Below are 111,313 nucleotides of genomic sequence, written 5' to 3' on the forward strand. Positions count from 1 at the left end.
GGGTCGAGCTGGGCGAGATCGAGGCGACCCTGACCGGCCACCCCGATGTGCGCGCCTGCGCCGTGATCATGCGGGAGGGCAGGCTCGTCGGCTACGTCATCCCCACCGACGACGCCGACCTGGACACCGACCGGCTGCGCGCGTACCTCGCCCGTGAACTGCCCGACCACATGGTGCCGACGGCCCTCGTGCCCATCGACCGGCTGCCGCTGAGCACCGGCGGCAAGCTCGACGCCGCCGCGCTGCCCGCCCCCGAGGTCACCGCCGCCGCACGGCGCGAACCGGCCACCGAGGCCGAAGCCGTGCTGCTCGGTGTCTTCCAGGACGTCCTGGGCACCGACGACATCGGCCTGGACGACGACTTCTTCGCCATCGGCGGCGACAGCATCGTCTCCCTGCAAGTGGTCTCCCGGGCCCGACGCCACGGGCTCGGCCTCACCGCGCGGGACGTCTTCGAAGGGGAGACGGTCGCCGGGATCGCGGCGCGGGCCCGCGCCCTCGACGGCGACGAGGCACCCGCGGTCGGAGACGCGCCGCTGACCCCGGTCATGCGCGACCTGCTGCGCCGCGCGGGCGCCGCCGCGGACGGCTTCTGCCAGTGGGTGGAGATCTGCGTCCCGCCCGGCGGCGACGAGGAGACCTGGCGGACCGTGCTGGACGCGGTCCTCGCCCGCCACGACGTCCTACGGGCCCGCCTGACCGGTGACGTACTGCGCGTCCCGCCGGCCGGCGCGGTCACCGCGGCGGACGTGCTCACCCGCGTACCGGCGACCGGCGACCTCCGGGCGGCCACCGACGCCGCGACCGCGGCGGCCCAGGACTCGATGGACCCGCGCACCGGCCCTCTGCTGCGCGCCGTGTGGGTGGACGCGGGCCCGGACCGGCCCGGCCGGCTCGTCCTGGTCGCCCACCACCTGGCCGTCGACGGCGTGTCCTGGCGGATCCTGCTGGACGACGTGGAGCACGCCCACTCCGGCGGCACCCTGGCCCGGCACGGCCAGTCCTTCCTCGGCTGGGCGCGTGCCCTGCGCGACGCCGACCGGAGCCCCGAACTGCCGCACTGGCGGCGGATGACGGCCACCGAACCCCTCACCCGCCCCCTCGATCCCGCCCGCGACACCGTGGCCACCGCGAGGCACCACGAGATCCGGCTCGACACCGACGCGACCCGCGCCCTGACCACCACCCTGCCCGCCGCCTACCGCACCACGCCCGACGCCGTGCTGCTGACCGCGCTCGCCCAGGCCGTACGGGAGTGGCGCGGGACGAACCGGCTGCTGGTCGCACTGGAGAGCCACGGCCGCCCTCGCCAGGTCGATCTCTCCCAGACCGTCGGCTGGTTCACCGCCGTCCACCCCGTGCTCCTCGATGCGGACGACGACGTGAAGGCGGTCGGGGAACGGCTGCGCGCCCAGGGCGACGGTCTCGGCCACGGCATCCTCACCACCGCCGGCCTGCTCGACCCGGCCCGACCGGAGATCGCCTGGAACTACCTCGGCCGCTACCCCGGCGCCCCCGCAGAGGAGACGCCGTGGCAGGCGCCCCCGGACGCCGACCCGCTCGGCTCCGGCGGCTCCGACGCGATGCCCCTGCCCCACACCCTGATGGTCAACGCCCTCGTCCGCGACGACGCCCTCGGCGTCCGGATCACCTGGCCGTCCGCGCTGTTCACCCCCGCCGAGATCGAGGACCTGGCCGGACATCTGCGGACCGCGCTCCTGCGCACCGCCGCCGCCCCGGAGATCCGGGCACTCGGCCCCGACCGCCCGGTCGCCGGAATCCAGCCACTCACCCCCTTGCAGGAGGTGATGCTGCGTCACTCCCGCACCGAGCGCCCCGACCCGTACACCGTGCAGTCGGCGTTCACCCTCACCGGCCCGCTCGACTTCGACGCCCTGCGCGCCGCCGGAACCGGTCTCCTGGAGCGCCACCCCAACCTGGGCGCCGTGTTCCCCGCCTCCCTGGCGGTGATCCCCACGACACTCCGCCCGGACTTCCGGGTGGTGGACGGACCGGCCGAGGAGGCCCTCGCCGCCGATCTGGCCGAACCCTTCGACCTCGACCGGGGCCCCCTGGTCCGGCTGACCGTGATCCGGCGCGGACCCGACCACGCCGACCTGGTCCTGACCACCCATCACGTGCTCTCCGACGGCTGGTCGGCCCCGCGCATCCTCACCGAACTCTTCGCCCTCTACACCGCCCGGCTCAAGGGCCAGGACCCGGACCTGCCCGACCCCGTCCCCTTCGACGCCTACCTGCGCTGGTGCGCCGACCACGAGCCCGGCCTCGACGCCTGGGCGGCCGAACTCGACGGCCTGCCCGAAGGCGACCACCTCGGCACCGGAGAACCCGGCCCGGCCTGGCAGGAACCCGAGGTCATCGACTTCGACCCGGACCTGGTGGCCGACCTCACCCGCCTCGCCGCCCGGCGCGGCCTGACCCGGAACACGCTGGTCCAGGGTGCCTGGGCGGTCCTGCTGGCCAGGCGCTCCGGCCGCACGGACGTCTGCTTCGGCGCCATGGTCGCCTCCCGCCCCCCGGAGCTGGAGGGCGTCGAGGAGATCATCGGGCTGCTCGCCAACACCGTGCCGGTACGGGCACGGCTCGGCGGGACACTCGCCGAGACGCTCACCGATCTCCAGTCCCGCCAGCGCGCCCTGGTGGAGCACCAGCACGTCGCCCTGTCCGACCTGGAGCGGCTGACCGGCCGCCGCCGGCTGTTCGACAGCCTGGTGGTGTTCGAGAACTACCCGGTCGACCCGGAGCGTCTGCGCGAACCCGCCCCCGGGCTCAGGGTCGTCGCGACCCGCTTCCGCGAGGCCACCCACCACCCGGTGACCCTGACGGTCATGCCCGAGGGCGACGGCTGGACCGGTGTCCTCGCCCACCGGGCCGGGGTGGACGCGCAGGGCCTCGCCGAGGACCTGCTCGACCTGCTCCGCACCCTCGGCAAGCGCCTCGACGACGACGTGCTCACCCTGGTGGAGGACCGATGAGCGGGGACACCGTGCCGCCCGTGGAACGCGTGGACCGGCACCTGCTGCGGGTCGCGTTCATCCTGGTGCTCGGCACCTTCATGGCCACGCTGGACGCCACCATCGTCAGCGTCGGCATCGACACCCTGACCGACGAGTTCGACGCGTCCGTCGCGGAGATCCAGTGGGTCACCACCGCCTACCTGCTGGCCGTGGTCGGCGCGGTGCCCGCCTCCGGCTGGCTGGCCGACCGGTTCGGCGGCAAGCGGACCTGGCTCGCCGCCGTGGGTGTGTTCCTGCTCGGCTCCGTCCTGTGCGCCCTGGCCTGGTCGGTGACCAGCCTGATCGTGTTCCGGGTCGTCCAGGGCCTCGGCGGAGGGCTGCTGCCCGCGACCGGGCAGGCGCTTCTGGCCCGCGTCGCCGGACCGAACCGCACCGGGCGGGTGATCAGCGTCGTCGCCGTCGTGCCGCTGCTGTCACCGGTGTTCGGCCCGCTGGTCGGCGGCTCCGTCCTCGCCGTCGGGACCTGGCCGTGGCTGTTCCTGATCAACCTGCCGATCGGTCTGGTCGCCGCGTTGCTCGCCCGCCGCCACGTCCCCGCGGTGCCGCCCTCGACCCGGCGGACGGCGTTCGACCTGCGGGGGGCCGCGCTGCTCTCGCCTGGCCTGGCCGTGCTGGTGTACGGGCTGACCGAGGTGGCCCACGGCCGTACGCTGCCCGCCGCGGTCGGCGTGACGGCGGGGCTGGCGATGCTGGCCGGCTTCACCGTGCACGGGCTGCGCACCCGCGCCACCCCTCTGGTGGACCCCCGGCTGTTCGCCCGGCCGCCGTTCGGCGCCGCCGCCCTCGCGCTGCTCGTCCTGGGCGCGTCGGTGTTCGGCACGATGTTCCTGCTGCCGCTGTACTTCCAGACCGGCCGGGGACTGTCGGCGTGGGAGGCCGGACTGCTGCTCGCCCCCCAGGGGCTGGGCGCGGCCGCCGGGTCGGTGCTGGTCAACCGCACCATCGACAAGGTCGCGCCGCGCACCTTGGTGGTGACCGGCATCGTGCTCATCCTCGCGGGCACGGTCCCCTTCACCCAGCTCGGCCACGAGGTCCCGGACACCGTGATCGCCGTGGCGCTCGCGGTCCGGGGCCTCGGGATGGCGATGGTCGGCGCCCCCGTGATGAACATCGTCTACAGCCGCATCGAGCCCGAGCAGCTGCCCCGTGCGTCCGGAGCGCTCAACCTGCTGAACACCGTGGGCGGTTCCCTGGGTACCGCCGCCCTCGCGGTGGTGCTGCAGAACCGGCTGTCCGCCCGTGGCCCGGACATCTCCTCGGCGTTCGCCGACACCTTCTGGTGGGTGCTCGGTTTCTGCCTGATCGCCGCCGCCGGAGCCACCAGGCTGCCCCGCACCCGGGCGAGGAAGGCATGACGCGCCCGTCCGCCACCGACGGCGCCCCGGAGACGACGTCCGTCCGTTCGAACGTTCCGAGCGGTCCGAGCGGGCCGCGCCGCGGCCGGGCCCCGCACGTCCTCAACCCGTGGATCCGACGGTGGAGCGGCGGCGGCGCCGCTCGTCTCCGGCTGATCTGCCTCCCGCACGCGGGCGGCGGCGCGAGCTTCTACCGTCCGTGGGCGGCACTGCTGCCCGGCGAGGTGGAACTGCTCGCCGTGCAGTACCCGGGCCGTGAGGACCGCTTCGGCGACCCCCTGATCGACACCATGGACGAGCTGGTCACCGTCCTCGCGGACGTCCTGCCGCCCCTGCTGGGCCGACCGTACGCGCTGTTCGGGCACAGCATGGGATCGGCGGTCGCCTGGGAACTGGCCCACGAGCTGGCCGCCCGCGGCGCACCGCCCCCGCGCCGGCTGTTCGTCTCGGGCCGCGCCGCCCCCGGCACCGCGGTGTCCGGAACCACGCACCGCCGGGGGGACGAGGAACTCTGCGCCGCACTGCGGCGGATGGGCGGCACCAGCGCCGACGTGCTCGACGATCCGGAGCTGCGGTCCCTGGTCCTGGGCGTCGTACGCAACGACTTCCGGCTCGTCGAGACACACCGCCCGGCCGTCCGGCCGCCACTGGACTGTCCCGTCCACGTCCTGACGGGCAGCGAGGACCCCGGTACGAGCCAGAGGCCCGGCCGCGACCGGACCGCCGGCTGGGCGGACCTCACCACCGCACCCGTGGAGGTGCGCACCTTTCCCGGCGGCCACTTCTACCTCACCCCCAGGCGCCGTGAGGTCGTCGCCACCGTTCTGCGGCGGATGGACCCCTCGCTGAGCACGGTCGGCCACGCCCGGCCCGGCGCCCGCTGATCCGGCCCGCACCGGCCCGCGCGCCCCCCGCACTCCTCACGGGTGTCCGGACCACGGGGTGCTCGCCCGGCCGGTGCGGCCGCCGTCAGCACCACCCGCCGGCCCGCCGTGCTGACACCGCACGCACACGTCTCTGACCGCTTCCTGACATCGCGTGCCTACTGTCCGGCGCATGCGCATACCGTCTCATCGCCCCCACAGTCAGCAGACCCGCAGGACCCTCCGCCACACGATCGGGGCCACCGTCGCCGTGTCGGCGGCCGTCGTCGCGCTGGTCACCCCGGCCGCGGCCGCCGACACCGCACCGCACGTCCCGTCGTCCGGCAGCGGCGGCACGGCGGGACCGGACACCACCACCACCCACGTCGGCGCCAGGACCGCACAGGAACGCAACCGGATCAACGCCTACTGGAGCCCTGAGCGAATGAAGCTCGCGGGTGCCATGATCCCCGAGATCACCCCCGTACCCGAGGACGACGACACACCGGACGACCCGCGGCCGCTTCCCCCGGGCACTCCGGAATCCGGGGCCGTGTGGACCCACGGCGGGGCGGCGGAGAGGACCGTCGGCCGGCTGTTCTTCACCTTCTCCGACGGCTACGACGGCAGTTGCACCGCGACGGTCGTCACGAGCGCCAACCGGAGTACGGTCATCACGGCGGCACACTGCCTGAGAGGCGTCGGCGCGCCTTCCGACGACGACACCTGGAACCACAACATCTACTTCGTGCCCGGCTACCGCAACGGAACGAAACCGCTCGGTGGCTTCAGCATCAGGACCATGGCCACCTCTTCCCGCTGGGACGCCGATCCGGACACCACCACGTCGTCGGACATCGCCGCCGCCGGCTACGACACGGGGCTCCTCGTGGTGAATCCCGCTGCCGGGGGCCACCCGGTCGAGGACGCCACCGGAAGCCAGCGCATCGGCTTCGACCGGCCCGTCCAGGACGCGTTCGTCCACACCTTCGGATACCCGAAGGGCGGACTCAACAGCCCCGGGGACAGGTACGTCGGATCCCGCATGATCCACTGCGCGGGCACGAGCCACCCCGGGCCCAAGGCCCCCCTGCTGTGGGGTGAGACCTGCGACATGTCGAGCGGGTCGAGCGGTGGACCTCACCTGGCCCACTTCGACACCCGCACCGGCACCGGCACCGTCGTGGGTGTCACCACCACCGACGACGAACTCGCGGGCGGGCAGAGCCCCACGCTCTACGCCACGCGCCTCGGTGACAGCGCCCACCGTCTCTACGACTGGGCGCAGTCGCGTTAGGCATCTCCGCCGAAGCACGGCTTCTGCCGCCGCGACCCGCGCCATGGGCGGGCCGCGGCGGCGCGAGGGGGTTTCGGCCGACCGGTCCCTGTAGTACGTTAGCGCTAACGGTAGCGCTAACGTAACCGTGGAGACCGCCTCCGCCCCACTCGCCGAAGGGTGCTTCCATGACCGACTACCGAGGGCTCACCTGGGACCATCCGCGAGGTACGGCCGCCCTGCGCGCCGCGGCCGCGCGGTTCTCCGGGGAGGGGCACGGGCACAGCCTGACCTGGGACAGCCAGCCGCTGGAGGGGTTCGAGTCCCACCCCATCGGCGATCTGTGCGCCCGGTACGACCTCGTGGTCCTGGACCACCCGCACCTCGGTGACGCGCTGGAGGCCGACGCGCTCCGGCCGCTGGACGACCTGCTGCCCGACGCGGTCCTCCAGGAGTGGCGGGCCGGGGCTGTGGGGTCCGCGACCCGGTCGTACACCCTGGACGGCCGCCTGTGGGCCGCCCCGCTCGACGTGGCGACGCAGGTCGCGGCCCTGCACCGGGCGGCGGTGCCCGAGCCCCCGCGGACCTGGACCGCCGCGCTGGAGCTGGCGGAGACGGTGCCGGGCGCGCTCTCCCTGGCCGGGCCGCACGCCCTGCTGACGTACTTCTCCCTCTGTGTGGCCCTCGGTGACGCCCCCGCCGTCCGGGCCGACGCCGTGCCCCTGGTCGGCCGGGAGGCCGGAGTGGCGGCGCTGGAGGCGATGCGCGCCTTCCTCGACCGCTGCGACCCCGCGACCGCCGGACTGAACCCGATAGCCCTGCTGGAACACGTCGCGGACGGCCGCGTCGCCTACTGCCCCTTCGTCTACGGCTACGTCAACTACGCCTCGGCCGAAGGCAGTCCCGTACGCTTCGCCGACGTCCCCCGGCTGAGCCCCGGCGGCCCGCTCGGTTCCGTCCTGGGCGGTACCGGACTGGCCCTCTCGCGCCGCGCCCCGGTGACCGAGGAGCTGGTCCGGCACATCGTCTGGCTGCTGTCCGCCGAGACCCAGCGGGGCTATCTGCCCCGCCACCAGGCCCAGCCCGCCCGGCGCGAGGCGTGGACCGACCCCGCCGTGAACGCCCACAGCGGCGACTTCTACGCCGACACCCTCGCCACCACCGAGAGCGCCTGGGTGCGCCCCCGCTATCCCGGCTACACGGAGTTCCAGCAGGTGGCCTCCGAGCTGATCCGGGACGGACTGCTGAACGGCCGCCCGGCCACCGCACTCCACGACGACCTGGAGGCGCTCCACCGCACCGCCGCCGAGGGCCGCGCCGCCCTCGGCGAGGAGCCCCCGGCCGTCCTCCACCGAAAGTAGGTCTCCCATGACACCCGGCATCCCCACGACCACGACGTCCCACGACCCCGGCACGGCACCGGACCTGGCCGCCGGCGGCCTCCTCCCCGAGGACGGCACGGCCGGAAGCCTGCTCGCCCGCGTCTGGAACCCCGACGCGGACGGGCCCTCCCCGGCCGCCGTCCGTGCGGACGGCGTCTACGACATCTCCGGGGACTTCTCCACCGTCTCCCTGCTGTGCGAGGAGAAGGATCCGGCCGCCGCGCTCGCCCAGGCCGCCGGTCCCAGGATCGCGGGCGTGGACGAGCTGCTGGCGCAGACCGTCCGCAGCCCCGACGACCCGCGCGTGGCGCGCTTCCTGGCCCCCACCGACCTCCAGCCGGTGAAGGCCGCCGGGGTCACCTTCGCGGCCTCCATGGTGGAACGGCTCATAGAGGAGCGGGCCAAGGGCGATCCGGGCGCCGCCGCGGGCATTCGCGCGGAGCTGGCCGAGGTGCTCGGGGGCGACCTGCGCAGTCTGCGCCCCGGGACGCCCGAAGCGGCCGAGGTCAAGCGGCGCCTGGTCGCCCGGGGTGACTGGAGCCAGTACCTGGAGGTCGGCATCGGGCCCGACGCGGAGATCTTCACCAAGGCGCTGCCGCTGTCGGCCGTGGGGCCCGCCGGCCGCGCGGGGGTGCTGCGCGAGTCGCGGTGGAACAACCCGGAGCCGGAGGTCGGCCTGGTGGTCTCCTCCCGGGGTGAGATCGTCGGCGCGACCCTCGGCAACGACGTCAACCTCCGTGACTACGAAGGACGTTCGGCGCTCCTGCTGCCCAAGGCCAAGGACAACAACGCCTCGTGCGTGCTGGGCCCCTTCGTCAGGCTCTTCGACGCCACCTTCGGCCTCGACCAGGTGCGGTCCACGACCGTGAGCATGGAGGTGGCGGGGGCGGACGGGTATCTGCTCCGGGGCACGTCGTCCCAGGCGGAGAGCAGCCGTACGCCGGAGGACCTGGTCCGGCAGCTGATGGGGGAGCACCACCAGTACCCGGACGGGGTGGTTCTGCTGCTCGGCACGATGTTCGCCCCCGTCAGCGACCGCGACGAGCCCGGCCGGGGATTCACCCACCGTCCCGGGGACGTCGTGCGCATCTCCACGCCGGAGCTCGGCACGCTGGCCCACGAGGTCCGGCACAGCCAGGACTGCGCACCGTGGGCCTACGGGGTACGGGCGCTGATGTCCGGCCTCGCCCGCCGCGGTCTGCTCTGACACCGGGGGCCGGGCGGCGACCGCCTCGGGCCACCCCGGCGGTTCCGTACGCGTGGCCAGGTCGGGGCCGCACGGTCCATCGCGCGGCCCGGTGCCGGGGGCCGGCTCCGTACGGGGCGGCCCCGCCGGTCCCGTACGGCCCACCGCCTTGTCGTCCCACGCCCGGCCTCTGCCACCGCCCCCGGCGCCCGGCAGGCGCCGGGCGTCAGGCGCTCTCGCGGCGGCGGATCTCGAACCCCATGTCCACCTTCGTCCGCTCCGGCCGCTCTCCCCGCATCCGGGTCAGCAGCATGCGGGCCGCCTCCTGGCCGATGGTGGTGTTGGGGAGGGCCACCGTGGTCAGCGCGGGCCGCAGCATCCGCGACAGCTCGAAGTCGCCGAACCCCGCCACGGCGATCTCCTCCGGTACCGCGATCCCGCGTGAAGTCGCCGCGAGCAGCGCTCCGTTGGCGTAGATGTCGGTCGAGAAGACGAGGACGTCGCTCTCCGGGTGCGCCTGCCGGGCGACCTCCAGCAGCCGTGCCCCCGACTCCAGGGCCAGCGGATAGGCGGAGGCGTCGACCACCCGCGGCTCCCGGCCCGGCCAGTACGTCTCCACCGCGCGCAGATAGCCGTCCAGCCGCCTGCGCGAGCGGTGGTCGCCCTCCAGCAGTGAACCGACGAAGCAGGGCGCGCGGTACCCGGCCTCGTGCAGGTAGGAGACCATCGCGTACATGGCGTCCTCGTTCGAGAACCCCACGAGGGTGTCCAGCGGGGTGTCGATCCAGTCCCAGGTCTCCACCACGGGCACGCGCGAGGCCTTGAGCATCTTGATCACCGCGGGACTGTGCAGGGCGCCCGTCATGAAGAACCCGTCGGGCCGCCGGCCGAGCAGCGAGCGGATGAGCTCCTCCTCCCGCTTGTCGTCGTAGTCCGTGTAGCCGAGCAGGAGTTGGTAGCCCTCGGGAGCCAGCACCGAGGACAGGCCGGTCAGCGTCTCGGAGAAGATGGAGGCGGACAGCGAGGGGATCACGGTGGCGACGATCTTGCTGCGGTTCGACGCCAGGTTGCGCGCGGACAGGTTGGGTACGTACCCGGCCTCGCGCAGCGCGGTCCGCACTCTGTCCCGGGTCTCCGGACTGACCTCGTCCGGTATCCGCAGGACCCGGGAGACGGTCTGCGCCGACACCCCGGCGATCGCGGCCACGTCCTGGAGTGTCACGGACCGGGTGCCGGAGCGGCGCCGGCGAACCGGATCCCCCGCGGCCTCGCGGCTGCTCATGCTGGTGTCGCCCCTCTGCGCTCACTGATGATCAGGATTGCGTTCCGCACAACTCTACGCAGTCGGGGGACCGGCTCCGCGCACCTGCCCGAACCCCTCACACATGAACGGCGACGCTCCGTGTCGTTGACGGCCGATGTCCGTCATGTTTCCTCGAAGGTCTTCTGTTAGCGCTACCGATAGCGCTAACATCAATCGAACGCGCAAGGCTCGTCCCTTTCGCACCCTTTCCGGCTCTATGTGAAGAGGCTGCTCATGAAGGTACTCGAAGGGATCCGTGTCCTCGATCTCTCGATCGCGATGTCCGGGCCGTTCGCCGCCATGAAGATGGCGGACCTGGGAGCGGACGTCATCAAGGTCGAGCCCACGAGCGGGGAGTGGCAGCGCCACGCGGCCGCGGGCGGCGCCCAGGGCAACGAGGTCAACGCCTCGTTCCTCTCGCTCAACCGCAACAAGCGCAGCCTCTCCGTCGACCTCAAGTCCGAGGAGGGTGGCCGGCTGCTGCGCGAACTGGTGGCCACCGCGGACGTGTTCCTGCAGAACTACCGCCCCGGAGTCGCCAAGCGCCTCGGGGTCGACTACGAGACGCTCAAGGCCCTCAAGCCCGACCTGGTCTACGTCTCCGTCTCCGGATACGGCGAGAGCGGCCCGTACGCCGCGCGGCCGGGGCAGGACCTCCTCCTCCAGGCCATGAGCGGAGCCCTGTTCAGTGCCGGCCGGCCCGGCGCCGCGCCGACGGCCGCCCCGTACTTCCTGGTCGACGCCTTCGCGGCCTACTCCGCGTTCGAAGGCGCCCTCGCCGCGCTCTTCCACCGCCAGCGGACCGGTGAGGGGCAGCTCGTCGAGGTCAACATGCTGGACGCGATCATCGCCGCCCAGATGCAGGAGATCTCCGTACGCACCGTGGGCGGGGTACGCCAGAGCCGCAGCGAACACATCCACGCCCACAGCTACATCCGCGCCCCGTACGGGATCTACCCCACCCAGGACGGATACCTCGCGCTGTCTTTCGCCGAGCCCGCGGTCCTCGCCGATCTGATGCGCGACCCCCGGCTGGCCGGCTACGAGGCGGAACGCGACGGCTTCACCGCGCGCGACGAGATCTCGGCGCTGGTCGAGGAGAACCTGCGCGGGCGGACCACCGCCGACTGGCTGGAGACGCTGGGGGCGGCGGGGGTGTGGTGCGGGCCCGTCTACGACTACGACCAGCTGATGGACGACCCGCAGGTGGTCCACAACGGCTCGTTCCTCACCTACGAGCACCCCACCGAGGGAACGGTCACCACCCCCGGATTCCCCTTCAAGCTGGCCGCCTCCCCGCAGACCGTGGAGCGCCCCGCTCCTGTCAACGGCCAGCACAGCCGGGAGGTGCTGAGCGAACTCGGACTCTCCGAGGACGCCATCGGCCGACTGGCGAAGGACGGCGTCGTTTTCTGCGGCACCGTCGCGTAGCCGGCCCGGCTCCGCACCCCCCCCACATACCCATCGAGCGCCGCAAGAGGGCTGAGCGCGCCCGTCAGTGAGATGATCCATCACAGCAATGGAGCGGATATGGATACGTCGACCCACGTCACACGCAGTGCCACCACACGGGCCCGCCGGGCCTCGATGGCCTCCGCGGTGGGCAGCCTGGTCGAGTGGTACGACTTCGGCCTCTACGGCGCCGCGGCGACCCTGATCTTCAAGGACTACTTCTTCGGGACCGACGACCCCTTCGTCGGACTCATGGCGGCGTTCGCCACCTTCGCGGTCGGCTACCTCGCCCGCCCCTTCGGGGGCATGGTGTTCGGGCACCTCGGAGACCGGATCGGCCGCAAGCCGGTCATGGTGGTGACCCTCGCGCTGATGGGCGTCAGCACCACGCTGATCGGTGTGCTCCCCGGCCACGACAGTGTGGGCGTCCTCGCCCCACTGCTCCTCGTCGTCCTGCGGCTGGCCCAGGGACTCGGCGCGGGAGCCGAGTACGCCGGGGCCGTGGTGCTGTCCTCCGAGTCGGCGCCCCCGGCACGGCGCGGTTTCTACGCCTCCTGGTCCGGCGCCGGCGTCTGGATCGGTTCGGCCCTCGGGCTCTCCGTCTTCCAAGGGGTGCTGGCGCTCACCGGCGACAGCTTCTACACCTGGGGATGGCGTCTGCCCTTCCTGCTGAGCCTGCTGCTGCTGGCCGTCTCCTTCTACATCCGCCGCAAGGTGGCGGAGACCGACTCCTTCGAATCCGTCAAGGAGTCCGAGGACGCCCCGAAGGTGCCGCTCGCCCACCTGCTGCGCACGCAGAAGCGGCGCCTGCTGGTGGCGCTCGGCTCCAACGTCATTCTGAGCGGGTACTCCTACATCCCGCAGGTGTGGATCCTCAGCTACCTCACGGACAACGTCGGCCTGGCAGCCGGTCTCGCACTGGCGGTGAACGCCGTGGTCCTGGTGTCGGGAGCCGTCTTCATGCCGTTCTTCGGCGCCCTCGGCGACCGCGTCGGACGGCGCAGGCTCTTCCTCTACGGAACCGCCTTCGGCATCCTGTGGCCCTTCCCGATGTTCGCGCTGATCGACACCCACAGCACCCCGGTGATCATCGCGGCGCTGGTGGTCTGCTTCGTCGGCTCCGTGACCGTCTGCTACGCCGCCCAGGCGGCCTTCCTCCCCGAGATGTTCCCGCCCGCGCTGCGCTACTCGGGAGTGGCGTTCGCCCGTGAGACGAGCGGAGCCCTCCTCGCGGGGACGACCCCGCTGGTGGCCACGGCCCTGTACAAGGTGGCGGACAGCTGGTGGCCCATCGCCGTCTGCATGGTCGTCTACGCGACGATCGCGCTCGTGTCCGTCCACTACTCCAAGTACTTCCGTTCGGACGCCCGCCAGAGCAGCGACTCCGACTTCGCCTCCGAGGACGCCTGGGTCTCCACCCTGGCCGACGGCGGACGCACGGCGAAGGCGGTGGTCTGACCATGCGGCTCGTGGAGCGGTTCTTCGAGGACTACACCGTGGGAGAGGCCCAGGAGGGCGGCTCACGGACGCTGGACCAGAGCGACATCAGCACCTTCGCCGGATTGACCATGGACTTCCACCCCGCCCACATGAACCGCGCCTTCGCCGAGGAGCGGTTCGGGGGCCGGCTCGTCCACGGTGTGCTCACCTTCGGTCTGGTCGTCGGGCTCACCGTCGAGTACAACCCCCGCGCGGTCGCGTACGGCTACGAGCGGATCCGGTTCCCCCGGCCCGTCCTCGCCGGCGACACCGTCTCGGCCCGCGGCGTCGTCACCGAACTGCGCGAGCACCGCAGGCCCGGCATCGGGCTGGTGACCAAGCAGTACACCGGGACCAACCAGGACGGCGAGACCGTCCTGTCCTGCCTGCACATCCTGGCCGTCGACCGCCGCGGCTGACCCGCCCCCGGGGGCGCGGCCTCCCGCCGCGCCCCCGCCACCCCCTGTTCTGACGAGGTACACAGCCATGCCCCACACTCTCGACGGAGCCATGTTCATCGGCGCCGAACGGCGTCACGGAACCGGTCCGGCGGCCCGCTCGGCCGACCCCCGGACCGACCGGCCGCTGGAACCGGCCTACCCCGCGGGCGGTGCGCGGGACGTCGCCGACGCGTGCGAACGCGCCGCTCGCGCCGCCGTACGCTACCGCTCGACGACCCCCGGCGAACGGGCCGCGTTCCTGGAGCGGATCGCCGACCGCATCGAGGCCCTCGGTGACGCGCTCGTCGACCGGGCCGTCACCGAGAGCGGCCTGCCGCGCGGACGCGTCACCGGAGAACGCGACCGCACCACCGGTCAGCTGCGCCTCTTCGCCGACGAGGTACGCGCCGGGGAGTGGGCCGAGGTGCGCGTCGATCCCGCTCCGCCCCTCGGCCGCCGTACGACGGGACCCGACCTGCGCCAGCGGCACCTGGCCGTCGGACCGGTGGCCGTCTTCGGCGCGAGCAACTTCCCGCTCGCCTTCTCGGTGGCCGGCGGGGACACCGCCGCGGCGCTGGCGGCGGGCTGCCCGGTGGTGGTGAAGGGCCACCAGGCCCATCTGGGGACCTCCGAGCTGGTCGGCTCCGCCGTGGCCGGCGCCGTCCAGGACTGCGGACTGCCCGAGGGGGTGTTCTCCCTCCTCTTCGGCGCGGGCAGCGACCTCGGACAGGCCCTGGTGGCCGATCCCCGGATCCGCGCGGTCGGCTTCACCGGCTCGCAGGCCGGCGGTCTCGCCCTGATGCGCACCGCGGCCGCCCGCCCCGTACCCATCCCGGTGTACGCCGAGATGAGCAGCGTCAACCCGGTCTTCCTGCTGCCGGGCGCCCTGCGCGAGCGGGCCGAGGACCTGGCGGAGGGCTTCACCGGTTCGCTGACGCTCGGCGCGGGCCAGTTCTGCACCAATCCCGGCCTGGTGATCGCCTCCGCCGGAGAGGGACTGGACCGGTTCGTCGCGTCCGCCTCGGCGGCCGTCGCCCGCAGCACCGCGCAGACCATGCTGACCTCCGGCATCCACCGGGCCTACGAGCGGGCCGTGGACGGCCTGCGGGCCGAGGCGGGCGTCCGGGAGATCGCCACCGGGCTGCCGGGAGAGGGCGAGAACACCGGGACGGCCCGGCTGCTCACCGTCGCCGCCGACGACTTCCTGACGAACCCCGGGCTCCAGGACGAGGCCTTCGGCGCCGCCTCGACCGTCGTCGTCTGCCGGGACCAGGAGCAGGTGGTCCAGGTGGCCCGTGCCCTGCGGGGACAGCTCACCGCGACGGTCCACCACGGGGAGGGCGACGGCCCGGCGGCGGCGGAGCTGCTGCCGGTGCTGGAGGACACCGCGGGCCGCGTGCTGTTCGACGGCTGGCCCACCGGGGTGGAGGTCAGCCACGCGATGGTGCACGGCGGGCCCTTCCCCGCCACCTCGGACGGGCGCGGCACCTCGGTGGGCACCCTCGCGATGCGCAGGTTCCTGCGCCCCGTCTGCTACCAGAACCTGCCCGCCGGACTCCTGCCGCCGGAGCTCTCGGACCACAACCCCTACGGCCTGCCCCGCAGGACCGACGGTGTCAGGCAGGAGGGCGCCACGACCTGACCACACGGGAGGGGCGGGCCGCTCAGGGGGTCGCGCGCACCACGACCAGCGACCCCTCGTACGCGGGCAGCGTCCGCAGATGGCCGAACCGCCGGTCCCAGGCCCCGGAGGCCAGGTCACCGCGGAGTGTCCGGTCGAAGCGTTCCCGGACCCCGTCGTCCACGAAGCTCCACGCGGAGTACGCCTGACGGGCGGCGGGTTCCAGGAGCATCTCCGGGCGCCCGTAGTACGCCTCGTCGAACCCGTCGGTGCAGTCCAGCGGAACCGGAACGGTCCGTACGGTGACTGTGCCGCCGAGCGCCGCGGTCAGGGCCCGGACCGGCGGATGGCGGCGCGCCTCGATGTCCAGGACCTCGGGAGCGTACCCGTACAGCCAGAAGTCGCGTACGCGCTCCGGAGCGCGGGTCAGGACGACGACCGGACCCCGCGTGACGCGGCGCACCTCGCGCAGGCCGGCCGCGGGGTCGTTCCAGTGGTGCACGCTGAAGAGGGACATCGCCCCGTCGAACTCCCCGTCAAAGAACGGCAGGTCCTCGGCGGCGGCGTCGACGGCCCGGGGGAGGAGGGCCGGGCGCCGGGCGTGCGCGGACCCGGAGGGCGCGGCCGGTCCGGCCGCACGGGCCGGACGCCGGTGGGACCCGGCTCCCGCGCCGACGTTGAGGACGTCACGGGCGCCGCCCAGGGCCTCGGCGACGAGCCGGGCGATACGGGGGTCGGGCCGCCGGCCGCTGCGGAGGGCGGGCCCGTCGGCGCCGCGGCCGACGTCCGTGGCGCCGAGGTCGTGGGTCCGTGCGTTCATGGGTCCTCGGTCTCGCCTGATGAGCAGGAACAGGGGTGACGCCGCCCGGTTCCGGTGCGGCACGTCCCGGAGCCGGTCCGTTCGGCGGCCGTCCTCGGCTCCTTCCGCCTCACGACGTGCCGCCGGGTACACCTGCATCTTGCATCTGCGAGGGCTTATCCGTAAACCAGGTGGCACATCCTTGTCCCATCACCCAAAAGCCTTACAGATGCGGCTCTGGAGGTGTGTACCGGGGGTGGGGCCCGGAGGCCGGTTCCGGACCCCCCCCGGTGCCCCGGGCCCCACCCCTGGCCCGCTCAGCCGGCGGAGGGACCGGCCTCCGCGTGGGGCCGGGCGGGAGCGCCGGGCAGGAAGGTCACCTGCGGCGCTCCCGTGCGCGGATGGACGGCGATCTCGGCGTCCACGGCGTACACCTCGGCCAGCAGTTCGCGGGTCAGCACCTCGGCCGGCGGTCCCGACGAGACGACCCGGCCGCCGCGCAGGACATACAGCCGGTCGCAGTAGTACGCGGCCAGATTGAGGTCGTGCAGGGCCACCAGGACCGTGGCGGACAGGCTCCGCAGGATGCCGAGGACGTCCAGCTGGTGGCGGATGTCCAGATGGTTGGTCGGCTCGTCCAGGACCAGCAGAGCGGGTTGCTGGGCCAGCGCGCGGGCGATCAGGACCCGTTGGCGCTCTCCGCCGGACAGCCGGTCGAAGGGCCGGTCCGCCAGGTCGAGCGCGTGCACGGAGTCCAGGGCCGACTCGACGATGTGCCGGTCCTCGGCGGTGTCTCCGTCCAGGAGCCGCTTGTGCGGGCTCCGGCCCATGGCGACGACCTCCCGCACGGCCAGGTCGAGGTCCGCCGCGGAGTCCTGCACCACGGCCGCCAGGGTGCGGGCCAGCTGCCGGACCGGCAGGCCCCACGCGTCGGCCCCGTCCACGCGTACGGCCCCGGACTCGGGGCGCAGCACGCGGTAGACCGCGCGCAGCAGGCTGGACTTCCCGCTGCCGTTGGGACCCACGAGGCCCACGACCTCACCGGCGCCCGCGGTCAGGAAGACGTCCTCGACGAGCCGTTGGGCCCCGGCGGTGAGGGTGACGCCCTCGACGGAGAGTTCGGACCCGGTCATACCACTCCTCGGCCGGTTCCCCGGCGGGCGTCACGGCGCATCAGCCACAGGAAGAACGGCCCCCCGCACAGGGCCGTCAGGACACCGACCGGGATCTCCATCGGCGCGGCGACCGTCCGGGCGGCGATGTCCGCCCAGATGAGGAAGACCGCCCCGCCGAGCGCCGCCGTGGGCAGCACCCGGCGGTGGTCACCGCCGACGAACAGCCGCACGATGTGCGGCATCATCAGCCCGACGAAGCCGATCGGCCCGGCCGCCGCCACCAGCACGCCCGTGATCAGCGAGAGCAGCACGAAGGTCCTGGCCCGGAACCGCCCCACGTTCAGGCCCATGGTCGTGGCCGCCTCCTCGCCGGCCAGCAGGAGGTTCAGCGAGCGGGCCTGCGCGAGCAGCACGCAGATGCCGAGGAGCAGGGCCGCTCCCGGCAGCCACAGCGTGCCCCACCGCACACCGCCCAGACCTCCCAGGGTCCAGGCCAGCACCGCCCGTGCCTCGTTGCCCCGGTCACTCGTGAGCAGCAGCAGGTTCATCACCGCCGTGAGCACCGAGGCGTAGGCCACGCCGGACAGCACCAGGCGCGAGGAGGTGATGCGCCCTCCGGACCGGGCGGTGGTGTACACGAGGAACAGGGTCACCAGCGCCCCCGCGAAGGCCGCCACCGACAGCGACACCTGGCCGAACAGGGTCACACCGAAGACGATGACCGCCACGGCGCCGAGCGAGGCGCCCGACGACACACCCAGCAGATAGGGCTCGGCGAGCGGATTGCGCACCAGCGCCTGCAAGGCGGTGCCCACCAGGGCGAGCCCGGCGCCCGTCATCGCGCCGAGGAGCACCCGCGGCGCCCGTACGTCGAGCACGATCGTCTCGCGCGCCCCGGACCAGTCGGCGTCCGGCCGGTCCACCCCCAGCGCGTGCGTCACGATGCCCCACACCTGGGCGGGCGGCACCCGGACCGAGCCGATGGCCAGGCCCGCCGTCATGGAGACGACGAGCAGCAGACCGAGGACCACCAGGGCCGTGACGAAGGAGCGGCGGCGCGGCTCCCGTTCCGTGACGGGAGCCCGGGACGCGGAGACCCCCGGGGCGTCCTGGGTCCCGGCCGTCACCGGAACCGCTCGGGGTGCAGCCCGTGGGCCAGGTCCTCGACGGCGTACGGTGCCCGGATCCCGACCAGGGTGGCGGTCAGCGGCAGGACGACGAAGCGCTTGTTCTTCACGGCGGGCACGTCCGCGAGGGCGGGCTGGGACAGCAGGAACTTCTTCTTCTGCTCGACGTTGTCGGCCCCCGCGTAGTCGTAGATCGCGATGACCTCCGGCTTCCGGGCCACCACCTGCTCCCAGGAAGCGTCCCCGAAGACGTCGTCGAGGTCGGCGAAGACGTTGCGGCCGCCCGCCAGCTTGATGACCTCGGTGCCCAGGCTCTTGCCGCCCGCGGTGAAGGCCGCCTTGTCGCCGCTGTCGTAGACGAAGACCGGTGTCTCGGGTGCCCCCTTCACGGCCTTCACCGCAGCCCCGACCCGGCCCCGGAGGTCGGCCACCAGCGCGTCCGCCCGGTCCGGCACCCCGAAGACCGAACCGATGGTCCGGATCTCGTCGTAGGTGTCCTCCATGGACACCTGCTTCTTGCCGCAGTACTCGCGGTTCAGGTAGGTGTCGATGCCCGCGTCGGCGAACGCCTCGCGGGACCGGCCCTGGTTCTCGGCGAAGGCGCTGGCGTAACCGCCGTAGACGAAGTCCGGTTCGGCGTCCAGGACCGTCTCGAAGGACGGTTCCTTCGCCGCCAGTTCGGGGACCGCCTCGAAGTCCTTCCGTAGTTCGGGAAGGACGGCGGAGTCCGGGTAGGCGGTTCCGACCATGCGGTCCTTGAGCCCGAGCGCGAGCATCAGCTCGGCGGGGTGCTGATGGATGGTGACCACCCGGGACGGTGGCGCGTCGTACGTGGTGCGGGTGCCGCAGTTGTCGACGGTGACCGGGAAGCCCTTCGCCGGGGCCGTCGCGGCGGACTTCTCCTCCCCGGCGCCCGGGGACGTCCCGCAGCCGGCGAGCAGGGTCGCGGAGAGGGCGACGGCCACACCCATGGCGCGCAGCGGGCGGCGCCGCGTCTGGGAGAAAAGGGGAGAAACGGGGCGAGGTATGTCGCCGTACATGTAAAGCCTCCTGCGGAGTCCGCGCTCCTCGGATCGGGCCCGCGACCGGCCAGTGTCCTGACTCCCGAATCGAGGCCCCCGGCCTTCCCGCGTCGTACGCGGTGGCTCCCCCGGGGACACCCCTCTCCGGTCACAGTGGCGGGACCGTGCCGGATTCGCACCGGCTTCCTGTCTCCCGTCGCGGTGATGACCCGGTGATCCTACGGTCCTCGCAGGCCAGGGGCGAAACGGTGCGAACCCGCGCCGGTCACCCGCTCCGCTCGACGCTCCACAGCGGCAGATGCTCGAAGAAGGCGACCGCGTCCTCACGCCACCGCGTCCGCCAGCCCGCGGCGACCTGGGAGGCCTGCTCCGCGTGGCGCCGCATCTCGGCCCGTGCCCCGGCCGCGACACCCTGGCGTTCGCCGATCTCCCGCAGGGCGGCGAGGGTCCCGGGCGGGCAGGAGGGATCACCGAGCGCCGATTCCACCAGGGCGCGTTCGGTGCCGCTCACGGCGGACAGCAGGGCGCCGACCGTGTAACTGCGTCTGCCGTCGCGGATGTCGGTGCCGACGGGTTTGCCCATGATGTCCGGGTCACCGAACAGGTCCAGGTAGTCGTCGCGCATCTGCCCGCAGATCCCGACCAGGCGCGCGTACCGCCGCAGTTCCTCGTCGAACACCGCGGGCTGCCCGCCGGCCGCCAGGAGCCCGAGCCGCAGCGGCGCGAGCACGGAGTAGCGGGCCGACTTGAAGTCGGCCACCGAGTGCAGGACGTCCTCGGACGGGACGGTGGCGGTGAAATCGCGCTCCAGATCGGCGATCTGGCCGACGAAGGTGTCGGCCGCCGCCCGTGTCACCACCTCGGTCATCGCCTGCCGCAGGGCGACGGGCAGGGGGGCTTCCGTCAGCACCCGCAGGGACAGACCCAGCGCCAGGTCGCCCGCGAGCACGGTGAGACCGAGCGCCGCCCGCGGGTGGTGGGGAAAACGGTCGCGGTAGGCGTAGTACGTCGAGGGGCCGCCCCGGCGGGTGGGGCTGTCGTCGATGAGGTCGTCGTGCACCAGGCCGTGGGTGTGCAGCAGCTCGATGCTCAGCGCCGCGGCGTCCAGGCCCTCGGCGGGCTCCGCGCTGACCAGTCCGGCGGCCTCGTGGAGCAGCACGACCCGCATCCGCTTGCCGCCGCGCAGGGACAGCTCCCGCAGCAGGTGGACGCACTCGGGCGCGTACCGGCTGAAGGCAGGCGCCTCCAGCGTCGCGCCCAGCGTGTCGAAGTACTCCTGCAACAGCGCGCCGAACCGCCGCTCATGGGCGGCGGCACGTGCCAGCATCCGTTCGACGGGGCCGGGGGTGTCGGTCATCGGGGTCTTCCTGATCGAGGGGCGGAGCCGTATCCGTGGACGGCCTCGGGCCAGGACCCGCGCACGCGCGACGGGCCGGCCGGAACCGTCCAGGAGATCATCCCCGACGCGGATTCCCCACCCGGCGGGGGCCCTTGCCCCGTCGGACGACGACCGGCGACGACCGGCGACGAGCGGTGCGGCCGGGCGGGCGGGCCCCGGGCGGTCGGCGGCCCCCGTGCCCGCCGGTGACTCCGTTCCCGCCGGTCCGGCGAGCCGCCCCGGCCGTGCCGTCGTCACCGGGCGGCCAGCGCCTCGATCTCCACGAGCATCCGCGGATCCGACAGGGCCGCCACCTCGGCCATGACACTGGCCGGGCCGCAGCCGGACGCCTCCAGGATGTCCGTGACCACGTCGTAGTGCGCGGTCGCCGCGGCGATGTCCGTGGTGAACAGGCGCAGCTGGACGACGTCCCGCAGGGCGAAGCCGGCCTCCCGCAACGTCTCGTCCATCCGCTGGAAGGCCAGACGGAACTGTCCGCGGATGTCTCCGACGTGGGCGATCGCACCCTCCGCGTCGCGGGCCTCGTGACCGGCGACCACCAGCCAGCGCCGGGGGTCGGTGAGCAGGACGGCGTGGTGGTAGCCGAGCTTGCCGCCGAAGTGGCGGGGGCCGATGTCCGTACGCTCCATGGCGCCTCCTGTGCGGGCTCCGGCCGGAACCGGCGGCCCGGTGGGGAACCGGTGACCTGTGACCAGTATGCGGCGGTCCCACCGGATCCCGCAGACCGGCGGCCCGCGCCGGACGGGGGCGGCGGAAGCGGCCGGCCACGCCGGGGTGCCGCTCCGGTCCGGGGGGACAGACACCACGGGCCGGAGCACCGCCCCCCCGGACCCGGCTCAGCGGCCCCGCGCGCAGAGGGCGGCGTCCACCGCCCCCTGGAGATGGCGGAGGCCGTCGCCCTCCGCCGCCCACGTGGTGGTGTAGACGGTCACCGTGCCGCGGCCCGCCGTGGCGCGCCCGCCGCCCACCGAGTCACCGGGCAGGTCGCCGCCGTGCCCCCAGTAGACGCCACCGCAGCTGAGCGGGACCGACGCGACGCCGTAGCCGTAGCGGCTGCCCGCCGGATAGACGTCGCGGCCGCCCACATCGGTCGTGTCCCCCGTCATCTGGCGAACCGCCCGGTCGGGAAGCAGCCGCCCCCCGAACAGCCCGTCCCAGAAGGCGTTGAGATCCCTGGGCGTGGAGACGAGCCCGCCGGACGCCCCGAACTCGTACCCCGGCAGCTCGGTGACATCGACCCGGCCCGCCTCCGGATCCGCCGGGTGCACGCCGTAGTTACGGGCGTGCGGCCCGCGCAGGGCGAACTCGTCGGGGGCCGGCCAGTAGGTGTCGTCCAGCCCCAGCGGGCGCAGGATCGTCCGCTCGACATAGGTACGGAAACCGACCCCCGACACCCGGTCGATCACCATGCCGAGCACCAGGTAGTTGGTGTTGGAATAACCCCAGCCGGTGCCCGGCGGGAACTCGGGGGCCGCGCCGAGCGCCAGAGCCAGGTACTCCTCCGACGTCCCGGCGTGGGTCCAGTCGACCAGGGCGGAGTACTCCGGGAGCCCGCTCGTCTGCTTGAGCAACTGCCGTACGGTGATGGCGCGTCCGGCGAGCTGGGGGACGTAGTCACCGGCCCGGTCGTCGAGCCGGATCCGCCCGTCCGTCACCAGCCGCATCACCGCCGTGGCCGTGAACGCCTTGGTGTCGCTGGCCAGCCGGATGCTGCCCCGCGCGCCGACCATCGCACGGCCCGATTCCAGGTCCGCGACACCGGCCGTACGGGTCACCCCTCCGCCGTACGCCAGGGCGCCCGGGACCCCGTCCCGGTCCACGAGCAGGTCCAGTTGCCGCTGGACCGGGTCGGGCCGGTGCGCCACGGCCGCCGGAGCGGCCGCTCCGACGAGACCCGCCGCGACCAGGACTACGGATACGAGACGTGCGCGTTTCATGGTTCTCCCCCTCGGTCGTGGACCGGTCCGTACGGGCCGGCCGTTCGCTCGACGACGAGCCTCGCAGGGCACCGGCCCGAGGACAGTGCGGCTCGGCCCCCGGCCCGGGGTGGTCCCAGCCCCCCTCCGTGCCGGGGGTGTTCCCGCCCCCGTGCCCCGGCCTCCTCGACGCGGCGCGGGTCGGGCAGGGGAGGGGGTCCGGGAGTCACCGGGGGAGTGTGGGCTGGAGACCCGCGTACACGCCGCCCGTGTCCAGCAACTCCTCATGGGTTCCCACCTCGGCGATCCGTCCGTCCTCCATCGCCACGATGCGGTCGGCGCCCTGGATCGTGGAGAGGCGGTGGGCGACCACGAAGACGGTCCGGCCGTGCACGAGGCGGCCGAGGGCCTCCTGCACGAGCGCCTCGGAACGGTTGTCGAGCGCGGACGTCGCCTCGTCGAGCACCAGCACCCGGGGATCGCGGATCAGCGCCCGCGCGATGGCCAGACGCTGCCTCTGACCGCCCGACAACTGCGCGCCCCGCTCCCCGACGACCGTGTCCAGACCGTGCGCCAGGCCGTTCACGAACTCCAGCGCGTTGGCGTCCCGGAGCGCGCGCGTCAGCGTCTCCTCGTCCGTGTCGCCCATGCCGTACGTGACGTTGTCGCGGATGCTGCCCTCGAACAGGATCGACTCCTGCGGAACCACGGAAAGGAAGCGCCGGTAGGTCCGCAGGTCGAGTCCGGCCATGTCCGTACCGTCGAGCAGGATGCGGCCCGAGGTGGGCCTGATGAAACCGATGAGCAACTTGCCCGCACCCGAGGCCCCGACCAGGGCGATGGTTTCACCGGGCCGCGCCGAGAGGGTGAACCCCTGGACCGCGGGCTCCCCGTCCTCGTACACGAACCCGGCGTCCTCGAAGTCGATGCGGCCGACGACGCTCTCGACCCGCGCCTTTCCGGCGTTGTTCTCCAGGTCGGGTGCCTGGAGCACCTCACCGGCCGAGCGCACCGACTCCAGCCCCTTGGTCAGGATCGGAGCCAGGCCGAGCAGGGTCGTCACCGAACCCGTCAGCACCGTGAAGAACGCGCTCAGCATCACCACGTCCCCGGGGGTGACGGGCATCCAGCCGTGGTACGCCACCAGAGCGGAGCCGGAGAGGCACAGCACCCCGAGCGTGTTGAGGATGATCCAGGCCAGCGACCCGAAGCGGCCGTTGAGCATGTCCAGCCGCAGGCCCGCCACGAACACCTGGCGCAAGGAGCCGTCGACCCGGCCGAGCGCCGTCCGCTCCAGGCCGTGGGCGCGGGTGATGGGGATGAGGGTGGTCATCTCACCCACCCGGGAGGAGAGTTGCTCGACCTCACGGCGGAAGGACTCGTTGTGGCTCCGCAGCCGTCCGCGCAGCTTCATCACGAGAAGGCCCGCCGCGGGGACCACGACGAGGAAGACGGGCAGGAACTCCGGCACCCGCACGCCGATGACCACCAGCCCGCCGACCAGCGTGACGACCGCGCCCAGGCCCATGTCGGAGCTCTGCTGCACCATCTGCTCCACGGCCTCGACGTCGCGGATCACCTTGGCCTGCAGGACGCTGGAACTGACCCGCGCGTGGTAGCCGACGGACAACTGCTGCATCCGCCGGCAGAGCGCCGAGCGCAGCGTCGTGCCCATGTGCCGGATGCTGCCGCCGAGGAGCCGTACGTACCACTGGTGGAGCGGGTAGTTGATCACGAGGACGAACAGCAGGACGCCGGTGGCCTTCCAGATCCCCGACTCCGGACCGTGCTGGACGACGACGTCCAGGACGGTGGCGGTGATGAGGGGCAGCAGCCAGATGGGGCTGTGCTTCACGACGAAGACGCACACTGCCGTGGCCAGGCGGCCGCGGTCGGGTCGGAAGAGGTGGCCGAGGGTGCGGAGCGGGTTCTCGCCGCGGTAGCGGTGATCCAGGTGGTCGAAGGGGGCGAGGGCGTCGGCAGAGCGGTGGGAAAGGCCTTTCTCCATGCGGTCATCCCATCTGCTCGCGTGGCCGGCGACAACCCCCTTTCCACGGGGAGAGACGGGCCTTGGGTGTGTGTCCGGCGGGCGGGAAGGTGATCCGCCCCCGGGCAGCCGGCAGGCCGTTGGTCGGCCGGGGCCACAGCGGGGCCGCTCCGGGATCGCGGTGGCCGGCGCGGCGGAACGATTCCTCGCGAAGCGCTCCGAGTGATCGCTTACGGACCGGGTAACGGACGGGAATGTTCAGGCATAGGCGTGTACGAGTGGTGACCGTCCTGCTCAGCGGTTGGCTGGTGCTGACCGCAGTGGAGCGCTGGGCGGAACAGGCGCCGTGGCCGGACGCGGTGGCGGCGGGACTGCTGTGGGCGTGCGTGGTGGCCGGTGTCTGGTGGTTCGCGGAGTGGACGCAGTCACCTCTGCGCGCCGCCCGCCGCCGGAGGACCCCCACCCGGCAGGACGACCGCACGGCAGGGGACGACGGTACGCCGGGGGACGGCGTGCGAGGCCGGCACGCGGCGGTGGAGCCCGCGGACCCGCACCCGCAGCCGCGTCCGCGCAACCCCTCGGCACCGTCGCACCGCTGACCGTGCACCGGACGGTTGACCGCGCGTCGCACCGCTGACCGCTACTTGCCCGGCGGCCCGGCGGCCCGGCGGCGGGGCGTCCCGTGGCCGCGTGCGCCCGGTGGACGGTCGTGCGGGGCGGTCCGGCTGATCCCGGCTGTGGGAGCCCAGCCGCGTGAGCGCCCGGCCGCGTGAGCCCGGTCGTGTGAGCCCGGCCGCGTGAGCCCGGCCGCGTGAGCCCGTCTCCTTCCGGCGCCGGTGCGGTCCCTCTACGCCCCGACGACCCGCAGCGACACCCAGAGCGCCACGGTGGCCAGCGCCAGGGCGGCGGGGGTGGTGAGCAGACCGAGACGGGTGAACTCCTTCAACCCGATGCCGTGGCCGTGCTGACGCGCGATGTGCCGCCACAGCAGGGTGGCCAGCGACCCGGCGTAGGTCAGATTGGGTCCGATGTTCACGCCGACGAGCACCGCGAGGACCGCGCCGGGACCGGAGGAGGCGGCCAGCGGGACCAGCGCGAGCACGGCGGGGAGATTGTTGATCAGATTGGCCAGCAACGCGGCGACACCGGCCGTGGCCAGCAGCGCGGGCAGCGAGGTGCCGTCCGGCAGGACGTGCCCGAGTGCCTGGCCCAGTCCGTTGTCGACGACCGCCCGGACGACGATACCCAGGGCGAGGACGAACGCCAGAAACGGCACCGAGGCGGCGCGCACGATGCCGGGCACCGTGCTGTGGCGCCGGGTCAGCGCCCGTACGGCCATGACGAGGGCCCCGGCCGTGGCGACCCAGGCAGGGGCGATACCGAACACGGAGGCCACGGGGAAGCCGATGAGTGTGGCCGCCACCGTCACCAGGGCGAACAGCGGTGTCGCGGGCGGCGGTCCGGGTGTGCTCCCGGTGGACGGCGCGTTCAGGTCGGCGCCGAAGAAGCGCCGGAACACCGCGTACTCGACGGCGATCGCCACCAGCCAGGGCAGCAGCATCAGCACGGCGAACCGGGTGAAGGACAGACCGGTCGCGGCGAACGCCAGCAGATTCGTCAGGTTCGAGACGGGCAGCAGCAGGGACGCCGTGTTGGAGAGATGGGCACTGGCGTAGACGTGCGGCTTCGGCCGGACGCCCATCCGCGCGGCGGTCGCGAAGACGACCGGGGTCAGCAGGACCACGGTGGCGTCCAGGCTGAGGACGGCCGTGATCGCCGAGGCGAGCACGAAGACCGAACCCAGCAGACGCCGGGGACTTCCGGCGGCCCAGCGCGCCATCCAGCCGCCGCACGCGTGGAACAGCCCCTCGTCGGCGCAGAGCCGGGCCAGGACGAGGACGGCCGCCAGGAACCCGATGACGGGGCCCAGCCGCTCGGCCTCCTCCCGTACGTGGTCCCACGGGATGACGCCGGCCAGGATCACCACCCCGGCGGCCGGTACGGCGAACGCCGCTTCGGGCCAGCGGAACGGGCGCACCACGGCACAGAGCAGCACCAGCACCAGCATGGCGACGGACAGGAACTCGCTGATCATGCCCTGATGATCCCTGACCGTCCCTGGCACCGGAGCCCATGGGCCGTCCTGGCGGGTGGCGCGGCGGGCGGACCACCGGAACGCGCCCCGTCCCGCAACGCCCCGCGTCGACCGCCGGACCGCGGCGCCCGGTCTCGCCTCCCGGCCATGCTCCGCCCTCAAGCGGACCGGCATGAAACAGTGCATATCCACGGAGGGCGACACGACCTGACGAGGCGTGAGGTGCCGGGACGGACCGCGCGCCCGCCCCCACCCGGACAGGACCGTGCCTCTCCCACCCGAGCAGAAGCGTCCCGCTCCCGGGACGCCTGGAGGTTGGACCATGCGTCATGCCCGTGCCCGACGCGCCGTGGTCGGTGCGTTCGCCGCACTCGCCCTCGTCCCGCTGACGGCCTGCGGAGAGGGCGGCCCACCGGCGTCCTCCCCGGACACCGCGCCCTCGGACACCGCATCGCTGAACCCCGCGTCCCCGGATACCGCGCCCCCGGCACCGGGCGCGTCGGCCACCGCCTCGCCCGGCACGAGGGCGATCACCCCGGAGACCGCCGAGGCGTTCGAGAAGCTCGAAGGCGAGTTCGACGCGCGGCTGGGTGTGTACGCGGTCGACACCGGAACCGGACGCGAGGTGACGCACCGCGCCGACGAGCGGTTCGCCTACGCGTCCACCTTCAAGGCGCTGGCGGCCGGTGCCGTGCTGCGGACGTACAAGGTGAGCGGGATGGACCGGGTGATCACCTATTCCGAGAACGATCTCGTCCCCAACTCCCCGGTGACCGAGAAGCACGTAGGCACCGGGATGACCCTCGACGCCCTGTGCGACGCGGCCGTCCGCCACAGCGACAACACGGCGGCCAACCTGCTCCTCGACCGGCTCGGCGGGCCGAAGGGCCTGGGTGCCCTCCTCGCGGAACTGGGCGACGACGTCACCCGGATGGAGCGGCGGGAGCCCGAACTGAGCAGTTGGGTACCGGGTTCGACCAGGGACACGACCACGCCGCGGGCCTTCGCCGGGAACCTGCGGGCATTCGTCCTCGGAGACGTCCTCGGTGACGCCGAGCGGGCCAGACTCACACGGTGGCTGCGAACCAACACCACCGGCGACGAGGTCATCCGGGCGGGAGTCCCGGACGACTGGACGGTCGGGGACAAGACCGGTACCGGGACCGGCTACGGCATCCGCAACGACATCGCCGTCCTGTGGCCCCCCGGCCGGGCGCCCGTCGTCGTAGCGGTCCTGTCGAACCGCGACGGGGAGGACGACGCGTACGACAACCGGCTGCTCGCGAAGGCCGCTGCGGTCGTCGTACGCGCGCTCGGCTGAGGGCCCTCGCGTCGTTCCGGTGACGCGGCGAGGTGCCGTAGCGGTCGTCGAGCGCCCACCAGGGATCACGGGACAGCCCCTCGGATGCCCGGATGCCCGGATGCCGAGGGGGCCCGCCTCAGACGGCCGATTCATCGGTGCTCCGGAGCCCCGCCGTGAGGGACGGGCCTCTCAGGAGAGGGCCCGCCAGGAGCGGGTCGGGCAGGGGCTCGTGGTGCACGATGTGCAGGCGGGAGACGGCCCGGGTGAGCACGACGTAGAGGCGGTGCAGTCCCCGCTCCTCGGCCCGGACGACGGCGGCGGGCTCGACGACGACCACATGGTCGTACTCCAGGCCCTTCGCCGCCGAGGCGGGCACCACGGTGACGCGGGCACCCGGCGTGTCCGGTCCGGACGCCGGGACACCGGCCGCGGCGAGTGCCTCGCCCAGGGCCGCGATGCGCGAGTCCGCGGCGATCACTGCGACGGACCCCTCCTGCCCGAGCGCCTCGCGGACCGCCGCGACGGTCGCGGCCCCCAGGTCACCGGCCCGGGTGACGGCCGCCTCCCCGTCGCGGCGCAGGGACCGGGAGAGCGGCACCTCGACGTCGAGACGGAGCAGCAGACGGTTCGCCAACTCGGCCACCGCGGCCGGGAGACGGAAGCCGGTGGTCAGCGCCGTGACCCCGGCGTCCCGCTTCCCCAGGTGGCGCAGGAGTTCCGGCCAGGAACGGGTGGCCCAGGGCGTGGTGCCCTGGGCGAGGTCACCGAGGACGGTGAGGGAGCCGAAGGGCGAACGCCGGGCGATGGCACGGCATTCCATGGGGGAGAGGTCCTGTGCCTCGTCGACGACGATGTGCTCGTAGCCGGCCGGGCGTTCGATCAGGCCCGCGAGTTCGTCGAGGAGCACCAGATCGGCCGCCGACCAGCGTGCCGTCCTGGCGGAGCGCGCCGGCCCGGTCCGCAGCAGACGCCGCCGCTCGTCCGCGTCGAGCAGCCCGTCCGCCGCGAGCGCCAGTGACCCGGCGCCGGTCCGGGAGCCGGCACACGCCCCGGAGCTCGCGCCGGTCCGGGAGCCCGGGACGGCCGCCGGGGTCCGGTCGGCCAGCAGGTCCGCGAGCACCTCTTCCGGACGCACCACCGGCCACACGGCGTCCAGCAGGGCGGTGACCGGCCGGGCCCGGGAGACCTTCCGGGCCCAGGCCGCACCGCGCGGACCCGTGCGGCGCTCGGCCCGCTGCCGCAGGGCGTGGAGGATCCGGGTGCGGACGCGCTCGCGCCCCGCCGCGTACGACGGCTCCTCGGCCCGGACTCCCCGCACGATCTCCTCCAGTTCGTCGGCGGACACCCGCCAGCGGTAGGAGCCGTCCGGCACCGTCAACGGGTGCGCCGCCTCCGGGCGCACCCGCGCGTACAGCGCCCGGCGCAGCACCTCGGCCATGCGGATGTCGTGCTTGACGCGCGCCGTGCCGTCGTCGTCCCACGCCGTGACCGGATGCCGGGCGAGCTCGTCGTCCAGTGTGGACTGCCGCACCCCGGACTCACCCAGGGTGGGCAGCACCTCGGAGATGTAGGCGAGGAAGGCGCGGTTGGGGCCGAGGACCAGCATCCCGCCACGCCGGACGCGCTGCGGGTAGGTGTACAGCAGATACGCGGCGCGGTGCAGCCCGACCGCCGTCTTCCCGGTGCCCGGGGCGCCCTGGACGCACAGCGAGGCGGTGAGGTCCGCGCGCACCAGGTCGTCCTGTTCGGGCTGGATGGTGGCGGCGATGTCGCGCATGGGCCCGATACGGGGGCGCTCGATCTCGGCGGCGACGACGGCGCTCGGCCGTGTCCCGTCCGCCTCCTCCAGGTGCTCGTCCTCCAGCCCCGTCAGGTCGGCGGAGTCACCACGGCTGCCCGGCGCCCAGCCGAACCGGCGCCGGACGGAGACGGACCGCGGGTCGTGCGGACCGGCCTGGTAGAAGGCGCGGGCGACCGGGGCGCGCCAGTCGACGACCAGGGGCGGCGCGGACGGGTCGGGCGCGAGGCGCACACGGCCGATGTGGTAGCTCTGGCCGGCGTGGTCACCGGCCTCCTCGGAGTCGGCGAAGTCGAGGCGCCCGAAGAACAGCGGACCCGCGGGCAGCTCCCGCAGATCCCGGGCCCGTGTGCGCAGCCGGCGGCCGAGCACCTCGGCGTCGGCGCCGGACGCCGAGACGTCCTGGCCGGCCGTCACCTCCTCCCGCGCCCCGTCGACCAGCGCGGCGAGCGCGGTGCGGCAGGCGTCGTGGTAGGTGCGTTCCTGGCTGAGGGCATCGCTGAGTGCCGGTGGGGAGGACGTCATTCCCCCACGATAATGCAACCAAGTAAGATTTGTTACCCGGTTTCATTCTTTCGGGGCTCGGTGAGATGGGGCAGGCCCGCCTCCAGCTGCGCGAACGCCGCTCCGGCGGCCTGAACTGCTTCCGGCCGCAGCGCGGTGGCCGCCGCGCCGTCCGCGACGCGGCGCCAGTTCTCCCGTGCGAGGACGCGCCGGACGGCCTCGATCTGTCCGGCGGCCAACCGGTCCCGCAGACCGGGCTCCGGGCCCCCCAGGGCCCGCGCGAGCTCGGCCTCGTCCCGCTCCCCATGGGAGTACAGGCGGGCGACCAGCGACGGCGTCCCGTACAGCAGCCGGTGGAAGGCGAGTACCTCGGGTTCGTCGTTCAGCCCGGTCACCGGGTCGTGGCGCTCCAGCCCGTCCAGGAAGTGGAGGCGCAGCGCGCCGAGCGGGGAGCGTCCCGCCGGCCGCTCCCCGACCACCCGGCCGGCCTCTCCCTCGTGGTCGGCCAGCCGGTGCAGCACCAGGTCCTCCTTGGCCGGGAAGTACCGGAAGAGGGTCGGTTTGGAGACGTCCACCGCCGCCGCCACGTCGGCGACGGTCACCTGCTCGAATCCCCGCTCCAGGAACAGCTCGACGGCCGTGTCCGAGAGCCGCTTGTACATCTGCCGCTTCTTGCGCTCGCGCAGTCCGCCCGTGTCGTCGCCCATGGCCGACCAGCGTACGCAGCACATCCCGTCCCGCCCCACCGCGACCCCCGGTGAGGGAGTCACGGGCGGACACCCCGGCCCCGCCCGTGACCGCCCGCCCGTGGACCGGGCGGGCCGGACCCCTCAGCGCAACGACGGGGGCAACGGCTCCCGGTGGACGACGCCCAGCCGCTGCGTGGCACGGGTCAGCGCCACGTACAGGTCACTCGTCCCGTACCGGCCGGGCTCCACGACCAGCACATGGTCGAATTCGAGCCCCTTGGCCTGACGGGGATCGAGCAGCACCACCGGATGGGCGAGATCCGGCTCCCCGCCGGCCACCACCCCGTCGAGCGCGGCGGCGATCTCCTCGTGCAGCGCACGCGGCGCGATCACCGCCAGGCGCCCCTCCTCGGGGGTGAGTTCGGCGACCGCGGAGGCCACCGCGCCCGCCAGGTCGGCCCCGGACTGCCGCGTCCACGGCACCTCACCGGTGGACCGCACCGAGCCGGGCGGCTCGAAGGACGGGTCCTCGGCCCGTACGACCTTGGCGGCCAGCTCCATGATCTCGGCGGGCGTACGGTAGTTGACCCCCAACCGCACATGCGCGAAGCGGTCACCGACGTACGGTTCGAGGATCCGCTCCCACGACCCGACGCCGGCCTCCTCGGAGGTCTGCGCCGGGTCGCCGACCAGGGTCAGCGAGCGGGTCGGTGAGCGCCGCATCAGCAGCCGCCACGCCATGGGCGACAACTCCTGCGCCTCGTCGACGACGATGTGGCCGAACGCCCACGTCCGGTCCGCCGCGGCCCGCTCCGCCGCACTGCGGTGATCGGCCTCCTCGTGCCGCTCCGCCATCCGCTCGGCGTCCACGATGTCGTGGGCCGACAGGACCTCGGACTCCTCGTCCTCGAACTCGTACGTCTCCGAGCCCCGCGAGAGCTCCAGCACGCCCTGCGCGTACGCGATCCGCTCCTGGCGCTCCGCCTCGGCGGCGGCCCGCTCGGCGCTGTCGTCCGCCCCGAGCAGTTCGGCCGCCTCGTCCAGCAGCGGGACGTCGGCGGGGGTCCACTCCCCGCCCGGCGCCCGCCGGATCGCCTCGGCGTCCTCGTCCGGTACGTACACCGGCTCCGCCAGATAGTCCGCGAGGAACTCCTCCGGGGTGAGCGGCGGCCACAGCTCACCGACCGCGGCGCGCACCTCGGCGCTGGCGGCCACGCTCTTGCCGAGCTGGGCGATGTCGTCGGGACCGAGGAAGTTGGGGCCCCCGTACGGATCCGCGCCGATCCGCTCGGTCAGCTGCGAGGTGAGCGCGTCGATGACCCGGAACGCGAAGTGGGGGCGGGCCAGATTGTGCGGCAGCCCGGTCGCGCGGGCCGCCTCCCGCGCCTCGTAGGCGATCTCCCAGTCCAGGACCAGGTCGCCGTCGTCGTGCGGGACGACCACGGGGGCCCCGGGCTCGGGCAGCCGCTGCCGGGCGCGTACGGCGAGGGCCAGCGCCTCGGCCATCGGCGCACCGCCCTTGACGGCGGCGGCACGGGGTGTGTCGGTGCCGCGCGCGTGGACCCCGGGGAACAGCTCCGCCTGGGTGGCCAGCATGACCCCGGTCTCCCCGAGCGCGGGCAGCACCTCACCGATGTACCGCAGGAACGCCGGGTTGGGTCCCACGATCAGCACCGCCCGCTTGGCCAGCAGCTCACGGTGCTCGTACAGCAGGAACGCCGCCCGGTGCAGCGCCACCGCCGTCTTGCCCGTGCCGGGGCCGCCCTCCACGACGAGGACACCCCGGTGCGGGGCGCGGATGACGCGGTCCTGCTCCGCCTGGATGGTCCGCACGATGTCGCCCATGCGGCCGGTGCGGGCGGAGTTCAGCGCGGCGAGCAGGACGGCGTCGCCGCTCGGGTCCTCGAAGCCGCTCCGTTCGCCGTCCGAGAGATCGAGGATCTCGTCGTGCAGCTCCGTGACGGTGCGGCCCTCGGTGGTGATGTGCCTGCGGCGGCGCAGCCCCATGGGCGTGTATCCGGTGGCGAGGTAGAAGGGACGCGCGACCGGCGCCCGCCAGTCGATGAGAAGGGGCGTGCGGTCGGAGTCGTCCGCACGGATTCCGATACGGCCGATATGGTGCGCGCCGCCGTCGAGGAGGTCGATGCGCCCGAAACACAGCGAGCCGTCCACGGCGTTCAGCGCGGCCAGCAGACCGGAACGTTCGGCGACGAGCACATCGCGTTCGAGACGGGCCTGCAGCCCGTTCCCCACGGGCTCCAACGCGTCCTCGACGCCATGAAGGGCGACCCCGCGCAGCACGTCGACCCGGTCGTAGAGCCGATCGGTGAATTCCTGTTCCCGCTGCAATTCTGCGCTTTCCCGGGTTGACAAAACGGCTCCCTGCCGGATATGGTGATTCTTGTAAGCCCCCGATGCGGGGCTTTTTCTGTGGGCACACAGAAACATTCAATATACGCGCGAAAAGCCCCGGTCCGCAATGGCGGCCGGGGCTTTTCCTGTGACGACGGAACAGACGTGGATCACCTACGGCGGCCAGGCTCCGGAAGGCGCAGGACGAGCACGGCCATGTCGTCGCGGCCGTCGCTGGGATGGTGATCGGCCAGTGCGGCGCACAACCGGTCCGACGGCTCACCGGCGAGCCGCCGGGCGGTCGCCGCGAGGGAGTCCAGACCGCGCTGGAGCGCCTGGTCATGGCGCTCCACGAGTCCGTCGGTGAAGAAGACCACGGTGCTGCCCGGCGGCAGCGTACGGGTGTGGTCGGACCGGGACATGCCCGTGTTCACCCCGAGGGGGAGGTCGGCCTCGGCCTCCAGATAGCGGGCCTCACCGTCCGGCAGCAGCACGAGGGGCGGGGGATGGCCGGCATTGCTCCAGCAGATCTCCCATCCGCTCTCCTGGGGCCGGATGCGCGCCACACACGCGGTGGTCAGGGTGTGCTCACCCGTCGCCAGCATGATGTCGTCCAGCCGGCCGAGCGCCGTGCTGGGAGCCGTCTGCCCGTCGAAGGACAGCGCCCGCAGCATGCTGCGCGTCCGGGACATCACCGCGGCCGCCTTCAGATCGTGCCCGACGACGTCCCCGATGACCGCGACACAGGACCCGTCGGGCAGCTTGAAGGCGTCGTACCAGTCACCGCCCAGGTGCCCCGGCGGGCTGGCCGGACGGTAGAACGTAGACGCCTCAAGAGGAGCGACCTCCAGCAGCCGGGGGAGCAGCAGCCGTTGGAACTGCTCGCTGCTCCCGCGCACCTGCTGGAACAGGCGCGCGTTCTCGATCGCCACGCCCGCGGTCCCGGCCAGCGCCCGGATCATGCCCTCGTCGTGCAGGTCGAACGGCTTCCCGTCGTGCCGCTCCGACAGATACAGATTGCCGTAGATCCGCCCCCGGACGGAGATCGCGACCCCGAGCAGGGTGCGCATCGGCGGATGGCCCGGCGGGAAGCCGGCCGACTCCGGGTGGCGGCCGATGTCGGCCACCCGCAGAGGTTCCGGATGACGGATCAGATGCCCCAGCAGTCCGCGCCCCCGGGGCAGCTCCACCCCGGACAGGTTCTCCAGCTCCTGTGAGGTCAGGCCGAGCGGGATGAACTCCGCGAGGAACTCGCCGCTGTCGTCCAGCACCCCCAGCGCCCCGTAGCGCGCGCCCACGAGGTCCATGGCGGTCCGCACGACCCGCCGCAGCACCGTGGGGAGTTCGAGATCACTGCTGATGCCGAGGACCGCTTCGAGGAGTCCCTGGAGGCTGCGCTGGGCGCGGGCCAGGGCGTGCATCTGCTCGCCGATGCGGTCCAGGTCCGAGCTCAGCGGGAGGTGCAGCAGGGACATGTAGGGCACCTGGGACGACGATCCGCTCTCCGCGTCCTCGTCCACCGGCTGCTTCCTTTCCACCCCGTACCGGCTGTCCGGCGTACGTCTTCGCGCCATGGGACCACGGGGCCGGCCCCGCGCCACCGGACGGACGCTCCCCGGTGGGCCACTTGGCGCACACCTGCGACTCGATGGTGGGCAGGCGGCCCGGCCCGCCGGACACGGGGTGGCGTCCGGAGCCGGGAATCCCGGCGGGCCCAGGGCGTTGGAACGTGTGTGAGTCCTCTCGTCGCACCACCCCGGTTCTCCTTCCTCGACCGCTCCCGGACCAGGAAGGGGGACGACGGCGCGCGGGCTCTCCGGGACACCGTCCGGCTGGCCCGCACGGCCGAAGAGCTCGGCTACCACCGCTTCTGGGTGTCCGAGCACCACAGCGTGCCCGGTGTGGCCGGTTCCGCGCCCACCGTGCTCGCCGCCGCCGTCGCGGCCGCGACCTCCACCATCCGGGTCGGTACCGGCGGGGTGATGCTCCCCAACCACCAGCCGTTCGTCGTGGCCGAGCAGTTCGGGGTGCTCGCCGCCCTGTTCCCGGGCCGCGTCGACATGGGGCTGGGGCGCTCCGTCGGATTCACCGAAGGGGTCCGCAGGGCGCTGGGCCGCGACAAGCGGGACGCGGAGGGCTTCGCCGGGCAGCTCGGTGAACTCCTCGGCTGGATCGACGGCACCCAGCGGGCCCACCCCCAGGTGCACGCCCGACCCGCGGAGGGCCTGGACATCCCCCCGTACGTCCTGGCGACCGGTGAAGGCGCCGCCATCGCCGCCGCGGCCGGGCTCCCGGTGGTCGTCGGGGACCTCCGCGACCGCGACCGGCTGAAACGCGCCGTCACCGTGTACCGGGACGGGTTCGTCCCCTCCCGGTGGGCCCCGGAGCCCTATGTGATCGTGGCGGGCACCGTGGCCGTCGCGGCCACGCCCGAGGCCGCCCGGCGGATCCTGGTCCCCGAGGCCTGGTCCATGGCGTACGCACGCACCCATGGCTCATTCCCGCCGCTCGCCCCCGCCGAGGAGATCGAGGCACGGGTGATGACCGACAGGGAGCGCGGCCTCTTCGAGGACGGACTGCGCGGTCAGCTCGCCGGCACCGAGGACACCGTGGCCGACGCGCTCGGCCGGCTCGTCGAGGAGACCGGGGCGGACGAGGTGCTGGTCACCACCAGCACGTACGACCGCGCGGCCCTCGTCGACTCCATGACCCGGCTCGCGCGGATCGCCCACCTGGGCTGAGAGGCCACCGGGAACGGCCCGGGGCCCACGGCAGGCGGCTACTCCATCGGGTAGATGTCCCCGCTCGCCATCCCGCTGACCTGCTCGCTCTCCGAGCTGAGCCGGCGTGCCTTGTCCTGGAGGCGCTTGCGTTCCCCCGGATCGGTGGTGTGTTCGGCGGCGTCCCGGAGGTCCTTGGCCTTCTCACGCATCTGCCGGGCACGCCCGTGCAGGTCGTCTGACTCGCTCATGATCACTCCCTGGCGCTGTGCGGAGCGGACACCTCCACGGAACCAGGCCCACGGGGGTGCCCGCATCTCGGCAGGGTGCCCCGGAGCGCCGGTCTCCCGGCGCCGCCGTCACTCGAAGCGGGAGACGTCCCCGGCGCCGCGCCGCACGATCTCCACCTCGTCGCCGGAGAAGTCGATGACCGTCGTCGGCTCGGTACCGCAGTCACCGGAGTCGAGCACGATGTCCACGACGTGGTCGAGACGCTCCTTGATCTCCCAGCCCTGCGTCAGCGGCTCCTCCTCGTCGGGCAGGAGCAGCGTGCTGGAGAGCAGCGGCTCGCCCAGCTCCGCCAGCAGCGCCTGGGTGACGGTGTGGTCCGGGATCCGGACTCCCACCGTCTTCTTCTTGGGGTGCAGCAGCTGCCGCGGCACCTCCTTGGTGGCGGGGAGGATGAAGGTGTAACTGCCCGGGGTCGCCGCCTTCACCGCGCGGAACACGTCGTTGTCGATCTGCGTGAACTGGCCGAGCTGCGCGAAGTTCTGGCACATCAGGGTGAAGTGGTGGCGGTCGTCCAGCTCACGGATGGACCGGATCCGGTCGAGCCCGTCCCGGCTGCCCAGCCGGCACCCCAGGGCGTAGCAGGAGTCCGTCGGATACGCGATCAGCGCGTCGGAGCGGATGCTCTCGGCCACGCCGGTGATGGTGCGTCGCTGGGGGTTCTCGGGGTGTACGTCGAAATACTTCGCCATCCGCCGAGTCTACGGGTCGTCCGGCGGCAGGGGGGGCGACCCGGGCGGCCCGCGTCCCACCGGGCGGCTCCACGGAGGTCCGGACGCGCCCGGGCCCCCGGCCGTCCCCTGTGCGGGGACGGCCGGGGGCCCGGGGAACCGGGGCTCAGGCGCCGGACGCGTCCAGCATGCCGTCGCGCTCGACGACCTTGATCCGCTCACGGCCCTGCTCCGCGCCGAGCGCCTGCTCGTGCGCGTCCAGGCGGTGCCAGCCGTCCTTCGTGGTGTACCGGACGCCCCGCTGCTCCAGGAAGTCGACGACCGCGTCCGGGCCGGGCTCCGCGGGGGCGGGCAGCCGTCCGGCGGCCTGGTCCGCCAGCAGGCAGGCCACCGTCTCGTTGGCGTCGCCCTTGGTGTGGCCGATGAGGCCGATCGGGCCGCGCTTGATCCATCCGGTGACGTACACCGAGGTCATGGGGGCGCCGCCGTCGAGCACCCGGCCCTCGGCGTGCGGGACGGTGCCGGAGGCCACGTCGAAGGGGAGCTTGGGCAGCTCGTCCGAGTAGTAGCCGACCGCGCGGTAGACGCTCCGCACGTCCCAGTCGGTGAACCTGCCGGTGCCCTTGACGTTGCCCGTGCCGTCCAGCTCCGTACGCTCGGTGCGCAGGGCCGTGACGTGGCCGTCCTCGCCGACGACCTCGACGGGGGACTCGAAGAAGTGCAGGAACAGCTTGTGCGGGCGGTCGCCGACGTCGCGGATCGCCCAGTTCTCCAGCGTGGAGGCGACCATGTTCGCCTGCTTGTTCTCGCGCCGGGTGGCGATCGAGCCCTCGTCGTAGTCGATGTCCTCGGGGTTGACGATGACCTCGATGTTCGGGGAGTGGTCCAGCTCGCGCAGCTCCATCGGGCTGAACTTCGCCTGGGCCGGTCCGCGCCGCCCGAAGACGTGCACCTCGAGCGCCTTGTTGGCCTTCAGACCCTCGTACACGTTCGCCGGGATCTCCGTCGGAAGCAGCTCGTCCGCCGTCTTGGCGAGGATGCGGGCCACGTCCAGGGCGACGTTGCCCACGCCGAGCACGGCGACCTTCTCGGCCTCCAGAGGCCAGGTGCGCGGGACCTCGGGGTGCCCGTCGTACCAGGACACGAAGTCGGCCGCGCCGTAGGAGCCTTCGAGACCGATGCCCGGTATGTCGAGGGCGCGGTCGGCCTCGGCGCCGGTGGAGAAGATCACCGCGTCGTAGAAGGACCGCAGGTCGTCCAGGTTGATGTCACGCGGGTAGTCGACGTTGCCGAACAGCCGCAGCTGCGGCTTGTCCAGCACCTGGTGCAGCGCCTTGACGATGCCCTTGATCCGCGGGTGGTCCGGGGCGACTCCGTAGCGGATGAGGCCGAAGGGGGCGGGCATGCGCTCGAACAGGTCGATCGAGACCCCCGGGCCCTGTGCGACCTCGGATTTGAGCAGCGCGTCCGCTGCGTAGATTCCGGCGGGACCGGCTCCGACGATGGCGACGCGGACGGGGCGTGTCATGGCGTGTTGTTCCTTCGGGCGAACGAGCACGGACAGAGTGCAGCGGGTAAGGCTTGGCTTACTCCGCTGCCCCCACGGTATGCCCTGCGGGGGAAGGTCTCCGGAGCGGGGCAGGTGTATATACCGGAAATACAGGGACGTAACGCCTTAAGAGGTAACGGAAAAGTGACGGAATCCGTCACCGGAAAGACACGAACAGCGCTCCTGCGGCCCCGGTCCGGGTGTCCTTCCACGGTCCACGGGGCACGCGCGCCATGATGGAGCCACCGTGCCCGACCGAGGAGAGGACAGCGCCCATGCCGATCGAAGGCGAGTACGAGCCGAGCCCGACGCAGTGGGTCCGTGAGCAGGTCGAACTCATCGAGAGCTCCGGCGGCACCCAGGGGACCACGATGCGGGGGATGCCCGTGATCCTGCTGACGACCCGCGGCGCCAGGAGCGGCAAGATCCGCAAGACCCCGCTGATGCGCGTCGAGCATGACGGTGAGTACGCCGTGGTCGCGTCCCTCGGCGGCGCCCCGAAGCACCCCGTCTGGTACTACAACGTACAGGCCGACCCGCACGTGGAACTGCGCGACGGCACCCTGCGCCAGGACATGGTCGCGCGCGAGGTCACCGGCGAGGAGAAGGCCGTGTGGTGGGGCCGCGCGGTCGAGGCGTTCCCGGACTACGCCGACTACCAGAACAAGACGGACCGGGAGATCCCGGTCTTCGTCCTCAGCCCGGACACGGGCCGCTGAGACCGTGACCCGGAGCGGCCCGACCGGCGACGGACGCGACGCGGCACCGGTGCCGCTCCGGGCCGGGCACACGCATCTGTTCCGCGGCGCCCGGCTCCTGCTGCCCGCCACGGTGTCCGCACCGAAGCCGTGCCCGCTGGAGCTGGAGTTCTCCGACGGGGTGCGCACCCCCGCCGAGCTCCTCGCCCCCGTCCGCCCCGACGAACCGTGGCTGCTCGCCGTCGGCGCCCACCGCACGGCGGCCGGCACCGCGCTCCCGGCCCGGTCCTGGCTCGTCACCCGGGTCACCCCCGGTGAGGACGGGACCGAACTGCGGCTGGGCGAGCCCCTCCCACCACCCGCCCCCTGACCTCCCGCGTGCGGGAGCCCGGACCCGGCGGGGGACCAGGACGGCCCGCCGGGCACCCGCCCCGAACAGGCGAACACCACGCGCGACGCCCCGGCCCCCCGGCTCCAATGGACGAGTGACCGCACCTCCCGACGACTGCCTCGCGCGCAACGAGTGGATCTGCGGCGACTACCTCAGCAGCCGGCGCGGCATCCTCATGGACGCCACGGTCCAGCACCTCCAGCTCACCGCCGCGTCCGTCCTGCTCGGCCTCGCGATCGCCCTGCCCCTCGCCCTGCTGGCCCGCCGCCGGCGCTGGGCGGCGGCCCCCGTGCTCGGCGTGACGACCGTCCTGTACACGATCCCCTCGCTCGCGATGTTCTCGCTGCTGCTCCCGGTGTACGGGCTCTCCGCCACCCTCGTCGTCGCCGGCCTCGTCCTCTACTCGCTCACCCTGCTCGTCCGCAACATCCTGGCCGGGCTGCGCGCCGTGCCCGAGGAGACCCGGCAGGCCGCGCGCGGCCTGGGCTACGGGCCGCTGCGCCTCCTGCTCACCGTCGAACTGCCCCTCGCCCTGCCCGCCGCCATGGCCGGGCTGCGCATCGCCACCGTCTCCGCCGTCTCCCTGGTCACCGTCGGCGCGATCGTCGGCTTCGGCGGACTGGGCAACCTCATCTACTCCGGCATGAACACCTACTTCAAGGCCCAGGTGCTCACCGCCTCCGTGCTCTGCGTGGTCATCGCCGTCGCCGCCGACCTGCTGCTGCTCGGCGTACAACGGCTGCTCACCCCCTGGACGAGGAGGACCGCGTGAGCGTCCTCACCGGCACCTGGTCCTGGCTCACCACCTCCGCCCACTGGTACGGCCCCGACGGCATCTGGACCCGGCTCGGACAGCATCTCTTCCTCACCGTCGTCTGCCTGCTGATCAGCTGCGCCCTCGCCCTTCCGGTGGCCCTCGTCCTCGGCCATCTCGGCAAGGGCGGCGCACTCGCCGTCAACCTCTCCAACATCGGCCGGGCCGTCCCCACCTTCGCCGTCCTCGTCCTGCTGCTGCTCACCCCGATCGGCTCGTCCGGACAGTGGCCGACCGTCATCGCCCTGGTCCTCTTCTCGATCCCGCCCCTGCTGACCAACGCCTACGTCGGGATGCGCGGGGTGGACCCCGATGTGGTACGCGCCGCGCGAGGCATGGGCATGACGGGCGCCCAGATGATGCGCCGCGTCGAACTGCCGCTCGCCCTGCCGCTCGTCCTGACCGGCGTACGGGTCGCCGCCGTGCAGCTCGTCGCCACCGCCACCCTCGCGGCCCTGGTCGGCGGAGGCGGGCTCGGCAGGATCATCACGGCGGGCTTCAACCTGGCGTCCACCCCGCAGGTCGTCGCCGGTGCCGTCCTGGTCGCCGTGTTCGCCCTGCTGGTCGAGGGCCTGTTCGAAGCGGGCCGCCGGCTCGTCCCGGACCGGACCGGGACGAGCCGGGAGACGGTGTGAGAGCGGGGCGTACGGGCGTTCTCCGGGTCCTGCCCGCCCTCCTGCTGATCGCCACCGCCTGCGCCACCGGGCCCAGCCTGGAGAACCAGGGCGCCGTCACCGCGCCGCCCGGCGACAGCAAACACCTCACCGTCGGATCCGCCGGGTTCACCGAGAGCGATCTGCTCGCCCAGATGTACGCCCTGCTGCTGGAACGGGCCGGCTACTCCACCCGGATCCTGTCCGTCACCAACCGGGAGATCTACGAACCCGCCCTGGAGAACGGCCAGATCGACGTCGTACCCGAGTACGCGGCGACGTTCGCGGACTGGCTCAAGGCCAAGGCGGAAGGAGCCGACGCGGACCCGGCCGGCTCCCCGGACCTGGACACCACCATGAAGGCCCTGCGCGCCCTCGCCGCGCCCAGGGGCCTCACCGTGCTCCCGCCCGGCCGGGCCGTCGACCAGAACGCCTTCGCCGTCGCGGCCGACTACGCGCACGCACACCACTTGAAGACCCTCAGCGACCTCGGAGCCTCCGGCCTGCCTGTACGCCTGGCGGCCGGGGACGAATGCGTGAAGCGGCCCTACTGCGCCCCCGGGCTGAAGAAGGTGTACGGCATCGACATCACCGCCGTGGACCCCAAGGGCGTCGGTACCACCCAGGCCAAACGGGCCGTCCAGAACGGTACGGACCAGATGGTCCTCACCACCACCACCGACGCCACCCTCGACGACTTCGGCCTGGTGCTGCTCGCCGACGACCGGCACCTGCAGAACGCCGACCACCTCGTCCCCGTCGTCAACCGGGCCCGCGCCGGCGGCCCCGGCGTCCGCGACGCCCTGGGCACGCTCAACACCGTGCTGACCACCGCCGACCTGGCCCGGATGAACGAGCGGGTGGACAGCTGGCGCAGGCTCCCCGAGGACGTCGCCCGCGCCTATCTGGAGTCCAAGGGGCTCGTGCCTCGCCGCTGACCGCGTTCACGGACCGGTCACCGTGCGGGCGGGGACGAAGCGGGCCGTCAGCCCCTCAGGAGGCGGGGGAGCCGGTCGAGTTGCACGGCCTGCTGGAACGGGCCGCCGCCCTCGTGGTCGTTGAAGTCGTACACCTCGATCTCCTTGACCGGATGCGCGTACGCGTTGAACGCGGCGAACACCGTGGACGGCGGGCAGGTCTGGTCCTCCAGGGCCGCCGAGAACAGGGCGGGCGCCCGGCCCCGGGCGGCGAAGTGCACGCCGTCGAAGTAGGCCAGCGTCCGGTCGACCCGCTCGGCGCGCCCCCGGTGGGTCTTGAGGTAGTCGCCGATCTCGCGGTACGGCATCCGGTCGGTCAGCCGCGTCGCCCGGGGGAAGTCGCAGAGGAACGGCACGTCCGGGACGACGGCCGCCAGGTCGGGCACCAGCCCGCCGACCGCGAGTGCCAGACCCCCGCCCTGGCTCGCGCCGAACGAGGCGGTGCGGGACGCGTCCGCCAGCGGGTGCGAGCGGGCCGCCTCCACCGCGCGCACCGCGTCCGTGATCACCCGGCGGTAGTAGTACGTGGCGGGGTCCTCGATGCCCCGGGTCATGAACCCCGGCAGCGACGGGCCGCTGCCCTCCGGGTCGGCGGTGTCACCGGGCGCCCACCCGCTGCCCTGACCGCGGGTGTCCATCACGAAGTGGGCCAGGCCGGCGGAGGCCCACAGCAGGTGCGAGTGCGGCAGGCCGCGCCCGCCGCCGTATCCGATGTACTCCACGACGAGCGGCACGGGCTCGGTGATGCCGGCGGGTATGACGAACCAGCCCTTCACGGGGTGGCCGCCGAACCCCGCGAACGTCACGTCGTGGACCTCGACCGTGGACAGACCGCTTTCGGTGCGCCGCTCGAAGCGGGCGTCCAGCTCATGGGTCCGCGCCTCGTCGAGGGTGGCCGACCAGAACGCGTCGAAGTCCTCCGGCTCGACGGACCGGCTGCGGTAGCCCCGCAGTTCGTCGAGGGGCAGGTCGAACAGGGCCATGCGGAACCGCCTTCTGTCACGGGGTGAGGTGGATGATCACACCGCATGACCGAGGGTGTGCGCAACGGTCCGGTGTCCGGGCGGAGCGTGGTCGCCCGGACCACCGGACCGTGAGGTGACATGCTGAGGCCATGGGGAGACGTTCGGGTGCCTGCGCGCACTGCGGGGGACACCGTCGGCTGAGACGTGGCGTGTGCCGCAGGTGCCGGTGGGGGGACCACCGCGCGGACGCGGCGGACACATCACTCGACATCGGGGAGGCCGCGGCCGAGGCGGGGGCGTTCCGCGCGGTCGGGCACGCGGTGCGCGCGTTCATGCGCGCCCTGCTCGACTGACGGGATGTCAGGGCGCCCGGGAGCGGCAACGGCCGGACGGTCCCGGGCGTGAGCCGCCGCCCACCGGTGCGCCCGTACGGACCGCGCCGGGTCCCGCGCGGTCCGCCGCGCGGTGTCGGCCGGCCGTCTACGCGTCCGCGACCGAGTCGAACGGGACCTCGCCGCGGCCGACACCCCGCGCGTCCGCGTCCACCGACCGCCTCAGCGCCTCGTGCAGCTTCGCCGGGGTGAGCACTCCGAGGAAGCGCGCCCCGTCCAGCACCGCCACCCACCCCGCGTCCCGCTGGAGCATCTCGCTGAAGGCCTGCTTCAGCGGCGCGCCGACGGGGACCCAGGCGTCCATGCGCCGGGCCAGATCGCCCACCGTCCCGTGCTCCCCGGCGCCGCGCAGCGCGTCGGCCGCCACCCAGCCGTGCAGTTCGCCCTCCGGGTTCAGCACGACCGCCCACCGTGCCCCCAGGCCGCCGAGCCTGCCCGCCACGGCCCTCGCCGGCTCGTCCAGGCGGGCGATCGGGGGCTCCTCCAGGTCCTCGGGCTCGATCGCGGTGACCGAGAGCCGCTTCAGGCCCCGGTCGGCGCCCACGAACCGCGCCACGTACGGCGTCGCCGGGGTGCCGAGGACCGCCCCCGGGCGGTCGTACTGCTCGATGCGGCCCTTCCCGTACACCGCGATCCGGTCGCCCATCCGGACCGCTTCCTCGATGTCGTGCGTCACCAGCAGGACCGTCTTCCTGACCGTCGACTGGAGCGTGAGGAACTCGTTCTGCAACCGCTCGCGCGCCACCGGGTCCACCGCCGCGAACGGCTCGTCCATCAGCAGCACCGGCGGATCCGCGGCCAGCGCGCGGGCCACCCCCACCCGCTGGCGCTGCCCGCCGGAGAGCTGTGCGGGGTAGCGCGGTCCGTACGTCTTCGGGTCCAGGCCCACCAGGTCCAGCAGCTCCTCCGCCCGCCGCCGGGCCCTGCCGCGCTTCCAGCCCACCAGGGCCGGTACGGTCGCGGTGTTGTCCAGCACGGTCCGGTGCGGGAACAGGCCGACCTGCTGGATCACGTACCCGATGCGGCGGCGCAGCCGTACCGGGTCGATCGTGGAGATGTCCTCGCCGTCCACCAGGATCCGGCCCGAGGTCGGTTCGATCAGCCGGTTCACCATCATCATCGTGGTGGTCTTGCCGCAGCCCGACGGCCCGACGAGGGTGACCAGCTCGCCGCGTCCGACCTCGAACGTCAGCCCGTCGACCGCGCTGGTCCCGTCCGGATAGACCTTGCCGACCTGCTCGAACCGGATCATGTGTGCACGCTAGGAGCCGCCGGGAGCGCCCGCACACGGGCCGGGACCGACCGGGTCACGGCCATGTGCTGAACTGTCCGGGAATCACCGGAACAGGAGTCCCCTTGAACAGCTACCGCCACCCCGGCCTCGTACTCACCGACCACCGGTTCACGGTTCCGCTCGACCACGACGATCCGGGCGGCGAGACGATCGAGGTCTTCGCCCGGGAGGCCGTGGCGGCCTCCAAGGCGCACGAGGACCTGCCCTGGCTCGTCTACCTGGAAGGCGGCCCCGGCTTCGGCGCCCGCCGCTTCGTGGGCACCGAGGCGTGGCTCGGCCGGGCCGTGCGGGAGTTCCGGGTGCTGCTCCTGGACCAGCGCGGCACGGGCCTGTCCACCCCGGCCAACCGGCAGACCCTGCCGCTGCGCGGCGGCGCCCGGGAACAGGCCGGCTACCTGGCCCACTTCCGCTCCGACGCCATCGTCCGCGACTGCGAACTGATCCGCCCGCGCCTCACCGGCGGCGCCCCCTGGACCGTCCTCGGGCAGTCCTTCGGCGGCTTCTGCGCCGTCCGCTACCTCTCGGCGGCCCCCGAGGGCCTGGAGCGGGTCCTGATCACCGGCGGCCTGCCCTCCCTGGACGGGCACGCCGACGACGTCTACCGGGCCGCGTACCCCAGGATCGAGCGGAAGGTGGCGGCCCACTACGCCCGGTATCCGCAGGACGTCGAGCGCGCCCGCGCGATCACGGCGTACCTCGCCGAGCACCGGCCGGACAGCGCGGGGCACCGGCTGACCCCGGAGGGCTTCCAGTCGCTCGGCATCCTGCTCGGCGGCGGCACCGGCAGCCACCAGCTCCACCACCTCCTGGAGAACGCCTTCGTCACCGGGCCGCACGGCACCGAGCTCTCCGACACCTTCCAGGAGGCCATGCGCACGGCCACCTCCTTCGCCGGGCACCCGTTGTACGCCCTGATGCACGAGGCGATCTACGGCCAGGGCGCACGCCCCACCGACTGGTCGGCCGAACGCGTCCGCGCCGAGTTCCCGCAGTTCGACGCCCGGACGGCGCTGGAAGGCCAGGGGCCGGTGCTCTTCACCGGCGAGAGCATCCACCCCTGGCACTTCGAGACCGACCCGGCCCTGCGCCCACTGCGCGAGACCGCCGAACTGCTGGCCGCCCGCACCGACTGGCCCGTCCTGTACGACACCGAGCGGCTCGCGGCCAACGAGGTGCCGGTCGCCGCGGCCGTCTACCACGACGACATGTACGTGGACACGGGCCACGCGCTGCGTACCGCCGCCTCGATCCGGGGCCTGCGCACCTGGGTGACCAGTGAGTTCGAGCACGACGGGCTGCGCGCGGGAGGCCCCCGCGTGCTGGACCGGCTGCTCGCCCTCGTCCGGGGCGAGAGCGACCGGTAGGGCCGCGCGGCCGGAGGGGCGTCAGCGCTGGAGGGCCTCCAGCGTGGCGTCCAGGTCCGTCGCGCTGTGCGGCGCGCGGTTGTGCGGCAGCTTCGACAGTGCCGCCGCCATGCCGCAGGTGCCGCTCACCGCCGAGTAGACGAGGCCCGCGCCTATGCCCGCCGACAGCCAGCGCGCGGCGGGCAGACGCCGTCCCGCCAGCAGGCCGGCCACCACGAGCGAGCCCGCCGCGAACCGCACCTGGCGTTCCATCGGCCAGACGGCCCGGGTGCCCGCCGGCCGGTCCAGGCCGTGTCCGTCGCGCTCCCACGCGGAGGTCCCGCCGGAGAGGGTGGCCGCATCGATGTCGGCGTCGGCGAGGATCTCGCAGGCGCGGGTGGACCGCACGCCGGAGGCGCACACCACCAGCAGGGGCCCCCGGGCGGAAGCGGACTTGAGGGCGGGCACCCCCTCCGGGAGCCGGTCGAGCGGGACGTTCAGGGCGCCGGGCACATGCCCGGAGGCGTACTCACCGGGCGACCGCACGTCGATGACGGTGAACTCCTCCAGGCGGGCCGAGGCCTCGGCGGGGGAGAGTGCGGCGGGGCTGGTCACAGGCGGTTCCTTTCGTTCGCCGGGGCTGGGGGAGCCGGGGCTCTGCTGCCCCGGCCCGTTCGCCCCGGACCTCAAGAATACCCCTAGGGGTATAGGTGCGGACGGAGCCCACGGGGGACGACCGGCCGGTCACTCCGGCTCCCCTGCCCGGAACCGCCTCCCCGATGCGGCCCACGGCCACGGATAACGTGACGGTCATGACACAGCAGCTGGAACCCATGCCCACCGACTGGCGGCGGGCGCTGGCGGTCGTGGCCCACCCCGACGACCTGGAGTACGGCTGCGCGGCGGCCGTCGCGGGCTGGACCGACGAAGGCCGTGAGGTCACCTACCTCCTGGCGACCCGGGGCGAGGCCGGGATCGACACCATCGCCCCCGAGGAGTGCGCCCCCCTGCGGGAGAGGGAGCAGCGGGCGAGCGCCGCCGCCGTGGGCGTCGGCACCGTGGAGTTCCTCGACCACCGCGACGGGGTGATCGAGTACGGCACGGCCCTGCGCCGTGACATCGCGGCCGCCGTCCGCCGTCACCGGCCCGAACTGGTCATCACCCTCAACCACCGTGACACCTGGGGCGGCGTCGCCTGGAACACCCCCGACCACCGCGCGGTCGGCCGCGCCACGCTGGACGCGGTGGGCGACGCGGGCAACCGCTGGATCTTCCCCGAACTGACCCGGCGGGGGCTGGAGCCGTGGGACGGGGTGCGCTGGGTCGCCGTCGCGGGCACCGACCGGCCCACCCACGCGGTGGACGCGACCCCCGGGTTCGAGCGGTCGGTGCGCTCACTGCTCGCCCACCGCACCTACATCGAGGTTCTGACGGACGAGGACCCGGAGGCGTACTGCCGCACCTTCCTGACCGGCACGGCCGAGGCGGCCGCCGAACGCTTCGGTGGCCGCCCGGCCGTCGCCTTCGAGGTCTTCGCGCGGTGAGCCCCGGCGGCGCGGACGTGCTGCCGGCCGTCCGGGATTGACAAAACCGTTTGCCGATCCTGCAATGGACCGATGAAGGAGAAGAGTCAGGACACCGAGCTGGACGCCGTACTCACCGGAGTCGGTCCCCGGCTGCGCCGGCTGCGCAAGGACCGGGGGGTCACGCTGGCCGCGCTCGCCGAGGTCACGGGGATCTCCGTCTCCACCCTGTCCCGGCTGGAGTCCGGCGGCCGGCGCCCCAGCCTGGAGCTGCTGCTCCCCATCGCCCGCGCCCACGAGGTGCCGCTCGACGACCTGGTGGGGGCGCCGCCCGCCGGTGATCCGCGGGTCAGGGCGAAGCCCATCGTGCACGGCGGAAAGACCTCGCTGCCGCTGACCGGCCGGCCGGGCGGACTCCAGGCGTACAAGGTCGTCCACGAGAGGCGGGACAACGACGCCTGCGAGCAGCGGACCCACGAGGGCTACGAATGGCTCTACGTGCTCTCCGGGCGGCTGCGGCTCCGGCTGGCCGAGCACGACCTGGTACTGGGTCCCGGTGAGGCCGCCGAGTTCGACACCAGGCTGCCGCACTGGTTCGGACCCGCGGGCGACGGGACGGCCGAGTACCTGAGCCTCTTCGGGCCGCAGGGGGAGCGGATGCACGTGAGGGCCAGGCCGAAACGGTCCTGAGGGCGTCCGGGCCGCACACCCATCGGCCTCCCGCAGCGAAAGTGTTCCCAGAGAGGCAAGCGACCGCTTAGTATGCCCAGCGGTAGTGGTAATGCCGACGTCTTGGAGGCCCCTCATGCAGGCATGGCGAGTGCACCGGAACGGCGAACCGGACGAGGTGATGGTGCTGGAGGAGACGGACCGCCCCGTCCCCGGCGCCGGGCAGGTGCTGCTCAGGGTGCGCGCGGCGAACGTCAACTTCCCCGACGCGCTGCTCTGCCGGGGCCAGTACCAGGTCAGGCCCCCGCTCCCGTTCACCCCCGGTGTGGAGATCTGCGGCGAGACGGAGGACGGCCGCAGGGTGCTCGCCACCCCGGCCCTACCCTCCGGAGGCTTCGCGGAGTACGTCACCGCCGACGAGGCGGCCCTGCTGCCCGCGCCGGAGGCGCTGGACGACGCGGAGGCGGCCGCCCTGCACATCGGCTACCAGACCGGCTGGTTCGGGCTGCACCGCCGCGCCCGTCTGCGAGCGGGTGAGACGCTCCTCGTGCACGCGGCGGCGGGCGGCGTGGGCAGCGCGGCCGTACAGCTCGGCAAGGCGGCCGGCGCCACCGTCATCGGGGTCGTCGGAGGCGCGGACAAGGCCGCCACCGCCCGCGCACTGGGCTGCGACCTGGTCATCGACCGCCGGAGCGAGGACATCGTCGCCGCGGTGAAGGAGGCCACCGGCGGCCGTGGCGCGGACGTCGTCTACGACCCGGTCGGCGGCGACGCCTACGCCAAGTCCGTGAAGTGCATCGCGTTCGAGGGCCGGGTGGTCGTCGTCGGCTTCGCGAGCGGGACCGTCCCCTCCCCGGCCCTCAACCACGCCCTGGTGAAGAACTACTCGATCCTCGGGCTCCACTGGGGCCTGTACAACACCAAGGACCCCGACGCCGTCCGCGCCTGTCACGAAGAACTCACCAAGCTCGCCGCGGACGGCGTCGTCAAGCCGCTGGTCACCGAGCGGGTCCCGATGGCCGACGCCGCGCGCGCCGTCCAGCGGGTCGCCGACGGCACCAGCACCGGCCGCATCGTCGTCCTGCCGGGAGGAGGCACCCGATGAGCACCGCCCCCGACGCGGCGGACATCCGCCGGCGCACCCGGGAACTCCTGGCGGCGCACCCACCGGCCACCGCCGGCCCCACCGACTTCCTCCGGGCACGCTTCGACGCCGGACTCGCCTGGGTGCACTACCCCGCCGGGCTCGGCGGACTTGACGCCCCCCGCTCGCTCCAGGCGGTCGCCGACGCCGAACTGGCCGCCGCCCACGCCCCGGACAACGATCCGCGCCGCATCGGCATCGGCCTGGGCATGGCAGCCCCGACGATCCTCGACCACGGCACCGACGAGCAGAAGCGGCGTTTCCTGCGCCCCCTGTGGGTGGGCGAGGAGGTCTGGTGCCAGCTGTTCAGCGAACCCGGCGCCGGGTCCGACCTGGCGGCGCTCGGCACCCGCGCGGTGCGCGACGGCGACGACTGGGTGGTGGACGGGCAGAAGGTGTGGACCTCCAGCGCCCATCTGGCCCGCTGGGCCATCCTCATCGCCCGCACCGACCCGGAGGTCCCCAAGCACCGCGGCATCAGCTACTTCATCTGCGACATGAGCGACCCGGGCGTCGAGGTCCGCCCGCTGCGCCAGATCACCGGCGAGGCCGAGTTCAACGAGGTCTTCCTCACCGGCGTACGCATCCCCGACAGCAGGCGGCTGGGACCGGTCGGCGAAGGCTGGAAGGTCGCCCGGACCACCCTGATGAACGAGCGCGTCTCCATCGGCGGGGCCCGCGTCCCCCGTGAGGGCGGCATGATCGGCGCCGTCGCCAGGACCTGGCGCGAACGCCCCGAGCTGCGCACCCACGACCTCCATCAGCGGCTGCTCACGCTCTGGGTCGAGGCCGAGGTCGCCCGCCTCACCGGTGAGCGGCTGCGCCAGCAGCTCGTCGCCGGACAGCCGGGACCGGAAGGCTCGGGCATGAAGCTGGCGTTCGCCCGCCTCAACCAGGAGATCAGCGGACTGGAGGTCGAACTCCTCGGGGACGAAGGCCTGTTGTACGGCGACTGGACCATGCGCCGCCCGGAGACCGTCGACTTCACCGGACGCGACGCCGGATACCGCTATCTGCGCTCCAAGGGCAATTCCATCGAGGGCGGGACGAGCGAGGTCCTGCTCAACATCGTGGCCGAGCGCGTCCTCGGCCTCCCCGCCGAACCGCGGGACGACAAGGACGTCGCCTGGAAGGATCTCGCCCGATGAGCGAACAGCCCACGGCCCCCCGGGCCTTCGACGAGACGCGGCCCCCGGACCTGCTCTACGGCGAGGCCGAGGAAGACCTCCGCTCGACCGTCCGGGCGCTGCTCGCGGCCCGCGCCGACGCACCGGCGGTGATCGCCGCGACCGAGGCGGACACGCCCTACGACCGGCGGCTCTGGGACTCCCTGGCGAGCGGGATCGGCGCCGCCGGACTGCTGGTGCCGGAGAAGCTCGGGGGGCAGGGCGCGAGCCACCGGGAGGCCGCCGTCGTCCTGGAGGAGCTCGGCCGCAGCGTCGCGCCGGCCCCGTATCTCACCAGCGCCGTCGTCGCCACCGAGATCCTGCTGGCCCTGGACACACAGGCCGGTCCGGTGGCCGCTCTCCTCGCGGACCTGGCCGCCGGTCGCACGACCGCCGTTCTGGCCCTGCCGCCCGCCATCCCCGCGGCCGGCGCGGCGGCCGCCCTGACCGGCACCCTCGAACGGACGGTGCCCTGCGTCGCCGACGCGGTGGCCGCCGACGTGCTGCTGGTGCCCACGGCCGAGGGGCTGTACGCCGTCGCCGCCGAGGACCCCGGCGTGCGCGTCGATCCGCTCGTCCCGCTCGACCTGACCCGCCCGCTCGCCTCGGTCACCCTCACCGGACCCACCGGCACGCTGCTCGCGGAGGCCGCTCCCGCCGGGGCGGCCGTCGCCCGGGGGCTGCTGGCCGGTGCCGGGCTGCTCGCCTCCGAGCAGCTCGGTCTCGCCGAGTGGTGCCTGACCGAGACCGTCCGCCACACCCGCGAACGCCATCAGTTCAACCGGCCGGTGGGCTCGTTCCAGGCGCTCAAGCACCGGATGGCCCAGCTCTGGCTGGAGGTCGTGTCCGCTCGGGCCGCCGCCCGCAACGCGGCCGACGCGCTGGCGACCGGCAGCCCCGACGCGCCGCTCGCGGTGGCGGTGGCCCAGGCCCACTGCTCCAGGACCGCGGTCCACGCGGCGGAGGAATGCGTCCAGCTGCACGGAGGCATCGGCATGACCTGGGAGCACCCCGCGCACCTGTACCTGAAGCGGGCCAAGGCCGACGCGCTGGTCTACGGCACGGCGGGGCGCCACCAGGAGACCGTCGCCGAGCTGATGGAGCTGCCCGCGCCGTAGCCCGTCCCCCAGTCCCGGGCACCCGCCGGACGGGGGCACGGAAGGACCCGGCGCGCGAGGCCGCTCTCCCCGGCGCCCCCGACACGCCGGAGCCCACCCGGTACGCCGTAGGGACCGCACCGCACAGCACGCGCGCCGGCCTGTCCGGCACCCGAGGCCCGTCAGGGACCGAAACGTTCCTGCGGCGCTGCGGGCGGGGCGGCCGCGAACACCGCGGACCCGCCCCGGACGAGGGCCGCCGGTCACCGTGCGTCAACACCCGTTCGGCTCACGCGCCACTGCGCCGGACGGCCTCCCCGCTACGCCACACTGGCGGCCGAATGCCGCAAATCCGGCGCGGCAGAGGAGGTTGGCCATGGTTATCTCGATCTCGCTCGTGCTGCTCCTGACGTTTCTCGCGGTGGTCTTCCTGCGCAACGGGGGTCTCAAGATCTCGCACGCGATCGTCTGCGCCCTGCTGGGCTTCCTCCTGGCGAGCACGAGCATGGCACCCACCATCCACCAGGGGATCGTCGCCACCGCGGACGTGGTCAGCGGCCTCCACCCCTGACCCCGGACACCGTCCGGGTGCGGGAGATCCCCGGCGTACACGGGGGAGCGCCGCACGCGACCGCCAGGAGCGGTACGGTCGGACGCGGGCCCGCGCGGGCCACGCCGACAGGGCGGGGAGCCGAGCGTCTCCGCCACGCACCTGGAGAACGCAGCGATGTCATTCCCGCCCCCCGGACGGCATTCCGGCGCAGCGCACCACGAGCACTGCAACAGCGCCCTGTGCTGCCGATGCCAGCAGCGCCAGTGGTCGACGCGCCAGGGCGACGAACGCCTCTGCGGGCAGTGCGCCTCCTGCTGCCGCGCGTGCGGCCGGGCTCCGGCCCCCCATCTGGACGGCCTCGACGAGGGCCTCTGCGCGGAGTGCCGGGGCCGGTGCGGCCGCTGCGGGAACCGCGTGCCCGCCGAGGGCCCCTGCTCCTGCCGCAGATGGAAGGAGCGCGCCGGCCGCGACCCGGTCGGCTACGTCCTCCAGGCCCTTCCGCAACCGCTGCTCCAGGCGCTCGCCCACCGCACCCCGCGGTCCGTCCACGAACTCGTCCACCAGGAACTGACCCGGCGGACCGCCGACCAGCTGCTCGAGCGGGTGGAACGCCGGTGGAACGTGCGCTGGTCCCACGCCCTGCACGAGAAGGACGAGGACGGCCGCCGCCGCTGGGCCCCGGAGGAGATCGCCGAGGCCCTGGTGGGCCCCGGGCGCTGCACCCAACCGCAGTGCGAGGACGGTTACCTGATCTCCACCGACACCCCGTGCGGGCACTGCATGCACCCCACCCACCGCTTCGTCCCGGCGACGGCCGGCCACACGGCCACCTCCGACCACGCCCGTGCCACCGCCGCCCGGATCAGGCGGGCCCTGGTGGAGGGCCGCTCCGTCAAACCCGGCACGCCGAGGCCACCGCGCTGACCGCGCCCGGCTCAGGCGGCGGTGCGGACCGATTCCACGACGTCCTTGCCCAGTGCCGCCCGTACGAGCGCCGCGGCCAGTACCGCCGGGTCCCGGTCCCCGGCCAGCTTCCGCAGCCCGGACGGCGAGGTGGGCAGCCCCAGCCGCTCCGCGCCCTGGAGCGCCTTGGCGTCGAGATACGGAGCCACCTCCGGCCACACCCCCTGCACCTCGCGCAGGAAGATGTCGGCGCCGGCGGGGCCCATGCCCGGGAAGCGGCGGAGCCCGGCACGCAGTGCGTTCAGGTCCCCGTCCGCGTCGCGGCGCAGCCGCCGCAGGTCCCCGCCGTACGCGTCGAGCAGGAGTCCGGCGCCGTCGCCCAGCTGTGTCGCGGTCCGTTCGTCGTACCGCCGGTATCCGCCCTCGCCCAGCGCGTCCACGCGTTCCTGCCAGGTCGCGTCGGCCATGTGCCGGGGCGAGCGCATCCCGTGCGTGAACAGCGCCCGTGCCGCCGCCACGGCCACCGAGGCGCGGATCCGCGCACTCAGCAGATGACTGAGCACCAGCAGCTCGTACAGCGGCTGCGGCGTGTCACGCAACCGGACGCCGGCTTCCCCGGCGTACGTCGTGCCGTGTTCCTCCAGCAGCGCGTCCAGCCTCTCGCGGGCACTCATGCGAATCCGAAGATCCGGGCCAGGAAGTAGCCGGCGACCACCAGCGCGCCGAACAGCACCAGGCCCGCCCAGAAGACGGGGTGCTCCCATATGCCGCCGTCCGCACGTTCGACGTGCGCCTCGCTGATGGATCCCTCGGCCGGGGGCGTTTCGCCCGGAGGGGTCAGTCCGTGCCTGAGGGGCGGTGTGGTCGTGGTGACAGGTGAATGAGTCATGTCTCCACCATCCCTCCGTACCGCCATGCCCGCATCGCGGGTGCGAGAGGTGCCCGCGCATACCTCCGTACGGAGTTCGAGCGGCCCAGAAGCGGTGGGGCGGCGCGGTACAGGGCACCGTCAAGGAATGCCAGGAGTATCCGCGCCCGCGCCCGTCGTCAAACTCGTGCAGCGCACCACCGAACCCGCCGCGGCGCAGGTGCTGAGATCCACCGCCGCGGCCGTCATCGCCTTCGTGGTGGCGCAGTGGTCCCTGCCAGAACCCCACCCCGCGCCGCTCACCGCGCCCCTCACGGCCCTGCTCGTCGTCCAGGTGACCCTCTACGCCACCCTCACCACCGGGATCCGACGGGTCAACGCCGTCGTCGTCGGCGTACTGATCGCGAGCGGGTTCAGTTCCCTGGTGGGACTGAGCTGGTGGACCCTGGGGCTGACGATCTTCACCTCGCTGCTCATCGGACGCCTCGTCAGGGTCAACGAGTTCGTGCCGGAGGTGGCGATCAGCGCGATGCTCGTGCTCGGTGTCGCGCAGGTCGCCGACACCGCCCTTGAGCGGGTGTTCGAGACGCTCATCGGCGCGGGGGTCGGGCTGCTGTTCAACCTGCTGTTCGCGCCCCCGGTCTGGGTCCAGACGGCCGGGGCGTCCATCGGCGGCCTGGGGGAGCGGATGGGCCGGATGTTCCGGGCGCTGGGCGCCGAGGTCGAGGGCACCCAGCCCGTCGCGGAGGCCGCCGCCCGTCTGCACGAGGCCCGCCGGCTGGACCACGACATCGTGGAGGTGGACGCCTCCCTGCGGCAGGCCGAGGACAGCCTGACCCTCAACCCCAGGGTCCGTCAGGGACTCCTGCACCGCGTGGTCCTGCGTACCGGACTGGACACCCTGGAGATCTGCGCCGTGGTACTGCGGGTGCTCACCCGCTCCCTGACGGACCTGGCCAAGGCGCGCACCGAGGAAGCGCTCTTCCCGGAGGACGTGGCGGTGGCACTGCGGGAGCTGTTCGGACACATGTCCGACGCGATCGAGGGCTTCGCGGTGATGATCACCACCCCGATCGCCGCCAGCGGGGAGGAGGCGGAGGAGCGCCTCTCCGAGGCCCTCACCCGCAGCCGGGCGACCCGTGACCAGGTGGCGGACCTGCTGCTGGAGAAGGTGCAGGAACACCCCCGGCAGTGGCAGTTGCACGGCGCCCTGCTCGCCGAGGTGGACCGCATCCTCGACGAACTCGACATCACCAAGCGCAGCGAACGCATCCTCGAGGAACTCGACCGCCGCTCGGCGGATCTGCACGAGCGCCGTCCCCGCCTCCAGGCCGCTCTGCGCCGCCTGCGCGGGGTGACACAGAACCGGCCGCCGGCCGAGACCTGACGCGGTGCCGGCCGCGGGCGCGGAGGGGATCAGGGTGAGGAACGGTCCGGGGGCCGGGCGAGAGCGCGCTGCACACGCGGGACGAGGCCCCGGCGATGGCTCCGGAGCGCCGCCCGCGCCGCGTTCGCACCGGGTGCGCCGTGCACACCGCCGCCGGGATGCGCCCCCGACGACGCGAGGTACAGCCCCTTCACCGGGGTCTCCGGCCGGCCCGCCCCCGGCGTCGGCCGGAACACCACCTGCTGGTGCAGCGCCGTCGTCCCGCCGTTGATCGCCCCGGACCGCAGATTGGCGTCGAGGCTCTCCAACGTGGTGGGGGAGAGGACACGCCGGGCCGTGATCCGGGACCGGAACCCCGGGGCGACCCGCTCGACCTGGGCCTCCATCCGGTCCGCCATGGCCTCCTCCTCGCGCCGGTCCCAGGCGCCGGTCAGCCCGTCGTCCCCCGCGTCCCCCCGGACACGGCCCGGCACATGGGTGTACGCCCAGGCGGACTCCGTACCCGCCGGGGACCTGCTCGGGTCCGCCGTGGTCATCTGCCCGAACAGCGCGAACGGCCGGTCGGGCACCTGCCCCATCGCGATCTGCGCGGCGAACCGGGTCAGCGCGTCGACCCCGTCGGCGACATGGACGGTACCGGCGGACGCCGCCCCCTCGGCGGACCAGGGCACCGGCCCGGACAGCGCCCAGTCGACCTTGAAGGTGGCGAAGTCCCACTGGAAACCGCGCAGATCGGCCAGGAGCTGACCGGGCAGGTGCCTCTCCTCGACCAGTCCGCCGTACAGCGCGGGAGCCGACACATCGGCCAGGACGGCCCGGCCCGCCGGCACGGTCTCCCCGCCGGCGGTGCGTACGGCCACGGCCCGGCCCCCGCGGACGACGACCTCGGCCACCCGCTCACCGCACCGCACGGTCCCGCCGCGCCCCTCCAGCCGCCGGACCAGGGCGGCCGTGAGCTGCCCCGACCCGCCGACCGGGACCGGGAATCCGAAGGTCTGGCCGAGCATCGTCATCAGCCAGCCGAAACCACCGCTGACCGCCGCCTCCGGTGCCAGATCCGCGTGCAGGGCGTTGCCCGCGAGCAGCAGGCGCCCGCCCTCCCCGCGGAACAGTTCCTCACCCAGCCGCCGCACCGGCAGCAGCATCGTCCGGGCCAGCCGCAGACCGCCCCCCGCGCGCACCGCCGCGGCCAGCCGCGCACCGGCGCGCACCGGCGGGAACGGCGTGAACAGCGCGTCGAGCAGCGGAGACCGCAGCTTCCGCCAGACCTCGAACTGCTCGCGCCAGGAATCGCCGTCGCCGGCCGCGAAGGTGTCCAGCGACCGCGCGGTCTCCTGGATGTTCCGGCTCAGCACGGCGCACCGGCCGTCCATGAGCGGATGGGCCAGCACCGAGGGCGCGTGGCTCCAGCGCAGCCCGTGCTCGTGGAGGCGCAGCCCGGCGAGCACCGGCGACGCGGCGGCCAGCGGATAGAACGCGCTGAACACGTCGCTGACGTACGCCGGATCGACCCCGCGGTCGTGGCGTACGGCCCCGCCCGGGGTGTCCTCGGCCTCCAGGACCTCCACCGTCCAGCCCGCGTCGGCCAGGAGGTTGGCCGCGACCAGCCCGTTGGGGCCCGCTCCGATCACCACGGCGTCCGGCACGGCTCAGCCCTCCTGGCGCTCGCTGTACGCGGCCAGCCGGTTGAGCATGGCCCGGTGGCGCAGTTGCAGGACCGCGTCCACCGCGACGTTGTGCAGCGCCGCCTCGGCGCCCCGCAGCGGGTGTTCGTCGACACGGAGCAGGGTGTCCTCACCCCAGGGGCGGACGTCGAAGGCGACACGGGTGGTTCCCAGGCGCCCGCTGTCCACTTCGAGTTCCAGGATCCGGGGCGGTTCGCAGCGGCGTACGACGGTCTGGTTGTGCAGCACGCAGGGGCCGATCCGCACCGTGTAGGCCAGCGACGAACCGAGTTCGGGCCACCGGCCGTGCGCGGGCCGGGACTCGCTCGGTCCGACGACCCATTCCTGGTAGCTGTCGCGGTCGGAGAGGACCGCCCAGACCTCGTCCGGGCTCTTCCTGATCAACTTGTGCCGTACGGCCATGGGTTCCTCCGGCTCCGGCGGGGCGCGGTCGGCCGCCCCGCTTCCTCAGCGTAGGGCGGCCGGTGAGGTCCGGCGCGCCGGACCTCACCCGCTCCGGGCGAACGGGCTTCTGTCGAGGCGGGCCAGCAGATCGGACACGTCCCGGTACACCGCCGTCGCTCCCGCCTCCTCCAGGTCGCCGCGGGAGACACCGCCCGAGAGCAGGGCGACGGCCGGGACCCCGGCCCGCACCGCCGCCCGCATGTCCCAGACGGAGTCGCCCACGAACACCGCCTGGGAGGCCGGGCAGCCCGCGATCTCCAAGGCGTGCTCCACCGGCTCCGGCGCGGGCTTGCCGGCCGAGACGTCGTCCGAACTCGCCGTGCCCGCGATGACGTCGTCCGCGCCGACGGCGGCCCGCAGGGCGGCCAGTTCGCGCCCGCTCGCCGAGGTGGCCAGCACGATGCGCCGGCCGCGCGCGGCGAGGGCGCGCAGCAGGTCCCCGGCCCCGTCGAACGCGGACAGCCGGTCGAAGTGGGTGGCGTACAGCGTCTTGTGCGCGGCGGTGATCAGCCCGTCCTGCTCCCGGTCCCGGTCCTCGCCGAGCAGATGGGCGACCAGGTCGCCGCCGGAGAGCCCGACGGCCCGGTGGATGTCGCACATCGCGACCCGGTGGCCCGCCTGGCGGAAGGCTTCCCACCAGCACGTGACATGAAGGTAGTTGGTGTCGGTGAGTGTGCCGTCCACATCGAACAGCGCCGCCTGCGGCATGTCGTTCCTCCGTCTCTCCACGGACCACCGGCTCAGGGGAGCGGGGTCCCGCCGGTGGCGTTCATGATCTCCCCGGTGATGTAGCTCGCCCGGGAGGAGGCGAGGAACACGTACGCGGGCGCCATCTCGGCGGGCTGGGCCGGGCGTCCGAGCGGGGTCCGCTTCCCGAACTCCTTGGTGTCGGGCATCGTCGCGGGGATCAGCGGGGTCCAGACCGGGCCCGGGGCGACGGCGTTCACCCGGATGCCGTCCGGGGCGAGGGTCTGCGCGAGCCCGTGCGTGAACGTGACCACGGCTCCCTTGGTCATCGCGTAGTCCAGCAGATGCGGACTCGGCTTGTAGGCCTGCACCGAGGCGGTGTTGATGATCGAGCCACCGGGCGGGAGGTGCGGAAGCGCCATCTTGCAGAGCCAGAACATCCCGTACAGGTTCGTGCGGACGACCCGGTCGAACTGTTCGGTCGAGATGGCGCAGATCCCCTCCGGCCGGGACATCTGGAACGCGGCGTTGTTGACCAGGACGTCGATCCGCCCGAACTCCGACACCGCCGCCTCCGTCAGCGCACGGCACTGCCGCTCCTCCCGGATGTCGCAGGCCACCGCGACCGCCCGCCGGCCCGCCGACTCGATCAGGTCCGCCGTCGTACGGGCGTCCTCCTCCTCGTCGTCGGGCAGATGGCTGAACACCACGTCCGCGCCCTCACGGGCGTAGGCCAGGGCGACCGCCCGCCCGATCCCCGAGTCGCCCCCGGTGACGAGGGCCGTGCGGTCCTCCAGCAGCCCGCTGCCCCGGTAGCTGTCCTCACCGTGGTCGGGCGGCGGGTCCATCGCCCCCGTCCACCCCGGATGCGGCTGTTCCTGACCGGGGAAGTCGGGCCGGGGCTGTGCGGTCCTCGGGTCCTCCGGCCGTCCGGCTCCGTCGCGCATCGGTGTTCTCCTCACGCTGGGTACGTCGTCGGTGGCTGGTGTCGCACCAGGGGTACTCCCGGCTCCGCCGGCAGGTGCACACGGCCACCACGAACCGGTCCGAGACGGCCACCCGGCCGTCGGCGCACACCACCTCCACCGGCCCCTCGACCAGCAACGGCCCCTCGTCGTCGAGGCGGATCCGGCGGGGACGTTCAGAGGCGCTCGGCACGGATGACCACCAACTCCTCGGTCGTGGCCCGGCCGTTCACCAGGCCCTGTTCCCGCAGCCAGCGCAGCCGGGAGCGCAGCACCGGCCCCAGCGGCACCTGGGCGCGCCCGGTGACCTCGGCGAGCAGCCCGGCCCCCGACAGCCGGCGCAGCGTCGCCTCGCCGTCGCACAGCCCGGAGTGCACCATCAGCAGACGGCCGCCCGGCCGCAGGGCGGCCGGAGCCGCGTCGCAGACCCGGTCCAGGACCGCCCGGCCGTCGTACCCCGCGTCCCAGGCGCGCGCGGCGCCGTGGCCGGGAAGTCCGCCGAACGGGGAGGGCACGTACGGCGGGTTGCAGATGACCAGGTCGTAGGACCTGCCGGGCAGCGCGGAGAGGAGATCGCTGCGCTGCACGGTGATCCGGCGCCGGAGGATCAGCGCGTTCAGCCGCGCGGTCATCACGGCCCGCCGCGCCACGTCCACGGCCGTGACCCGCGCACCGCGCTGGGCGGCGTGCAGGGCGAGCGCCCCGCTGCCGGTACCGAGGTCCAGCACCTCGGTACCGGGGCCTATGTCCTCGCGGTCCACCGCCTCCCTCAGCAGGTGGGTGTCGTGCTGCGGCGCGTACACGCCGGGCAGGGTCACCAGCCGGGCGGGACGGGGTGTTTCCTCGATCACTTCTGCGGACATCCGCTGCTCCTCGCGACGGGTGGGCACACACGTCTGGTCCAAGACTGCGCCGGACGGGATCCGGCCACCACTTCCGGGCGCGCGCGGGGCCCTCAGGCCGCCCAGTCGGCCAGCAGGCGTTCGCTCAGCCGGTCCTCCACGAAGGTGGTCGCGGTGACGCCGAACGCGATGTCGGCGGCCAGTTCCGGCTCCTCCTCCAGCAGCCCGCCGACGACCTCGTGGCGCACCACCTGCTCGTGGACGGCGTCCGCCTCCACATGCTCGGTGTAGAAGAACTCCGCCGCGGGCCCCGCCCCGGTCCGTTTCATGGCCCGGGCGAGACGTCGCGAGGCCGGCGAGGAGGTGATCTCGACGGCGGCGAAGTGCCCCACGAGGGCCCCGCGCAGCCGCCGGTGCAGGCCGAACACCGACATCAGGTTCACCAGGGCCAGCATCGGGGCGCAGCCGTCGTCCAGATAACGGCCGTAGGCGGAGTCCAGACCCAGGTCGGCCATGAGGTCGGCGAACAGCCGCGCGTGCAGGCGCTCCGCCCGGCCCGCCCCGTACTCGTCGTACTGGACCGCCGCCATGCCCGCCTTGGCCCGTCCGCTCAGCCTCGGGAGCACCCAGCTGTGCGGGTCGGCCTCTTTGAGGTGGTACAGGGAACGCTGGACGGCGTACGCGCGCAGGTGCCGCAGCTCGCCCCGCTCCTGGAGGAACCAGGACGGCCCGGTGCCGCGCACCGGCTCCACCAGCAGTCCGCCCAGCACGTCGTCCAGGGAGCCGGACGGCGTGGCGTCCCGCCGCAGGGCGTCCAGGAACCGCCGTTCGAGTGCCGCTCGTACGGCGAGCAGCGGCGGGTCCCACTCCAGCTCCGGGCGTACGCCGGTGAAGCCGCGGTAGTGCAGCTCGTAGCAGACGTAGAGAGCCAGGTGCAGGTCGTCACCGTAGGGGTCGGTGTCCAGGGCGGTGTCCGGATCCGGTGGGGCGCCGTCGCCCCGCAGGTAGCCGGTCACGGCCGCGGAGAGCGCTCCGCGGCCCTTCGGAAGGAAAGGGCCGTTGCGTTCATCGGACATGGGCCACTCCTGCCCCGTGAACAGCGGGAACCACACAGGCATCCCGATCGACTGTACGCCGCGGTCCCCGGCCGGGCCTCTCGGCCGGGGGCGTTACGGCGTCGCCTCGCCCCGGGTCCAGGCCAGCAGCCGGTCCGCCGTCCACGTGGTCACGACGCGTTCCGCGGGGACACCGCACTCCTCGGCCCGCGCGCAGCCGTAGACCTGCCAGTCCAGCTGTCCCGGGGCGTGGGCGTCGGTGTCGATCGAGAAGAGCGCCCCGGCGGCGAGGGCACGACGGATCAGGTCGCGGGGCGGATCGAGCCGCTCGGGACGGCAGTTGATCTCCACGGCCGTCCCCGACTCCGCGCAGGCGGCGAAGACCGCGTCCGCGTCGAACAGCGACTGCGGGCGCCCCCGTCCGCTCAGCAGACGCCCCGTGCAGTGCCCGAGCACGTCCGCGCGCGGCGTGCGCACGGCGGCGAGCAGCCGCTTCGTCATCTCCGCCCGGTCCATCCGCAGCTTCGAGTGGACCGAGACGACCACCACGTCCAGGCGTTCCAGGAGATCCGGCTCCTGGTCGAGGGTGCCGTCCGGCAGAATGTCGCACTCGATCCCGGTGAGCAGACGGAACGGCGCCCACCGCTCGTTCAGCTCCGTCACCACGTCCAGCTGACGGCGCAACCGCTCGGGCGACAGCCCGTTCGCGACGGTCAGCCGGGGGGAGTGGTCGGTGAGCACCGTCCACTCGTGACCGAGCTCCGCCGCCGTACGGCCCATCTCTTCGACGGGACTGCCCCCGTCGGACCAGTCGGAGTGCGTGTGGCAGTCGCCGCGCAGCGCCGCGAGCAGCCTCTCACCCCCCTGGGCGAGCGGCTGCGAGGCTTCCCGCTCCAGCCGGTCCAGGTAGTCCGGGGCCGTCCCGGAGTGCGCCTGGCGGATCACCTCCGCGGTCCGGGGCCCGATCCCCCGCACCGCCTCCAGCGAGCCGTGCGCCAGCCGGTCCGCGAGTTCGCCGTCGCCCATGTCCTGGACGGCGGACGCGGCCGTACGGAAGGCCTTCACCCGGTAGGTGGCCGCCTGCGTCCGCTCCAGCAGGAAGGCGATGCGGCGCAGGGCCGTGACCGCGTCCACCGTCAGGGCCGGGCGGTGTGGTCGGGGTGGCCGCGGGTGCGCCGGGCCTCTTTCATCTCCGCCTCGTACAGATGCCGGCGCCCCGCGACCAACTCCTGCCGCACCCCGGCCTCCACCTCCAGGAACGGCCGGTAGTACGTCGCGTCGTACGCCTCCACGACCTGGTAGGTCCAGCAGCCCGGGACGACGTTGCGGCCCAGGATCTCGCGTTGCACCCGGTCCGCCTGCCCGGCGTGCCCGGCCATGCGGAGCAGTTCCACGGCGCGGTCCAGCGAGAGGTCGGCGTGGCCCGTCAGCTGATGGAACGCGTAGAGGTGGCCCCGGGCCCGCTCGACCGTCTCCAGCGCCTCCGTCAACGCGCCGACCGCCTCCACCGTGGTGTCACCGACTCCCGGGGGGCGTTCGTGTCCGCCACCGGGCCCGCTCGCCTCAGGTTTCTCAGCCATGCCTACGACTGTGCACCCGCGCGGGCCGGTCGCGTCCCGCCGGCGGGCCGAAGGGGTGAGCGCGGCGGTGAGGTTTGAGGCGCGGGGGGCCGGGCAGAGCCCTGATGGCGCGGGAGCGCTCCCACGCCGGTGATTCCCCCCACTCCAGGAGATGGAGATCGCGCATGTATTGTCATGACCGCATCAATACACGGAGCTGGGCCGCCCGGCTGGCCGGCCTGTCCGTCGCAGCGCTGCTCTGCCTGCTCCCGTGGACGGGCACGGCCCAGGCCCACGGCTCCGTCGTCGATCCCGCGTCCCGCAACTACGGCTGCTGGCTCCGCTGGGGCAGCGACTTCCAGAACCCCGCGATGGCACAGGAAGACCCCCTGTGCTGGCAGGCGTGGCAGGCCGACCCCAACGCCATGTGGAACTGGAACGGCCTGTACCGCAACGAGTCCGCCGGTAACTTCCCCGCGGTGATCCCGGACGGCCAGCTGTGCAGCGGCGGCCGCACCGAGGGCGGCCGCTACAACGCGCTGGACACCGTGGGCGCCTGGCAGACCACGGACGTCGCCGACGACTTCACCGTGAAGCTGTACGACCAGGCCAGCCACGGCGCCGACTACTTCCGTGTGTACGTCACCCGGCAGGGCTTCGACCCCACCACACAGCCTCTGACCTGGGGTGCCCTCGACCTGGTGGCCGAGACCGGAAGCTACGGGCCCAGCCAGGAGTATCTGATACCCGTGAGCACGTCCGGATACGGCGGCCGCCATGTCGTCTACACGATCTGGCAGGCGTCGCACATGGACCAGACGTACTTCCTGTGCAGTGACGTGAACTTCGGCTGACGCACCGCGGTCCCGCCCCGCCGCCGCGTACGGTGATCGATTGGCACGGCGGACGGGCGGGACCTAGCGTCGGACGGGCGGAATGTCTGTTCACTCGTCCGGCGAATCGCAGGAGTGCCATGAACGACTCCCACGCGGCACCCCAGAGAAGTGCCGGAACCCCGCAGCGGGGTCACGGCAAGGGCATCGCCCTGTTCGTCATCGCCTCGTGCCAGTTGATGGTGGTCCTCGACGTCACCATCGTGAACATCGCCCTTCCGCACATCCAGTCCGCCCTCGGGTTCTCCACCGAGAACCTGTCCTGGGTGATCAACGCGTACACCCTGACGTTCGGCGGTCTGCTCCTGCTCGGAGGGCGGCTCGGGGACATCCTCGGACGCCGCAGGGTGTTCATCTTCGGCGTCCTGCTCTTCGTGTCCGCCTCGTTCCTCGGCGGACTCTCCCAGGAGCCCTGGCAACTGCTCGCCGCACGCGCCCTGCAGGGGGTCGGCGGTGCCATCGCGTCCCCGACGGCCCTGTCCCTCATCACCACCACGTTCCGTGAAGGCCCGGAGCGGAACAGGGCGTTCGGGGTGTTCGCCGGTGTGTCGGCGGGCGGCAGCGCGATCGGCCTGCTGATGGGCGGGGTGCTCGTGGAATGGCTCGACTGGCGGTGGGTCCTGTTCGTCAACGTGCCCATCGGCGCGCTTATCGCCCTGGCGACGCCGCGTTACATCAGGGAGTCCGAGCGCCACCCGGGGCACTTCGACCTCGTCGGCGCCCTCGCCTCCACCCTCGGAATGGTGCTGCTCGTCTACGGCTTCATCCGCGCGTCGGAGAAGGGCTGGAGCAACACGCTGACCGTCGCGGCCTTCGTGGGTGCCGTGGTCTTCCTCGCCCTCTTCATCACGGTGGAGCGCCGGTCGAAGCAGCCCATCACCCCCCTGAAGATGTTCCGCGACCGCAACCGCGCCGGGGCCTACGCGATGATGCTGTGCCTCGCCGCGGCGATGTTCGGGATGTTCTTCTTCCTCACCCTCTTCGTCCAGGACGTCCTGGGCTTCAGCCCGTTGCGCACCGGCCTCTCCTTCCTCCCCGTGAGCGTGCTCATCGCCCTCAGCGCCGGATTCGCCTCACGCCTGCTGCCGAGGTGGGGTCCCAAGCCGTTCATGGTGACGGGTGCGGTCCTCGTCGCGGGAGGCCTCGCGTGGCTCTCGCGCACCGACGTCCACAGCACGTACGCCGGGAGCATCCTCGGGCCGATCCTGGTCTTCGGAACCGGCATGGGCATGCAGTTCGTGTCGTTGACGCTGATGGCCGTGTCGGGTGTGGTGCCCAGGGAGGCGGGCGCGGCCTCCGGAGTGCTCAACGCGACCCAGCAGGTGGGCGGCTCCCTCGGGCTGTCGATCCTGGTCACCGTCTTCGGCACCGCCAGCCGCAACGAGGCCTCCGACCAGGTGTCCCGCTTCCTCTCCCGGGCGACCCCGGCCGAGCGGCTCCAGTTCCGCCGGACCGGGCGGCTCCCGCACGCGTACAGCGACCAGGTGCTCGCCACGGGCGTCTCGACCGCCTTCGTCGTCTCCGTCGTGTTCGCCGTCGTCGCCGCGACGGTCGCCCTGTTCGTCGTCCAGGTACGCGCCTCCGACCTGGAGCGACTGCGCGGCGGAGCCGTGATGCCGGCCGCCGGGCCCGACACGGCCGACCGGGCGTCCGGGACTTCCCCGACGGACCGGTCAGGTGGCGCGACCCCTGCCGACCGCCTCCGGAAGCACGGAACGGGCGGTGGCGAGGGGCCACCCGGGCCCGGACCGTGAACGATCTCAGGGGCCGTCCCCGTCCGCGCGGACACGCACGGTACGCAGCAGGGGGTATCCCCGCCTCGATCCCCGTACGCAGATGGCGCAGCACGGGTTCGGTCAGCCGCTCACCGGGGACGACGGCCGGGATGCCCGGCGGGTACGGGGTCATCATCTCGGCGGCGACCCGCCCCACGGCCTCCTCGACCGGGATGTCCTCGGTCGCCGAGAAGTAGGCGTCGCGGGGAAGGCACACCTGAGGCTGCCTCAGCTCGGCGGGGGAGGGCAGCACCGTGTCCGGTGCCGGACCGAGCGTGTGCGCGCATGCGCATGGGCGACGCCTTCCGCACCGGCCCCGGGCCAATCAGGGCGTCAGAGCAGGTTGACCAGGCGTATGTAGCGCACCCAGTCCCAGTTCACCCCCGGGTCGGTGTGGTCGCTGCCGGGAACCTCGTGGTGGCCGATGATGTGGGCGCGGTCCTTGGGCACGCCGTACCGGTCGCAGATGTCCGCGGTGAGCCGGGCCGACTGCTCGTACAGGGAGTGCGTGAAGTACGCGGGCTGATCCACCCAGCCCTCGTGCTCGATGCCGATGCTGCGTGTGTTGTAGTCCCAGTTCCCCGCGTGCCAGGCGATGTCCTTCTCGCGCACGCACTGGGCGATGTAGCCGTCACCCGAACGCACCACGTAGTGGGCGGACACCTGCTTGGCGGGGTTCTGGAAGATGTTCAGCGTCTGCGTGAACGTCTCCTGGGTGACGTGGATGACGACGAAGTCGACCGGGTACGCGGAAGGGCGGCTCGACACCGTGTAGTTGGACGTGGACGCCGGTGCGGAGTGGGCCAGGGCGTAGTCCGTCCCGGCGGTCGAGGCCGCCACGGCGCGGACCGAGGCGGGTAACAGCGCCGCCGTGGCCGTGACCGCGGCGCCCTGAAGGATTCTCCTGCGGTTCATCGTGCTCCTGTCGGTGGTCGTGGGGGGTGGCCCGGTCCGCCGCCGGGGCGGTGTCCGTACTCCGGACCACGTCGTCCGGTACCGGGCCGCACCACCGTACGGCCGTCACCCGGGTGGCGGAAGACGGCGGCGTACGGAACCGTGGGCGGGGCGCGGAGGAACGATTCCCCCGCGCCCCGGGAGGCGTTGTCAGGCATCCCCGCCCGCAGCGGTGGACACGCCGGCCAGCACGCCCGCCGGATCCTCGCCCGCCGGGCCGGCCGGCACCCAACGGCCCCGCTCCTTGCGGTACGGCCACCAGCGCCCGTCCCGCCCGTAGCGCAGCTGCGTGCCCGCACCCACCACCGTCCAGCGGTTGTGCGACGGCCTCAGGCGCGGGGCGTCACCGTCCTCCCAGGCCCCGGCGAGCGCCGCCCGCGCGCGGGCCAGTTCGTGCGGGCCGGGCGCCCACTCCTCGTCGTACACGGCCAGCGCCGCGGCCCCGCCGAACCGCCAGGCCGACACCGCGGCGTCGAGGTCGGCCCGCTGCCGGCCCGAGGCCGCGGCGACGCGTGCCAGGGTCCGGGTGTCCGGACGGGTGGCGCTCACCAGGCGTACCGCGTCCTGATCCGGGGTCAGATCCGAGGCCGGGGGCCGCAATGCGTGACCGTCGGCCAGGGCGTCCGCCAGCATCGCGAAGGCCCGCACCGCGCTGTCGGCCGCCAGCAGCTCCAGTGCCCCGGGGTCCACGTCCGCCATCGGACCGGTCTCCGTCTCCAGCGACGGGGGAGAGCCCGGGGCCTGGGGCAGCGGCGGCAAAGCGGGCAGCGGCGGGAGGATGTCCCGCGCGGCGAACGCCTCGTCGGCCCGGATGCCGGACGGCGGACCGGAGGCCCCGGACGCCCCCTCGTCCCGGGGAGCGCGGACGACCCGGGCGGCGCTGCGCACCTGGAGTTCGTCGAGCAGTTGCCGCTCCGACCGCCCCCGCAACAGCAGCAGGACGAACGGGTCCTGGTCCAGCAACCGGGCCACCTGGTAGCACAGGGCGCCCGTGTGCGGGCAGTGGTCCCACGCCTCGCAGCCGCACTCGGGCTCCAGGTCCCCGATGCCCGGAAGCAGGTGCACCCCGGCCGCCGCCGCGTCCTCCACCAGGTGCGTGGGCATCTCCCGGTCGAGCAGCGCGGCGATGTGCCCGGAGCGTTCGGACGCCATGTCCAGGAAGCGGTCCCACTCCCGCGCGCTCAGCCGCTGGAGCAGCACGTCGCCGCGGTACGCCGTCCCGTCGCGGTCCTGGACGACGGCCGTGACGCGGCCCGGCCGCACCGAGACCGCGCCCACCCGCCCCTCCCTGGCCAGCAGGCGCCCCCGCTTGAGCTGCTGACCGTCCAGCGCGGTCTCCTCCAGCGCCCGCAGCCACGCCTGCCCCCACCAGGACGAGGCGAAGCCACGTCCATGGGCGGGCGGCATCGCGGAGAACGTGCGCTCCGGCTCGTCATCGGTGTTCATCGTGTGCCCCCTCGCAGCTCGACCAGATCGGCCAGTTCCGCGTCCGTCAGTTCCGTCAGCGCGCTCTCACCCGCGCCGAGCACGGCGTCCGCGAGCCCCTGTTTGCGCGCGAGCATGCCGGCGATCCGGTCCTCGACGGTCCCCTCGGCGATCAGCCGGTGCACCTGCACCGGCTGGGTCTGGCCGATCCGGTACGCGCGGTCCGTGGCCTGGGCCTCCACCGCCGGGTTCCACCAGCGGTCGAAGTGCACCACATGACCGGCCCGGGTCAGGTTGAGCCCCGTGCCCGCCGCCTTGAGCGACAGCAGGAACACCGGGGCCTCGCCGGCCTGGAAGCGGTTCACCATGGCCTCCCGCCCGGCGACCGGCGTACCGCCGTGCAGGAACTGCGTACGCACCCCGCGCGCCGCGAGATGCTCTTCCAGCAGCCGCGCCATCCGCACGTACTGGGTGAACACCAGGACGCTCGCGCCCTCGGCCAGGATCGTGTCCAGCAGTTCGTCCAGCAGTTCGACCTTCCCCGACCGGTCCGCGATCCGGGGCCGCTCCTCCTTGAGGTACTGCGCCGGATGGTTGCAGATCTGCTTGAGCGCCGTCAGCAGCTTCATGACGAGCCCGCGCCGCGCGAAGCCGTCGGCGCCGGAGATCTCGGCCAGCGTCTCGCGTACCACCGCCTCGTACAGACCCGTCTGCTCCGGGGTGAGGGAGACCGCGCGGTCCGTCTCCGTCTTCGGCGGCAACTCCGGGGCGATGCCGGGGTCGGACTTGCGGCGGCGGAGCAGAAACGGGCGGACGAGCGCGGAGAGGCGTTCCGCGGCCGCCGGGTCGTTCCCGCCCTCCACCGCGCTCGCGTACCGGGTACGGAACGTCCCCAGGCGGCCGAGCAGTCCGGGGGTGGTCCAGTCGAGGATCGCCCACAGTTCGGAGAGGTTGTTCTCCACGGGGGTGCCGGTGAGCGCGACACGCGCCCGCCCGCCGATCGTGCGCAACTGCCGGGCGGTGGCCGAGTGCGGGTTCTTGACGTGCTGCGCCTCGTCCGCGACGACCAGGCCCCAGGACGTCCCCGCGAGCCGGGCCGCGTCCAGGCGCATGGTGCCGTAGGTGGTGAGGACGAACTCGCCGTCCTGGACGCCCTCCAGGGAGCGCGACGCCCCGTGGAAGCGGCGGACGGGTGTACCCGGGGCGAACTTCTCGATCTCGCGCTGCCAGTTGCCCATCAGGGAGGTCGGACCGACCACGAGCGTGGGCCCCGCGGCCTCCTCGACGCCCTGACGGTGCAGGTGCAGGGCGATGAGCGTGACGGTCTTGCCGAGCCCCATGTCGTCCGCGAGGCAGCCGCCGAGTCCCAGGGACGTCATGGAGTGCAGCCAGTCCAGTCCCCGCAGCTGGTAGTCGCGCAGGCTCGCGGCCAGTGCCGGCGGCTGAGCCACCGCGGACTCCTGGTGTGCCTCCGGGTCGGCGATGCGTGCGCGCAGCCGTTCGAGCCAGCCGGTCGCGGCCACGTCGACCCGCCGCCCGTCGACCTCGGTGGTTCCGGTCAGCACGGCGCTCAGGGCGTCGATGGGGGTGACCTCGCGGTCCCTGGTCCCCCGGGCGCGACGGACCTCCTCCGGGTCGATCAGGACCCACTGGTCGCGCAGCCGGACCAGCGGCCTGCCCGCCTCGGCGAGCCGGTCGAGCTCGTCCCGGCTCAAGGTCCGGTCACCGAGCGCGAACGACCAGTCGAACGCGAGCAGCGCGTCCGCCGAGAGGAAGGAAGGCGCCTGGGAACCGTCGCGCCGGCCGGACGCGCCCTTCGCGCCGTCGTCCCGCTCGTCGGGAGGGCCGATCACGGCACGCGCGGTGAGTGTCCCGGCCGCCAGTTCCCTGGGCCAGTGCACCCGCATGCCCGTGGCGGCGAGCGCCCGTGAGGCGGGGCCGAGCAGTTCCGCGATCTCCTCGTCGGCGGGCTCCACCGCGTCCGGCACCGCGGCCGACAGCAGGGGCGCCAGCGGCGGCCAGGCCCCGGCGGCCCGGCGCAGCGCCAGCAGGGCGTCCATCCTGGCCCGCGGGCCGAACAGCGGGGCCGCGGGGGAGCGGTCGTCCCAGACGTCCGCCGCGTCGGCGACCAGCGTGGGGTCCTGGACGCTGTGGATCTGCAGGACGGCACGGAACGAGGGGCCGGGGCCGTCGTCGTCCGGCGGGTTGAGGCCCGCGACCTCGACGCGCAGTGACAGCCGCACCCCCGCGTCATGACCCGCCGCCACGTCGGTGGCCCACGGCCGCAGGCGCGGCAGGTGGTGCGGGGCCGTGGCGGCGAAAGCCGGTCCACCGGCGACCCGTGAGGCGCCGGGGGAGCGCGGCAGCGTGTCGGCGACGGCGTCCACGAACGACCGCAGCACGGACTCCGGTCCGGGCAGCATCACCGGATCCGACGCGGCGTCGAGCGGGACCGCGTGGGCGGTCGGCGGCATGGAGGCCGCGAGGACCCGGACGCGCTCCAGGTCCTCGGCGGTCAGCGGGCCGACGCGCCACGCGTCGTGGTCGGCGGCGCTCAGGCCCGGCAGCAGCAGCCCCCGCGCCACGAACTGCAGGGCCAGGACCGCCGCGGCTCCCCAGAACGCGGCCGCGGGGGAGGCGTCGGGGCGGGTGCGGGCCCGGGTCAGGACCGGCAGGGCGTGGCCCACGGGCACGAGCAGCGCGGGGACCGTGCGAGGGCGGGCGTCGCCACCGACGACGGTGATCTCGCCTGTGCTCCCGGGCCCACCCGGCGGAGCACCGCCGTCCTGGTCCCAGAAGGCCATCAGGCCGGTCCGCGCCGGATCCGCGGGGAGGAAGACCGCGGGGCAGCGGGACAGCCCGTCGGTCTCGGTGAGCGTTGCCACGGGGAAGCTGTGCACAGCGATGTCGAATTCCTCAAATTTGACTAGTGGAGGTCGAGGGCGCCGAGGGTACCTCACCCGCGGCCCTTTCCGCGCACGAGCGCACGACGGACCGCACCGGCCGGTCACCGGCCGGTGTCCCCGGGTTCCTCCGGCACCACCCGGGACACGGGGGCTGGCCCCCCTGCGGCCGGGGTGAACTCCCCCGCCGAACAGGGGTGAAAGCGCCATGGCCGGGCGGCGACCGCCGTCCGTACGTTGGGTGAGGTCAGCGCCGTTGCCCAGAAAACCGGAGACATCATGCCCCAGGCCACAGCCGACGTCGCGCAGCCCCCACAGGACGGGCCGGCGGGCCAGGCATGTCCCGGTCCCACCGGTCCCACCAGTTCCACCACCGGGTCCGCGGGCCCGTCCGAAACCTCCGGGAGCGACTTCGCGCCGCTCCTGAGGACCGTCAGGGGACAAGGACTCCTGGAACGCCGCACGGGCTGGTACGCCCTGGGAATCGCCGCCAACCTGGCCGCCCTGGCCGGGGTGGTCACGGCGATCGCCTTCGTCGGGGACACCTGGTGGAACCTGTTGCTCACCCTGCCGCTGGCCGTCCTGTGGACCCGTACCGCCTTCGTCGGACACGACGCGGGCCACTCCCAGATAACGGGCGACCGCACGGTCTCCCGGATCATCGGGCTCCTGCACGCCAACGTGCTCCTCGGGATGAACGAGGCCTGGTGGAACGACAAGCACGTACGCCACCACGCCAATCCCAACCATGTCGACAAGGACCCCGACGTGGGGGTCGGAGCCCTGGTGTGGACCCAGAAGCAGGCCGCCCGGCGTGAGGGCTTCGCCCGGTGGCTCACCCGCAACCAGGCCCGGCTCTTCTTCCCGATGCTGCTCCTCGAAGGCATCGCCCTGAAGATCTACGGCTTCCAGTTCCTGCGCCGCCAGCCCGTCCGCGAGCGCGCGCTCTGCGGCCTGCTGCTCGCCGCCCACCTCGGGCTGTACGCGACCCTGCTCCTCACCGTCATGTCACCCGGGAAAGCCGTCGTCTTCGCCCTGGCGCACCACGCGCTATTCGGCCTCCACCTGGGCATGGCCTTCGCGCCGAACCACAAGGGCATGGAGATGCCCGACCCGGACGGCCCCCGCTGGGGCCACATGCGGCGCCAGGTCCTCACCTCACGCAACGTGCGCGGGGCCGTGCTCACCGACTGGTTCCTGGGCGGCCTCAACTACCAGATCGAGCACCACCTCTTCCCGAGCATGCCCCGGCCCCACCTGCGTCTGGCCCAGCCCCTGGTGAAGGCCCGCTGCGCGGAGATCGGGATGCCGTACGCCGAGACCGGCCTCGTGGAGTCGTACCGGCAGGCGCTGCGGCACATGCACGACGTCGGTGAACCACTGCGCTGAGGGCTGTCCCCGCCCGCCCGGGAACCGACGGGCGGGTCCAGGCGTTGTCATATACAGAAGCGGCTCCGGCCGCGGAGGAGGCACGGATCATGTCGAACGGTGCAAAGATCGCCATCGGGGGAGTCGTCGCGGCAGTCGTCCTGATCCCTTTCATCGGGTTCTGGTGGTCGCTGCTGGTCCTCATCGGCGTACCCACGGTCGGATACCTGATGCTCGACCCCTCACAGCGGCGCAGGCTCCGCAGGATCAGCCGCAAGGAGATAGGGCGCTGAGCGGGACGGCACGCCACGGCGCGTCCGCGATCCGCCCTGTTCCGTCCGGGCCCTGAGCGTCATCGCCACAGGTCAGACGGGACGGGCGGCCAACGCGTCGAGCGACCGGAGCAGACCGGGCAGTTCCGGTCCCCGGCCGACCGGCAGGACCTCGCCCGGCTCCTCGTCCAGCAGCACGAAGGCCATGTCGTCGGTCCTGGCGACCAGCGACCAGCCGGGGCCGTCGACCCGCAGGGTCCGCGCCGCCCCCGGCGCGAAGGCCGAGCGTATCCGGCCCGGCGGGGGCGGATCGGTGAGATAGGCGCGGGCCTCGGAAAGGGCCCGGCGCACCCCCGGATGCCGAAGCGACCCACCACCCTCTTCCCGGCGCGGCGCCGCCCCGTCCGGCGTCTTCACCACGTCCCGGGCTGTGCCTCCCTCACCTTCGTCCCCGTGCTGGTCTCCGCTCGTGCCGTCGGCCCGGCGGACGGTGCCCTCCTCGACCCGACCGCGCCAGACGGCCCACCGTGACGCGACCTCGTCGGCACCCTGGCGGCGCTGCGCCGGCCCCCAGCACTCCGGGTCCGGCGGTGTCAGCGGCACCGGACCGCTCCCCTCGGGACCAGGCGCGGGGTCGTGCGGCTCGGGCACGCCGGGGGCGGCGACGGCCAGCGCCAGCGGCCAGCCGGGCAGGGCGCTCACCACCGAGCGGCCGTCGGGGGACAGGTCGTACTCCATACCGCAGTCCCAGGAGGCGATGGCGACGGCCACCAGGGACACGTCGTCCACGACCACGGTCCACCGGGCGCCCCCACCGTCCTGGCCGAGCACGAGACCGTACCCCTCGACATACGGTTCGAGGGCCAGCGAGGAGCACGCGGCCACGTAGTCGTCCCCCAGTACGCCGGGGTACTGCGCGGGGGTCAGCAGCACCGCGGTCAGCACGTACAGCGCGTCGTCGTCGGCGACCGTGTCGTTTGTCGCGGCCACAGCACCCTCCCCGTCCGTCGTCTCATCCGTCGTCCCCCGGTACCGTCGGCGCACCCTAACCACTCGGTAACGTCGCCGTCGAGGGCCAGGCGAGCGGCAGCCGGACGGTGACGCCCGGCCCCGGTCCGGTCGGAGGCGGGCGCCCGCCACCCCTTCGAGGCGTGGTGCCCGCCGGGCCACCGACCGTAAGGTGGAGCCCTCCGGCCGACGAGGGAGCAGCATGGCGACGCGGTACGACAGGCTCAAGGAGATCCAGCGACTCGACCCCGAGCGGGACTTCCTGGAGATCTACCGGCTCACCGTGACGTACGAGTTCCCCTGGGACGTCACCCGCGCACTCGAACTCGCGCTGTACCGCACCTACGCCGTCCCCAGCATCGGCCGACTGCTCGCGCGGACCGCCGAACTGACGGAGCGTTCCCAGAAGCGGTACGACGACACCGCACTGCTCCTCGACACCGTCGTGGAGCACGGCTTCGACAGCGAGGCGGGACGTACCGCGATCCGCCGCGTCAACCGGATGCACCGCGGCTACGACATCAGCAACGACGACATGCGCTACGTACTGTGCACCTTCGTCGTGACCCCCAAGCGCTGGCTCGACACCTACGGGTGGCGTCCGCTGTCCGGCCACGAACTGCGGGCCTTCGCCGCGTACTACCGCACCCTCGGCAGCCATATGGGCATCAAGGACCTGCCGCGCACGTACGAGGACTTCGAACGCACCCTCGACTCCTACGAGGCCGAGCACTTCGGGTGGGACGCGGGCGGCCGTGAGGTCTCCGACGCCACGCTGGCCCTCATGGGTTCCTGGTACCCGGCGCCCCTCGCCCCCGTCGTGCGCGCGGCCAGTCTCGCCCTGCTCGACGACTCGCTGCTGCGCGCCTTCCGCTACGACCCTCCCGGCCCGCTCGCCCGGAAGCTGACCCGCGGGGCCCTGCGCCTGCGGGCCCGTGCCGTCCGGCTGCTGCCGCCGCGCACCACCCCTCACTACGCCCGCCAGAACCGGGAGATCAAGGGCTACCCCCAGGGGTACGAAGTCGCCCGGCTCGGTACCTTTCCCACCCCTGGTAGCGGCGGCTGCCCGGTCCCGCACGGACGGCCCTCCGCCGCTCCGGCGGAGTGAGGACGGGCAGCGGGGGACACCTCGGCCGGAGCTGCTGCCCTGCCCGCCCCTCGCTCGCCCGCACCTCGCCCGCCCGCACGTCGGTCGGTCGCCTCTCGCCCGTCGTCGAGCGGGACGGCGGCGTCACGCCTCGCGTGTGGCGATCACCAGGAAACGGTCGTCCTCATCCGTGTAGGAGCGGATCCGCCACCCCGAACGGGCCAGCACCGGCGCGAGACTGGGCTCCGCCCGCAGGTCGTCGGCGGTGATCCGGCGGCCGTGCCGAGCGGCCAGGGCCGCCCGGCCGATCGGGTGGAACAGGGCCAGCCGACCGCCGGGGCGCACCACCCGGGCCAGTTCGCGCAGATCCTCTTCGGGGCGGGCGAGATGCGAGATCAGACCGGCCGCGAACACCGCGTCCAGCACCCCGTCACGGAGCGGCAGCCGGGCGACGTCGGCGAGGACCAGCGCTCCGTGCGCGGACCGTCCGGCCCGAACCGCCGCGTCGAGCATCGCGGGCGTCAGGTCGGCCCCCAGCACCAGGCCGTGGGCGCCCACGGCCGCGCGCAGGGCGGGCAGCGCGCGGGCCGTCCCGCAGCCGGCGTCGAGTACGGCGTCCCCGGGGCGCGGCCCCAGATCGGCGACGGCGGCCGCGTAGGCGGGCCCGTCCTGCGGGAACCGGCTGTCCCAGTCCGCCGCTCGCGCGGAGAAGAACTCCTGGACATGCGTGTGCGCGTCGGTCATGGAGACATGATCGCGTACCGGCGACGGGGCGGACGCGTGCGGCGCGTACGGTCAAGGCCCGCGACCGTCAGGCCGCCGCCCCCGCCCGGTCCGTGGGGACGCCGGGGCGGTACGACGCACCGGCCCGGCGTCCCCGGACCGGCCGGTCACGCCGGGCACGCCCTAATCCGCCACCTCCGCCATCGCCACGACCTTGTCGACGCGTACGCGTACGAGCAGTTCCCCGGCCACCCCGTTACGGGCCCCGAACTCCTCGGCCGCTTCCTGGCCCACGTACCGGGCCGCGATCCTGGTCGCCCACTTCTGGACCTCGACGAGGTCCTCACTGAGTTCCGCGTGTCCTTGGACCACGGCGAACGCGAACGGCGGCCGGTCGTCGTCGACGCAGACCGACACCCGGCCGTCACGCGCGAGGTTGCGGCCCTTCACGGTCTCCTCGCCGGTGTTGAAGACCAGATCGTCCCCGTCGAGCAGGAACCAGACCGGAGCGATGTGCGGGCTGCCGTCCGCGCGTACGGTCGCCACTTTGCCGGTGCGGGTGCCCTCCGAGAGGAAGGCGCGCCATTCGTCCTGAGTCATGTGATGTGCCATATGCCCATCTTCGGGCGTCGGACGGCCGTGGCGCGAAGCGACGCCCCGGTGACAGGTGGACGCTTGCCCGTGACGAAGGTGTGCGCGAGGCTTGCGCACGACGTGGGGAACGGGCGAACGGGGAGGACGCGTACATGGCGCTGGACCGGGGACTTGACTGGCTCCTAGACGATCTCACCAGCAGGGTGGAGCAGATACGGCACGCGCTCGTCCTGTCGAACGACGGACTGGTGACCGGAGCGAGCACGAGCCTGGCCCGCGAGGACGCGGAACATCTGGCGGCCGTCTCCTCCGGCCTGCAGAGCCTGGCCAGGGGTTCGGGGCGGCACTTCGGGGCGGGGCGGGCGCGCCAGACCATGGTGGAGTTCGACGAGGCGATGCTCTTCGTCACCGCGGCCGGAGACGGGAGCTGCCTGTGCGTACTGAGCGCGGCGGAGGCCGACGTCGGCCGGGTCGCCTACGAGATGACCCTCATGGTCAACCGTGTGGGCGAGCACCTCGGCGTGACGGACCGGCAGAGCGCCGAACCCTTCGGCAGTTTCTGAGCCACCCCCTGACCAGGGGTTTCGCTCCGGTACGAGGAGTTGTCCACAGGCCGGCCCCGCTGGTTGCCGTACGGATTAATCTGGTGACAGACAGTATCCGACCATGCGGGGGAGACAGCCATGACCGCCACGGAAGCCACCTGCGGGCGCACCACGGGGACGTACACGAATCGTCGGAGGCGTACGGCCCGCGAGCACGCGTCGGACCCGAGGACCGCCGGACCTGCTGCCGCGGGCCCCGCGGCCACGGTCGCCTCGGGTCGGGCCGCCCAAAAACTCGGCCTGAAACGCGGTGAGTTCGACCTCGCCGTGCATCTCGGCCTGATCGGCACGGAGGCTCCGCCGGGCGGCGGGAACCCACGCGTCGGCCGAGCCGAGATCGACCGGCTCCGCGCCACGGCCGGATTCCCCGACTCGCCGCGCGACACGGTGCGCACGGCCGGGACGGCCGAGGCGGCCGCCCTGCTGGGCATCAGCCCCGTCCGGTTCACCGGACTGGCACGCGTCGGCTGCGTGTCACCCGTCGCCTTCTCCCTCAACCACTACCGGGCGGTGGTCTGGCTCTACCTCGTGGAGGAGCTCACGGTATTCGCCGCCAGGGAGCCGGAGCTGCTCAGCGGGAGGGCTCCGGACGGAATGCGGGCCGTGCTGAAGGCCGGCGGCGACCGGCGCGCGCGGAACTGGCGCGCACACAGGACGGGCCGCTTGCTGAGCCGGACGGCGGACCCATGGGCCCGCGCGGCCGTGCGGGCCTCGGCCCTGGACCCGGTCCAGCTCGCCGAGGTGGTGGACGACCCCTACGAGAGGGCCTACCTGGTACGGATGCGTCCGGCCGGCGCCTTCGGGCGTCCCGGGTCGGTGTCCGGCAGGGAGGCGATGGAGCAGCTGATGCCGGCCGACGATCCGGACGAGATCCTCTGGTGCCGGGTGAACCTGATCATGGAGCTGGACCGGGCGCGTGAGTGCCGCCCCGCGCCGCGCCCGGGTGACGGCCGCCCACGGTGCGGACCGGCAGCGGTGCCATCGGGTCCCCGGGTGCCGCCCCGGTCTGTCGGCAGGGAGGGCCGCGGTGGTCACGGCCGCCCCACCGGTCCGCGCCCGGGGCTCCGCCTCCGGCTGCTCTCCCGTCTCGGTCCGGGCAGGGCCGCCCGGCCGCTTCCGTCGGGCCGGGACCGTTAACACCTTGCGGACGGCCTCCCAGGGGCGGCAGGTTGGCCCCCATGCTGATCAGGGAAGCCACCGAGGACGACTGGCCCGCCGTCTGGCCCTTCTTCCATGACATCGTCCGCGCGGGTGAGACCTTCACCTACCCCCTTCACCTGGGGGAGGAGGAGGCACGCGGCTGGTGGTGCGTCACCGAGCCGAACCGCACGGTCGTGGCGGTGGACGAGGCGGGCACGGTCCTGGGCACCGCCAAGATGAACCGCAACCACATGGGCAACGGCTCGCACATCGCGAGCGCCAGCTACATGGTCGATCCCCGGCACTCCGGCCAGGGCGTGGGCCGGGCGTTGTGCGAGTACACCGTGGGCTGGGCGCGTGCGGCCGGATACCGCGCCATGCAGTTCAACGCCGTGGTGGAGACCAACACCCGGGCCGTGGCCCTGTACCGCTCGCTCGGCTTCGAGGTACTGGGCACCCTGCCCGAGGGCTTCAAGCATCCCACGAAGGGTTACGTCGGACTGCACATCATGCACAAGGCCCTCTGAGGCCTCACAAGAAACCGTCGACGCCCTCCGGGAGCGACAGCTTCCGGCCATCTTCGGACGGCCGGTCCCCGGCCCCACGGGACCCGCGCGCCCGTCATGTCGTAAGTCGCGTCGGTCTGGGGCTGGTTGGTTCAACCAATGGTGTGCGGGGTGGGTGGGGTGGCCGGGACACCTGGCAGTACTGTGCGCTCCACCGCCATCTGGGCGGTGCATCTGTACGGAGGAAGAATCCATGACCATACCCAGGAGATCGCGGCGCGGCGCGGGAGTGTTCGCGGCCGCCGCGGTTGCCGGCCTGGCGGGCGGCATCGTGTTCGCCTCACCGGCCGCAGCTCATACCCCCACCTGGGCCGTGAACTGCTCCGAAGTCACGCTCAACCTCACGGCTTACTCGGCCAAGGCCGAGAACGAGGTGACCGTCTCCGTCGAAGGCGGTGACGTCCTGCTTCCCACCACGAAGTTCGGCCGGGAGTACCGCACGAGCACGCCCCTGCAGCTCCCCGCGCACGACAAGGAGCTGACCGTCCGTCTCGTCGTGAAGGCGGGCGACAACGACCGGTACTCGGTCGAGGACACCAAGACGGCTCCGGTGTGCGAGGACAACACGCCGTCCCAGGCCCCGACCACGGAGCCGCCGACCGCGACCCCGAGCGAGGAGGCGCCGTCCGAGGCGCCGAGCACGGAGCCGCCGGCGACCGAGCCGACCGCCACTCCGAGTGAGACCGCGTCCGAGGCCGCGCCGGCCCCGGCCGAGTCGAGCTCCAGCGCGCCCGACCTGGCGGAGACCGGCTCCTCGTCGGCCACGCCGGTCATCGGTGGCGCCGCCGTAGCGGTGCTGCTCGCCGGTGGCGGCATCCTGTGGTCCGTCCGTAAGCGCCGCGCCACGCAGCACTGACGTCACGCGACCCCGGTCCGCCGCGCGGTGCGTGGCGGACCGGGCGGGGGCGTACCGCATCAGATCCGATGCGGTACGCCCCCGCCGCGTCCCGTCCCGAAGGGCCGCCGGGCGGTCGGACCGATCTCGCACCAGACGGCCTTGCCCTCCCCACGCGGTTCGATGCCCCACCGCGCGGTGACCGCGTCCAGGAGCAGCAGACCCCGCCCCGACGTCGACGTCTCGCCCGGAGCGCGCCGCCGCGGCCACACGCTGGAACGGTCCTGCACCGAGAGCCTGATCCGCCGTACGGGTTCCGGCAGGACCTCCAGGGTGAGGACGGCGCCACCCTCCGTGTGCAGCAGCACGTTGACCAGCAGTTCACCGGTCACCAGCTCCGCGTCGTCCGCGAGTTCCGCCATGTCCCAGTCGGTCAGGGCCTTGCGCACGATCGTCCGGGCCTCCGAAAGCCCTTCCGGATCGGCCTGGTGGATGTACTGGCGCAGCCGTGGAGCCCGTACCGGGTCGACGTCCGGACCGCGCCGCAGGACCAGGAGAGCGACGTCGTCCCCCGCGCCCCAGCGCTCCCACAGTCTGGCCGACAGATGGTCGGCCAGGTCCTCGGCGCCCTCCGGCCCCTCGCTCACCTCCCGGGCGAGGGCGGCCATCCCCTGGTCGAGGCCGGCGCCAGGCTCTTCCACCAGGCCGTCGGTGTACAGGACGAGGGACTCGCCCGGAAGCAGGTCGATACGGGTCTCCGGGAACTCCTCGTCCACGAACTCGGTCGAGATCCCCAGCGGGAGCCCGCCGCGCACCTGCGGGGAGCCCACCCGGCCGTCGGTGTGCCGTACGAGCGGACCGAAGTGCCCGGCGCGGGCCAGACGCACGGCACCCGTGGCGAGGTCCACCTGCGCGTAGGTGCACGTGGCGAAGCGGTCGGTGTCCAGCTCGGCCAGGAACCGGGAGACGCGGGCCATCACCGTCGCCGGAGGGTGCCCCTCGGCGGCGTAGGCACGCAGGACGATGCGCAGCTGTCCCATGATCGCGGCGGCATGCGTGTCATGACCCTGCACATCGCCCACCACCACGCCGACACGGCTCCTGGGCAGCGTGACCACGTCGTACCAGTCGCCGCCGACGTCCCGGCCGCTCCACGCCGCGTGGTACCGGACCGCGATCTCCCCGCCCTCGACCGCCTGGATCCGCCGGGGGAGCATGGCCGACTGGAGACCGGTGGCGAACTCCCGCTCCTCGTCGTACAGCATGGCCCGTTGCAGGGACTGGGCCACGATGGCGGCCAGCCCCAGGTAGAGGATCCGTTCGTCGGCGCTGAAGTCCGTGCGTTCGCCGTAGAACAGGGCGAGCGCGCCCAGCGGCCGCGCGTGGGCGACCAGCGGGAGATAGGCGGCGGCCCGGATTCCCGGCCCGTCCACGTGCGGCTGGAGCACGGGATAGCGACGGGCCAGCTCGGGGACCGACGTGACGAACCGGGGGCGGCCGCTGAGGACCGTGTCCCCCAGCGGCAGCCCCGCGTCGAGGTCCCCGGACCCCGGTCCGTCGAACGCCTCCAGCGTCTCACCGCTCAACGCGATGATGTCGAGCGTGGACCCCTCCACCAGGCCCAGCGCCAGTCCGTCCGCCCCCAGCATGGCCAGACCGCCAGGACCGGTGAGCGCGGCGGTGACGTCGTCCACCGTCATCGCACGTGACAGCGCCGCCGTCGTCCGTTCGACGATGTCGGTCTGTCGCCTGCGCCGCTCCTCCAGATCCAGCACGAACGCCGAATGCGTGACCTCCGCCGTCGCGTCCCGCACCACACCGACCACACGGTGTGCCCGCCCGTCCCCGGAACGCATGATCATCCCCTGCACATGGGTCCACTGTCGGGCACCGTCGGGCAACGGCACACGGAAGTGGATGCTGTAGGAGCCGCTCCCACCGGTGAGGGCCTCGTCGATCGTGACGGCCAGCCGGGCACGCTCCCCGGGATCCAGCCGCTCCACCACGATCGACGGCCGTGCCGCGAACGCCACCGGGTCCACGCCGAAGACCGCCAGGCCCGCTTCGTCGATGTCCAGGGTCCCCGCCGCCAGGTCCCACTCGAAACTGCCGGTCCGGTTCAGCGCGAGACGCGTCGCGGTCCCGGTGTCACCGCCCGGACCCGGGACGAACCGGAACAGCGGTGGGATCGCGCTGTCTCCCGCTTGCCGTGCAGAGTCGGTCATGCCTGCTCCGAGATCGTCCGGCGGGGGGTCCTCGGCGTGGCGGCCCGTCGACCCCAATTGTCGAACCCGTCGCCCGGGTGTGCCACACCTGTCTCCTCCGGCCCCGGCTCCGGAGCGCCAGGACCCACGTCGCACAATGGCCCACGGAGATCACTTACGGCTGACCGGAGCGCACCCCATGAACGACGTCGAGTCCGTCCTGCTGCACACCGAGGGCCACGTCCTGCACATCACCCTCAACCGCCCCCGGGCCCTGAACGCCCTCACCCACAGCATGGTCCGGACCATCGACGAGGCCCTCGACCTGGCCGCCGCCGACGACGCGGTCGTCGCCGTCCTCATCAGCGGTGCCGGTGAGCGCGGACTGTGCGCGGGCGGCGACATCCGCTCGATCTACGAGGACGCCAGGGCGGGACGCCGCGCCTCGGTGGACTTCTGGCGCGACGAATACCGGCTCAACGCCCGGATCGCCCGGTTCCCCAAGCCGTACGTGGCCCTCATGGACGGCCTCGTCATGGGCGGCGGTGTCGGCGTGTCGGCACACGGCGACATCCGTGTCGTCACCGAGCGCTCACGCGTCGCCATGCCCGAGACCGGCATCGGCTTCGTCCCCGACGTCGGCGGCACCCGCCTGCTCGCCACCGCGCCCGGCGAACTCGGCACCCACCTCGCCCTCACCGGCCGCCCGGTGGACGCCGCCGGTGCCCTCCTGTGCGGGCTCGCCGACCACTTCGTCCCCTCCCACCGGCTGCCCGGCCTCGTCCAGGCCCTCGCGCGGTGTGCCGCCCCCGCCGAGGTGACGGAGACCGTACGGCGGTACGCCACCCCGGCACCGGACGCCGAACTCGCCGCGCACCGCACGTGGATCGACCGCTGCTACACCGCCGCCACCGTCGAGGAGATCATCGAGCGGCTCACCGACGACGGAGCCCCGGAGGCCGGGGAGACCGCCCGCGAACTGCTGGCCCTGCCGCCCACCTCCCTCAAGGTGACCCTCGAAGCCGTGCGCCGAGCCCGGCGGCTCGACAGCCTGGAAGCGGCACTCGACCAGGAGTTCCGCGTCTCCTGCCGGGCCTTCGACGGCCACGACCTGGTGGAGGGCGTGCGCGCGAGGATCATCGACAAGGACCGGAGCCCCATGTGGGACCCCGCGCGCCTCGGTGACGTCACCGCCGACGAGGTCGCCCGCCACTTCCAGCCGCTCGGCGAACTGGAACTCGGCCTGTGTCCCGCACCCTGATCCGGCCCTCCCCGCCCGGGGCCCCGGCCCGGCACTCACCCCCGCGCCGCCTCCAGACGTCCGGCGGTCCGGTCCCACGCCCCCGGATCAGCGGTCCGGGGCCTCCGTGCCCGGCCGGATCGCCCGTACGAGCGCGAACAGCCGGTCCTCGTTCCCCGACAGTCCCGCACTCCGCAGAGCCTCGTCCGCCTCCTCGATCGGTGACGCCAGCAGCGGCAGATACAACGGCGTGTCGTCCGGATCCGCGAGGACCGCCCGGGTGGTCTCCAGTAACCGCACGTACGCCTGGGCCGCGGTCACGTCGTCATCGCGCATCTCAGCATCTCCCGCTCGAAGGTGTCGGACCGTCAAGCATCCCTCACGGGTCCGACAACGGGCCGTGTGCCGCAGGTTCAACCGCTCAGGGCCCCCTCCCGTCCTTCGCGCGCGCGGCACCGGCGGGCGGTTCGACCTCCAGGAAGCGCCGCCGCCGAGGCCCCCGGTACAGCAACGGTGTCCACCCCGACCGCCGCAGAACGGTGAGGCACCGGCCCAACGCCTCCTCCTCGTCGTGCGCCGCCCCGCTCCCCGGCGGGCCCACCCACTCCACCCGCACCGCCCCCGGCGACTCTCCCGCGCACACGCGGTAGCCCGTGGCCGTGCGCTCACCGGACGCCCCCGTCGCCGATGGCGGGACCCCCGCCGCCTCCAGGGCGAGCGCCACGGCGCGCACCGGCCGGTTCAGCTCCCACGCGGCGGGGACACTCTCCGGCTCCGGCCCCGCCCCGGTGAGCCGCCGGATCTGCAGCATCCCCTCGAACGCCGTCCGCACCGCACCGGCGCGCACCCCTGGAGGCCCGGCTGCCGGCGGGCCGTCCCCCGTGGAGGGTACGAACGCCGCCCCCTGCGAACCGTCCACGCCCTGTCCTCTCGCCCGTACGATGATCCGTCACCCAGTGTGCGCCGCCCCACCGACAGCGGGCGGGCCGTGCGGCCCCGGCTGCCCGGATAAACTCGGCACCCAGCGACGTACCCGGAGGAAACGAGCACGTGTCCGACACCGACCCGATACCCTCATCCGCCGCCGAGCGGGCAGACCTCCGAGCCGACTGCGCGAACTGCTTCGGGCTGTGCTGCGTCGCGCTGACCCTGACCGCGTCGGCCGACTTCGCCATCGACAAGGACGCCGGGGCCCCGTGCCCCAACCTTCAGGACGACTTCCGGTGCGGCATCCACACCCGGCTGCGGCCGGAAGGGTTCTCCGGATGCACCGTGTACGACTGCTTCGGCGCGGGGCAGAAGGTCTCGCGGCTGACCTACGAGGGCCAGGACTGGCGGCGGCGGCCGGACACCGCCCGACAGATGTTCCAGGTCTTCCCGGTGATGCGGCAGCTCCACGAACTGCTCTGGTACCTCACCGAGGCCCTGAGCCTGCCCGCCGCCGCCCCTCTGCACCCCGAGCTGCGCGCCTCGCTGGAGAGCACCGAACGTCTCACCCTGTCTCCGGCCGGAGACCTCGCCGCACTGGACGTCTCGGCCCACCGCGAGCAGATCGCCGCGCTGCTGCTGCGCGCCGGTCAACTCGCGCGCGCCGCGGGCCACCCGCGCAAGAAGCGCGACCACCGGGGGGCCGACCTCATCGGCGCCCGGCTGCGCGGCGCGGACCTGCGCGGTGCCGATCTGCGCGGGGCCTTCCTCATCGCGGCGGACCTGCGCGGCGCGGACCTGCGACTGGCCGATGTCATCGGCGCCGACTTCCGTGACGCCGAACTGTCCGGCGCCGACCTCACCGACGCCCTCTTCCTCACCCAGGCCCAGGTGAACGCGGCCCGGGGCGACACCGCCACCCGTCTTCCCCGCGCGCTGACCCGGCCCTCGCACTGGCCGGACGGCCGACGTGGCGAAGCAGCCTGACGCCGGGTCACCCCTCGCCCCCGGTCACCAGCCGTCGCCCCCGCTCCCCGCCCCGGACTCAGCCCCCGGTCCCCGCCGTCAGCCGTCGGCCGTGTGCCGCCCGGCGGACTCCCCGTCCTCCTCCAGCGCCGCCTTGAGCCGCTCCAGCGTCGTACGGATGTTGTCCCGCTGGAAGTCCGCGAAGGTACGGCCCCGCGTCGCGACACGGTCGAAGGCGTTGGCGAGGAGGTCCGGCCAGCTCCGCCGCTCGTCGGTCCAGGTCTCGGTGACCCGGGTGCCACCGCCGGCCTCCTCGAAGCGGTACTCCCACAGGGCGATCGCACCCCGCAGCCGTGGCCGCCGGGCGCCGATCGCGTGCACCCGGAAGGCGAACCGCGCACCCGGATCGGCGGCCGTCACCGTGCACCTGGTCGTCCAGCTGAACGCGCCGCGTTTGTTGCGGCCCTCGAACACCATGCCCACGTACGCCTCCCGGCGGTCCCCGAGCACCCGCGCGCCGCGGTTCTCCGGGCTCCAGCGGCCCATCGCGGTGGGGTCGCTGACCCGCGCGTACACGAGAGAGGGGGCCGCGTCGATCAGAATGCCGCCGGAGACGGTCATGGTGCGGGCCATGGGTCACTCCTTGTCCGCGTCCGGACACCCGTCGGGGCCGGACGGATCATGTGCGAACGGTTGAGGGTGCTGGTTCGTTGGACAGTGTGGCGTACACACGAGAACGCCCAGGACACCGGACCCGAGGAGCCCCGCACCCATGGCACGTCCCATCGAAATCGGCCTCACCCCCACCGCGTCCCCGGGCGACCGCACGCGTCTGGTCGAGCGGCTCATGGAGCGGTTCCCCCATGTGCCGCGGGAAGCCGTGATCAAGGAGGATCTGCTGCGCGGCGGCGTCGCCTTCGACGAGTCCGCGCTCAGCGACAACGAACACGGCGACGTCAAGCCGAAGTCGTACTTCATCTTCTCCTTCGACCACGGCACCCTGCCCGAACTGGGGGCGGCCGCGCTGCGCAGGCCCCCGGAGGAGATCGTCCTCACCGGCGGCCCCTACGACCTGCGCCGCACGGTGGTCTCCGTGCGGGTCAACCCAGCCTCCCCGTACCGGGTGGCGGCCGCGGAGGACGGCGTCCTCGGCCTCTACCTCGACGGGAAGCGCATCTCCGACGTTGGCCTGCCGCCGATGCCGGACTACTACCGGCACACCCTGGACAACGGCAAGTCCGTGATGGAGGTGGCGCCCACGATCCAGTGGGGATACCTCGTCTACCTCACGGTGTTCCGGGTCTGCCAGTACTTCGGCGCGAAGGAGGAGTGCCAGTACTGCGACATCAACCACAACTGGCGCCAGCACAAGGCGGCGGGCCGTCCCTACACCGGGGTGAAGGACGTGGAGGAGGTCCTGGAAGCCCTCGCGATCATCGACCGCCACGACACCACGAGGACGACCACCGCCTACACGCTCACCGGCGGGGCGATCACCTCGCACATCCAGGGGCGTGACGAGGCGGACTTCTACGGGCGGTACGCCAAGGCCATCGAGGAACGGTTCCCCGGCCGCTGGATCGGCAAGGTCGTCGCCCAGGCCCTGCCCAAGGCCGACGTCCAGCGCTTCCACGACTACGGCGTGCAGATCTACCACCCCAACTACGAGGTGTGGGACCGCCGGCTGTTCGAGCTGTACTGCCCCGGCAAGGAACGCTACGTCGGCCGAGACGAGTGGCACCGCCGTATCCTCGACTCCGCCGACGTGTTCGGCGCCCGCAACGTCATCCCGAACTTCGTCGCGGGCGTGGAGATGGCCGCGCCCCACGGCTTCACCACCGTCGACGAGGCCATCGCCTCCACGACCGAGGGCCTGAGGTTCTTCATGTCGCACGGCATCACGCCGCGCTTCACCACCTGGTGTCCCGAGCCCACGACACCGCTCGGCCGGACCAACCCCGACGGCGCGCCGCTTGAATACCACATCCGGCTACTCGACGCCTACCGCTCCACCATGGAGGAGTACGGGCTCTCCTCACCGCCCGGCTACGGCCCCGCCGGCCCGGGGCGCGCCGTGTTCTCCGTCAGCTCCTTCATGGACAGCCTCGCCCCCGACTCCACCGCCGGAGCGCGCCCTTGACTTCGAGAACGCTCGAAATGATGGGATGCCCGATGTGCCCGCGACGGTCGCGGAGCGCGGACCACAGGGGGACCTCTCATGAACGAGCCTTCGACGACACTGATCACCGGCGGGGGAAGCGGGATCGGCGCGGCCACGGCCCGGCGGCTGCTGGACCGGGGTGAGCGGGTCGCGGTCACCGGGCGCGGTGCGGACCGGTTGCGCGCGTTCGCCGAGGAACTCGGCAACCCCGAGGCGCTGCTGACGCTCACCGGCGACGCCTCCGACCCCGCCGCGGTCCAGGCGGCCGTCGATGCCACCGTCAGGCGGTTCGGACGCCTGGACGCCGTCGTGGCGAACGCGGGCACGGCCACCCACGACACCCTGGCCGAGGGCGACCCCGAGGGCTGGCGCGAGATGGTCCTCACCAACGTGCTCGGCCCGGCGCTGCTGATCAGGGCCGCGCTGCCCGCGCTCAAGGCGACGCGTGGGCGGATCGTCCTGGTCGGCAGCGTGGCCGGCTTCGTCCACACACCGGGCAACCTCTACGGGGCGACCAAGTGGGCGCTCACCGGGCTGGCCGAGAACACCCGGCGCATGGTGACTGGGGACGGCGTCGGGGTGACCCTGATCGCGCCCGGACGGGTCGAGACACCGTTCTGGGACGGCCTGGGCGCCCTCCCGGACGGTCTCCTGCTGACGGCTGATCAGGTCGCGGACTCCCTCGTGTGGGCGCTGGGGCAGCCCGAGGGCGTCGATGTCAACCATGTGATCATCCGGCCCGTGGGCCAACCGGTCTGACACGGCGCCCCGGGGCGGCCCGCTCACCCGCGCCGGCCGGTGCCCGTACGGTGGCGGGGCCCGACGCGCAGCGTCCGTGCCGGGGCTCCCGCCGCCCCGTCTCCGGCCCCGAGGACGCGCCGTCCCGCCCCGGCGCGTCCTCGGGGCCCAGGGACCGTCAGGCGCGCCGCTCCCCGGTCCGTTCCGGGGGTCGATACCGCCCTCCCCGGTGATTCCTGTCGTCATGGATCGGGCCTTCCGGCGCCGAATGCGTGGGGCAAAGGCTTTCGCCGGATCACCGACTCCGTTCGCGAGGCCACTATTCCGCGACGGTGAAACGTTTCTGTGGTGGACCGGCGGATGGCGCCGGACCGCACGGGCACGTATGGGAGGGAAAGCGGAACCGCAGCACTCCCGACGGAGGTGGTGCCCGTGCTGCACGGCATCGATGTCAGCTCCCACCAGACGGACTTCGACACGGACGAGGTGGACTTCGTGTTCATCAAGGCCACCGAGGGCCGGTCCTACGTCAATCCGAAACTCGACGGTCAGGTCAAACGCGCCAAGGACGCGGGATGCGTCGTCGGCTTCTACCACTTCCTGTGGCCGGGGAACGCGAAGGCACAGGCGGAGTACTTCGTGTCCCACACACCGGAGAGGACGGGGGACCTGCTCGCGGCCGACTGGGAGCAGACCGGGGACGGCACATGGGCGAGCAGCAAGGACAAGGACCGCTTCATCCACGAGGTGAAGCGGCTGCGTCCGCACTACCGCGTGCTGCTCTACTGCAACCGTGCCTACTGGAGGACACACGACACCTCCTCGTACGCGGGCGACGGGCTCTGGATCGCGGACTACGTGACCCCGGGCAAGCCGCGCGTCGAGGCACCCTGGCGCATCCACCAGTACACCGACCGGCCGCTCGACAAGAACGTGGCCGACTTCGACTCCAAGCAGGCGATGCGTGACTGGGCCGAAGCCTGAGCCTGGCGCGTCAACGCGGCGTCGCGGGATTTGGGCCGATGGAGTGTCCTTTGCCAGCCAGAGGTGCCCAGTCCCCGGGGATGTCACGCGGTACCGCTGTGCGGGAGTCCATCCTGGTCGCCGAGTCCGCAACGGCCGTCGACCGAAGGAGTGCCGCAGTGACGACGAGGGGCCCCGCAGAATCGGTGGAAGCCGATGCCGCCTACCAGGACGAAATGCCCGTGCGCGCGAGGCAGCCGGGCAACGTGGTCATCAAGTGGCTCACCACCACCGACCACAAGACGATCGGCTCGCTCTACCTGACGACGTCGTTCGCCTTCTTCCTCCTCGGCGGCGTGCTGGCCCTCGTGATGCGCGCCGAACTGGCCCGCCCCGGCACCCAGATCGTGTCGAACGAGCAGTTCAACCAGGCGTTCACGATGCACGGCACGATCATGCTGCTGATGTTCGCGACGCCGCTGTTCGCCGGTTTCGCGAACTGGATCATGCCGCTCCAGATCGGCGCGCCCGACGTGGCGTTCCCGCGCCTGAACATGTTCGCCTACTGGCTGTATCTGATCGGTTCGCTGATCGTGGTGGCCGGCTTCCTCACCCCGCAGGGTGCGGCCGACTTCGGCTGGTTCGCCTACTCCCCGCTCACCGACATGGTGCACTCTCCCGGTGTCGGGGGCGACCTGTGGATCATGGGCCTGGTGTTCAACGGCTTCGGTACGATCCTCGGTTCGGTCAACTTCATCACCACGATCATCTGCATGCGCGCCCCCGGCATGACGATGTTCCGTATGCCGATCTTCACCTGGAACATCCTGCTGACCGCGCTGCTGGTCCTGATGGCCTTCCCGGTCCTGGCCGGGGCGCTGCTCGCGCTGGAGGTCGACCGTAAATTCGGCGCGCACGTCTTCGAGGCCGCGAACGGCGGCGCTCTGCTGTGGCAGCACCTCTTCTGGTTCTTCGGGCATCCAGAGGTGTACATCATCGCTCTGCCGTTCTTCGGAATCGTCTCGGAGATCATTCCGGTCTTCAGCCGGAAGCCGATCTTCGGTTATGTCGGTCTGATCAGCGCGACGATCGCCATCGCCGGTCTCTCCGTAACCGTGTGGGCGCACCACATGTTCGTGACGGGCGGGGTGCTCCTCCCGTTCTTCTCGTTCATGAGCTTCCTGATCGCGGTACCGACCGGGGTGAAGTTCTTCAACTGGATCGGCACGATGTGGAAAGGGTCGTTGTCCTTCGAGACACCGATGCTCTGGTCGATCGGCTTCCTGGTCACCTTCCTGTTCGGCGGTCTGACGGGCGTGCTCCTGGCCTCGCCGCCGATCGACTTCCACGTGTCCGACACCTATTTCGTCGTGGCGCACTTCCACTACGTGGTGTTCGGCACCGTGGTCTTCGCGATGTTCGCCGGATTCCACTTCTGGTGGCCGAAGTTCACCGGCAAGATGCTGGACGAGCGACTCGGCAAGATGACCTTCTGGACGCTGTTCGTCGGCTTCCACGGCACATTCCTCGTGCAGCACTGGCTGGGCGCCGAAGGAATGCCCCGCCGGTACGCGGACTATCTCGCGGCCGACGGATTCACCACGCTGAACACGGTCTCCTCGGTCTCCTCGTTCCTGCTCGGCCTGTCGATGCTGCCGTTCCTGTACAACGTCTGGAAGACCGCCAAATACGGCAGGAAGATCGAGGTCGACGACCCCTGGGGCTTCGGCCGTTCGCTCGAATGGGCCACCTCCTGCCCGCCCCCGCGCCACAACTTCCTCACCCTCCCGCGGATCCGCTCGGAATCCCCGGCGTTCGACCTCCACTACCCCGAGGTCCGCGCACTCGACGACGCGGCCACCCGCCCCCACGAGTCCGTGACGGTGGCACCCGGGGACAAGCAGGCGTGAGACCGCACCCGGGACGACCGACCCAGGAGAGGAGGACTGCGTGAAACCCGACAAGGAGAACGCCCGCGGCCTGGCCCAGGTGGAGGGCTACCTGCTCTGGAACGCCGAGGTCGAGGAGGCCCGCCGCCAGGCGGTCCGCTTCACCGAGCAGTTGCCCTGGCTCACCACCGCCCAGCGTGAGGACGTCGAACGCGTCTACCTCAGCGACCGGGTGGACCTCTGCCGGCAGACTCTCACCAGGATCGCGGACCGCGCCGTCGAACTGCGGGGCGAATACACCGAGCGGTACGCGCAGCTCAGGGCCCGCTGTGTGGCGGCGTCCGTCCTCACCGTCGGCGCGGTGAGCGGCACCTGCACCGCCCTCACACTGATCAGCCGCTGACCCGCCGCCGCCCGGGCGCCCGGAGACCTTCCGGGCCCCGGGCGCCGCCGTACCCGGCCGGGGTCACCCGGCGGACCCGGGCCGCCGCACCGGCCGCCGCGTCACAGCGCGGCGCCGAAGTTCTGGGTCCACACGGGACCGTCGGAGGAGTCCTCCCTGCCGACACCGATCTCCTTGAACGCGCAGTTCAGGATGTTCGCGCGGTGGCCGGGACTGTTCATCCAGGCCTCCATCACCGCCGCTGGGGTCGTCTGTCCCTTCGCGATGTTCTCCCCGTACGTACTCCACCGGTATCCCGCCGCCGTGATGCGGTCACCCGGGTCGGTGCCGTCCGGGGAGGTGTGCGAGAAGTAGTCCCGGTCCGCCATGTCGGCCGAATGCCGCGAAGCGGCCGTCGCCAGCAGGCTGTTGCCGCTCACCGCTCCGCACCCCTCCTTGGCCCGCTCCGCGTTGACCAGCGCCATGACCTGTTCGGCCTCCGAGGTGGGAGCCGGCTCCGTGGACGCGGGCGCCGGTGGGGCCGGCGGCTCGGACGACGGCGGGCGCCTGGTGGTCCGGGCCGGCGCGGGGGAGGGGGAAGCGCTCCGGGTCCGGGACGGGGACGCGGTCGGTGACGCGGAGCCGGCCGGGGACGCGGGCGACGCGGAGGCCGGAGCGGAGGGCGAGGAGGACGCTGAGGGGGCGACCGCCTCCGAGGGGCCGGCGAGGGACTCGACAGCCGTCGCCGGCCCCTCGTCCGTGTCGTCCGTGTAGAGGTGTACCGCCGTACCGCCGCCGCCCAGCGTCCCGACCGCCACCAGCGCGGCCACCACGGTGTTCCGCCGACGCCGGCGGGACCGGCCCCGGCGCAGCTCGGCCCGCCCCGGCCCGGGGGTGTGTGCCGTCTTCGACACCGGCAGGAAATCCGCGGGCGTAGCGCCGGCGGTCGCCACCGGCGGAACCACGATCAGCCCCACGAGCAGGCTCTCGGCGGGAACCAGCCCGGAGCGGTGCCCTGAGCACACCGTGCAGTCCCGGGCGTGACGCGCCAGACGCTTGCGCCACAGCGCGGACGGCATCCCGTCCCAGGAGGCGGTGAGATCGTCCAGCAGGACGCAGCGGGGGCTCGCCTTGAGGGCCCGCACCACCACCCTCGCCGCCTCCAGCTGCGCCTTCATCCGCTGCACCCGTACCGCGGTGTGCTGCGGGGAGAGTTCGAGTGCGCCGGCGACCTCGCTCCGGGTCAGCTCCCCGGCCGTCTCCAGCCACCACAGCGACAGCAGGTCGCGGTCGGCGACGTCCAGCCACCGCGTGGCCTCGGCGGTCTCCAGCCGTTGCCCCGTCAGGCCCAGGCGGACGATGGTCAGCTCGACGAAGTCGGCCGACGGATCGACCACCTCGTGCGCCTCGGGTATCGGGTCGGCGGATATCTCACCGGTGCGGCGCTCGCGCCAGTGCCCGCGTATCTCGTTCATCGTGATGGCCACGAACCAGGACCGGAAACTCCCTGGGTCGCGCAGACCCGGCAGCCCCCGGAGCATGCGCAGCACACTCTCCTGCACCACGTCGTCGACGTCCGCGTGACCGTTCAGTGCCCGGCCGACGATGTTGTAGACCAGCGGCAGGTACGAGGCGACAAGCCGGTCCCGGGCCTGCTCGTTCCCCCTCTGCGCCGCCTTGACCAACGCGGTCCCGCGTACCTCGCCCATGCTGTGCTCACTCTTCCGGGGTCCTGTTCCGTCACTTCCCACACTCGGGAGACGTGGTGCGGCGGGGACGATAACAGGAATCGGACGACGCACCCGCGGGGCGGTCCGGAAAACAGGGTGGCGCGGCACGCGGGAGCCCGTGGCGGCGGGCAGCCTGCCACGGGCTCCGGAACCACGCGGGCCAGGTGGCCCGGCCGCGTCAGGGCGACCGGGCCGGCGGCCTCAGGACCGGGGCGGCCTGTCCTGGTCCTGGTCCGAGCCGAGGTGCTGCTTGAGCTTGTCCTGACCGGACTTCACCTGCTTGCCGTACTTGCCGTGCGTCCGGTCGTCGACCGTGTCACCGGCTTTGTCGACGCCCTTCCGGGCCTGGTCCTCGTGGCCCTTGAGCATCTGCTTGATCTTGTCCATCGCGGACATGGGTGTCCTCCTCGGCTCGGCATCCCCCTACGGTCCAGGGTCACCGCACTCGGCCCTCTCCGCATCCGCGCCCGGCCCGTCCTGGACGGGGGAGGTGTGAAGGCCGTCCGGATGGGCAGATACCGGGTGACCAGGAGGGGGTGGCCATGGGCCGCATCCAGATCGTCCGACGTCCACGACCTCCCGCGGGGCCGCCCCCGCTCGACCTGCGCACACCGTCCGGACGGCCCCTGCCGTACTGAGACCGGGGCGCGCACCGGGCCCACGGGGGAGCGGTGCGGCGGGCGTAAGCTCGGTGGACATGATCGATCACTCGGTGCGCTCCCCGTCCGCCCCACGGCAGAACTGGGCCCGCAACATCACGTTCGCCGCCCGGCGGCTGCACACACCCGCCTCGGTGGCCGAACTCCAGGACATCGTGGCGGCCGGGACCGCGATACGCGCGCTGGGCACGGGGCACTCCTTCAACACGGTGGCCGACACCGACGGCGACCTGGTCTCCGTCGCCGGACTGCCCCGCGCGGTCGAGATCGACCCGGCCGCCGCGACGGCCACGGTCAGCGCCGGACTGCGCTTCGGGGAGCTCACCGGGGAACTGCACCGCGCCGGGTTCGCCCTGCACAACCTGGGCTCGCTGCCCCACATCTCGGTGGCCGGCGCCTGCGCCACCGGCACGCACGGATCGGGCGTGGCCAACCGCTCCCTGGCCGGTGCCGTCCGCGCCCTGGAACTCGTCACCGCCGACGGCACCCTGACCACGGTCCGGCGCGGCGACGCGGACTTCCCCGGAGCCGTCGTCTCCCTGGGAGCGCTGGGCGTGGTGACCCGGGTGACCCTGGATCTCGTACCCGCGTTCGAGGTCCAGCAGTGGGTGTACGAGGGGCTCCCGCAGGAGCGGCTCCTCGACCGCTTCGACGAGGTGATGTCCGACGCCTACAGCGTGAGCCTCTTCACCACGTGGCGCGACGGACCCGTCGACCAGGTCTGGCTCAAGCGACGGGTCGGCGAGGACGGGCCCGGCACCGCCCCCCGCCGGTGGCTCGGGGCGGAGCGGGCCGCCGGACCGAGGCACCCCGTCCCCGGGATGCCGGCCCGGCACTGCACCGAACAGGACGGTGTCCCCGGCCCCTGGCACACCAGGCTTCCGCACTTCCGGCTGGAGTTCATCCCCAGCAACGGCGACGAGCTCCAGTCCGAGTACTTCGTCGACCGGCGTGACGCGGTGGCGGCCTACGAGGCCCTGGACCGCATCCGCGATCGCGTCGCGCCGCTGCTCCAGATCGGCGAGATCCGCACGGTGGCCGCCGACGCCCTGTGGCTGAGCCCGGCCCAGGGCAGGGACAGCGTCGCGTTCCACTTCACCTGGGTGCCCGACGGCGCCGCCGTCACCCCCGTCGTCGGGGCGATCGAGGAGGCGCTGGCGCCGTTCGGGGCGCGGCCCCACTGGGGCAAGGTGTTCACCACGGAGCCCGGCTCCCTGCGGGCGCTGTACGGCCACTACGCCGACTTCGAGCGGCTGGCCCGGCGCCTGGACCCGGCCGGTACGTTCCGCAACGACTTCCTGGCGCGCCACTTCCGGCTCCACTGACGCCGGGCGGCCCCTCACGGGCGGCGGCCCAGGTCCGAGGCATCGGCCGCCCGCAGGAGGCTGAAGAAGCCCGCCGGGCCGTACACCGGCCGGTCACGCCCGGTGGGTCACGCCCGGTGGGTCACGCCCGGCCGGGGAGGCCTTCCGCACCGCCGGGCGGACCGTCGGTGTCCGGCCGCGGCGCCAGTTCCTCGACGAGCGCCGCCAGCTCCTCGCACGCCAGTTCGGTCTCCCGCATGATGTTGTTGTGCTCGGTGACGATCGCGGCGAGCAGCAGCGCAGTGAGTGCGACGCACGCGTTGAGAATGCTGAGGTTGAGTATCACCTGGAGCATGGTGTTGCCGGAGAAGGGCCCCGCGCGCCCGGTTCCCGCGATGATCGCCATCACCGACATGAGCAGCGAGCAGGGCGCGCTGCCCGCCAGCTGGAAGCGCAGGGCGGCCCAGACGAGTACGGGGAAGAGCAGGTAGATCATGGCGAGCGGGCTCCGGGTCGCCACGCTCGTGACGCCCACCGCGACGACGGCCAGGGCCGAGGCCTCCAGCCACCGGTCTCCCCTCCGGGGCAGCCGCGCCCGGCGCAGGACGAGCAGCAGCGGGGTGACCATGAGGACGCCCATCGCGTCCCCCGCCCACCACGCCGACCAGACCTGCCAGAAGTTGTCCGCGCCCAGATCACCGTTCAGCACCAGTGCGAGGGAACCGATGGTCGCGCTGACCAGCATGCCGCCCATGGCGCCCAGGAAGACCAGCATGACCCCGTCCCGCAGCCGGTCGAGTTCCGTGCGGAATCCCACCGCCCGCAGCGCCAGGTAGGCACAGAGCGGCGCCACGGTGTTCGCCGCGGCGATCCCGGATCCGGACAGGCTGAGATCGCCGCCGCTCAGGGTGATGAGCGTGAGGAACGCGCCGAGCGCGATCCCGGGCCAGGCCCGGATGCCCAGGTACAGCAGGGCGGCCAGCGAGATCCCCGTGGGCGGCCAGAGCGGGGAGACGATCGCGCCCTCCACCTCCACCTGCCTGAGGAGTCCGAGCCGCCCGGAGAAGTAGTAGGCGGCGGCGATGCCCAGGATCCGCAGCACGGCCACGGTCCGGCGTCTGGTTTCCTGGCTGCGGATCACGCGTCTCATCAGACACCGCGCCCGGGGACGGGCGCAGGTGACACGCGCGGGGCCCCGCGTGGCGTGTCACCCGCCGTCGGGGGAGGCCGCCTCCCGGCTCGGGATCTCGTTACGGAGCACGAGAACGGCCGCGTCGTCCTCGTGACCGGTCAGCCCGGCCGCCCGCAGCACCCGGTCGGCCAGTTCCTCCGCGGAGGCACCGGCATGGGCACTCACCAGGCGCCGTACCTCCTCGAGCCCGTCACCGATCGACAACGAGGGGCCCTCGATCACTCCGTCGGTCAGCAGGACGAACGCGCCGTCGACGTCGAGCGTGCGCCGGGTCACCGGATAGCTCTGCCCGCTCTGGATGCCCAGAGGGAGCCCCCCGGCGTCCGAGGTGATGCCCGAGCGGCCGTCGGAGGTCGCCCACACACCGGCCACATGGCCGGCGCGCGCCCCCGACAGCTCCCGGGTCACCGGATCGAACCGGAAGAACGAGCAGGTGGCGAAGAGACTGGAATCCATCGAGAGGATCAGGTCGTTGGTGCGGCTCAGCACCTCACCGGGATCGGCGACCGTGCTGGCGACGGCCCGCATCGCGATCCGGATCTGCCCCATGAAGGCCGCCGCCTCGACGTCGTGCCCCTGGACGTCGCCTATGGCGAGGCCGAGCGCCCCGTCCGGCAGCAGGAAACCGTCGTACCAGTCGCCGCCGATGTCCAGCCCGTCACGGGCGGGGGCGTAGCGGGCCGCGGTCCGGACCCCCGGGAAGGCGGGCAGATCCGCGGGGAGCATCTTGCGCTGAAGAGCCTGGGCCAGCTCCACGCGGGCCTGGTGCAGCCCTACTTCCTCCCGGGCGCGTGCCGTGAGGTGCTGCAAGGTGCTGAGCAACTCCTCGGCGCTCGCCGACCGGGACGTTCGACGCCGGTTCATGGGCCGCTCCGCGTTGCGTTCGTTCCTCGCATCCTATTTCGCCCCGGTGACCGGGGCGACTGCTGCGGCCCGGCCCCGCGGTGGGTGCGTCAGACCGCCCGGGAGAGCGAGTCGGTGAGCCGCCCGAGGGTTTCCCGCAGCGCGGAGACCTCCTGGACCGACAGGCCGGTGGCCCGGAGGACCGCGCGGGGGACGGGCAGGGCGCGCTCCCGCAGGTCCGTCCCGGAGTCCGTGAGGTGGACGGTGACCGAGCGTTCGTCCTCTGCGCTGCGCTCGCGCCTGACCAGGCCCGCGGACTCCAGCCTCTTGAGCAGCGGGGACAGGGTCCCGGAGTCCAGGTGCAGCCGTTCGCCGATGGTCTTGACCGGCAGGGGGCCCTCTTCCCAGAGCACCATCATCGCGAGGTACTGGGGGTAGGTGAGACCCAGATCCCGCAGTGCCCGGCGGTAGACACCGCCGAAGGCGCGGGAAGCGGCCTGGAGGGAGAAGCAGACCTGGTGGTCCAGGCGGAGCAGCTCGGTGTCGGGCAGCTCCGGGAGCCCGGGGGAGTGAGCCGGCGATGACGTCATGCCTCCCAGCCTAGCCTGTCGGCCGTAATTGGATTGTGCACAACTGAGTTGTGTGCAATCATTCTGGCGGCGGCCGGCTCGCGGTCGCCGTCGTACGGGAGAAGGTCACCGACATGGACGCGCTGTACACCGCCGCCGCCACCGCGAACGGCCGGGAGGGCCGGGCCGTCAGCTCGGACGGACGTATCGACCTCGCGCTCGCCCTGCCTCCGGCCCTCGGCGGCGACGGCGAGGGCACCAACCCCGAGCAGCTTTTCGCCGCCGGATACGCCGCCTGCTTCGCCAGCGCGATGGGCGCGGTCGGCCGGGAGATGAAGATCGACACCAAGGACGCCGCCGTGACGGCGGAGGTCTCGATCGGCAAGGACGGCGGCGGCTTCGGCCTGGCGGTCGTTCTGCGGGTCGAACTGCCGCGCGAACTCGAAGGCGAGACGGGCCGCCGGCTCGTCGAGACGGCGCACGCCTTCTGCCCCTACTCCAAGGCGACCCGGGGCAACATCGACGTCCAGCTCATGATCGAATAGCCGCTGCCGTGCTTCTCCCGCCGCTCGCTCGGCGGGAGAAGCGGACCTCTTCGCCGGTCCGCCCACGGCGGAGGTCGCGCACCGCGTACACTCGGCTCCCGTTTCCGCTGATTGGCGGGCATGGACCGATGGATGGGCATTTCGACGTGAGTTTCACCGACAAGACCGAAGCACCGATCTACGCCGGCCTCGTGGAGGAGCAGGGCGACGTCCCGGCCGAGGTGCGGCGGGTCGCCGAGGAGACCCTCCGGGAGGTGGACCGCGCGCTCGACTTCAGCTCGGTGCGGCCCCCGGCCGCTTTCCGGTAGAGCGTGGAGCCACGGCGCGCCACGCCCTCCCGCGACCGTCCCGCCGGGCACCCGGTCCGGCGGGAGCCCTCACCTCTGGAGCACCGCGTGACCCTCATCCCGCCCGGCGCGCGGACCGTCCTCTTCCAGGGCGACAGCATCACCGAATGCGGCCGGCTGTCGGACCCGGACAACCCCCTGGGCCACGGATACGCCTCGATGGCGGCCGACCTGGTCCGCGCCGCGCGGCCGGACAGCGGCATCACGTTCGTCAACCGGGGCGTCGGTGGCGACCGCGTGGCCGACCTGCGCGCCCGCTGGCAGGCGGACACCCTCGACGTGGAGCCGGACGTGGTGTCCGTCCTCGTCGGCGTCAACGACACCTGGTACCGCTACCGTGCCGGGGAGACCACCCCGGCGGACGCGTACGAGGACGACTACCGGTTCCTGCTCACCCAGGTCCGCGACCGTTCGGACGCCCGGCTGGTCCTCGTCGAACCCTTCCTGGTCCCGGTGACGGCCGAGCAGTGGGAGTGGCGTACGGACCTCGACCCCAGGATCCAGGTGGTCCGCCGGCTCGCCGAGGAGTTCGACGCCGCGCTGCTGGCCGCGGACGGCCTGCTCAACCAGGCCGCGCGCACCGCGGGCGGACCCGGACGGATCGCCGGTGACGGGGTCCATCCGACGCCGCTGGGACACACCCTGCTGGCGCGGGCCTGGGCGGCGCTGGCGCGGCCGTAGAACCGACGGCCGGAGTGCGCGCCGCCGCCCTCCGGCTGTGGCTCCGGGCCTCAGGCGACGAGAACCCTCGCCCAGACGGTCTTTCCGGGGCCGGTGGGGGACCAGCCCCACGAACTGCTCAGCGCGTCGATGATGCGAAGTCCGCGACCGCGTTCCAGGAACCCCTCGTCCTCACGCAGCACGGGCGCGTCGGGACTCGGGTCGTTCACCGCGCAGACGAGCGCCCCCTCCTGCCGGGCCAGACCCAGCCAGGCCGCCGGAAGGCTCACCGGACGGCCCGAGGGCGGCAGCGCGTGACAGACGGCGTTGCTCGCCAACTCGCCCGCGACCAGGGCCATGTCGTCGGCGCAGGGCGCGGACTCCAGTCCCCACCGCTCCAGGGAGTCGCGGACGAACGCCCGCGCCCGCCGCAGACTCTCCGGACCCGCGTCCAGGCCGTGCGTCGCGAACCGGGTGGCGGCGATGCCGAGATCTCTCGCCCATCTCTCCTGCGGTACGCCGTCATTTTCGGCCAGATCCGTGCAGCGGGCCGCTGCTTCCGGACGGGATGCGTTCTCCGCGTGCATGCGCACTGATCACCCTTCGGTGAAAGGCCGCTTCGTGGTGCCGTGTTCGTGTGCCGTGGGGGCCGGACGGGCACTAGTATCCTCGCCGTCCGCGCACAGGTGCAATTGCATCCGGAATTGCACCCGGTGGTGTGAGCAGGAAACATCTGTTCACCCCCGCCGCGCCCGGCTCCCGTGCCGGGGGCGTCCCGGCCGACTGTCACGAAGGAATGGACCGTATGCAGCACATCGACAACGGTGTCCCCGCCCACTCCCTGACCGACGTGGAGTGGGTGAAGAGCCACCACAGCAACCCCAGCGGCAACTGCGTCGAGATGGCCCTGCTTCCCGGAGGAGAGGTGGCCGTACGTAACTCACGGCACCCCGAGGGGCCCGCACTCGTGTACACGGGCGACGAGGTGCGCGCCTTCCTCGCCGGCGTCAGGGACGGTGACTTCGACCGCATGATCGGCTGAAAGCGGACCGCACGTGCGTGCGTGAGCACCCTGTTGCAGGGCTCCTGATGGCACACTGGCGTTCTGACGCCCGCCATCAGGAGCCCGCATGCCCGGCATCGAACCGCTTCAGCCGTCACGGAAGCCGACGCTCGCCCCGGCAACCCCACCAAGTCCCACAGTCCTACGGCTCGTTCTGGGCGCCGAGCTCCGCAGGATGCGCACCCAGGCGGGCATCACCCCGGACGTCGCCGCCACCTGCATCCGCTGCTCCACGGCGAAGATCAGCCGCATGGAGACAGGTCACTCCCCGTGCAAGGAGCGCGACGCCGCCGACCTGCTCGCGCTCTACGGCGTCACCGACCCTCACCGGACGGCGGAGTTCGTCGACCTGGTGCGCAAGGCGGGCGAGCGCGGCTGGTGGCGCACGTACGCCGACGTCCTGCCCGACTGGTTCGAGCCCCTGGTCGGGCTGGAGGAGGCCGCGGCGTCCATCCGCACCTACGAGAGCCACTACATCCCGGGGCTCCTGCAGACCCCCGACTACGCCCACGCCGTCGTACGCTCCGGGCACGCGATCGAGCCGGAGGAGATCACCCGGCGGCGCGTGGAACTGCGTCTCAAACGCCAGGAGTTGCTGCACCGCACCGACGCGCCCAAGCTGTGGGTCCTGCTGGACGAGGCGGTCCTGATGCGCCCGACGGGCGGCGCCCGGGTGATGAGCGCGCAGCTTGCCCACCTGCTGGAGATGACCGAACTGCCCCATGTGATCGTGCAGGTGGCGCCCTTCGCCGTGACCGCCCACACGTCACCGGGCAACGGCATCACCTACCTGCGGTTCGCCATGGCCCAGCTGCCCGACGTCGCCTACGTCGAGCACCTGACCAACGCCACGTCGGTGAACAAGCGGGAGAGCACGGACGAGTACCGCTGGATCCTGGACTCCCTCAGCGCCCAGTCCCCGAACCCCGTCCGGAGCAGGGACCTGCTGAGGCTGGCACTCGCCCGCTACTCCTGACCGGCGTCGGCCCGGCTCACCACTTGCGTCCGACGCCCCCGTACTCGATCCACTCCTGAGTCGCCTGCTTGGGCGCCAGGTCCGAGTCCGGCCGCCAGGTGGACACCTCCACCAGGCCGGGCGGCAGCACTTCCAGCCCTTCCAGGAAGACGTGCACGTCCTCGGGCCGGCGGACCTCGCCCCACTGGTTCCCGGTGCTCTTCGCCATGTAGTCCGTGACGAAGTCGCGGGTGGCCGCGTCCTCGCTGACGAGCTGGCACACCACCAGGAAGCTCCCCGGTGCCAGCCGGTCGGCCACACGGCGCACCAGCCCGGCCGGGTCGTCCGAGCCGGGGATGCAGTGCAGTACGGAGACGAACAGCGCCGCCACCGGCTCGTCGAAGTCGATCAGCCGGACCACCTCGGGATGCCCGAGGATCCCGTCCGTGTCCCGCATGTCGGCCTGGATGACCGCCGTCCTGTCGTTCTCCTCAAGTATCGCGCGGCCATGGGCCAGGACGATGGGGTCGTTGTCGATGTACACGACCCGGGACGCGGGGTCCACGAGCTGGGCCACCTGGTGGACGTTGTCCTGGGTGGGCAGACCGGATCCGTGGTCGATGAACTGCCGGACTCCGTACTCGGACGCGAGATGGTGGACGACACGGCGGAGGAACCGCCGGTTGTTCACCGCCAGGACCTTGGTGCTCGGCACCCGCTCCAGCAGTTCCTCGCACGCGACCCGGTCGGCGGGGTAGTTGTCCTTGCCGCCCAGGTAGTAGTCGTACATCCGCGCGACACTCGGCACGTTCACGTCGATGTTCTTCGGAATGGAGGTGTCCCCGTTACTCATCCAGCCCTCGCCCGTTCTCAAGATTCGCAGCCGTGAGAGGTCATGCTAGGGACCTGATCCGGGGGCGGACAGTCCTCCAAGGAGTGAGGAAGGGGGTACGGCGGCGAATCGGCCAACCCCGGCGCCGGCGGGACGGCGCGCAGGTGCCCGGCACACGGCGCCCCTGAGCCGCGCGCCGATGTCCGTGCCCCCTGTATGAGGGGGAAAGTCCGCCTGGTCACGGGAGGGATGGCCGGTTCCCGGGCAGTCTCCGGCCACCGGCCGGTGCGCTCCCGGCAACGACCGCCACGGCGGCGCCTGTTCAATGCGGCCGGAAATCGCCGGGTGTCCAGGGGCTGCTTCCGTCCGCGTGGCACAGGCGGATCCCGCCGGACCGGCGCACTATCGTGGGCGACATGTCCGCCCCTGAGCTGATCCGTATCGTCTCCCGCGACTCACCCATGGCCCTGGCGCAGGTCGAGCGCGTCCGGGCCGAACTGGCCGCCCGGTACCCGTCCGTCCGCACGGACGTGGTCCCGGTCAGGACGACCGGAGACACCTGGCTGGGCGACCTCTCACAGGTCGAGGGCAAAGGCGCCTTCACCAAGGAGGTCGACGCCGCCCTCCTCGCCGGGGACGCCGACCTCGCCGTGCACTGCGTCAAGGACATCCCCGCGGACCGGCCCCTCCCGGCCGGTACGACGTTCGCCGCGTTCCTGGAGCGGGACGACATCCGCGACGCCCTCGTCCACCCGGACGGCCTCACCCTCGACGAACTGCCCCCGGGTACCCGCATCGGCACGTCGTCCGTCCGACGCGCCGCCCAACTCGCGGCGGTCCGGCCGGAACTGCGCTGTGTGCCGTTCCGGGGCAATGCCAACCGGCGGCTCGCCAAGCTCGCCGCGGGCGAGGCCGACGCGCTCCTGCTCGCCGTGTCCGGCCTGCGCCGCATCGGCCGTACCGACGTCATCAGCGACACGCTCGGCACCGAGACCATGTGCCCGCCGATCGGAGCCGGCGTCCTCGCCCTCCAGTGCCGGGAGGACGACACCGAGACCATCGACGCCGTCGCCCCGCTCAACCACCCGGACACCTACCGGGAGATCACGGCCGAGCGCATGTTCCTCCATGTGCTCCAGGGCCACTGCAACTCCCCGATCGCGGGATACGCCCGAGCTCAACGCAACGGGGAACTCTCGCTGCGCGCCTGTGTGTTCACCCCGGACGGCAAGACGGTCCTCAACGCACACGAATGGGCCGGTCCCCTCGACCCGGCGACCCTGGGCACCTCGGTGGCCGTCACCCTGCTCCGGCAGGGCGCGCGTGAACTGATCGACGGCATCGCCCACTGACCGGGCCGACCGCCGGCGGAACACGCCACGGACGCCGGGGTCACGGGCTCCGCGCCGGTTCCCAGACCGAGCAGTCATGGGCGAACAGCACGCGCCGGGGATCGAATTCGGCCAGGCGGTCCACCCAGGGCCGGTACGCGGGAAGAGGCGGCTCGACGCCGTCGAGCGCGGCCTGCCGGGCCAGCACGTCCGAAGCGAACCGCGACGCGAAGTCGTGTGCCTGCCCGGCCAGCACGACGGTGCCGTCCGGCTGCCGGACGACCAGCGACTGGTGCCCTGCCGTATGGCCCGGCGTCGGGACGATCCGGACGCCGGGCCAGACCTCGCTCTCACCGTCCAGCTCCTCGTGAACGGCACCGGGAAAGTCGACGAGGCCGTCCACCGTGTAGCCGCCGTGCCGCGCGGCGGACAGCTCCGCGCGCTGGACCAGCACCGGAACGCCGGCCAGCAGCGGATTCCCCCCGCAGTGATCGAAGTGGAGATGGCAGTTGACGACGACGCCGATGTCGGCGAGGGAGACCCCCGCCGCCGACAGGGCCTCGCGGAGGGCACGCCGCCGCGGCCGGTAGTGGGCCTCGGTCTCCGGGCCCGCGTCACCCATACCTCTGTCGAAGAGAAGCAGACCCCGCTCGTGGCCGACCAGATAGGCGAGCACGGGCTCGACCCGGGGCGCCGGGCCGCCCGTCTCCGAAGACGGCCTGACGAAAGAACCCAGATCGAGCCGGCGCACCGTCAGCTTCGTTCCCATACGGCCAGCATGGCAGCGCCCACGCCGCCCCACGTTCCACTTCGCCGTCAGCAGATCCGCCCCGAGCCGCCGGCGACGGCGACAGCGACGGACGACCGGAGCACCCGGAGGGACCGGCCGACGACCGGAGCGGCCAGGCGGCGGAGCGTCCGGCCACCGGGCGGCATGCCGAACCGGCCGGTGACGACCACGCCGGGTTACCGTCGATCCCGTGAACGGTGACCGTGATCGCCGAGGGTGGCTCCCGTGTTACCTCAGCGGGGCGGTGTTCGCCGTGTGCATGGCCGGCACCACCCTGCCGACTCCCCTCTACGGCCTCTACCAGGACAAGTTCGGGTTCTCCGAGCTGACCGTGACCATCGTCTACGCGGTGTACGCCTTCGGGGTCATCGGCGTCCTGCTGCTGGCCGGCAACGCCTCCGACGCCGTGGGCAGGCGGCCGGTCCTCCTGTGGGGCCTGGGATGCGCGGCGGCGAGCGCCGTTTGCTTCCTGTGCGCCACCTCGCTCGGATGGCTGTACGTGGGCCGGCTGCTGTCGGGACTGTCCGCCGGACTGTTCACCGGGGCGGCCACCGCGTACGTCATGGAACTGGCCCCCGGCAGGGGCTCCTCGCGGGCCACCCTCGTCGCGACGGCCGCCAACATGGGCGGGCTGGGCTGCGGGCCGCTCCTCGCGGGCATCCTCGCGCAGTACGCCGCCTGGCCGCTGCACCTGCCCTTCGCCGTGCACCTCGCCCTGCTGGCCGCTTCGGCCCTCCTCCTGCTGGGCCTGGAGGAGACCGTCCGCGAACGGCGGCCCCTGAGCACCGTCCGCCCGCAGCGGCCCGGCCTGCCGCCCGAGGTCCGGTCGGTCTTCAAACCCGCCGCGCTCGCCTCCTTCGCGGGATTCGCCCTGTTCGGAGTGTTCACCTCGGTCAGCCCGGCCTTCCTATCCGAATCCCTGGACGTGGACAACCACGCCGTGAGCGGGCTGATCGTCGCGCTGGCCTTCTTCGCCTCGATCGCCGGACAGGCCGCGGTGGGCCGGTTCGGCGTGCGGCGGTCACTGCCGCTGGGCTGCGCCGCGCTCCTGATCGGGCTCGCACTGCTCGCGGGCGCGTTGCGGTGGCAACTGCTGCCGCTGATCGTGGTGAGCGCGCTCGTCGGCGGCGCGGGCCAGGGGCTCGCGTTCCGGGCCGCCCTGTCCGGGGTCGCCGGGGCGTCGCCCGCCGACCGGCGCGCGGCGGTGATCTCGACACTGTTCGTGGTGGCGTACGCGGGCATCTCGCTGCCGGTGATCGGCGTGGGAGTCCTTTCGGGCCCGATCGGTCTGGAGAGCGCCGGACTGGTGTTCATCGCCTGCATGGCCGTCCTGGTCGCCGCCGCCGGCGTCTACCTGCTCCGGCGTCCGGCGGACACGAGCGCCTGACGGCCGGGCACCTCCGGCGCCGGGCGGCCGCAGCGGCCCCCTCACCTGCCGCTCCACGGCACACGGGCCGAGCGCCCGTGCGCCGTGGAGGAGTGGGGGAGTGGTGGAGGCGGCCGGTGACCGAACCGCCGCCGGCCCCATGGACCCGTCAGTGCCGCTCGGACGGGGTGAGCCTCAGCACCGTCCCCTCGGCGTTGCCCGAGACGACGAGAGAACCGTCCGGTGCGGCGGCGATCCCGGCGAAACCGGGGGCCAGCCCCGGCAGCCCGTGGGAGAACAGCTCGGACTCCGTGTCCGTCGCGGAAGCCACGGGCCGGGGTGCCGTCCCGATCGGCAGATCCTCGGCCTCGACCCAGCTCGCCGCCGTGGCGAGCGAGATACCCCGCAGCCCGCGGCGCCCCGTCTCCACCGTGTACAGGATGTCGCCCTGGACCGTCAGACCCTGGGGAGCGGCGAGCCCTTCGGCGACCACGGCCGTCGTCGCGTCCGGCTCGATCCGGAACACGGCACCCGCCCGCTCGTCACTGACGTAGACCCGCCCCGCCGCGTCGAGCGCCACATCCGTCGGGCACCCGATCCCTTCGGCGAGCACGGTGACGGTGTCGTCCGCCGCGACGGACAGGACACGGCCCCCGTCCGCCTCGGCGACGACGAGCGAGCCGTCCGGACCCACCGCGACGCCCAAGGGCCGCCTCAGCCCACGCACCCGCGTACGGAGGGACCCCGTACCGGGATCGAGGGTACGGACGTCCCCGAACTGCGAGGTCAGGTGCAGGAGTTCGCCGTCCGCCACGATGCCGTGGACGAAGGGTGCCAGAAGGTGACTGGTCACGTCTTGCTCCTCGCTCCCGCGCGCCTCGCCGTGGTCACTCCCCGGGGACGGGGGACCAGGGAGGACCGGGGAGTCCGGATCGACCGGGAGGGGCGCGGACGGTCCGGCCACCCGGTAGTGGTCGGCCGCGTACACCGTGCCGCCCAGGTCGATCGTGATCCCGTACGGACCGTCGAAGCCGCGCGGCACGATCGTCCGGGTCCGTCCGTCCGGGCTCATCTCGGTGATGCCGCCGCTGGCGTAGCTGGAGACGAACATCCGGTTCTCCGCGTCGAAGGCCGCGTTGTCCAGCCCCACCACCCCACTGGTCACCTGTGTCCGGGACCCGGTGCCGTGCAGGTCGATCCGGGTCACGATGCCCTCGGGTCCCAGCGACAGCACGTGCAGCACCCCGCCCCGGTCGAAGCGGACCGCGACCGGCCGGTCCACCCGGTCCGCGACCATCTCGGGCACCCCGCCGTCAGGGTGAAGGCGCCAGATCTGACCGGTGACCATGTGCGGGTAGTACAGGCAGCCGTCCGGACCCCGCTGCATCGCGTTGCCCAGCGCGAGTCCCTCGGCGAGCACGACCGGCTCACCGCCGTCCGGGAAGAGCTCCAGCAGCCTGCCGTCCATCTTCATCTCGTTGACGAACAACCGGTCGCCGATACAGGTGATGCCGTTGGGGTTCTCCATCCCCTCGCACACCAGCGTGTACTCGCCCCCGGGCCCGCGCCGCCAGACCCGCCCCGGGACCAGGTCGGCGATGTACATCGAACCGTCCGCGCCGAAGGCGAGGTCGTCCGGCGACCGGACCGGACCGTCCGCCGGTACGACCACGTCGAGGCCGCCCCCGGCGAGGTCCAGCGCGCTGATCCGTCCTCCCAGGAACTCGGCGACGTACAGCCGCCCGTCCGGACCGAACGCGATGCCGTTGGACCCCCACAGCGGGTTGGCGGGATTGAGCGCCTCCACCGGCCGGCGCCCTTCCGGGAGACCGGTCCGGTGCCCGTTCCCGGCGTCGTACCCGCCGGGGTACGCGGACGTCGGAACGTCCGTCCCGCGCGGCCCTCTCATTCCGCCTCCACCATGACGTCGTCCAGGCCGTCGCCCTCGCGCCAGTCCCTCAGCAGCGCGTGGAAGGCGACCGGACCGTCGCCGTACGACTCGCTGCGCTCCCGCGGCTTGCCCTCGTTGTTGTAGTAGCCCGGCGTGCACTCCGCGTGGAACGCGTGCAGGCTCGCGGCCTTCCGCCGGATCGTCGCCACCCACGCGTCCTGAGCCTCGGCCGTCGGCTCCACCCACCGGGCGCCGCGCTCACGCGACCGCGCGATGACCTGGGCGACGTGCGTGGCCTGCTCGTCGAGGATGTGCACGTAGTTGACGGAACTCGCGTTCTGGAGCGGCCCGAGCTGGAAGAAGTTGGGGAAGCCGTGGCTGTAGAACCCGTGGAGGGTCTTCGGGCCCTGGCTCCAGGTATCCAGCAGCGAGACACCGTCCCGTCCGTACACCGGGAGCTTCCCGGCGAGTACGCCGGATACCCCGACCTCGAAGCCGGTGGCGAAGACGACGCAGTCCACCTCGTACTCGACCCCGCCGACCACCACGGCGTCGTGCGTGAACCGTTCCACTCCGTGGCTGTCGGCGGTGTCGACCAGGGTGACGTCCGGCCGGTTGAACGTCTGCAGATACATGTCGCTGAAGGTGGGCCGCTTGCACATGTAGCGGTACCAGGGCTTGAGCTTCTCGGCGGTCTCGCGGTCCTTCACGACGTCGTCCACGCGGGAGCGGATCTGGTCCATCTTCTGGAAGTCGGCCAGCTCGTAGGCGCGTTCCCGTTCCTCCGCCGGGATGTCCGCGTAGCTGTTGGTGGGAATGAGCTTCTCCTGGAGCCGGGCGGTGCTCGTCCAGGCGTCGTCCACCAGGTCCTCCTCGACCGTGGCCCCGGTGACGACCCTGAGGAAGTTGTCCATCCTGCGGCGTTGCCAGCCGGGCTCCAGCGACGCCGCCCAGGCCGGGTCGGTGGGCCGGTTGGCGCGCACATCGACGGAGGACGGCGTGCGCTGGAAGACGTACAGGTGCTGGGCGTCGGCACCGAGGTGCGGGACGACCTGGATGGCGGTCGCGCCGGTCCCGATGAGCGCGACCCGCTTGTCCGCCAGCCCCGAGAGGCCGCCGTTCTGGTCGCCGCCGGTGTAGGCGTAGTCCCACCTGCTGGTGTGGAAGGTGTGACCCTTGAAGGTCTCGATGCCCGGGATCCCCGGCAGCTTCGGCCGGCTGAGCGTCCCGCTGGACACCACCACGTAGCGTGCCCGGATGCGATCGCCCCGGTCGGTGGAGACCGTCCACCACCCCGCGGCGTCGTCCCAGCGCAGTTCCGTGGCCTCGGTCTGGAAGCAGGCCTCGCGGTACAGGTCGAAGTGGCGGGCGATCGCCTGCGCGTGCTCGCGGATCTCCTCGCCGGGCGCGTACTTCCACTTCGGTACGTAGCCGACCTCCTCCAGCAGGGGCATGTAGGTGTAGGCGTCGATGTCGCAGTGGATGCCCGGATACCGGTTCCAGTACCAGGTACCGCCGAAGTCCGCGCCCTTCTCGATCACCCGGACCGATACGAGGCCCGCCTGGCGCAGCCGTGCCCCGGCGAGCAGGCCGCCGAACCCGCCGCCGATGACCACCGCCTCGACGCGGTCGTCCAGCGGCTCGCGGGTGAAGTCCGCGTCGGCATGGGGGTCGGCGTCGTACGAGCCGAACTCACCGCTGGTGGCCCGGTACTGGGCGCTGCCGTCCGGGCGTATCCGCCGGTCGCGTTCGGCACGGTACTTCTGCCGGACGGCCTCAAGGTCGAAGCCCAGGTTGTGTGCTTCCTGGGCGGGACCGGGGGAGGCGTCGGGGGTGGGCATGCGTGGCCTCATTCCTCTGGGGAGCGGGGTCGGGGGCTGGGATCGCCGCCCGGACGGCTGCGGGGTACGTACCGGGCAGGGGTAGGGCCGCCGGGCGCGACGGTCGCGTCGTACGGCCGCCGAGGAACACGGTGGCGACCGGGCCGGCCGGGGAGCGGGAAAGGGGAGCCGGGGGCGGCGATGTGCACCGTACATTCTGAGTGCAGCTTACATATCGTGTGGTCGATGCATATCGCGGTGAAGGGGGAGAGGGCACAGAGGTGTCGTGAAACGAACGGCGGGCCGGTCGTGCCGAGGGGCACCGACGCGCTCCGGCTCGCGTGGGCGGCATGGCCCGTCGGGCCGGCCGGCCGCTGGGACGCGGAGGTGCGGCCGGTGTCCGGCAGCGGGGAGGATGGCCGAAAGTGATGGTGCCAAGGCCGGGGGAGCGTCACCCGTTTCCCACCGGCCCATGTCCCGAGCGACCAGCGCCGGCCGGCCGGTTCCGGCACCGCTCCGGCTTCCAGTCGCACCCGGGTCGGTCCGCCGGCCGGGTGACGGTCTTACCGGAGCCCGGGGCCTCGGACGTGTCCAGCCGGGCCGGCCGTCGTTGACCAGGGCATGAACCTGCGGTCGATGTCCCTCGCGCTCGTTGCCCTGCTGAGTACCGCCGGCTGCGTCACCGTACCGGCCGACCCGCACCGGCCCGGCGCCGCCCCGTCCGGCCTCTCCCGCAACATGCCCGCCGCCCAGGCGTCCACATCAGCCACCGCGCCTCCGCTCGTCCACGACGTCCTGGGCAGGACCGACGGCAAGCCGCGCAACGGGGACGCGGAGAAGGGGGCGAAGGAGCCGGCCCCGGACCCGCGGCCCGGCGCCGCCGCTCCGCATGTCCGACCGGAGACCCGCGACCAGCAGAGCCACCCTGCCCCGGGCCTCCCGGCGCCGCTCCGCACGAGGCCGCCGGTCCGGCTGGCCGACCCTCACCAGCCCTACGACATGCGTTCGGTCTGTGCCGCGGGGCGGGGCGTCGCCTCCACCGACATCCTCGACCTCTGCCGCACCGCGTACGGCCGTTGACGGTACGTCACCGCGGGCGCCGGTGGCCGGTGGCCGGCGTCGGTGGTCGAGGCGATCCGTGCGGCACGCCTGCGGGTGCTATGGGTGTGTGCCGGTGCGGTCGGCCTGTGGTCAATCCCTGTGCGTGGCACCCAGCCGGACCAACTGCCCACCGTCGCAGTAGCTGACCGTCCCACCCTTGTCGGGCTGACCGAAGGCCCGGCAGTCCGACCGGCCCTCCCACAGCACCTTGCCGCGGTCGACGTAGACCAGCCGGTCGCCGTCCTGCCAGAAGTTCCGGCCGATGGCGCGTGAGCCGGGGCCGAGCCCGGCAGGCCGGTCCGACCGGCCGGAGTCCTCGCTCAGGGCCCGGTCGGCGCGGCCCTGAGCACGGACGGTCTCCCGCCCCGTTCCCTCGGAGACGAGGTACTCACCGGGCGCGAGACGCCGTCCGGGGTGCAGCGTGCCGAAGTACGGATCGACCACCAGCGCCCCGTCCTTGTCCGGCAGGACCATCGTGTGACCGACGTACAGCGGGATCCGCCGGTCCCACCGGCAGCCGGTCTCCGGATCACGTGGTGCCTGGGGCTGGTCCCAGACGAAGTCGTGACGCCAGCCCCGGTCGCCCTCACCGGAACCGCTGCCGCTCGCCAGCACGGTCGCGCGGCAACTCCCCACGGCCGGCGCCGTCACCGTGACCGTACGGTCGTGGTAGCGAGCGATCCGGTCCACGGTGCCGGACGGCGGCCGAAGCCCCGTTTCCCACCGGACGGCCCCGTCCTCCAGCCCGACCGTGCCGACGCGGTCGCCGGTCACCAGGTACGGCGGGCAGTACGTACGGAGGCCGGACTCCGGGGCGAGGGCGTCACCACGGCACGAGTCCAGCACCTTCACGGGTCCGGGCACCGTCCGGGACCACAGGCGCCCGCCCGACCCGATGTTCCATCCGGTGAGACGGCAGCTCTTCGCGGTGCAGGTCGTCGTGAGCAGTACCGCCGTGGAGATGTCCTGAGGCAGCGACACCCGGGTCCCAGGCGGCAGTTCACGCCGCCAGGCGACGGTTCCCCGGTACGGGTCGAGCGAGGCGACGGAGGAAGGCCCCGTCCGCCCCTCGCGTCCTCCCACGAGCACCGTCGTCGTCCCGTGGGTGAGCGCGGAATGCGGCTCGCCGGGCTGACGGGACGTCAGCGCGAATTCGGCCTGGAGCTCCGTACGCCAACCCGCCCGCTCGCCGTCCCGGAGCCGCGCGACGGACCTGCCTTCGCCGAAGAGACCCGCCTCGGGCAGGATGACCGCCCAGGTGCCGTCCTGTCCCGGCCGCACCGGCACAGGCTCCCGGGACAGTTCGGTGGGCACCGACCGGCCGTCGCCGAACATGGGCGGCTGCGGCGCGAAACACCCGGATGTCACGAGCCCCGCCATCGCGATGAGCAACCCTCGGCGCAGGACCCCCGTCATCCCCGTACCTCCACAGTCTCAGAACTCACGTCAGAACCCGGCACGGCGCCGCACGACCGCTCACGGTCGAGGCGGCACTCCGGCTGCCGCACATTGTGCCGTCGGACGCCACGGGGCCGGGGCCTTGGCCCGTATCGCACGAGGAACCAGGAAGAATGGCCCCGGAGGCCCGGGGTAGGGGGCGTGGGTACGAGCCCACACGCGTGACCACGTGGAAATGGAGACGGCCGATGCTGATGGCGCACCCCGCGATCCTCCGGAACCTGATCGAGGAGTACGACACGCTGCGGATCCTGGACGCCGGGAGCAGCGGTGCGGCGGTCCGGCAGCGCATGGACGACATCACCTACACGCTGTGCGTGTCCACCGGCACCCGAGACATAGACACGGCCCTGATCGCCGCCCGTCACCAACTGCCCGGTGCCCGCCCCGAGGACGACTCGGTCCTCACCGCGTGACGGGCCGGACCGGCACGGGG

General features: G+C 72.9%; 105 protein-coding genes, 2 pseudogenes and 1 riboswitch (1 of these 108 cut by a window edge). Of the genes and pseudogenes, 54 read left to right on the plus strand and 53 right to left on the minus strand.

Annotation, left to right across the window (positions count from 1 at the left end):
- From B9S64_RS33380 to B9S64_RS33405, 6 genes are all read left to right on the plus strand, one after another.
- Window positions 1–2,996: the end of a non-ribosomal peptide synthetase gene (locus tag B9S64_RS33380; protein WP_103491549.1), read on the plus strand. It extends 6,970 nt beyond the left edge of the window; 2,996 of the gene's 9,966 nt are visible here — the last part of the coding sequence; its start codon lies beyond the left edge, outside the window; its stop codon occupies window positions 2,994–2,996.
- Window positions 2,993–4,393, plus strand: coding sequence for an MDR family MFS transporter (locus B9S64_RS33385; protein ID WP_103491550.1), 1,401 nt, complete (start codon window positions 2,993–2,995; stop codon window positions 4,391–4,393). Before B9S64_RS33380 ends, B9S64_RS33385 begins: the two co-directional genes overlap by 4 nt.
- Entirely contained in the window at window positions 4,390–5,277 is an 888-nt protein-coding gene (locus tag B9S64_RS33390) for a thioesterase II family protein (RefSeq protein WP_103491551.1), read from the plus strand. Before B9S64_RS33385 ends, B9S64_RS33390 begins: the two co-directional genes overlap by 4 nt.
- A gap of 172 nt (window positions 5,278–5,449) precedes the next feature.
- Window positions 5,450–6,553, plus strand: a complete 1,104-nt coding sequence (locus tag B9S64_RS33395) for a serine protease (protein WP_103491552.1) — start codon at window positions 5,450–5,452, stop codon at window positions 6,551–6,553.
- A 167-nt stretch (window positions 6,554–6,720) separates the two neighbouring features.
- Complete coding sequence (locus tag B9S64_RS33400; protein WP_103491553.1) at window positions 6,721–7,893, plus strand: ABC transporter substrate-binding protein; 1,173 nt, start codon at window positions 6,721–6,723, stop codon at window positions 7,891–7,893.
- A 7-nt stretch (window positions 7,894–7,900) separates the two neighbouring features.
- A complete protein-coding gene (locus tag B9S64_RS33405) occupies window positions 7,901–9,121 on the plus strand; it encodes a fumarylacetoacetate hydrolase family protein (protein ID WP_103491554.1) in 1,221 nt (406 codons plus the stop codon).
- A 205-nt stretch (window positions 9,122–9,326) separates the two neighbouring features.
- Here the strand turns inward: B9S64_RS33405 and B9S64_RS33410 are convergent, their stop codons facing one another.
- Window positions 9,327–10,382 carry a LacI family DNA-binding transcriptional regulator gene (locus B9S64_RS33410; protein ID WP_103491555.1) on the minus strand — a complete coding sequence of 352 codons (1,056 nt, stop codon included), beginning with the start codon at window positions 10,380–10,382 and terminating at the stop codon, window positions 9,327–9,329.
- Between the two features lie 255 nt (window positions 10,383–10,637).
- On the opposite strand from B9S64_RS33410, the gene B9S64_RS33415 reads away from it, so the two are divergent.
- The 4 genes from B9S64_RS33415 to B9S64_RS33430 all read left to right on the plus strand — a co-directional run bounded on the left by B9S64_RS33415 (window position 10,638) and on the right by B9S64_RS33430 (window position 15,416).
- The gene (locus B9S64_RS33415) at window positions 10,638–11,834 is read left to right on the plus strand and encodes a CaiB/BaiF CoA-transferase family protein (protein WP_103491556.1); all 1,197 of its coding nucleotides are present in this window, start codon (window positions 10,638–10,640) and stop codon (window positions 11,832–11,834) included.
- Between the two features lie 99 nt (window positions 11,835–11,933).
- On the plus strand, window positions 11,934–13,313 hold the full coding sequence (locus B9S64_RS33420; RefSeq protein WP_181012310.1) for an MFS transporter: 1,380 nt from the start codon (window positions 11,934–11,936) through the stop codon (window positions 13,311–13,313).
- A 2-nt stretch (window positions 13,314–13,315) separates the two neighbouring features.
- A complete protein-coding gene (locus B9S64_RS33425; protein WP_103491558.1) occupies window positions 13,316–13,753 on the plus strand; it encodes a MaoC family dehydratase in 438 nt (145 codons plus the stop codon).
- A 67-nt stretch (window positions 13,754–13,820) separates the two neighbouring features.
- Entirely contained in the window at window positions 13,821–15,416 is a 1,596-nt protein-coding gene (locus tag B9S64_RS33430; protein WP_219818784.1) for an aldehyde dehydrogenase (NADP(+)), read from the plus strand.
- Window positions 15,417–15,438: 22 nt separating this feature from the next.
- On the opposite strand, the gene B9S64_RS33435 is transcribed toward B9S64_RS33430, so the two are convergent.
- The 8 genes from B9S64_RS33435 to B9S64_RS33470 form a co-directional block, all read right to left on the minus strand.
- The gene (locus tag B9S64_RS33435; protein ID WP_109492245.1) at window positions 15,439–16,215 is read right to left on the minus strand and encodes a class I SAM-dependent methyltransferase; all 777 of its coding nucleotides are present in this window, start codon (window positions 16,213–16,215) and stop codon (window positions 15,439–15,441) included.
- 296 nt (window positions 16,216–16,511) lie between these two features.
- On the minus strand, window positions 16,512–17,327 hold the full coding sequence (locus B9S64_RS33440) for an ABC transporter ATP-binding protein (RefSeq protein WP_103488560.1): 816 nt from the start codon (window positions 17,325–17,327) through the stop codon (window positions 16,512–16,514).
- The gene (locus tag B9S64_RS33445) at window positions 17,324–18,436 is read right to left on the minus strand and encodes an iron ABC transporter permease (protein WP_258037665.1); all 1,113 of its coding nucleotides are present in this window, start codon (window positions 18,434–18,436) and stop codon (window positions 17,324–17,326) included. The genes B9S64_RS33440 and B9S64_RS33445 overlap by 4 nt, the downstream gene beginning before the upstream one ends.
- Entirely contained in the window at window positions 18,433–19,476 is a 1,044-nt protein-coding gene (locus tag B9S64_RS33450; RefSeq protein ID WP_103488559.1) for an ABC transporter substrate-binding protein, read from the minus strand. Before B9S64_RS33450 ends, B9S64_RS33445 begins: the two co-directional genes overlap by 4 nt.
- A 50-nt stretch (window positions 19,477–19,526) precedes the next feature.
- Window positions 19,527–19,648, minus strand: a riboswitch (cobalamin riboswitch).
- A gap of 75 nt (window positions 19,649–19,723) precedes the next feature.
- Window positions 19,724–20,815 (minus strand): polyprenyl synthetase family protein, encoded by a 1,092-nt coding sequence (locus B9S64_RS33455; RefSeq protein ID WP_103488558.1) that lies wholly within the window; start codon window positions 20,813–20,815, stop codon window positions 19,724–19,726.
- A 275-nt stretch (window positions 20,816–21,090) separates the two neighbouring features.
- A complete protein-coding gene (locus B9S64_RS33460; protein WP_103490735.1) occupies window positions 21,091–21,486 on the minus strand; it encodes a Rid family hydrolase in 396 nt (131 codons plus the stop codon).
- Between the two features lie 207 nt (window positions 21,487–21,693).
- Entirely contained in the window at window positions 21,694–22,794 is a 1,101-nt protein-coding gene (locus B9S64_RS33465) for a serine hydrolase (RefSeq protein WP_103490736.1), read from the minus strand.
- A gap of 205 nt (window positions 22,795–22,999) precedes the next feature.
- A complete protein-coding gene (locus B9S64_RS33470; protein ID WP_103490737.1) occupies window positions 23,000–24,781 on the minus strand; it encodes an ABC transporter ATP-binding protein in 1,782 nt (593 codons plus the stop codon).
- A 260-nt stretch (window positions 24,782–25,041) separates the two neighbouring features.
- Here B9S64_RS33470 and B9S64_RS33475 point away from each other — a divergent pair, with 260 nt between their 5' ends.
- Entirely contained in the window at window positions 25,042–25,359 is a 318-nt protein-coding gene (locus B9S64_RS33475; protein WP_258037810.1) for a hypothetical protein, read from the plus strand.
- A 248-nt stretch (window positions 25,360–25,607) separates the two neighbouring features.
- On the opposite strand, the gene B9S64_RS33480 is transcribed toward B9S64_RS33475, so the two are convergent.
- Window positions 25,608–26,855, minus strand: a complete 1,248-nt coding sequence (locus B9S64_RS33480; RefSeq protein ID WP_103490739.1) for an arsenic transporter — start codon at window positions 26,853–26,855, stop codon at window positions 25,608–25,610.
- Between the two features lie 322 nt (window positions 26,856–27,177).
- Here B9S64_RS33480 and bla point away from each other — a divergent pair, with 322 nt between their 5' ends.
- Complete coding sequence (gene bla, locus B9S64_RS33485; protein WP_103490740.1) at window positions 27,178–28,176, plus strand: class A beta-lactamase; 999 nt, start codon at window positions 27,178–27,180, stop codon at window positions 28,174–28,176.
- A 118-nt stretch (window positions 28,177–28,294) separates the two neighbouring features.
- Here bla and B9S64_RS33490 read toward each other — a convergent pair whose 3' ends face one another.
- From B9S64_RS33490 to B9S64_RS33505, 4 genes are all read right to left on the minus strand, one after another.
- Window positions 28,295–30,481 carry an ATP-binding domain-containing protein gene (locus B9S64_RS33490; protein ID WP_107498622.1) on the minus strand — a complete coding sequence of 729 codons (2,187 nt, stop codon included), beginning with the start codon at window positions 30,479–30,481 and terminating at the stop codon, window positions 28,295–28,297.
- Window positions 30,482–30,513: 32 nt separating this feature from the next.
- Window positions 30,514–31,167: a TetR/AcrR family transcriptional regulator gene (locus B9S64_RS33495; protein ID WP_103490741.1), complete on the minus strand. Its 654-nt coding sequence runs from the start codon at window positions 31,165–31,167 to the stop codon at window positions 30,514–30,516.
- A gap of 123 nt (window positions 31,168–31,290) precedes the next feature.
- Window positions 31,291–33,498 carry an AAA family ATPase gene (locus B9S64_RS33500; protein ID WP_103490742.1) on the minus strand — a complete coding sequence of 736 codons (2,208 nt, stop codon included), beginning with the start codon at window positions 33,496–33,498 and terminating at the stop codon, window positions 31,291–31,293.
- Window positions 33,499–33,671: 173 nt separating this feature from the next.
- On the minus strand, window positions 33,672–34,976 hold the full coding sequence (locus B9S64_RS33505; protein WP_181012249.1) for a PP2C family protein-serine/threonine phosphatase: 1,305 nt from the start codon (window positions 34,974–34,976) through the stop codon (window positions 33,672–33,674).
- 258 nt (window positions 34,977–35,234) lie between these two features.
- Between B9S64_RS33505 and B9S64_RS33510 the strand changes: the two genes are divergently transcribed.
- Window positions 35,235–36,242 carry an MsnO8 family LLM class oxidoreductase gene (locus B9S64_RS33510; protein WP_103490744.1) on the plus strand — a complete coding sequence of 336 codons (1,008 nt, stop codon included), beginning with the start codon at window positions 35,235–35,237 and terminating at the stop codon, window positions 36,240–36,242.
- 38 nt (window positions 36,243–36,280) lie between these two features.
- On the opposite strand, the gene B9S64_RS33515 is transcribed toward B9S64_RS33510, so the two are convergent.
- The 3 genes from B9S64_RS33515 to B9S64_RS33525 form a co-directional block, all read right to left on the minus strand.
- Window positions 36,281–36,472: a DUF6381 family protein gene (locus tag B9S64_RS33515; protein WP_028442241.1), complete on the minus strand. Its 192-nt coding sequence runs from the start codon at window positions 36,470–36,472 to the stop codon at window positions 36,281–36,283.
- Between the two features lie 108 nt (window positions 36,473–36,580).
- The gene (locus B9S64_RS33520) at window positions 36,581–37,201 is read right to left on the minus strand and encodes an L-threonylcarbamoyladenylate synthase (protein ID WP_028442242.1); all 621 of its coding nucleotides are present in this window, start codon (window positions 37,199–37,201) and stop codon (window positions 36,581–36,583) included.
- 145 nt (window positions 37,202–37,346) lie between these two features.
- Complete coding sequence (locus tag B9S64_RS33525) at window positions 37,347–38,708, minus strand: FAD-dependent oxidoreductase (protein ID WP_103490745.1); 1,362 nt, start codon at window positions 38,706–38,708, stop codon at window positions 37,347–37,349.
- Between the two features lie 296 nt (window positions 38,709–39,004).
- Here B9S64_RS33525 and B9S64_RS33530 point away from each other — a divergent pair, with 296 nt between their 5' ends.
- The 5 genes from B9S64_RS33530 (at window position 39,005) to B9S64_RS33550 (ending at window position 42,223) form a co-directional block, all read left to right on the plus strand.
- Window positions 39,005–39,448, plus strand: a complete 444-nt coding sequence (locus tag B9S64_RS33530; RefSeq protein WP_103490746.1) for a nitroreductase family deazaflavin-dependent oxidoreductase — start codon at window positions 39,005–39,007, stop codon at window positions 39,446–39,448.
- 4 nt (window positions 39,449–39,452) lie between these two features.
- Window positions 39,453–39,797, plus strand: coding sequence for a hypothetical protein (locus B9S64_RS33535; RefSeq protein WP_258037811.1), 345 nt, complete (start codon window positions 39,453–39,455; stop codon window positions 39,795–39,797).
- Window positions 39,798–39,912: 115 nt separating this feature from the next.
- Complete coding sequence (locus tag B9S64_RS33540) at window positions 39,913–40,590, plus strand: ABC transporter permease (protein WP_103490747.1); 678 nt, start codon at window positions 39,913–39,915, stop codon at window positions 40,588–40,590.
- Window positions 40,587–41,267 (plus strand): ABC transporter permease, encoded by a 681-nt coding sequence (locus tag B9S64_RS33545; RefSeq protein WP_103490748.1) that lies wholly within the window; start codon window positions 40,587–40,589, stop codon window positions 41,265–41,267. Before B9S64_RS33540 ends, B9S64_RS33545 begins: the two co-directional genes overlap by 4 nt.
- On the plus strand, window positions 41,264–42,223 hold the full coding sequence (locus B9S64_RS33550; protein WP_103490749.1) for an ABC transporter substrate-binding protein: 960 nt from the start codon (window positions 41,264–41,266) through the stop codon (window positions 42,221–42,223). The genes B9S64_RS33545 and B9S64_RS33550 overlap by 4 nt, the downstream gene beginning before the upstream one ends.
- Before the next feature lie 47 nt (window positions 42,224–42,270).
- Here the strand turns inward: B9S64_RS33550 and B9S64_RS33555 are convergent, their stop codons facing one another.
- The gene (locus B9S64_RS33555; protein WP_103490750.1) at window positions 42,271–43,245 is read right to left on the minus strand and encodes an acetylxylan esterase; all 975 of its coding nucleotides are present in this window, start codon (window positions 43,243–43,245) and stop codon (window positions 42,271–42,273) included.
- A gap of 131 nt (window positions 43,246–43,376) precedes the next feature.
- Here B9S64_RS33555 and B9S64_RS34270 point away from each other — a divergent pair, with 131 nt between their 5' ends.
- Entirely contained in the window at window positions 43,377–43,580 is a 204-nt protein-coding gene (locus tag B9S64_RS34270) for a hypothetical protein (RefSeq protein WP_146060107.1), read from the plus strand.
- Between the two features lie 127 nt (window positions 43,581–43,707).
- Here B9S64_RS34270 and B9S64_RS33560 read toward each other — a convergent pair whose 3' ends face one another.
- The gene (locus tag B9S64_RS33560; RefSeq protein WP_103490751.1) at window positions 43,708–44,871 is read right to left on the minus strand and encodes an ATP-binding cassette domain-containing protein; all 1,164 of its coding nucleotides are present in this window, start codon (window positions 44,869–44,871) and stop codon (window positions 43,708–43,710) included.
- 104 nt (window positions 44,872–44,975) lie between these two features.
- Between B9S64_RS33560 and B9S64_RS33565 the strand changes: the two genes are divergently transcribed.
- Window positions 44,976–46,277, plus strand: a complete 1,302-nt coding sequence (locus B9S64_RS33565) for an alpha/beta fold hydrolase (protein WP_103490752.1) — start codon at window positions 44,976–44,978, stop codon at window positions 46,275–46,277.
- A gap of 21 nt (window positions 46,278–46,298) precedes the next feature.
- Here B9S64_RS33565 and B9S64_RS33570 read toward each other — a convergent pair whose 3' ends face one another.
- Window positions 46,299–46,871, minus strand: coding sequence for a rhodanese-like domain-containing protein (locus B9S64_RS33570; RefSeq protein WP_103490753.1), 573 nt, complete (start codon window positions 46,869–46,871; stop codon window positions 46,299–46,301).
- Window positions 46,872–47,068: 197 nt separating this feature from the next.
- Between B9S64_RS33570 and B9S64_RS33575 the strand changes: the two genes are divergently transcribed.
- The 7 genes from B9S64_RS33575 (at window position 47,069) to B9S64_RS33605 (ending at window position 53,332) form a co-directional block, all read left to right on the plus strand.
- Window positions 47,069–47,800, plus strand: a complete 732-nt coding sequence (locus tag B9S64_RS33575) for a PIG-L deacetylase family protein (RefSeq protein ID WP_103490754.1) — start codon at window positions 47,069–47,071, stop codon at window positions 47,798–47,800.
- A gap of 72 nt (window positions 47,801–47,872) precedes the next feature.
- Window positions 47,873–48,469 (plus strand): helix-turn-helix domain-containing protein, encoded by a 597-nt coding sequence (locus tag B9S64_RS33580; protein ID WP_103490755.1) that lies wholly within the window; start codon window positions 47,873–47,875, stop codon window positions 48,467–48,469.
- Between the two features lie 115 nt (window positions 48,470–48,584).
- Window positions 48,585–49,553, plus strand: a complete 969-nt coding sequence (locus B9S64_RS33585; protein ID WP_103490756.1) for an NADPH:quinone oxidoreductase family protein — start codon at window positions 48,585–48,587, stop codon at window positions 49,551–49,553.
- Window positions 49,550–50,740 (plus strand): acyl-CoA dehydrogenase family protein, encoded by a 1,191-nt coding sequence (locus B9S64_RS33590; protein ID WP_103490757.1) that lies wholly within the window; start codon window positions 49,550–49,552, stop codon window positions 50,738–50,740. The genes B9S64_RS33585 and B9S64_RS33590 overlap by 4 nt, the downstream gene beginning before the upstream one ends.
- On the plus strand, window positions 50,737–51,876 hold the full coding sequence (locus B9S64_RS33595) for an acyl-CoA dehydrogenase family protein (protein ID WP_103490758.1): 1,140 nt from the start codon (window positions 50,737–50,739) through the stop codon (window positions 51,874–51,876). Before B9S64_RS33590 ends, B9S64_RS33595 begins: the two co-directional genes overlap by 4 nt.
- 355 nt (window positions 51,877–52,231) lie before the next feature.
- A complete protein-coding gene (locus B9S64_RS33600; RefSeq protein ID WP_103490759.1) occupies window positions 52,232–52,426 on the plus strand; it encodes a hypothetical protein in 195 nt (64 codons plus the stop codon).
- A gap of 156 nt (window positions 52,427–52,582) precedes the next feature.
- Window positions 52,583–53,332 carry a hypothetical protein gene (locus B9S64_RS33605; protein WP_103490760.1) on the plus strand — a complete coding sequence of 250 codons (750 nt, stop codon included), beginning with the start codon at window positions 52,583–52,585 and terminating at the stop codon, window positions 53,330–53,332.
- Window positions 53,333–53,343: 11 nt separating this feature from the next.
- Here the strand turns inward: B9S64_RS33605 and B9S64_RS33610 are convergent, their stop codons facing one another.
- Window positions 53,344–53,985, minus strand: a complete 642-nt coding sequence (locus tag B9S64_RS33610; RefSeq protein ID WP_103490761.1) for an endonuclease — start codon at window positions 53,983–53,985, stop codon at window positions 53,344–53,346.
- A complete protein-coding gene (locus B9S64_RS33615; RefSeq protein WP_103490762.1) occupies window positions 53,982–54,200 on the minus strand; it encodes a DUF6480 family protein in 219 nt (72 codons plus the stop codon). Before B9S64_RS33615 ends, B9S64_RS33610 begins: the two co-directional genes overlap by 4 nt.
- A 127-nt stretch (window positions 54,201–54,327) precedes the next feature.
- Between B9S64_RS33615 and B9S64_RS33620 the strand changes: the two genes are divergently transcribed.
- Window positions 54,328–55,566 carry an aromatic acid exporter family protein gene (locus tag B9S64_RS33620; protein WP_103490763.1) on the plus strand — a complete coding sequence of 413 codons (1,239 nt, stop codon included), beginning with the start codon at window positions 54,328–54,330 and terminating at the stop codon, window positions 55,564–55,566.
- A gap of 29 nt (window positions 55,567–55,595) precedes the next feature.
- Here B9S64_RS33620 and B9S64_RS33625 read toward each other — a convergent pair whose 3' ends face one another.
- The 9 genes and pseudogenes from B9S64_RS33625 to B9S64_RS33665 form a co-directional block, all read right to left on the minus strand.
- Window positions 55,596–57,212, minus strand: a complete 1,617-nt coding sequence (locus B9S64_RS33625; protein ID WP_181012248.1) for an NAD(P)/FAD-dependent oxidoreductase — start codon at window positions 57,210–57,212, stop codon at window positions 55,596–55,598.
- Between the two features lie 3 nt (window positions 57,213–57,215).
- Window positions 57,216–57,653 (minus strand): SRPBCC domain-containing protein, encoded by a 438-nt coding sequence (locus tag B9S64_RS33630; RefSeq protein ID WP_103490764.1) that lies wholly within the window; start codon window positions 57,651–57,653, stop codon window positions 57,216–57,218.
- Window positions 57,654–57,737: 84 nt separating this feature from the next.
- Complete coding sequence (locus B9S64_RS33635) at window positions 57,738–58,403, minus strand: HAD family hydrolase (protein WP_103490765.1); 666 nt, start codon at window positions 58,401–58,403, stop codon at window positions 57,738–57,740.
- Between the two features lie 32 nt (window positions 58,404–58,435).
- Window positions 58,436–59,329: a glucose 1-dehydrogenase gene (locus B9S64_RS33640; RefSeq protein WP_103490766.1), complete on the minus strand. Its 894-nt coding sequence runs from the start codon at window positions 59,327–59,329 to the stop codon at window positions 58,436–58,438.
- 88 nt (window positions 59,330–59,417) lie between these two features.
- Window positions 59,418–59,540: pseudogene (locus B9S64_RS33645) on the minus strand (CDGSH iron-sulfur domain-containing protein); the annotation flags it as partial.
- Complete coding sequence (locus B9S64_RS33650; RefSeq protein ID WP_103490767.1) at window positions 59,524–60,210, minus strand: HemK2/MTQ2 family protein methyltransferase; 687 nt, start codon at window positions 60,208–60,210, stop codon at window positions 59,524–59,526. The pseudogene B9S64_RS33645 and the gene B9S64_RS33650, both read right to left, overlap by 17 nt.
- Window positions 60,211–60,302: 92 nt before the next feature.
- Window positions 60,303–61,265, minus strand: a complete 963-nt coding sequence (locus tag B9S64_RS33655) for an iron-containing redox enzyme family protein (protein ID WP_103490768.1) — start codon at window positions 61,263–61,265, stop codon at window positions 60,303–60,305.
- 93 nt (window positions 61,266–61,358) lie between these two features.
- The gene (locus B9S64_RS33660; RefSeq protein ID WP_103490769.1) at window positions 61,359–62,378 is read right to left on the minus strand and encodes a PHP domain-containing protein; all 1,020 of its coding nucleotides are present in this window, start codon (window positions 62,376–62,378) and stop codon (window positions 61,359–61,361) included.
- Between the two features lie 2 nt (window positions 62,379–62,380).
- Window positions 62,381–62,824, minus strand: a complete 444-nt coding sequence (locus B9S64_RS33665; protein ID WP_103490770.1) for a hypothetical protein — start codon at window positions 62,822–62,824, stop codon at window positions 62,381–62,383.
- Between the two features lie 164 nt (window positions 62,825–62,988).
- Here B9S64_RS33665 and B9S64_RS33670 point away from each other — a divergent pair, with 164 nt between their 5' ends.
- Together B9S64_RS33670 and B9S64_RS33675 are read left to right on the plus strand one after the other, a co-directional pair.
- The gene (locus B9S64_RS33670; protein WP_103490771.1) at window positions 62,989–63,657 is read left to right on the plus strand and encodes a lytic polysaccharide monooxygenase; all 669 of its coding nucleotides are present in this window, start codon (window positions 62,989–62,991) and stop codon (window positions 63,655–63,657) included.
- A gap of 119 nt (window positions 63,658–63,776) precedes the next feature.
- On the plus strand, window positions 63,777–65,450 hold the full coding sequence (locus tag B9S64_RS33675; protein ID WP_103490772.1) for an MFS transporter: 1,674 nt from the start codon (window positions 63,777–63,779) through the stop codon (window positions 65,448–65,450).
- 6 nt (window positions 65,451–65,456) lie between these two features.
- Here the strand turns inward: B9S64_RS33675 and B9S64_RS33680 are convergent.
- From B9S64_RS33680 to B9S64_RS33695, 4 genes and pseudogenes are all read right to left on the minus strand, one after another.
- Window positions 65,457–65,754: pseudogene (locus tag B9S64_RS33680) on the minus strand (ornithine decarboxylase); the annotation flags it as partial.
- Window positions 65,755–65,804: 50 nt separating this feature from the next.
- A complete protein-coding gene (locus B9S64_RS33685) occupies window positions 65,805–66,386 on the minus strand; it encodes an N-acetylmuramoyl-L-alanine amidase (RefSeq protein ID WP_103490773.1) in 582 nt (193 codons plus the stop codon).
- A gap of 189 nt (window positions 66,387–66,575) precedes the next feature.
- Window positions 66,576–67,871: an SWF or SNF family helicase gene (locus B9S64_RS33690; protein WP_109492194.1), complete on the minus strand. Its 1,296-nt coding sequence runs from the start codon at window positions 67,869–67,871 to the stop codon at window positions 66,576–66,578.
- Complete coding sequence (locus B9S64_RS33695) at window positions 67,868–70,750, minus strand: DEAD/DEAH box helicase (protein ID WP_103490774.1); 2,883 nt, start codon at window positions 70,748–70,750, stop codon at window positions 67,868–67,870. Before B9S64_RS33695 ends, B9S64_RS33690 begins: the two co-directional genes overlap by 4 nt.
- Window positions 70,751–71,032: 282 nt before the next feature.
- Here B9S64_RS33695 and B9S64_RS33700 point away from each other — a divergent pair, with 282 nt between their 5' ends.
- Together B9S64_RS33700 and B9S64_RS33705 are read left to right on the plus strand one after the other, a co-directional pair.
- Complete coding sequence (locus B9S64_RS33700) at window positions 71,033–72,142, plus strand: acyl-CoA desaturase (RefSeq protein ID WP_103490775.1); 1,110 nt, start codon at window positions 71,033–71,035, stop codon at window positions 72,140–72,142.
- Window positions 72,143–72,231: 89 nt separating this feature from the next.
- The gene (locus B9S64_RS33705; RefSeq protein ID WP_028442276.1) at window positions 72,232–72,414 is read left to right on the plus strand and encodes a hypothetical protein; all 183 of its coding nucleotides are present in this window, start codon (window positions 72,232–72,234) and stop codon (window positions 72,412–72,414) included.
- Window positions 72,415–72,486: 72 nt separating this feature from the next.
- On the opposite strand, the gene B9S64_RS33710 is transcribed toward B9S64_RS33705, so the two are convergent.
- Window positions 72,487–73,383 carry a hypothetical protein gene (locus B9S64_RS33710; RefSeq protein WP_103490776.1) on the minus strand — a complete coding sequence of 299 codons (897 nt, stop codon included), beginning with the start codon at window positions 73,381–73,383 and terminating at the stop codon, window positions 72,487–72,489.
- Between the two features lie 220 nt (window positions 73,384–73,603).
- Between B9S64_RS33710 and B9S64_RS33715 the strand changes: the two genes are divergently transcribed.
- Window positions 73,604–74,509, plus strand: coding sequence for an oxygenase MpaB family protein (locus B9S64_RS33715; protein WP_103490777.1), 906 nt, complete (start codon window positions 73,604–73,606; stop codon window positions 74,507–74,509).
- Window positions 74,510–74,632: 123 nt separating this feature from the next.
- On the opposite strand, the gene B9S64_RS33720 is transcribed toward B9S64_RS33715, so the two are convergent.
- A complete protein-coding gene (locus B9S64_RS33720; protein WP_109492195.1) occupies window positions 74,633–75,232 on the minus strand; it encodes a class I SAM-dependent methyltransferase in 600 nt (199 codons plus the stop codon).
- 162 nt (window positions 75,233–75,394) lie between these two features.
- A complete protein-coding gene (locus B9S64_RS33725; RefSeq protein ID WP_103491137.1) occupies window positions 75,395–75,823 on the minus strand; it encodes a PPOX class F420-dependent oxidoreductase in 429 nt (142 codons plus the stop codon).
- 134 nt (window positions 75,824–75,957) lie between these two features.
- Between B9S64_RS33725 and B9S64_RS33730 the strand changes: the two genes are divergently transcribed.
- The 4 genes from B9S64_RS33730 to B9S64_RS33745 all read left to right on the plus strand — a co-directional run bounded on the left by B9S64_RS33730 (window position 75,958) and on the right by B9S64_RS33745 (window position 78,972).
- Window positions 75,958–76,368 carry a roadblock/LC7 domain-containing protein gene (locus tag B9S64_RS33730; RefSeq protein ID WP_028442281.1) on the plus strand — a complete coding sequence of 137 codons (411 nt, stop codon included), beginning with the start codon at window positions 75,958–75,960 and terminating at the stop codon, window positions 76,366–76,368.
- A gap of 120 nt (window positions 76,369–76,488) precedes the next feature.
- Window positions 76,489–77,547, plus strand: coding sequence for a DUF6397 family protein (locus B9S64_RS33735; RefSeq protein WP_103491138.1), 1,059 nt, complete (start codon window positions 76,489–76,491; stop codon window positions 77,545–77,547).
- A gap of 41 nt (window positions 77,548–77,588) precedes the next feature.
- A complete protein-coding gene (locus tag B9S64_RS33740; RefSeq protein ID WP_103491139.1) occupies window positions 77,589–78,077 on the plus strand; it encodes a GNAT family N-acetyltransferase in 489 nt (162 codons plus the stop codon).
- Window positions 78,078–78,309: 232 nt separating this feature from the next.
- Window positions 78,310–78,972 (plus strand): LAETG motif-containing sortase-dependent surface protein, encoded by a 663-nt coding sequence (locus B9S64_RS33745; RefSeq protein ID WP_103491148.1) that lies wholly within the window; start codon window positions 78,310–78,312, stop codon window positions 78,970–78,972.
- Window positions 78,973–79,031: 59 nt separating this feature from the next.
- On the opposite strand, the gene B9S64_RS33750 is transcribed toward B9S64_RS33745, so the two are convergent.
- Window positions 79,032–81,176, minus strand: coding sequence for a SpoIIE family protein phosphatase (locus B9S64_RS33750; RefSeq protein ID WP_109492196.1), 2,145 nt, complete (start codon window positions 81,174–81,176; stop codon window positions 79,032–79,034).
- 178 nt (window positions 81,177–81,354) lie between these two features.
- On the opposite strand from B9S64_RS33750, the gene B9S64_RS33755 reads away from it, so the two are divergent.
- On the plus strand, window positions 81,355–82,416 hold the full coding sequence (locus tag B9S64_RS33755; protein ID WP_103491140.1) for an enoyl-CoA hydratase/isomerase family protein: 1,062 nt from the start codon (window positions 81,355–81,357) through the stop codon (window positions 82,414–82,416).
- A gap of 87 nt (window positions 82,417–82,503) precedes the next feature.
- Here the strand turns inward: B9S64_RS33755 and B9S64_RS33760 are convergent, their stop codons facing one another.
- Together B9S64_RS33760 and B9S64_RS33765 are read right to left on the minus strand one after the other, a co-directional pair.
- Window positions 82,504–82,731 (minus strand): hypothetical protein, encoded by a 228-nt coding sequence (locus B9S64_RS33760; RefSeq protein ID WP_103491141.1) that lies wholly within the window; start codon window positions 82,729–82,731, stop codon window positions 82,504–82,506.
- 85 nt (window positions 82,732–82,816) lie between these two features.
- On the minus strand, window positions 82,817–83,314 hold the full coding sequence (locus B9S64_RS33765) for a hypothetical protein (RefSeq protein WP_103491142.1): 498 nt from the start codon (window positions 83,312–83,314) through the stop codon (window positions 82,817–82,819).
- Between the two features lie 131 nt (window positions 83,315–83,445).
- On the opposite strand from B9S64_RS33765, the gene B9S64_RS33770 reads away from it, so the two are divergent.
- Window positions 83,446–84,309: a pentapeptide repeat-containing protein gene (locus B9S64_RS33770; RefSeq protein WP_103491143.1), complete on the plus strand. Its 864-nt coding sequence runs from the start codon at window positions 83,446–83,448 to the stop codon at window positions 84,307–84,309.
- Between the two features lie 78 nt (window positions 84,310–84,387).
- On the opposite strand, the gene B9S64_RS33775 is transcribed toward B9S64_RS33770, so the two are convergent.
- Window positions 84,388–84,921: an SRPBCC family protein gene (locus B9S64_RS33775; RefSeq protein WP_103491144.1), complete on the minus strand. Its 534-nt coding sequence runs from the start codon at window positions 84,919–84,921 to the stop codon at window positions 84,388–84,390.
- 139 nt (window positions 84,922–85,060) lie between these two features.
- Between B9S64_RS33775 and B9S64_RS33780 the strand changes: the two genes are divergently transcribed.
- From B9S64_RS33780 to B9S64_RS33800, 5 genes are all read left to right on the plus strand, one after another.
- Window positions 85,061–86,428: a radical SAM protein gene (locus tag B9S64_RS33780; protein WP_103491145.1), complete on the plus strand. Its 1,368-nt coding sequence runs from the start codon at window positions 85,061–85,063 to the stop codon at window positions 86,426–86,428.
- A gap of 78 nt (window positions 86,429–86,506) precedes the next feature.
- Entirely contained in the window at window positions 86,507–87,208 is a 702-nt protein-coding gene (locus tag B9S64_RS33785; RefSeq protein ID WP_103491146.1) for an SDR family oxidoreductase, read from the plus strand.
- A 411-nt stretch (window positions 87,209–87,619) separates the two neighbouring features.
- Window positions 87,620–88,171, plus strand: a complete 552-nt coding sequence (locus tag B9S64_RS33790) for a glycoside hydrolase family 25 protein (RefSeq protein WP_103491147.1) — start codon at window positions 87,620–87,622, stop codon at window positions 88,169–88,171.
- A 158-nt stretch (window positions 88,172–88,329) separates the two neighbouring features.
- Complete coding sequence (gene ctaD, locus B9S64_RS33795; RefSeq protein ID WP_109492197.1) at window positions 88,330–90,060, plus strand: cytochrome c oxidase subunit I; 1,731 nt, start codon at window positions 88,330–88,332, stop codon at window positions 90,058–90,060.
- 40 nt (window positions 90,061–90,100) lie between these two features.
- Complete coding sequence (locus B9S64_RS33800) at window positions 90,101–90,442, plus strand: hypothetical protein (protein WP_103493327.1); 342 nt, start codon at window positions 90,101–90,103, stop codon at window positions 90,440–90,442.
- 101 nt (window positions 90,443–90,543) lie between these two features.
- Here the strand turns inward: B9S64_RS33800 and B9S64_RS33805 are convergent, their stop codons facing one another.
- A complete protein-coding gene (locus B9S64_RS33805) occupies window positions 90,544–92,130 on the minus strand; it encodes a sigma-70 family RNA polymerase sigma factor (protein ID WP_103490866.1) in 1,587 nt (528 codons plus the stop codon).
- A 222-nt stretch (window positions 92,131–92,352) separates the two neighbouring features.
- Window positions 92,353–92,547: an antitoxin gene (locus B9S64_RS33810; RefSeq protein WP_103490867.1), complete on the minus strand. Its 195-nt coding sequence runs from the start codon at window positions 92,545–92,547 to the stop codon at window positions 92,353–92,355.
- A 301-nt stretch (window positions 92,548–92,848) separates the two neighbouring features.
- Between B9S64_RS33810 and B9S64_RS33815 the strand changes: the two genes are divergently transcribed.
- Window positions 92,849–94,135, plus strand: coding sequence for an FAD-binding protein (locus B9S64_RS33815; RefSeq protein ID WP_181012260.1), 1,287 nt, complete (start codon window positions 92,849–92,851; stop codon window positions 94,133–94,135).
- Between the two features lie 121 nt (window positions 94,136–94,256).
- Here B9S64_RS33815 and B9S64_RS33820 read toward each other — a convergent pair whose 3' ends face one another.
- From B9S64_RS33820 to B9S64_RS33830, 3 genes are all read right to left on the minus strand, one after another.
- The gene (locus B9S64_RS33820; protein WP_103490869.1) at window positions 94,257–95,255 is read right to left on the minus strand and encodes an MASE1 domain-containing protein; all 999 of its coding nucleotides are present in this window, start codon (window positions 95,253–95,255) and stop codon (window positions 94,257–94,259) included.
- 66 nt (window positions 95,256–95,321) lie between these two features.
- Window positions 95,322–96,170, minus strand: a complete 849-nt coding sequence (locus B9S64_RS33825) for a PP2C family protein-serine/threonine phosphatase (RefSeq protein WP_103490870.1) — start codon at window positions 96,168–96,170, stop codon at window positions 95,322–95,324.
- Window positions 96,171–96,259: 89 nt separating this feature from the next.
- Window positions 96,260–96,739 carry a MarR family winged helix-turn-helix transcriptional regulator gene (locus tag B9S64_RS33830; RefSeq protein WP_103490871.1) on the minus strand — a complete coding sequence of 160 codons (480 nt, stop codon included), beginning with the start codon at window positions 96,737–96,739 and terminating at the stop codon, window positions 96,260–96,262.
- A gap of 113 nt (window positions 96,740–96,852) precedes the next feature.
- On the opposite strand from B9S64_RS33830, the gene B9S64_RS33835 reads away from it, so the two are divergent.
- From B9S64_RS33835 to B9S64_RS33845, 3 genes are all read left to right on the plus strand, one after another.
- Window positions 96,853–97,263, plus strand: a complete 411-nt coding sequence (locus B9S64_RS33835) for an organic hydroperoxide resistance protein (protein WP_103490916.1) — start codon at window positions 96,853–96,855, stop codon at window positions 97,261–97,263.
- Window positions 97,264–97,391: 128 nt separating this feature from the next.
- Complete coding sequence (locus B9S64_RS33840) at window positions 97,392–97,571, plus strand: hypothetical protein (protein ID WP_103490872.1); 180 nt, start codon at window positions 97,392–97,394, stop codon at window positions 97,569–97,571.
- 87 nt (window positions 97,572–97,658) lie between these two features.
- Entirely contained in the window at window positions 97,659–98,291 is a 633-nt protein-coding gene (locus tag B9S64_RS33845) for an SGNH/GDSL hydrolase family protein (protein WP_103490873.1), read from the plus strand.
- A 50-nt stretch (window positions 98,292–98,341) separates the two neighbouring features.
- Here B9S64_RS33845 and B9S64_RS33850 read toward each other — a convergent pair whose 3' ends face one another.
- Complete coding sequence (locus tag B9S64_RS33850) at window positions 98,342–98,857, minus strand: ATP-binding protein (RefSeq protein ID WP_103490874.1); 516 nt, start codon at window positions 98,855–98,857, stop codon at window positions 98,342–98,344.
- A 218-nt stretch (window positions 98,858–99,075) separates the two neighbouring features.
- On the opposite strand from B9S64_RS33850, the gene B9S64_RS33855 reads away from it, so the two are divergent.
- Together B9S64_RS33855 and B9S64_RS33860 are read left to right on the plus strand one after the other, a co-directional pair.
- Entirely contained in the window at window positions 99,076–99,312 is a 237-nt protein-coding gene (locus B9S64_RS33855; RefSeq protein WP_030628528.1) for a DUF397 domain-containing protein, read from the plus strand.
- 88 nt (window positions 99,313–99,400) lie between these two features.
- Window positions 99,401–100,309, plus strand: coding sequence for a helix-turn-helix transcriptional regulator (locus B9S64_RS33860; RefSeq protein ID WP_103490875.1), 909 nt, complete (start codon window positions 99,401–99,403; stop codon window positions 100,307–100,309).
- Between the two features lie 16 nt (window positions 100,310–100,325).
- On the opposite strand, the gene B9S64_RS33865 is transcribed toward B9S64_RS33860, so the two are convergent.
- Window positions 100,326–101,141, minus strand: coding sequence for an SAM-dependent methyltransferase (locus B9S64_RS33865; protein ID WP_103490876.1), 816 nt, complete (start codon window positions 101,139–101,141; stop codon window positions 100,326–100,328).
- Between the two features lie 395 nt (window positions 101,142–101,536).
- Between B9S64_RS33865 and hemC the strand changes: the two genes are divergently transcribed.
- Window positions 101,537–102,472, plus strand: a complete 936-nt coding sequence (hemC, locus tag B9S64_RS33870; protein ID WP_103490877.1) for a hydroxymethylbilane synthase — start codon at window positions 101,537–101,539, stop codon at window positions 102,470–102,472.
- A gap of 40 nt (window positions 102,473–102,512) precedes the next feature.
- Here the strand turns inward: hemC and B9S64_RS33875 are convergent, their stop codons facing one another.
- Window positions 102,513–103,220 (minus strand): N-acyl homoserine lactonase family protein, encoded by a 708-nt coding sequence (locus B9S64_RS33875; protein ID WP_103490878.1) that lies wholly within the window; start codon window positions 103,218–103,220, stop codon window positions 102,513–102,515.
- A 280-nt stretch (window positions 103,221–103,500) separates the two neighbouring features.
- Here B9S64_RS33875 and B9S64_RS33880 point away from each other — a divergent pair, with 280 nt between their 5' ends.
- The gene (locus B9S64_RS33880) at window positions 103,501–104,628 is read left to right on the plus strand and encodes an MFS transporter (protein ID WP_181012261.1); all 1,128 of its coding nucleotides are present in this window, start codon (window positions 103,501–103,503) and stop codon (window positions 104,626–104,628) included.
- Window positions 104,629–104,776: 148 nt separating this feature from the next.
- On the opposite strand, the gene B9S64_RS33885 is transcribed toward B9S64_RS33880, so the two are convergent.
- Together B9S64_RS33885 and B9S64_RS33890 are read right to left on the minus strand one after the other, a co-directional pair.
- The gene (locus tag B9S64_RS33885) at window positions 104,777–106,516 is read right to left on the minus strand and encodes a hypothetical protein (protein WP_103490880.1); all 1,740 of its coding nucleotides are present in this window, start codon (window positions 106,514–106,516) and stop codon (window positions 104,777–104,779) included.
- Window positions 106,513–108,339 (minus strand): NAD(P)/FAD-dependent oxidoreductase, encoded by a 1,827-nt coding sequence (locus tag B9S64_RS33890; protein WP_103490881.1) that lies wholly within the window; start codon window positions 108,337–108,339, stop codon window positions 106,513–106,515. The genes B9S64_RS33885 and B9S64_RS33890 overlap by 4 nt, the downstream gene beginning before the upstream one ends.
- 615 nt (window positions 108,340–108,954) lie before the next feature.
- Here B9S64_RS33890 and B9S64_RS33895 point away from each other — a divergent pair.
- Window positions 108,955–109,398: a hypothetical protein gene (locus B9S64_RS33895; protein WP_258037822.1), complete on the plus strand. Its 444-nt coding sequence runs from the start codon at window positions 108,955–108,957 to the stop codon at window positions 109,396–109,398.
- Between the two features lie 111 nt (window positions 109,399–109,509).
- Here B9S64_RS33895 and B9S64_RS33900 read toward each other — a convergent pair whose 3' ends face one another.
- Entirely contained in the window at window positions 109,510–110,835 is a 1,326-nt protein-coding gene (locus tag B9S64_RS33900; RefSeq protein WP_103490883.1) for a PQQ-binding-like beta-propeller repeat protein, read from the minus strand.
- A 230-nt stretch (window positions 110,836–111,065) separates the two neighbouring features.
- Between B9S64_RS33900 and B9S64_RS33905 the strand changes: the two genes are divergently transcribed.
- Entirely contained in the window at window positions 111,066–111,293 is a 228-nt protein-coding gene (locus tag B9S64_RS33905; protein ID WP_103490884.1) for a DUF5133 domain-containing protein, read from the plus strand.
- Window positions 111,294–111,313: the final 20 nt, after the last annotated feature.

The sequence above is a fragment of the Streptomyces sp. SM18 genome, from assembly GCF_002910775.2.
Classification (GTDB): Bacteria; Actinomycetota; Actinomycetes; order Streptomycetales; family Streptomycetaceae; genus Streptomyces; species Streptomyces halstedii.

Excerpts from the sequence above, each read along its gene's own strand:
- B9S64_RS33785 (WP_103491146.1), top strand. The coding sequence starts at position 86,507 with ATGAACGAGCCTTCGACGACACTGATCACCGGCGGGGGAAGCGGGATC.
- B9S64_RS33655 (WP_103490768.1), bottom strand. The coding sequence starts at position 61,265 with ATGTCCGATGAACGCAACGGCCCTTTCCTTCCGAAGGGCCGCGGAGCG.
- hemC (WP_103490877.1), top strand. The coding sequence starts at position 101,537 with ATGTCCGCCCCTGAGCTGATCCGTATCGTCTCCCGCGACTCACCCATG.
- B9S64_RS33410 (WP_103491555.1), bottom strand. The coding sequence starts at position 10,382 with ATGAGCAGCCGCGAGGCCGCGGGGGATCCGGTTCGCCGGCGCCGCTCC.
- B9S64_RS33590 (WP_103490757.1), top strand. The coding sequence starts at position 49,550 with ATGAGCACCGCCCCCGACGCGGCGGACATCCGCCGGCGCACCCGGGAA.
- B9S64_RS33555 (WP_103490750.1), bottom strand. The coding sequence starts at position 43,245 with ATGGCCCTGTTCGACCTGCCCCTCGACGAACTGCGGGGCTACCGCAGC.
- B9S64_RS33720 (WP_109492195.1), bottom strand. The coding sequence starts at position 75,232 with ATGACCGACGCGCACACGCATGTCCAGGAGTTCTTCTCCGCGCGAGCG.
- B9S64_RS33560 (WP_103490751.1), bottom strand. The coding sequence starts at position 44,871 with ATGATCCGGTTCGAGCAGGTCGGCAAGGTCTATCCGGACGGGACCAGC.
- B9S64_RS33840 (WP_103490872.1), top strand. The coding sequence starts at position 97,392 with ATGGATGGGCATTTCGACGTGAGTTTCACCGACAAGACCGAAGCACCG.
- B9S64_RS33440 (WP_103488560.1), bottom strand. The coding sequence starts at position 17,327 with ATGACCGGGTCCGAACTCTCCGTCGAGGGCGTCACCCTCACCGCCGGG.
- B9S64_RS33425 (WP_103491558.1), top strand. The coding sequence starts at position 13,316 with ATGCGGCTCGTGGAGCGGTTCTTCGAGGACTACACCGTGGGAGAGGCC.
- B9S64_RS33885 (WP_103490880.1), bottom strand. The coding sequence starts at position 106,516 with ATGAGAGGGCCGCGCGGGACGGACGTTCCGACGTCCGCGTACCCCGGC.
- B9S64_RS33575 (WP_103490754.1), top strand. The coding sequence starts at position 47,069 with ATGACACAGCAGCTGGAACCCATGCCCACCGACTGGCGGCGGGCGCTG.
- B9S64_RS33825 (WP_103490870.1), bottom strand. The coding sequence starts at position 96,170 with ATGAACCGGCGTCGAACGTCCCGGTCGGCGAGCGCCGAGGAGTTGCTC.
- B9S64_RS33875 (WP_103490878.1), bottom strand. The coding sequence starts at position 103,220 with ATGGGAACGAAGCTGACGGTGCGCCGGCTCGATCTGGGTTCTTTCGTC.
- B9S64_RS33595 (WP_103490758.1), top strand. The coding sequence starts at position 50,737 with ATGAGCGAACAGCCCACGGCCCCCCGGGCCTTCGACGAGACGCGGCCC.
- B9S64_RS33810 (WP_103490867.1), bottom strand. The coding sequence starts at position 92,547 with ATGTCCGCGATGGACAAGATCAAGCAGATGCTCAAGGGCCACGAGGAC.
- B9S64_RS33650 (WP_103490767.1), bottom strand. The coding sequence starts at position 60,210 with ATGTCCGCAGAAGTGATCGAGGAAACACCCCGTCCCGCCCGGCTGGTG.
- B9S64_RS33675 (WP_103490772.1), top strand. The coding sequence starts at position 63,777 with ATGAACGACTCCCACGCGGCACCCCAGAGAAGTGCCGGAACCCCGCAG.
- B9S64_RS33600 (WP_103490759.1), top strand. The coding sequence starts at position 52,232 with ATGGTTATCTCGATCTCGCTCGTGCTGCTCCTGACGTTTCTCGCGGTG.
- B9S64_RS33725 (WP_103491137.1), bottom strand. The coding sequence starts at position 75,823 with ATGGCACATCACATGACTCAGGACGAATGGCGCGCCTTCCTCTCGGAG.
- B9S64_RS33395 (WP_103491552.1), top strand. The coding sequence starts at position 5,450 with ATGCGCATACCGTCTCATCGCCCCCACAGTCAGCAGACCCGCAGGACC.
- B9S64_RS33530 (WP_103490746.1), top strand. The coding sequence starts at position 39,005 with ATGCCGATCGAAGGCGAGTACGAGCCGAGCCCGACGCAGTGGGTCCGT.
- B9S64_RS33815 (WP_181012260.1), top strand. The coding sequence starts at position 92,849 with ATGATCGATCACTCGGTGCGCTCCCCGTCCGCCCCACGGCAGAACTGG.
- B9S64_RS33585 (WP_103490756.1), top strand. The coding sequence starts at position 48,585 with ATGCAGGCATGGCGAGTGCACCGGAACGGCGAACCGGACGAGGTGATG.
- B9S64_RS33750 (WP_109492196.1), bottom strand. The coding sequence starts at position 81,176 with ATGACCGACTCTGCACGGCAAGCGGGAGACAGCGCGATCCCACCGCTG.
- B9S64_RS33640 (WP_103490766.1), bottom strand. The coding sequence starts at position 59,329 with ATGCGCGACGGAGCCGGACGGCCGGAGGACCCGAGGACCGCACAGCCC.
- B9S64_RS33690 (WP_109492194.1), bottom strand. The coding sequence starts at position 67,871 with ATGAACACCGATGACGAGCCGGAGCGCACGTTCTCCGCGATGCCGCCC.
- B9S64_RS33900 (WP_103490883.1), bottom strand. The coding sequence starts at position 110,835 with ATGACGGGGGTCCTGCGCCGAGGGTTGCTCATCGCGATGGCGGGGCTC.
- B9S64_RS33890 (WP_103490881.1), bottom strand. The coding sequence starts at position 108,339 with ATGCCCACCCCCGACGCCTCCCCCGGTCCCGCCCAGGAAGCACACAAC.
- B9S64_RS33390 (WP_103491551.1), top strand. The coding sequence starts at position 4,390 with ATGACGCGCCCGTCCGCCACCGACGGCGCCCCGGAGACGACGTCCGTC.
- B9S64_RS33470 (WP_103490737.1), bottom strand. The coding sequence starts at position 24,781 with ATGGAGAAAGGCCTTTCCCACCGCTCTGCCGACGCCCTCGCCCCCTTC.
- bla (WP_103490740.1), top strand. The coding sequence starts at position 27,178 with ATGCGTCATGCCCGTGCCCGACGCGCCGTGGTCGGTGCGTTCGCCGCA.
- B9S64_RS34270 (WP_146060107.1), top strand. The coding sequence starts at position 43,377 with ATGGGGAGACGTTCGGGTGCCTGCGCGCACTGCGGGGGACACCGTCGG.
- B9S64_RS33685 (WP_103490773.1), bottom strand. The coding sequence starts at position 66,386 with ATGAACCGCAGGAGAATCCTTCAGGGCGCCGCGGTCACGGCCACGGCG.
- B9S64_RS33760 (WP_103491141.1), bottom strand. The coding sequence starts at position 82,731 with ATGCGCGATGACGACGTGACCGCGGCCCAGGCGTACGTGCGGTTACTG.
- B9S64_RS33525 (WP_103490745.1), bottom strand. The coding sequence starts at position 38,708 with ATGACACGCCCCGTCCGCGTCGCCATCGTCGGAGCCGGTCCCGCCGGA.
- B9S64_RS33895 (WP_258037822.1), top strand. The coding sequence starts at position 108,955 with ATGTCCCTCGCGCTCGTTGCCCTGCTGAGTACCGCCGGCTGCGTCACC.
- B9S64_RS33420 (WP_181012310.1), top strand. The coding sequence starts at position 11,934 with ATGGATACGTCGACCCACGTCACACGCAGTGCCACCACACGGGCCCGC.
- B9S64_RS33905 (WP_103490884.1), top strand. The coding sequence starts at position 111,066 with ATGCTGATGGCGCACCCCGCGATCCTCCGGAACCTGATCGAGGAGTAC.
- B9S64_RS33700 (WP_103490775.1), top strand. The coding sequence starts at position 71,033 with ATGCCCCAGGCCACAGCCGACGTCGCGCAGCCCCCACAGGACGGGCCG.
- B9S64_RS33415 (WP_103491556.1), top strand. The coding sequence starts at position 10,638 with ATGAAGGTACTCGAAGGGATCCGTGTCCTCGATCTCTCGATCGCGATG.
- B9S64_RS33480 (WP_103490739.1), bottom strand. The coding sequence starts at position 26,855 with ATGATCAGCGAGTTCCTGTCCGTCGCCATGCTGGTGCTGGTGCTGCTC.
- B9S64_RS33850 (WP_103490874.1), bottom strand. The coding sequence starts at position 98,857 with ATGCACGCGGAGAACGCATCCCGTCCGGAAGCAGCGGCCCGCTGCACG.
- B9S64_RS33715 (WP_103490777.1), top strand. The coding sequence starts at position 73,604 with ATGGCGACGCGGTACGACAGGCTCAAGGAGATCCAGCGACTCGACCCC.
- B9S64_RS33515 (WP_028442241.1), bottom strand. The coding sequence starts at position 36,472 with ATGAGCGAGTCAGACGACCTGCACGGGCGTGCCCGGCAGATGCGTGAG.
- B9S64_RS33580 (WP_103490755.1), top strand. The coding sequence starts at position 47,873 with ATGAAGGAGAAGAGTCAGGACACCGAGCTGGACGCCGTACTCACCGGA.
- B9S64_RS33780 (WP_103491145.1), top strand. The coding sequence starts at position 85,061 with ATGGCACGTCCCATCGAAATCGGCCTCACCCCCACCGCGTCCCCGGGC.
- B9S64_RS33610 (WP_103490761.1), bottom strand. The coding sequence starts at position 53,985 with ATGAGTGCCCGCGAGAGGCTGGACGCGCTGCTGGAGGAACACGGCACG.
- B9S64_RS33865 (WP_103490876.1), bottom strand. The coding sequence starts at position 101,141 with ATGAGTAACGGGGACACCTCCATTCCGAAGAACATCGACGTGAACGTG.
- B9S64_RS33745 (WP_103491148.1), top strand. The coding sequence starts at position 78,310 with ATGACCATACCCAGGAGATCGCGGCGCGGCGCGGGAGTGTTCGCGGCC.
- B9S64_RS33460 (WP_103490735.1), bottom strand. The coding sequence starts at position 21,486 with ATGGAGCGTACGGACATCGGCCCCCGCCACTTCGGCGGCAAGCTCGGC.
- B9S64_RS33400 (WP_103491553.1), top strand. The coding sequence starts at position 6,721 with ATGACCGACTACCGAGGGCTCACCTGGGACCATCCGCGAGGTACGGCC.
- B9S64_RS33615 (WP_103490762.1), bottom strand. The coding sequence starts at position 54,200 with ATGACTCATTCACCTGTCACCACGACCACACCGCCCCTCAGGCACGGA.
- B9S64_RS33495 (WP_103490741.1), bottom strand. The coding sequence starts at position 31,167 with ATGGGCGACGACACGGGCGGACTGCGCGAGCGCAAGAAGCGGCAGATG.
- B9S64_RS33805 (WP_103490866.1), bottom strand. The coding sequence starts at position 92,130 with ATGGGCGAGGTACGCGGGACCGCGTTGGTCAAGGCGGCGCAGAGGGGG.
- B9S64_RS33670 (WP_103490771.1), top strand. The coding sequence starts at position 62,989 with ATGTATTGTCATGACCGCATCAATACACGGAGCTGGGCCGCCCGGCTG.
- B9S64_RS33505 (WP_181012249.1), bottom strand. The coding sequence starts at position 34,976 with ATGTCCCTGCTGCACCTCCCGCTGAGCTCGGACCTGGACCGCATCGGC.
- B9S64_RS33830 (WP_103490871.1), bottom strand. The coding sequence starts at position 96,739 with ATGACGTCATCGCCGGCTCACTCCCCCGGGCTCCCGGAGCTGCCCGAC.
- B9S64_RS33520 (WP_028442242.1), bottom strand. The coding sequence starts at position 37,201 with ATGGCGAAGTATTTCGACGTACACCCCGAGAACCCCCAGCGACGCACC.
- B9S64_RS33880 (WP_181012261.1), top strand. The coding sequence starts at position 103,501 with ATGGCCGGCACCACCCTGCCGACTCCCCTCTACGGCCTCTACCAGGAC.
- B9S64_RS33735 (WP_103491138.1), top strand. The coding sequence starts at position 76,489 with ATGACCGCCACGGAAGCCACCTGCGGGCGCACCACGGGGACGTACACG.
- B9S64_RS33630 (WP_103490764.1), bottom strand. The coding sequence starts at position 57,653 with ATGGCCGTACGGCACAAGTTGATCAGGAAGAGCCCGGACGAGGTCTGG.
- B9S64_RS33605 (WP_103490760.1), top strand. The coding sequence starts at position 52,583 with ATGTCATTCCCGCCCCCCGGACGGCATTCCGGCGCAGCGCACCACGAG.
- B9S64_RS33385 (WP_103491550.1), top strand. The coding sequence starts at position 2,993 with ATGAGCGGGGACACCGTGCCGCCCGTGGAACGCGTGGACCGGCACCTG.
- B9S64_RS33435 (WP_109492245.1), bottom strand. The coding sequence starts at position 16,215 with ATGAACGCACGGACCCACGACCTCGGCGCCACGGACGTCGGCCGCGGC.
- B9S64_RS33775 (WP_103491144.1), bottom strand. The coding sequence starts at position 84,921 with ATGGCCCGCACCATGACCGTCTCCGGCGGCATTCTGATCGACGCGGCC.
- B9S64_RS33490 (WP_107498622.1), bottom strand. The coding sequence starts at position 30,481 with ATGACGTCCTCCCCACCGGCACTCAGCGATGCCCTCAGCCAGGAACGC.
- B9S64_RS33860 (WP_103490875.1), top strand. The coding sequence starts at position 99,401 with ATGCCCGGCATCGAACCGCTTCAGCCGTCACGGAAGCCGACGCTCGCC.
- B9S64_RS33755 (WP_103491140.1), top strand. The coding sequence starts at position 81,355 with ATGAACGACGTCGAGTCCGTCCTGCTGCACACCGAGGGCCACGTCCTG.
- B9S64_RS33430 (WP_219818784.1), top strand. The coding sequence starts at position 13,821 with ATGCCCCACACTCTCGACGGAGCCATGTTCATCGGCGCCGAACGGCGT.
- B9S64_RS33665 (WP_103490770.1), bottom strand. The coding sequence starts at position 62,824 with ATGGCTGAGAAACCTGAGGCGAGCGGGCCCGGTGGCGGACACGAACGC.
- B9S64_RS33705 (WP_028442276.1), top strand. The coding sequence starts at position 72,232 with ATGTCGAACGGTGCAAAGATCGCCATCGGGGGAGTCGTCGCGGCAGTC.
- B9S64_RS33465 (WP_103490736.1), bottom strand. The coding sequence starts at position 22,794 with ATGAAACGCGCACGTCTCGTATCCGTAGTCCTGGTCGCGGCGGGTCTC.
- B9S64_RS33835 (WP_103490916.1), top strand. The coding sequence starts at position 96,853 with ATGGACGCGCTGTACACCGCCGCCGCCACCGCGAACGGCCGGGAGGGC.
- B9S64_RS33855 (WP_030628528.1), top strand. The coding sequence starts at position 99,076 with ATGCAGCACATCGACAACGGTGTCCCCGCCCACTCCCTGACCGACGTG.
- B9S64_RS33635 (WP_103490765.1), bottom strand. The coding sequence starts at position 58,403 with ATGCCGCAGGCGGCGCTGTTCGATGTGGACGGCACACTCACCGACACC.
- B9S64_RS33405 (WP_103491554.1), top strand. The coding sequence starts at position 7,901 with ATGACACCCGGCATCCCCACGACCACGACGTCCCACGACCCCGGCACG.
- B9S64_RS33730 (WP_028442281.1), top strand. The coding sequence starts at position 75,958 with ATGGCGCTGGACCGGGGACTTGACTGGCTCCTAGACGATCTCACCAGC.
- B9S64_RS33740 (WP_103491139.1), top strand. The coding sequence starts at position 77,589 with ATGCTGATCAGGGAAGCCACCGAGGACGACTGGCCCGCCGTCTGGCCC.
- B9S64_RS33620 (WP_103490763.1), top strand. The coding sequence starts at position 54,328 with ATGCCAGGAGTATCCGCGCCCGCGCCCGTCGTCAAACTCGTGCAGCGC.
- B9S64_RS33455 (WP_103488558.1), bottom strand. The coding sequence starts at position 20,815 with ATGACCGACACCCCCGGCCCCGTCGAACGGATGCTGGCACGTGCCGCC.
- B9S64_RS33450 (WP_103488559.1), bottom strand. The coding sequence starts at position 19,476 with ATGTACGGCGACATACCTCGCCCCGTTTCTCCCCTTTTCTCCCAGACG.